Source organism: Microlunatus sp. GCM10028923 (assembly GCF_042666975.1).
In the GTDB taxonomy this organism is placed as follows: Bacteria; Actinomycetota; Actinomycetes; order Propionibacteriales; family Propionibacteriaceae; genus Microlunatus.
In genome coordinates, this window is the sequence record NZ_JBHTFF010000005.1 from 386,243 (window position 1) to 496,284 (window position 110,042).

Here is a 110,042-nt window from a genome sequence, read left to right on the forward strand (position 1 = left end):
GCGCGGGATACAGGTCCAGGCCCCCGTGTGGTTCGGTCCCCAGTAGAGCGCGACGGCGTCGTACTTCGCCGGAGCGCCGTTGTTGTGGATCGAGGTCACCTTGTTGCCGCAGTTGTACGCGTTCCAGTCGTTGAAGTTGCCCGACCAGTTGCAGTGCGGCCCGTTCCAGACGTCCCACCAGACGCAGAGGTTGCCCCACTTGCAGTAGGCCGCGGCCGTTGCCGCAGGCGCAGCCGCCGGCTGGGCGACCGGGGCCGCCCCGGCGGTCGTCATGGTCGCCGTCCCGAGCCCCGCCGCCAGCAGCAGCCCGGCGAGGGTCAGGATCAGGGATTTGAGCTTCATCGCAGTCCTTCCGGTTCGGCCCGGGTCGGTGCCCGAGCGTCCTGCGATCAGGGTCGCCGCGGCGACTGACCCGGCACTCACGCGGCGCTGACGCCCTTCTGTCAGTACGGTCTGCGAGGCTCAGCGGCATGATCGGCTTCGACGTCAACCTCGTGTTCGACTGCCACGACCCACACCGGCTGGCGTTGTTCTGGCTGACCGCGCTCGAGGGGTACGACTTCCCGGGCAGCGACCCGGATCGGCCGGCCGGAGCACCGCCGCCCGGTTTCGACAGCTGGGAGGCCTGGGCCGACGCGCAGGGCTACCCGGCCGAGGGCCGCAACCTGGCCCGGACGATCATCGACCAGTCGGGCCGCGGCCGGCCGGACATCTTCTTCCTCGCCGTGCCCGAGGACAAGCTCGCGAAGAACCGGCTCCATCTCGACCTGAAGGTGTCCAAGGGGCTTCCGGCCGAGCAGGTCCGGCAGCGGCAGGACGGCGAGGCGGCCCGGCTGGTCGCGAGCGGAGCGACCGTGCAGCGCCGGGTCGACGACGACGGGAGCCACCTGATCCTGCAGGACCCGGAGGGCAACGAGTTCTGCGTGATCTAGCGATCCCCGCCTCACTCGCCCTTGTAGCAGAGGCAGAACGGGTGGCCGGCCGGGTCGGCGTAGACGGGGCAGCTGCCGCCCTGCGGGGGCACCCGGCTGGCCCCGAGTTCGACGGCGAGCCGTTCCCGGGCCGGCCGGTCGTCGTAGCCGATGTCGAAATGCAGCTGCGCCGGATAGCTGGGGTCGGGCTCGGGCCAGGTCGGCGGCCGGTAGTCCGGGACGCGCTGCGCGGCGATCATCGGGAGCAGGCCGTCCGCGCGGGCGACGACGATCCGGTCCGGTGATTCCTCGACCCGGTTCGGCATGTCGAGCATGCCGGACCAGAACCTCGCGACCGGTTCGGGATCTTCACAGTCGATCACCACCCGGACCAGTCGTCCGTAACGGTCCGTGGCTTCGGTGAGGCCCGGGTAGAGACAGAACGGGTGGCCCACCGGGTCCGCGTAGACCCGCCAGCCCGGGAAGGTCTCCAGCCTGGTCGCACCGTGCTCCAGGACCGCCCGCTCGGCCGCCTCCAGGTCGGCGACCTGGACGTCGAGGTGCAACTGGACCGGATTGGCCGGATCCCGCCAGCGCGGCGGTCGCATCCGGCCTTCGCCGGGCCCGATGTTCCCGTCGGTGAGCATCGTGTAGAACGCGGAGAGTTCCTGCTCCTGCTCCTCGGGGCAGCCGACGACGACCCAGAACCGGCCGTCCCGTTCGTCGCGGTCGATGGACAGCCCGACGACTTCGGCGTTCTCCAGCACGACGCTGACGTACGCCCGCCCGCGGTCGCCGTCGAAGACCACCCGCACCATCGCCGCGCTGACCTGCCGGGCCTCGGTCACCGCCCGCTCCGGCCCGGCGTACGCGTCCAGGCGCGGCCGCCAGACGTTCGCGATCCAGGGATCCGGGACGTCGCCGTGCTCGATGAGGTCGACCCGCGCCAGCGCGGCGTCGATGAGTTCGCGTGACATTCCCGCAGTATCGCCCGCCGATCAGGACACCCTGTGACCTCTTCGCCGCAACGGGTCGAAGCTCAGGAAGCGACCTTGAGGTCGGCCAGGGCTTGCCGGGCCGGCGCGACCAGTTCGGGCGTGGTGTCCGGGATCGAGGCGTAGAACAGGCCGCCCTCGCCGTCGCCCACGTCGACGACGACCACGATCAGCAGCTCGCCCTTGGTCTTGATCCCCGGCACGTCGAAGGACAGGTTGGACTCGATCAGCCAGGCGGCGTGGCCGTCGACCTTGGTGGCCTGGTTCTTCACGTCGGCCCGGTCGACCTCCGCGTTGCCGTAGAAGACGCCGAGGATGCACTGCACCACGAGGTCCGCGCCCTGCTCCGGGCCGTAGAACCCGTCGCCGGCGAGCAGCCGCGCGATCAGGACACCGGCCAGCCAGGACGTCTTGCCGTCGGCGCTCACCTCGACCGGCGCGTCCTGGCTCTGCACGTCCCGGCCGAACGGCACCCGGCTGTCGTACCGCGGGGCCTCGAACGGCGGACCGAGCCGCGGTACGGACAGCTTGCCGCTGGCCACCCGGTCCCCGGACTGCGGCACCGCCGACTCCTCGGCCGCGCTCGCGGTCTGACACAAATCACCGGACGGCTGGCCGCCCGTACCCCCGCCCGGGCCGGCGATCCCGGTGCCCCGGACCACCAGGACGATCACGACGACGAGCACGATCACGCCGATGACGATCAACCCGAGCAGCCAGCCGGCGGCCGACTTCCGGGACGGACCGCTGCCCTGCGGCGACCCGCCCGCCGGCGCCTGACCCGACGGCAACGGGCCTGGCTGTGCCTGCCCTGGTTGGGACTGGACTGGTTGGGGTTGGCCCGGTTGGGGTTGGCCCGGTTGGGGTTGGCCCGGTTGGGACGGGGGCGGCGTGGCCGGCTGGGTCGTGGTCGCGGCCGACCAGGCTCGACCGTCCCAGTAGCGGAAATGGCCGGCCCGGCCACCCGGATCGGGATACCAGCCCGGCGGGGAACTCATACCCCGCAGCGTAGGCGGTGCCGCGGGCGGCCGAGCCAGGCCACCCGGTGATCTTGGTCGGCCGCGGTGATCTTGATCAGTCGGTGATCTTGATCAGTTCGGCCAGTTCCTCGTCGGTCGGCTGCCAGAGCCCGGCGGCCACGTTGGCGGCGATCTGGTCGACCGTGGTCGCGCCGGCGATCACCGAGGCGACGGTCGGCATCGCGGCCAGGCCGCCGATCGCGACGTCGAGCAGGGTGATGTCGCGCTGGTCGGCGAAGGCCTGCAGCGCCTCGATGGTGTCGAAGTCGGCGGACGCGAGCCGATCGGACCACTGGGCCAGCCGGGTGCCCTCGGGCGCCGCCTCGCCCCGCCGGTACTTGCCGGTGAGCAGCCCGGACGCCAGCGGGAAGTACGGCAGCAGGCCCTGCCCGGTGTGATCGAGGGCCGGCACCAGCTCGGCCTCGATGCCGCGCTCGAGCCAGGAGTAGTGGTTCTGCGCCGAGACGAACGGTTCGTAGCCGCCGGACCGGGCCGTCCAGTCGGCGTCGACGACCTGCCAGCCGGCGAAGTTCGAATGGCCGAGGTAGCGCACCTTGCCCTCGGCGACCAGCTCCGAGAGCGCCGCCAGGGTCTCCTCGATCGGCGTGTGCGGGTCGGGCCGATGGATCTGGTAGAGGTCGATCCAGTCGGTGCCGAGGCGGCGCAGGCTGCTCTCGACGGCGAGCCGGATGTAGCGGCGGGAGCCGCGAACGCCCCAGTCCGGTCCGTTCGCCCCGTGCATGTCCGAGCCGAACTTGGTGGCGATGATCACCTGGTCCCGGCGTGCCCCGAGTGCCTTGCCCAGCAGGGTTTCCGAGCCGCCCTGGTTGCCGTACGTGTCGGCCGTGTCGAACAGCGTGATGCCGTGGTCGATGGCGGCGGAGACGACCTCGGGCACCCGGTCGTCGGGCATTCGGCCGCCGAAGTTGTTGCAGCCGAGGCCGACGGTGGACACGGTCAGGCCCGATCCGCCGAGCTGGCGGTACGTCATCTCAGTGGTCGTCACCCCGGCATTGTTTCAATGCCGGGATGATCACTCACTGCTGGGGCGGCTGCTGCTGCGGCGGGTACTGCTGCTGTTGCGGCGGGTACCCCTGCTGCGGCGGCTGCTGATACTGCTGCGGCTGCTGGTCGTACTGCGGCTGCTGGTACTGCTGCTGCTGGCCCTGCGGGTTCGGCAGCTGGTTCGGATCCTGGAACGGCTGCCCGGACTGCTGCTGCGGCAGCTGGGCCTGCTGCGGCGGCTGCTGCTGTTGATCACCGCGGTAGGCGATCTCACCGAAGCTGACGTCCGGCGCCTGCCGTACCGCCGGGTCGTTGACCTCGAAGTAGGTGGCCTTCTCGAACTTGAACATGCCCGCGATGATGTTGCTCGGCACCGATTCGATCTTGGTGTTGTACGCCCGCACGTTGGCGTTGTAGAACCGGCGGCCGGCGGCGATCCGGTCCTCGGTCTCGGCCAGCTGGCGCTGCAGCTCGAGGAAGTTCTGGTTGCTCTTCAGATCCGGATACGCCTCGACGCTGACCATCAGGCTGTGCACGGCGCCGGACAGCGCCTCCTCGACCTGGGCCCGCTGCTGGCTCGGCATCGCGCCCTCGGACTGGGACAGCTGCTGGGCCTGGCCGCGCAACCGGGTGATGTCCTCCAGCGTGTTCCGCTCGTGCGCCGCGTAGGCCCGGACCGTCTCGACCAGGTTGGGGACGAGTTCGTACCGCCGGTTCAGTTCGACGTCGACCTGGCGCCAGGATTCCTGGATCAGGTTCCGCGCCTTCACGAAGCCGTTGTAGGACCCGATCCCGACCAGCGCCACGATGGCGACGATGACCAGGATGATGACGATCACGGCGATGGCTGTTCCCATCGGGAATCTCCCTTGCGGTTGGACCGGGCTCGCTTCACCCACGACCCTAGTGGGTGCCCGGGCCCGCGGCCGTCAGACCTGCAGGTCCGTCACCGGGATCGCGAAGCGGTACGGCAGCCCGGCCGCCTCGATCCGCTCCCGGGCGCCGGTGTTCCGGTCCACGATCACGGCCACGCCGACGACGTCGGCGCCGGCCTCGCGCAGCGCGTCGACGGCGGTCATCACCGAGCCGCCGGTGGTCGAGGTGTCCTCGACGGCGAGCACCCGCCGCCCCTTCACCTCGCTGCCCTCGATCCGCCGCTGCAGGCCGTGCGCCTTCTCCGCCTTGCGGACCACGAACGCGTCCAGTCGGTCGCCCTCCGCGGCCGCGGAGTGCAGCATCGCGGTGGCCACGGGGTCGGCGCCGAGGGTCAGCCCGCCGACCGCCTCGAACTCCCAGTCGGCGACCAGGTTGCGCAGCACCCGGCCGACCAGCGGCGCCGCAGCGCCGTCCAGCGTGACCCGGCGCAGGTCGATGTAGTAGTCGGCCGTCTTCCCGGACGACAGGGTGACCTCGCCGCGCACCACGGCGAGCCGGTTGATGGCCTCGATCAGGGCCGTACGATCCTCGGACACGGCGGCCAGCCTAGTGTCAGGCGGCCTTGTGCTGCGTGTCGATCAGGTGACCGAAGCCGACCGAACGGTCCGGAGAGTGGAACAGGTCCTCGCAGGTGATCAGGGTGAGCGCGGACTTGGACGGCTTCCTGTCCTTGGTGCCCGGCACCGGGTCGGTCACCCAGGTCTCGTTCGACTTCACCGTCAGATCGCTCGGCGGCGTGTCGAGCGTGTACGTGTAGATGGCTTCCCGGGTCTCGACGACGATCTTGTCGCCCGCCTTGAGTTCCAGCAGTCGGGCGAACGGCTGGCCGTGGGTGACCCGGTGACCGGCGATGACGAAGTTGCCGAGCTGGCCCGGGTCGGCCGTCTTTTCGTAGTGACCGATGCCGCGGGACAGCGTGCCCTCGTCGGTGCCGGCCAGGATCGGCACCTCGTAATCCTTGCCCAGCGCCGGAATCCGGAGGAGTGCGACCGCCTTGCCCGGGATCACCGACCCCTTGGTCTCCTTCTTGTCGTTCGTGGCGTCCTTGGCTTCCGGCTTCTTGTCCCACTCCTCGCGAAGCTGACTCTTCTCGTCCTTGAACGCCTGCTCGGCCGCGGCGTTGGTGCCGAAGTACTGGTACGCGACCCAGCCCAGACTCGCCAGGCCGGCGATCAGCAACAGCAGTCCGACCGCGGTGAAGGGGGACATGCCCTGCTTACGTCGCCGCGGTGGCGGACCGGCAGCCCGACGCGGTTTCGTGTCCACCTGTCGCCCGCGGTCATTCGGGTCATCATCGTGCCCGAACTCATCCATCAAGGTGCTCACTTCGGCCATTCTGCCCCGTTTCGGGGGCTCGATGCCAGGCGCGTGTCGCGGCGTAGGCTCAGGCCGTGCCTTCAGCCTGGAAAGCCGCCCGGGTCGCGTCCTCGGCGCCGACGATCTTCGCCGAGATGTCGGCGCTCGCCGTTCGCACCGGCTCGATCAACCTCGGACAAGGGTTTCCCGACACCGACGGGCCCGACTTCATGCTGGCCGAAGCACGGCAGGCCATCGCGGACGGAGTGAACCAATATCCGCCCGGCCGCGGCATCGAACCGCTGCGCCGTGCGGTCGCCGATCACGCCCGGCGGCACTACGGGCTCGACTACGACGCCGAGACCGAGGTGTTGATCACCACCGGCGCGACCGAGGCGCTGGCAGCGGCGATCCTGGCCTTCGTCGACCCCGGCGACGAGGTGATCGCGCTGGAACCGTTCTACGACTCGTATGCGGCGGCGATCCAGCTGGCCGGCGGCGTCCGGGTCGGTGTCGGCATCTTCGGTCCGGACTTCCGGCTGGACACCGAACGGCTGCGCGCGGCGATCGGCCCGCGGACCAAGGCGCTGTTGATCAACTCACCGCACAACCCGACCGGCGTCGTGCTGACCCGGGACGAGCTGGACCTGATCGCCCGGCTGGCGGTCGAGCACGACCTGATCGTGATCACCGACGAGGTGTACGAACACCTGATCTTCGACGACGCCGAGCATCTGCCGCTGGCCACCTGGCCCGGGATGCGCGAACGGACGGTCCGGATCTCGTCGTCCGGCAAGACGTTCTCGGCGACCGGGTGGAAGATCGGCTGGGCGATGGCGCCGGCGGAGTTGATCACCGAGGTGACCGCGGTGAAGCAGTTCCTCACCTATGTGTCCGGGGCGCCGTTCCAGCCGGCCGTCGCGCGGGCGCTGAACGAGGGCGACGACTGGGTGGCCGGACTGCGCAAGGAACTGCAGGGCAAACGGGATCGGCTGGCCGAAGGGCTGCGGGCGATCGGGCTGGACCCGGTGATCCCGCGCGGCACCTACTTCATGACCACCGACGTCCGGCCGCTCGGCTACCACGACGGGATCGAGTTCTGCCGGGATCTGCCCGGGCGTAGCGGCGTCGTCGCGATCCCGCACCAGGTGTTCTACGACGACGTCGAGGCGGGCCGGCCGTACGTCCGCTGGGCCTTCTGCAAGGCCGATGCGGTGATCGACGAGGCCGTGTCCCGGCTGCGTCACCGCTCCGCGGACTGACCTGCCGCCGCGTCCTCCTTCGCCTCCGGGCCGGTCGGTGGGTCGCCCTCGACGAGTTCCTCGCGGCCGGGCCGGAACTTGAACAGCAAGATCACCACGATCACGGCGGCGACGAAGACGATCAAGGACGTGTAGTTGTTCAGCCGGAAGCCGCCGACCTCGTTCACGGGGTCGATCCGGAGCGCCTCGATCCAGAACCGGCCCGCCGTGTAGAACGCGACATAGAGGGCGAACACCTTGCCGTGGCCGAGCCGGAACCGCCGGTCGAGCATGATCAACACCGCCGCCGCGGCGAGGCACCAGAGCAGCTCGTAGAGGAACGTCGGGTGGAACGTCTGGTACTGCTCGTAGCCGGCCGGGCGGTGCTGCGGATCGATCACCAGGCCCCAGGGCAGCGTCGTCGGCGTACCGAACAGCTCCTGGTTGAACCAGTTGCCGAGCCGCCCGATCGCCTGCGCCACCAGGATTCCGGGCGCCGCCGCGTCGGCCAGCGCGGCGAACTTGATCTTGCGCTTCCGGGCCACCAGCCAGGCCCCGAAGGCACCGAGCGCGACGCCGCCCCAGATGCCGAGCCCGCCCTGCCAGATCTTCAGCGCGTCCAGCGGATCCCGGCCCGGGCCGAAGTACAGCTGGTAGTCGGTGATCACGTGATAGATCCGGGTGCCGACGATCCCGAACGGCACCGCCACCGCGCAGACCAGCTCCATCGAGTCCGCCCGGCCGCCGCGCGCCCGCCAGCGCCGGTTCGCGATCAGGAAGCCCACCAGGATGCCGAGGATGATGCACAGTGCGTACGCCCTGAGCTCGAACCCGCCGAGGTTCCACGACGACACCGGCGGGCTGGGGATGCTGAGCACCGCGATCATGCCGCCGAGCATCTCACGCACCGCGCCGCCGGACAGCCCGAGCAGCAATATCCTCCTTCGAGTAGGATTGGGTGATGAGTTCCTCGGGCGCGCTGGAGAAGCACTCCATCACGATGCCTGCCGCAACGTCGGAAGGCGTCCGGGCTCGCGCGGGCTCGCGCGGGTTCTCCTCCTACGTGGCCGAGGCGGTCGCCCGGCAACTCGAACGCGATGCACTCGACGACGCGCTGGCCCAGATGGAAACAGACCACGGCCCGGTCGACGAGGACGAGGTTGCCGAGATCCTGGGCCGTCTCGCCCGGTGATCATCCGTCCGCACTCGATTCTGCTCGACGCCGAGGCCCTGTCGGCCCTGGCCACCGGCGCCCGGATCATGCAAGCCTGGGCCACCGTAGCCCGCCGCAGTGATTCGGTCCTGCATGCCAGCGCGATCACGCTGGTCGAGGTGACCGACGGGACGGCCCGAGATTCGGCCGTCCGGCGCATCAGCAAGGCTCTTCGGATCGACCCGGTCACCGAGGAGATCGGCTACACCGCCGGGCGGCTCCGCGCTGCCGCCGCGAGCGCCCGCCGGAAACCGCGGGATCTGACGGTCGACGCGATCGTCGCCGCCACGGCCCTGGCACTGCCGGCGCCGGTGGTCGTGCTGACGGGAGATCCCGGTGATCTGGGCATGCTGCTGGCCGGGGCCGAGGTCGGAGTCGAGGGTCTCGCCTAGCGTCGATCCGAGAGGATCAGGGCGCTGAGCGGTACCAGCGGCCGACGCCGGGAACCCACAGGATCAGGCAGGCGACGCCGATGTAGATGGCCGGGGCGATCCACCAGAGCAGGGAGACCGGGTAGAGCCACCAGGCCGACCAGCCGAGCGCCGCGACGCCGACCAGGGTGTGCACGATCCGGCCCCAGGACCGGCGCACCAGGACGAGGAAGCCGGTGACGAACGATGCGGTCGGGAACAGGTAGAGCGGCCAGGCCAGGCCGTCGATCAGGCCGTAGCTGAACCGTTGCAGGGCGTGGTAGATGCCGCCATCCAGCCCGTCGGTGCCGAGGCTCTGCGCGCCGATCGCGGCCATCAGCCAGGCGAAGGTGAGGCAGCAGATCCACTGCAGCGAGGCAGTCACCGCCATCGTCGCGGCCATCGCGATCACGGCCGGCCGCTGCACCGGCAGTTGTCCGGGTCCGGGCGCGTGAGCATAGGCCGCGGCCGGGCCGGCCGGCAGCGGCCCGGTGGCCATCGGCGGCGGACCGGCCGGCATGGGCGGCGGCAGCGGCGGTCCGACGTACGGATCGATCCGGGCCGGCGGGGCCTGCGGATCATCCGACGGGGACTTGCCGTAGTGCTGCAGAGAGCCGCCGTACCCCCCGTACGGTCCCCCGGACTGCGTCATGCCCTCCACTGTATTCAGTCGAGGGAGCCGGCTCTCGGCGACGGTGCCGTGAAACCGCGCTGATGCCGCCGTGAAACCGGACCGGCCGAGCATCGTCGGCATGAACACTTCTGCTCCGTCACTCGCCGTGAACGCCGAGGGTCTGGTCAAGGTCTTCGGCAGCAATCGCGCCGTGGACGGGATCGACCTGGCGGTTCACCCCGGGGAGATCTTCGGCGTCCTCGGACCGAACGGCGCCGGCAAGACCACCGTGCTGCGGATGCTCGCCACCCTGCTCAAGATCGACGCCGGTCAGGCCGAGATCTTCGGGTACGACGTCCGCCGGCAAGCCCACCAGGTCCGCCAGCTGCTCGGCGTCACCGGCCAGTACGCCTCGGTCGACGAGAAGCTGACCGGCCGGGAGAACCTCTGGATGTTCGCCCGGCTGCAGCGGATCGGGTCCGCCGAGGCGCGCAAGATCGCGGACCGGCTGCTCGAACAGTTCGGGCTGACCGAGGCCGCGAACCGCCCGCTGGACCAGTTCTCCGGCGGCATGCGGCGCCGGCTCGACCTGGCCGCCAGCCTGATCACCCGGCCGCCGTTGATCTTCCTCGACGAGCCGACCACCGGCCTCGACCCGCGGACCCGCGGCCAGATGTGGGACACGATCCGGGAGCTGGTGGCGAGCGGCTGCACGCTGCTGCTGACCACGCAGTACCTGGACGAGGCCGACCAGCTGGCCGACCGGATCGCGGTGATCGACCGCGGCGTGAAGGTCGCCCAGGGCACCCCGGACGAACTCAAGTCCTCGGTCGGCAACTCGACCCTGCAGCTGCGGCTGACCGACCCGGCCGACCTCGACACCGCGGTGCCGGTGATCACCCGGACCACCGGTGCCGAACCCGTCCTCACCCCGGAGGTCGGCGCCGTGAACGTGGCGCTGCCGGACGCCGACCGGGCGGCGACGATCTTGATCGCGCTGCGCGACGCGGGCGTCTCGATCACCTCCGTCTCCGTACAGAAACCCACCCTGGACGAGGTCTTCCTCGCCATCACCGGGCACGAGGCGACCGCCGCCGAGCCCGACGACACCGACGAACTCCTGGAGCTGGCACGATGACCACCCTTGACCTGCCCGCGGCGACGATCACGCCGCCCCGGGCCCACCTCGACCCGGCCGACACGGTCAGCCAGACGCTGACCATGGCCTGGCGCGCGTTGAAGCGGATGCGCCGCAACCCGGAGCAGTTCTTCGACGTGACCATCCAGCCGCTGCTGTTCACCGCGATGTTCGCGTTCATCTTCGGCGGCGCGATCTCCGGCGACGTGCAGTCCTACCTGCCGCTGCTGATCCCCGGCATCCTCGCCCAGACCGCTCTGACCGCCTGCATGGCGACCGGCGTGCAGCTCCGCGAGGACATGGAGAAGGGGGTGTTCGACCGCTTCAAGTCGCTGCCGATCGCTCGGATCGCTCCGCTCGCCGGCCCGATGGTGGCCGACCTGGTCCGGTACGCCATCGCCTCCACCCTCACCTTCGCCGTCGGCATCGCCATGGGCTACCGGCCCGGCGGCGGCGTCGGCGGGGTGCTGGCCGCCATCCTGCTGGTGATCATCGGCAGCTGGTCGCTGGCCTGGGCGTTCACCTTCGTCGGCACCGTGGCCCGTTCCGCCCAGGCGGTGCAGGGCATCTCGATGATGATCATGTTCCCGCTGACGTTCCTGTCCAACGCCTTCGTCCCGGTGGAGACGCTGCCGGTCTGGCTGCAGTGGTTCGTCAACCTGAACCCGGTCTCGCACATCGTGTCGGCCGCTCGTGATCTTGCGAACTCCGGTGCGGTGACGATCGAGGTGTTGTTCGCCCTGATCGGCTTCGCCGTGGTGATCGCGATCTTCGCCCCGCTGTCGGTCTGGTCCTACAAGCGGAAGCTCTGATCACGACCGGCCGGCTCAGCCGACCAGGCTCAGGTCATGGCCGCCGATCCAGGCGTCCAGATCGTGCCAGCCGACCTCCGGGTAGTCCCGGTGGAGCGTCGCAAGATCAACGGTGTAGCCGCCGTTGCGGAAGAACCTGATCATCCGCAACCCGTCGTCACCCAGCTGATCCGCGATCGCCTCCTCCGGGATCTCCTGGTACGTGATCGGCCGGCCCAGGGCGGCCGAGAGCCGTTGCACGACCTGGTCGCCGGTGGCCTCGACCGAGGCGAGTTCGATCCGCCGGCCGGCGAACCGCTCGGGATCCTCGATCACCAGCGCCGCGAACGCGGCCAGGTCGGCCAGCACGAGCTGCTGCAGCGCAACGTCGGCCGGCAGCGCGAAGGCGTACGTCCCCGCCCGGAGACTCTCCTGGTACCAGGAGGTGGTCAGATCGCCGAGGAACGCGGCCGGCGCGACCACCGTGTGCGGAACCGGGCCGCCCGTCAGATGCCGCTCGACGGCGGCCTTGCTCTCGAAGTGCGGGATGCCGGTGCCGTCCAGCGCGCTGGCGACCGAGGCGTAGACCAGGTGGGGCACGCCGGCCGAACCGATCGCGTCGACGGCGGCGATCGACTGCCGCGTCTCGGTCTCCGGATCGGCCTCGAACGGCGTACCCATGACATAGGCGGCGTCGGCGCCGCGGGCGGCCGCGGCCAGCGAGGCCGGGTCGTCGAAATCGCCCTGCCGGAGTTCGGCGCCGAGGCCGGCCAGCGCCGTCGCGGCAGGCGAATCCGGCCGCCGGGTCAGGGCCCGAACGGAGTGGCCGCGGCGCAACAGTTCGCGGGCGACGGCGCCACCCTGGTTGCCGGTGGCGCCGGTGACCAGGACGGTACGGGGATGGCTCATGATCGTCTTCTCTCTTGTCTCAGAAACACTTGTCTGAGCAAACATTGACTGAGCAACTGATATTCCCGGTCTACGATGCCGATCATGAGAGAGCAGCCGGACCGGGAGCTGGCCTGGCTCGAGCTGCAGCAGGCGACCTCGCGACTGCGCTCGGAACTGAGCCGCCGGGTCACCGAACACGCCGGCATGTCGGCGACCGAGCACGATGTCCTGTGGCAGCTGGCCAACGACGTCGACCGACGGATGACCATGTCCGACCTGGCCGAGCGGGCCATGATCACGCCGAGCGGGGCGACCCGGCTGGTGGCCCGGCTGGAGCGGGAGGGCTGGGTCCGGCGGGAGACCGATCCGGACAACCGGCGGATCGTCTACGCGGTACTCACTCCGGCCGGCGCCCGCGCCACCCGGACCGGCCTGAAGCCGATCCACCAGGCCCGGCAGGAACTCTTCGACGACCGGCTGACTGACACCGACGTCGCCGACCTCCGCCGGGTCCTGGGCAAGCTGCTCCGCCGGCTACCCACCGTCGAGTAGACGCGCCCTGAGCCTGTCGAAGGGCCAGGGCAGATGTGGCCTGCCCTTCGACAGGCTCAGGGAACGATGTGGCTTGTTCAGGCCAGTCCGCCGACGTAGGAGTGGTTGTCGGCGACGTGGTTGTTGCTGCCGAGGTTCTGCACCGGCGGCGGAGCCGTACCGGAGTCGACCTGGCTGAGGTTCGAGTGCGCCACGCACCCTCGGGTGGTTGCGGCGAGATGGACCACGCCGCCGCTGGACGCGCCCGTGTTCCGCCCGACGTTGTGGGAGACCGTGCAGGCGACCGAGTTGTGGAGCTCGAAGCCGTTCTTGCACGAGTTCGCCTGGTTGTGCAGCAGGGTGATCAGGTTGCTGTCGCGGACCTCGATCGGCACCTCGCGGTCCGCCAGGCCTGACGTGTCGAACAGCTGGTTGCCGGTGATCCTGCTGTTGTTGCAGTCGATCACCCGGACCCCGACCCAGTCCTCGCTGCTGCCGGCCAGCTTGTAGATCAGGCTGTCGCAGACCCACGAGTCGCTGGTGCCGCGGAGCTCGACGCCGGTCACCGCGGTGTTGAAGTGACTGTCCCGGACGGTGGTCCAGGGCCCCTTCCGGCCGTTGTCGCCGACCAGCGTCTGGACGCCGATCTTGCCGCCGACGACCACGGCGTTGTAGATCACGATGCCCTCGTTCAGGGCCCCGATCCGGATGCCCACGCCGACGTTCGACAGGTGCGGGTTGGTGATCAGGCTGTCCACGCAGCGGCCCCGCAGCTCGATCCCGACACCCTGGCCGTTGCTCCGGTAGTTGATCGTGTCGATGATCGTCTTCCAGGCGTCCTGCAGGTCGATGCCGGTGGCCCAGTTCCCGACGGTGCCGGACAGGTCATGATCGAATTCGACGTTCCTGATGTTGCAGTGCGGGTATTGCCCGGTCGGGTTGCTCCAGACGCCGCGGATCGCGCTCTGGCCGTCCGGGCTTCGAGTCAGGACCGAGAGATCACGGACGTTCAGGTAGTCGAAGTCCCGGGTCGCCTCGTCGCTGTTGAGGGCGAGGTCGAAGCCATGGCCGGCCGCGGTGAAGATCACCCGCGAGACGCCGATGCCGGCACCGATGATCGAGATCGAACGCGCCGAGCTGGTGATCGTCCGGTCGCAGCGGTAGGTGCCGGGCGGGAAGAAGATCGCGCTCAGCTTGCCGGCCTGATCGATCGCCTGCTGGATCGCCGGGGCGTCGTTGGTCTGGCCGTCGCCGGTCGCTCCGAAGTCCTTGACGTTCTGCCAGTCGCCGGCCGTCTCGGCGTGCGCCGGTCCGGCGGCGGCGACGATGGCCGCGGTCCCGAGCGCAGCGCCGACGGCGCCAAGACCGAGAAAATGCTTGCGGCTGATCGAATCGGACATCCTCGTCCTTCCAGTGGGGTCGGGCCAACATCGTGAACCGATCAATTGAATCGATTTATCGGGACCGTAGTGGCGCGGAATCCAGCCAGTCAAGAATCCGGTCTGGACCGGTCAGAGGAGTTCCTTGACCACGGCTCGGACCTCGTCTCGGAGGTCCCGCGGCAACCGGCCGGCCAGCTCTCCACCGACGCGATCAAGCTCGCCCGGACAGGCCTCCTCGATGGCGGCCAGGACGAGCTCGGCTCCGGTCGACGGGAGCGTACGGACGACCGTGAAGGCCTTCGCGTACGCCAGCAGCCGGACCGCCTGATCCGGACGGCTCGCGGACAGCCAGGCGCCGAGGGCGAACACGACGGTGCCGACGATCGGGAAGTCGGTGAACGGCGCATCCGGACCGAGATAGCTGTCCAGCTTGCCGACCAGCACCCGGTACAGCTGCTCGGCGTCGTCGGGTGCACCGAACCGGTGGAAGGCGCAGAGCGCCGCGGACTCGGTGAACAGCAGCCACGGCGCGTGTTCGGAGACCAGGGAATCGGGCAGCCGGAACTCGCGCATCCGGGGCAGCGCGTCGCGGTACTCCTGGAGGCCGGCGGCGATCTCGCCGCGGGCGAAGGCGAGTTCGGCGTCCAGCGTGGCCAGCACCGTGTCGCCGCCGTTCAGGTAGGTCCGGACCTGGCGGGCCCGCAGCCGTTCGATCTGTTCCTCGGCCCGGTCCAGCCGCCCGGCCCAGATCGAGGTCAGCGCGAGCAGGCCCTGCATGTGGGCCGCGTCGTCGGTGGCGTGCAGACGTTCCATGATCGGGAACGCCTCGGCCGCGTACCGTTCGCCGGTTCGCCAGTCGCCGAGCTGCAGGTGCAGTTCGGACAGTCCGTTGAGCAGCACGGCCCGGATCCACGGCCCGTCGGCCGGCCGGCAGAGCTCGAGGCCCCGTTCCCCGGCCGCGATCGCCTCCCGCGGGGCTCCCTCGTTCTCGGCCAGGTGCATCAGCCACTGGCTGGCCTGCAGCGCCAGGTCGCGGTCGTCGGACCGGGTCACCTCGCCCAGCCGGTCGATCCGCGCCTGCAGGGTGTCGTCGTCGCCGAGCATCAGCATGGTGCGGGTCAGGGCCGCGATCCGCGGGTCGTCGGTACCCGGCCCGAGCCGCTGCAGCAGGGCGAGCCCGACGTCGATCGCGTTCTCGCCGTAGTAGATCACCGTGTTGACCAGGACGGTGACGATCGCGGCGCGGGTGGCGTCGGCAAGATCATCGGGCGGGTCGTACCCGTCCAGCGCCCGCTCGACGCCGGAGACCAGGCCGACGATCCGCTGATGATCACCGACGATCCACCAGAAGCCGCCCATCGTGGCCATGATCGCGACGATCGCGTCGGTATCGACGTCCGTGACGGCCTGCCGCAGCGCCTCGTTGAGGTTGCCCTCCTCGATCGCCAGGCGGTCGACGGTGGCGTACTGGTCGACTCCGTGCAGCGACCCGTACTGCTGGCGGCACAGGTCGACCGCCCAGCGCCGGACGGAGCGATCCACCTCGGCGGTCTCGCCCAGCCGACGCTGCTGCAGCAGCCCGTACTCGCGGACCGTCTCCAGCATCCGGTAGCGGACCGTGGTGCCCTCCTCGACCGTGATCAAGGACTGGTCGGCGAGCTCCTCCAGCACCCGGACCGGGTCGGCGCCGATGACCGCCGCGGCACCGGCCAGGCCGAAGCCGTCCCGGAACGCGGCCAGCCGGCGGAGGGCGGCGCGGCCGTCCTGGTCGAGCAGGTTCGCCGACCAGTCGATCACCGCCTCCAAGGTGCGGTGCCGGTCCGGCGCGGCGGGATCCCTGCTGCGCAACAGCCCGAACCGGTCGGTCAGCCGCTCGGTGATCTCCGCGACCGACATCACCCTGATCCGGGCGGCGGCCAGTTCGACGGCCAGCGGCAGCCCGTCCAGCCGGTCGACCAGGGTGCCGATCTGATCATCGTCCAGGACCGCGTCCGGCCGGGCCGCTGTCGCCCGCCGGCGGAACAGGGCGACGGCGTCGGCCCGGCTGAGCTGTGGCAACGGATAGGTCCGTTCGGCCGCGAGGCCCAGTGGTGCCCGCGAGGTGGTGAGTACGGTCAGCTCGGGCAGGTTCGCCACCAGCGGCGCGACCAGCCGGGCCACGCCGTCGATCACGTGCTCGCAGTTGTCGATGATCAACAGCGTCGGCGCGCTGGACAGCTTCTGGGCCAGCCGGGACCTCAGGTCGGCCCGCTGCTCCGGGGTCAGCGCCCGCCGCGACGCCACCGAGTCACGGACCCCGAGCGCGGACGCGACCTCGGTGATCACTTCGTCGTCGCCGGTGATGCCGACCAGCTCGACCAGGTGCACGATCGGCTGCGGCGCCGCCCGGCCGACGGCATGGGCCAGCCTGGTCTTGCCGAGCCCACCGGGCCCAACGATCGACACCACCCGGGCCGACGTGATCAACCCGGCGACGGCCCGGGTGTCCGCTGCCCGGCCGATCAGCTGGTCCGGTTCGAACTGGACTCCGGCCCGGACCGGCCGGTCCAGCGCCAGCAGGTGGGCCTGGACCCGCTGCAGCTCCGGGCCCGGGTCGGTGCCGGTCCGCGCGGCCAGGTCGCGCCGATGGTCCTCGTACCGCTCCAGTGCGGCGGCCGGGCCGCGCACGGCGGCCTCGCTGCGCAACAGGGCGGCGAGGACGGACTCGTCGACCGGGCCGCTGTCGATCAAGGGGGTCAGCGTGGCCAGCGCGGCCGGATGATCACCGCTGCGGCTCTGGGCCAGACCGAGCAGCGTGGTCAGCGCCGCCCGGTGCCGGTGCCCGGCCGTGCGCAGTTCGGTGATCGGCTCGGGCAGGGTCGGATCCGGCGCCGCCACCGGGATGTCGAGCGCCTGCTCGGCCAGCCGCCGGGCCTCCGCCGTCGCGCCCGATTCCAGTGCAGCCCGGGTCAGTGGGACCGCCCCGGCCAGGGCGCGCGCGTCCACCTCGGTGCCCGCGGCCAGCCGATAGCCGGTCTGGGTCCGGGTGATCAACTCCGCCGAGCAGGCCGCCCGGGTCCGCGACACCAGCACCTGCAGCGCCTTCGTCGGATCGGCCGGCGGATCGTCGCCCCAGACCTCCTCGATCAGCCGGGCATCGCCGACCGGACTGCCGTCGGCCCTGGCCAGCGCGGCCAACAGCGTCTGCGGCCGGGTCCCGGGTACGGGTTCGCCCTGCCAGCGGACACCGTCGAGGACGGTCAGGGCGTACTGCACGGGTGCCAGCATAGGAGGGACTCGACGGTACGGTTGGCCGATGGCGTACGAGAGCCTCGAAGTCGACACGAGTCTGACCGTTGATCAGATCGCGAAGGTGTTCCGGCGCGCGATCAAGACGGCCGATCCCGATGCCGGCTTCGGGCCGATCGAGATCGCCGAGGGACAGCCGGACGTCTACGGGGCGTACGCCTCCGGCAAGAACCTGGTGATCCGCTGGTGCATCCAGATCTTCGTCCGGGAGGACGACGACTCGCGCCGGGTCCAGTTGATCATCCTCGGCTCGTCGATGCTCGGTGCTGCCTGGAAGGGCACCCGGAACTCGTACTCGGCGTCGATGGGCCGGAGCCGGGCCGAGTTCGTCGTCGAGGCGCTGCGCGAGGTGGAGCGCCAGCTCAGCTGAAGTGGCTCAGCCCGTCGGGCGGGGCCGGCGACTCCTCTGCATCGGCGTCGGTGTACGGCTCGGCCGCGCCGGCCAGCTGGTCCAGCCGGGCTCCGTGCACGACCCGGTACGGGAACGCGGCGCTGCCGGCCCGTTCGGCCAGCCGGTTCACCGGCAGCGGCACCGCCGAGCCCATGATCAGGATGTTGCCGAACCGGCGGCCCTTGAGCGTCGCGGACTCGGCGACGAACACGGTGTCGGCGAAGGCGGCGCGCAACCCGGCCAGCACCCGGCGGGCGTACCCGAGCGGCGCCCGGTCGGTGATGTTGATCATGACCGTACCGTCCTCGGCCAGCACCCGGGCTGCGTCGGCGAAGAACTCCGCGGTGCCGAGGGCGGCCGGCACCCGGGCTCCGACGAAGGCGTCGACGATGATCAGATCGGCGTACTCGTCGCGCAGACCGGCCAGCCCGGCCCGGCCGTCCTCCGGCCGCACCTTGATCCCGCTCCGCTTGTCCAGCGGCAGGTGCTGCCGGACGAACGCGGTGAGTTCGGCGTCCGGCTCGAAGACGAGCTGGGCCGAGGTCGGCCGGGTCACCGCGACGTAGCGGGGCAGAGTCATCGCCGCGCCGCCGACGTGCACCACTCGGAGCCGGCGGCCGGGCACGGCGTGCGCGTCGACTGCGTCCGCGATCCGTTGCACGTAGTCGAATTCGAGCCGGTGCGGGTCGTCCAGGTCGACGTACGACTGGTCGGTGAAGCCCACCCGCAGCGTGTAGGCGCGCGCGTAGGCGAGGTCGCGGATCAGCCGCACGCCGCCGGGACCGGGGCGCAGTTCGAGTTCGGTCATGAGTCCTGGGGGTCCCGCTCGACGATCTTGCGCGCGGTGCCGAGATCGGTGATCAACACGTCGATCCAGCCGCCCGCCGCGGCGGCCTGGATGGCGTCCACCTTGCGTTCGCCGCCGGCGATGCCGATCACCCGCGGCACCCGGCGAAGTTGATCACTGCCGATGCCGACCACCCGTTCGTTCAGCGGGGTGGTGATCAAGGTGCCCTGGGCGTCGAAGAAGCGCAGGCAGATGTCGCCGACCGCGCCGGCGGTCCGCAGCGCGGCCAGCTCGGCGTCGGGGACCGCGTTGCCGGATTCGCGGAGCAGCGGCGACGGGCTGAGGCTGCCGATGCCGGCCAGCAGTACGGTCAGGGCGTCCCACTCCCGGGTCAGTTCGGCGATGAACGGGTCCTGCATCAGCGCGTCCCGGACGGTCCGGGACTGCACGATGCCGGGCGCCGCGAGGAACTTCGGTGCGGCGCCGGTGACCCGGGCGAACTGGTCGGTGAGCCGGGTCGCGTTGACCTGGACCCGCGGGTCGCCGACGCCCCCGAGCACCTGGACCACGTCGGTCGCGGTCGAGATCGTGCTCGGCCGCATCGCCTCGGCGGTCGCCAGCAGGGTGGCCGACCAGGAGCTGATCCCGATCCGGTCCGAACCGGTGAGCGTGGTCTCCAGGTAGGCCGCGCCGGCCGCGCCGAGCGCCAGCAACAGGGTCGATTCCGCGTCGCCGTCGTAGTCGGCGATCACCACGTCGGTCAGTCCGTACCGCTGCCGCAGTTCGTCCTCGAGGTCGGTGTGCACGCCGGACGGCGCCACCACGACGGTCCGGACGATGCCGAGCTGGGCCGCCTCCTTGAGGAACCGGGACACCCGGGACTGCGACATGCTGAGCCGGTGCGCGATCTCCGGCTGGCGCACCCCCTGCTCGTGGTACATCCGCGCGATCTTGGTCAGCAGCGCGAGCCGGTCGGTGCTCAACCGGGTACGCGGGGTCGCGGGGCGATCGAGCATGCTGCTCAGCGTAACGTGGCACCGTAAGCCTGCAATCCGGCCGGAGGTGCCTGGTGTCGAACGAGAAGTCGATCATCGAACACATCGATGCGCTGGTCGGTGAGGAGCGCGAGCTCCGGGACCGGCGCGTTCACGAACGGACCGACTCCGACGACGAGCGGCAGCGGCTGAAGGCGATCGAGGTCGAGCTGGACCAGTGCTGGGACCTGCTCCGCCAGCGCCGGGCCCTGCGCGAGTTCGGCCAGGATCCGAACGCCGCCGAGGTACGCCCGGCCAGGGTGGTCGAGGACTACCGGGGCTGAACTGCCTATCGGGGTTGAGCCGGCGCCGTACTGCGGCCGAACAGGACCAGCGCCCAGCCCAGGCAGCCGGTGGCCAGCACGGTGCCGACCGCGCGGACGTGGTTGAGGACGGTCCAGGTCTGTTCCTGGAACGCGGCCCGTACCGCACCCGGATCGGCCAGCTGGTGCGGATCGCCGGCGTACCGGATCGCCTGGTTGAGCGGCTCGTTGGCCGCCATCGTGATCATGATCCCGACCAGGTCGAGCACCAGCGCGGTGATCAGCCAGGGCCAGAGGTGCCGCCGCCGGGTCCCGGCCAGCGCGGCCCAGGCGATGCCGGTCAGCAGCAGCGATCCCGCGATACCGAAGCCCATGAAGAACGGCCCGAAGATCGCGCTGTCCAGCCGCTGCTCCACGATCACGAACGTCCGGTCGTCGGTCCCGGCCAACGCCGGCATGATCGTCTCCGACCAGTGCAGGTAGACCGCCGCGACGAGTCCCATGGCCAGCGTCGCCGCCAGCAGGACGGCCGCCCGCAGCCGGTCCGCCGCGGTCATCCGCGAGACCGGGCCGGTCGCGGGCGGGAAGTGAGGAGCCGAGTACGGGGACGTCATGCCGTTCAGTCAACCGGCGGACTCCGCGGCCCACCATGTTCGAGCGGCTCTCCCCCATATCCCTCCGTCTCCCCTTCGCGCCCTGAGCCCGTCGAGGGGCCGACCAGATCGAGCCTCGCCCGTCGACCCTCCATCCGGGCTGCCGCGATCTCTCGGACCGACTGGGCACAACCGCAGCGACACGCCGCCAAAACGCCTGCTTTTGTGCCGAGTCAGCGGATTAATTCATGAACATGCCGCCGTCGATGTTGATCGCCTGGCCGGTGATGTACACCGCGGCGTCGGAGGCGAGGAAGAGGAGCAGGTTGGCGACGTCGGCGACCTCGGCCGGCCGGCCGAGCGGGATGTCGTCGATCCACTCCTCGATCAGTTCGCCCGGGCGGTAGTCGCCGAGCCGGCGGCCCCACTCGCGGTCGTTGTAGGCCCACATCTCGGTCCGGACGATGCCCGGGCAGTAGCAGTTGACCCGGATGTTGGCCGACGCCAGTTCCTTGGCCAGCGACTGGCTCATCCCGACGATGCCGAACTTGCTGGCCGCGTACGCCGGTGTGTAGATGAAGCCCTGCCGGGCCTGACCGGAGGCGGCGTTCAAGATCACTCCGCCGTCACCCTGGCGGAGCAGCGGCAGCGCCGCGCGGGCGGTCAGGAAGGCGGCGGTGGTGTTCACCGCGAGGACCCGGTTGAAGTCGTCCAGGCTGGTGTGCTCGAGCTCGTTGATCGTGATCACGCCGGCGTTGTTGATCAAGACGTCGACCCGCCCGGTCAGCTCGGCCACCCGATCGAACACGGCGGCCACCTCGGCCTCGGAGGTCACGTCGGCCGGCACCGCGGTCAGCCGGAGCCCGGCGGCCCGGCCGTCCTCGGCCGCCCGGTGGACCTGATCGTCCCGGTCGACCATGATCACGTCGGCGCCGGCGCCGGCGAAGGCGGTCGCGATGCCGAGGCCGATGCCTCGCGCGGCACCGGTGACGACCACGGTCCGTCCGGTGAAGTGGCCGTGGAACAGACCGGCCTCAGCCATGGTCGAGCACCTCCCGTGCCGCCGCGGCCAGGCCGTCGGCGGTGAGTCCGAAATGGTCGAGCAGGAACGACGTGCTGCCGGTCGGCGCGAATTCGCGCAGCCCCAGCATCCGGACCGGGACCCGGCGTGGGCGGTCCAGCCGGACCACCTCGGCCGCGACCGCGGCACCGAGCCCGCCGGCCAGGTTGGCCTCCTCCGCGGTGACGATGCCGCGGGTCTCGCCGGCCGCAGCCTCGATCGCCGCGACGTCCAGCGGCGCAAGGTAGGCGGCGTTCAGCACCCGGGCCGCGATCCCTTCCGTGGCGAGGATCTCGGCGGCCGCCACGGCCCGGGACACCAGCGTGCCGATGCCGATCAAGGTCACGTCGGTGCCGTCCCGCAACTGCTGGAACCGGCCCCGCTCGAGCGCCACGCCGTCCGGTGTCACGTCCGGCACCGCGAACCGGCCGACCCGGATGAACGTCGGCCGGGGGTGGGCGGCGGCCTGGCGGATCGCCTCGGCGGTCTGCCGGCGATCGGCCGGGACGACCAGGTCGAGGCCCGGCAGCGCGCGCAGCCAGGACAGGTCCTCCGGGGAGTGGTGGGTCGGGCCCAGCTCGCCGTACGCGAGGCCGGGACTCATCCCGCACAAGATCACGTTCTGCGCGCTGTAGGCGACATCGGCCTTGATCTGTTCCAGGGACCGGCCGGTGAGGAACGGCGAGGCCGCGCAGACGAACGGGATCATCCCGGCGTTGGCGAGCCCGGCGCCGACGCCGACCAGGTTCTGCTCGGCGATGCCGACGTTGATCAGCCGATCGGGGAAGCGGTCCCGGAACCCGGTCAGGCTGCTGGAGCCGACCGAATCGTTGCAGACCGCGACGATCCGGGAATCCTGCTCGGCCAGTTCGATCAAGGTCTCGGCGAACGCGGTCCGGTTGTCGTACGCCGGAGCGGCCGTGATCATGAGGCCACCCCCGCCGGCTCGTCGATGATCAACTCGGCCAGGGCCAACTCCACCTGCTCCGCGCTCGGCACCTTGTGGTGCCACTCCACCCGGTCCTCGATGAACGACACCCCCTTGCCCTTCACGGTGTTCGCGATCACCGCGACCGGCCGATCGGTCCCGGCCGAGCTCAGGGTGTCGAGCAGGGCGAGATGATCATGACCGTCGACGGTCCGCACCTCGCAGCCGAAGGCGGCCAGCCGCTGGTCCAGCGGATCCAGCCGGTTGGTCTCCTCGGTCCGGGCGCCCTGCTGCAGCCGGTTCCGGTCGACGATGATCATGAGATTGGCCAGCCGGTGGTGACTGGCCGACATCAGCGCCTCCCAGTTGCTGCCCTCCTGGAGTTCGCCGTCGCCGAGGACGACGACCACCCGCGAGTCGCGGCCAGCCAGCCGGGCACCGAGCGCGGTGCCGAGCCCCACCGGCAGCCCGTGACCGAGCGGGCCGGTGTTGGTCTCCACCCCGGGCACCTTGGTCCGGTTGGGGTGGCCGTTCAGCGGACTGAGCGGCGCCATGAACGTCGTCAGCTCGGACGGCGGGAAGTAGCCGGATGCGGCGAGCGTCGCGTACAGCGCCGCGGCACAGTGGCCCTTGCTCAGCACGAAGTGATCGCGATCCTGCCGGTCCGGCCGTGCGGGATCGATCCGCAGCACGCCGTTGAACAGCACGGTGAGCAGGTCGGTCACCGAGAAGTCGCCGCCGATGTGCCCGGCCCCGGCCGCCGCGATCATCTCGACCACCCGCCGCCTGGTCAGCGTCGCTGCGGCAGCGAGCACCTGCCGACGCTGCTCCGCGTCACCGGTCCGCACCCGGTGGCACCGATCGGCCCAGTCCCGCGCCGCCGCGGCGTCGTACTCAAGCGTTGACATATCTATTCACTACTGACGAGTCGCCCACGTTCGCCATCATCCCCCGCCGGCGCAGGCTCGGTCAACCCTCGGCCGGCAGCAGCCGCGACCGATGCACCCGTACGCGACCGTTGCAGCAGTCGCGGATGGGAGGAGCGGTCGCGGCTGCGCAGAAGGGCCTCCGGGGGCCCGGGCGAACAGGACAGCAGGCGTCCGGTACGGATGCCAGGATGAGGTGGCATGACCGAACGGGCCGCGACGCCGGACGACCGGGCGATGGACTGGCTGCTGCAGTCGGACGAACCGGGGATCCGTGTCCGGGCCCGCCGCGAACTGCTGGACAACCCGGGCGACGAGGATGCGGGCGCCGCCCTGACCGGGCCCAGGGCCTCGGCCCTGCTCGCCGAACAGCAGCCGGACGGCGCCCTCGGGCCGGACGTCACCCGGGTCGGCCGCTATCAGGGCTCCAGCCGCAGCCCGGAGAACTTGATCATGGTCGAGACCAGAAGGCGGAGCCCGAGTCGTCGCTGGTCGACCACGCTCTGGCGACTGACCAGCCTGATCGATCTGGCCGCGCCGACCGACGATCCGCGGGTCACCGCCGCCGTCGAGTACGTGCTCGACCACGCCGTCGACCTGCCCCGGCATCGACGTGGCCCGACCATGATCAACGGACTGCCGCGGGTCTGCGCCGGCGGCGAAGGCTCGGTGCTGCGGATCGCCTGCTGGGCCGGGTTGGCCGACGATCCCCGTACCCACCGGATGGCCGAGGCTCTGCTGGCCTGGCAGTGGCCGGACGGCGGCTGGAACTGCCACCGCAACGCCTCCGGCCGCCGGTCCAGTTTCGACGAGACGTTGTTGCCGGCCTGGGGTCTGTACGAGTACACCACCGCGATGGGCGACCGTGCCGCGACCGACGCCGTCGACCGGGCCACCGAACTGTTCCTCGAGCACCGGCTGGTCTACAGCCTCGGCGGCGGGACCCCGAGCCGCTGGCGGCCCAAACCACCGCCGGCCGGCCAGGTGATCAACTCGCGCTGGGTGAAGCTCAGCTATCCGTCGACCTGGCACTACGACCTGCTGTCGGTGCTCCGCTTCCTCGCCCGGACCGGACGGATCGCCGACCCGCGCGCCGCCGACGGACTGGAGCGGCTGGTCCGCAAGCGGCGCCCGGACGGACGGTGGGCGGCCGATGCGCAGTGGGGGAAGTCGCCGGACAACCGGGCCCCGCACGCGGCGCCCGACTGGGGCGCACCGCAGGAGGCCAATCCCATGATCACCCTCCTCGCCCTCGGCGTCCTCCGCGCCGTCCGGCACCCCGACGACAATTAACCGCATGCCCTTGACAAATTAAGGGCGCGGTTGCGACCCTCGAGCTGAACAGGTCTCACGGACGAGCCTGGGACACCCGAGAGGTTGATGATCATGACGCTGCTCGATTCCCCGTCCCTGTCGCGACGGGCGCTGCTCGGCGCCGGCCTTGCGGCCGGGTTGTCCGGGGTGGTGGCCGGCTGCTCCAACGAGGGCCGCGGCGGCGCGTCCGGGGCCAACGACGCCGAGTCCCGGTCGAAGGTCCGGCCGGCCTATGTCCGCTACGCGGGCGTCGAGCCCGATCTGGCCGGCGAGCCGTACGACATTCCCGACGCCTTCCTGCGCTACCCGGCCGACCCGGTCCAGGCGATCACCGAGCCGCCGGGCGACGGCAAGCCGATCAAGGTGATGACGTTCACCAATACGCCGATCCCGCCGAAGCTGTCCCAGAACGCTTTCTGGCAGGAGTTCAACGAGCGGACCGGTTCGCCGCTGGAACTCGATCTGACGCCGTCGGTCGACTACAGCAAGCGGTTCGCCACCGCGGTCGCGGGCGACCGGCTCGGCGAGCTTTTCATGATCGGCAACGTCCCGCAGAAGCCGCAGATGCTGGCGGCCAAGGCGGTCGACCTGACCCCGTACCTGGCCGGCGACAAGATCAAGAAGTACCCGTTCCTGGCCAACCTCCCCGAGACCAGCTGGAACTCGGCGATCTTCGACGGCAAGGTCTACGGGATCCCGGTCCCGCGCGGCGCGATCAGCACCCAGGTGATGTACGCCCGGAAGGACCTCCTGGACCAGCAGGGCCTCTCGACCGACGTGAAGAGCGCGGCCGAGTTCGTCGAACTCTGTAAGGGGATCACCGACCCGACGAAGAACCGGTTCGCGCTGGCCAACGTGCCGACCCTGTTCGTCCGCACCATGTTCGCCATCCCGAACAGTTGGAGCGAGGAGGGCGGCAAGCTGGTCAGCCACCTGGAGCATCCGGCCCAGGAGGACGCCCTGGCGCTGCTGACCAAGCTGTGGAAGTCGGGCTACGTGCACCCGGACGCGTTCACCGGCCAGAACCAGGACCTGAAGACCCGGTTCGGCAGCGGCACCGGCCCGCTGGTCTACGGCACCTTCAGCGGGTGGCCGGGATTCCTGCAGGCGATGGACGACTCGGCCGAGCTCGCGGTGGTCCCGACCCCGGCCCATGACGGCTCCGGCCCCGGCCGCCCCTGGCTGGGCGGCCCGACCTTCTCCGTCACGGCGATCAGCACGAAGGCCGAGGGACGCGTCGAGACCCTGCTGGCGTACCTGAACTCGCTGGCGACGCCGTTCGGGACCAGCGAATACCTGTTCCGCCGGTTCGGCCTCGAGGGCGTTCACTACGAGACGGTCGACGGCAACCCGGTCCTGACCGACAAGGGGTTCAGCGAGACGCAGCTGTCGCTGGGTTACCAGGCCGACGCACCGTGGGCGATCTTCCTGCCCGACCGGGCCGGCAGCTCCGAGGCCTGCTTCGAGGCGATGAAGGAGAGCTGCCCGGACGCCGTACGCAATCCTGTCGACGGGCTGTACTCCGAGACCGAGAACCGCAAGGGAACCCAGCTCGGCGAGGCCATCGGCAACGTGACCGACGACATCATCCAGGGCCGCAAGCCGCTGTCGGCCTGGTCGGAGGCGGTCAAGAAGTGGAAGTCCGACGGAGGCGACAAGATCGCCGAAGAGTTGTACGCCGCCTACCAGGCCTCGCGCTGAGGAGCCGTCCGTGAATCGCCCGAACGTCATCTACTTCCACACCCACGACACCGGGCGCTACATCGAGCCCTACGGCGCGCCGATCCGGACGCCGCGGCTGCAGGAGTTCGCCGAGCAGTCGGTGGTCTTCCGCAACGCCCACTCGGTCGCCCCGACCTGCTCGCCGAGCCGGGCCGGGCTGCTGACCGGGCAGTGGGCCCACTCCACCGGGATGCTGGGCCTGGCCCACCGCGGCCACAGCCTCACCTCGTACGACCAGCACCTCATCCACACCCTGCACCGGCACGGCTACACGTCAGCGCTGGCCGGCGTCCAGCACGAGGCCAGCGGGCCGGACGCCGCGACGCGGACGATCGGCTATCACGAGCGGCTGCCGGTCGACGGGAAGTTCGCGTCGGCCCGCCGGGACGCGGCGGTGAGCTATCTGCGGCGCCAGCACGACCAGCCCTTCTTCCTCGCGGTCGGGCTGATCGAGACCCACACCATGACCGACACCGAGTGGCTCTTCGGGCATCCGCCGGGCGACGACCGGTGGACCGCGCCGGCCCCGACGCTGCCGGACGCGGCCGTGACCCGGCGCGACATGGCGTCCTTCCAGTCGGCCGCGAGTCAGGTGGACCAGACGCTGGGGACGGTCCTGGACACGCTCGAGGAGGAAGGCCTGGCCGAGAACACGATCGTCCTGGTGACCACCGACCACGGCCTGGCGATGCCGGAGATGAAGTGCACCCTGGGCGCGACCGGGACCGGCGTGATGATGATGCTGCGCGGCCCCGGGCTGCCGGCCGGCCTCGCCGTCGACTCACTGGTCAGCCAGGTCGACGTGTTCCCCACCCTGTGCGAACTGCTCGACCTGGAGGCGCCGGACTGGCTGCAGGGCCGGTCGCTGCTGCCGGCGCTGGCCGGTCGCCCGGTCCGCGAGGAGACGTTCGCCGAGGTCACGTACCACGTCGACTATCAGCCGCAGCGGGCGATCCGGACCGACCGCTGGTTGTACATCCAGGACTTCGAACCCCGCGGCGTCCCCACCCTGCCCAACGTCGACGACTCGCCGAGCAAGCGGTTCTGGGTCGATTCCGGCTGGGCCGACCAGCCCGTCCCCGCGGTACGGCTGCACGACCTGAGGTTCGATCCGCACGAGGTACGCAACCTCGCCGACGACCCCGCGGCGGCGGCGACCCGGGCCGACCTGGCCCGCCGGCTGGACCGCTGGATGGTGGAGACCGACGATCCGCTGCTGCGCGGCCCGGTCCCGCCGCCTGTCCTACGCTGAGCCGGTGGGTTCCCGCACGGCGCGCACCGGGTTGATGGTGCGCCAGCGCAACGTGACCGCGTCCGCGGTCATGCGCGCGATCGTTCGCGAGGGACCCAGCGGCCGGAAGGAACTGGCGGCGGCCACCGGCGCCACCTTCACGACGATCACCAAGACCGTCGCCGAACTGATCGAACTCGGCGCCTTGGCGGAGTCGCCGCCCGCGGCACCGCGCGGGGTCGGCCGGCCGGTGGTGCCGCTCGACGTACCGGCCACCCGGCTGGTGGTCGGCGCCCACCTGCACCCGGAGCGGACCTCCTGCGGCGCCTTCACCCTGCGCGGCGACCAGGTCGCCTGGCGGTCGGCCACCGCAACCGGCAGCACCCGTACCGAACGGATCGCGGAAGCCGTCCAGCTGGTCGCCGACATCGTGGCCGAGGCCGGCGCCGCCGACGTCCTCGGAGTGGGCATGGCGACGCCGTGGGCCGAGGCCCACCACGGCGAGCCGCCGCCACTGCTGGCCGACGTCGACCACGACGAGCTGCGCCGCGGCCTTCGGGAACGGCTCCCCCACCCGGTCCGGCTGGAGCCCAACGTCCGGGCACTGGCCGTCGAGCACTACTGGTGGGGCGGTGGCGGCGACGACGTCCTGACCGTGCTGGTCGGCCGGTCCGTCCGGGCGGCCCAGATCCGCGGCGGCGAACTGAGCTGGGACAGCCCCGGCGCCGGCGGGCTGGTCTCGCACCTGGTGGTGCCCGGCTCCGACCGGCCCTGCAGTTGCGGCCAGCGGGGCTGCATCAAGGCCACCTGCACCGACGACGCCCTGGTCCGGCGAGCCGTCGAGGCCGAACTGCTGCCGGCCGGGTCGTCCCAGCACGACCTCTACCCCGCCGACGACACCGCCGGCCTGCGCGAGCTTCGGCAGGCCCGGGCCGAGGAGCTGGGCCGGGTGATCCCGTTGATCATGAGCCTGGTCGCCCCCGGCGAGACCATCGTGCGGGGCCGGCTGGGCCGGCCGGACGAGATCGACGCCTGCATCGAGGCGATCCGGCACCGCTACCGCGCGCTGGTCGGGCGGGAGGCGAACGTCCGGTACGACGACAGCACCCGGCCGGGCTATTGGGCCCGCGCCTCGGCCGCGCTGGCCCTGGACCGCTATCTCGCCACGCCGCTGGAACAGGAACAGGAACGGGCGTAGAAGCGAACATCGCCTAGGGCCGAAAGTCCCTAATTGTTCACAATCCCTTGCCACCCCGTTCGCCGAACGGTTAACTGTCCGCAGCCATGGCAGCGACATGCGCCTGGCCAGGGGGAATAGCAGCTTTCGGGGGTCCACGTGTGGGCGGGTGAAACGCGTTCACCTGCGCCCGGAAACGGGCGCGGGCATGACATCGTCTTGATCGAATTCCCGCCTTCGGGCGGACTTTTCCAATTCGCCGTTCAGCTCGGCGAGGGATTGGCTCGGCGCGGTCATCGGGTCGAATTGCTGACCGGTCCGAGGCCGGAACTGAATTCCCGGGTGCCCGGAATGATCATCGAATCTCGACTGCCGACCTGGCACCCGACGGCGGGCGCCGGCAAGCCCGACTGGTGGCGCCGGGTGCGCCGTGCCGGGCGCGCGGCACGCCACCTGGCCGCCTGGCTGGTGACGCTCGCATGGCTCCGCCGGAACCAGCCGGACGTCGTGCTGTGGTCGGCGTGGCGGTTCCCGATCGACGGCTGGGGCGTGCAGGTCGCCCGGCGGCTGTTGCCCGGCAGCACGCTCGGCCTGATCGCTCACGAGCCGCGGCCCCTGGTCGAACAGGCCGGGCCGGACGGGCACTACAAGACCGACCCGGTGCTCCGGCGCGCCCTGGCCGGCGCCTATCGGGTCCTCGACGTCGCGTACACGCTCGGCGAGCGGAGCCGTGACGTCCTGCGCGCCAACTGGCCGATCGACGCGCCGGTACGGGTCGTTCCGCACGGCGACGAAGGTGTCTTCGTCGCTGCGGAGCCGCCGCCGGTCGCGGACACCGATCGTCGGGTGCTCTGCTTCGGCACCTTGACCCGCTACAAGGGTGTCGACGAACTGCTGGCCGTCTGGCCACGGGTTCGCGCGGCCGTGCCCGACGCCCGGCTGGTGCTGGCCGGACATCTCGGCGCGGACCTGGACGCCGACGCGCTCCGCCGGACCGTTGCCGGCACGGCAGGAGCCGAGTTGCACGCCGGCTATGTGCCGATGGACCAGGTGCCGGACCTCTTCGGCGCAGCCCGAGTGGTGGCGCTGCCGTACCGCCGCGGCTCGCAGTCCGGAGTGGCCCACCTTGCGTACGCCTTCGGCAGGCCGGTGGTCGCGACCGCGGTCGGCGACCTGCCCGACGTGGTACGCCCCGGCGAGACCGGAATCCTTGTCCCAGAAGGCGATCCCGAGGCCCTCGTGGCCGCCCTGACCCGACTGCTGTGCGACCCCGGCGAGGCCGAGCGGCTGGGCCGCGCGGGCCGGGAACGGCTCGCCCGGAGCGCCGGCTGGGATGAGGTCGCCGCCGCTGTCTGTGCGGGTCTGCCGGCCCGCCCGGAGGCCCGGCCGGAGTCGCTGCGGGTGCTGCACGTCCTCGATTCGTTCAGCTTCGGCGGCGCCGAGAACCTGGTCGCCGATCTCGGCCGGCACCCGGACGGCCAGGACTGGGAGTTGCGCGCGGCCAGCCTCGGGCCCGCCGGGCGGGGCCGCGACGCTCTGCTGGACCGACTGACCGACGCCGGACTGAGGCCGGTCCACCTCGGAGTCCGCCGGCTGATCGACCCGATCGGTTTCGTCCGGCTCGTCCGTGCCCTGCGCAAGCTCCGGCCGGACGTGGTGCACGCCCACCTCGGCTACTCGGCGACCCTGCTGCCGCCGGCCGCCCGGCTCGCCGGCATCGGCTGCGTCGCCACGCTGCACCACCTGCCGTCCGAGCTGCGCCCGGTGGAACGGTTGAAGGAGCGCCTTTCGGTACGGATCCCGGCCCGGCTCGGCGCCCTGGTGCTGCTGTCGCGCCCCGTCCTCGAGGCGTTCGCCGACCGGCACGGCCCGGCGACCCACCGGTGGCGTCTGGTGCCGAACGGCGTCGACCTGACCCGCTTCGCGACCGCCCGGCCGGCACCGGACCTGCCGCGGGACGGCACTCCGACCTGGGCCGTGCTGGCCGCGCTGCGCGAGCCGAAGGGCCATCTGGACCTGCTGCGGGCCTGGCGCCGGGTCAAGGACGCGGGTCGGCCGGCCCGGCTGCTGATCGTCGGCGACGGAGACTTCCGGCCGGCGATCGAGGCGGAGCTCGAGCGCCTCGACCTGGCCGATCGGGTCGTCCTGCTCGGCCGCCGCGACGACGTACCGGCCGTGCTCGCCGCGGTCGACGGGGTGGTGTCCGCCAGCCACAGCGAGGCGTTGCCGACAGCCCTGATCGAGGCGGCCGCGGCCGGCCTGCCGGTGGTCTGCACCGCAGCCGGCGGCAGCACCGACGTCGTCACCGCCGCCACCGGTTGGCTGACCCCGGTCGGCGATCCGGACGCCCTGGCTGACGCGCTGTTGGACGCCCTCGATCACCCCGAAGAGGCCACCCTGCGCGGCAAGCGGGGCCGGGAGCACGTCGAGCACGTGTACGGCCGGCCTGCTTGGACCGCCCGGCTCGATCACCTCTACCGCTCGGTCCTCCGCCCGCCCGCTCGGCGCCGGCTGCGTCGGGCCGCTCAGGTCGGAGGACTCCGGTGACCGCGCACGCGGTGGCCCGCGAACGCAGCGCGGACCTGGCGGAGGACAGGCCGCGGACCACCCGCTGGCCAGCCTTGGTCGCCGTACTGCTCGGCCTGTTGGTCGCCTCCGCCGGTCTCGGGTACGGGCTCGCCAGCCCGCCGACCTGGACCGCCGAACACGCCGTCGTCGTGGTCCCGACCGGCAAGTCCGTGTCCGAGCAGGCGGCCCTGTACGAGACGTTGAGCCGCGGCCAGGTGGTGGCGACGGCCGCCGAGATCTACTCCGAGAATCGCTGGCATGCGGCCCACCCGGAGGTCGAGGTCTCGGCCGGCGCGGTGCCGCCCAGTGCCGTGCTCCAGGTGACGGCCAGTGGTACGAACCGGGCCGAGGTCGAGGCAGCGCTGGCCGAGGTGTTGACGTCGGCGACGCCGGAGGCGAACCGGATCCTGAAGCCGTACCGGGTCACGGTGTTGGACTCGCGACCGCCGACGGCCCGGGAGTCCGGACTCAGCCTGTTCGTCTGGGCCGGCATCGCCGGACTGGCCGGACTCCTGGCCGGAGCCTTCGGCTACGTCGGCCTCGCCGCGATCCGCGACCGATGGTCCGGCGCCCGGTTCGGCCGACGCATGCAGGACCGACCATGATCGACAACGGGTTCATGATCAGCGACCGAACCAAGATCGACGCCCGGACCAAGATCACCGGCAGCCCATGATCGCCACCGCCCTCCCGGCCGACACCGGTGCCGTCTCGACGGACCGGACGGCCGGTCTGATCAAGCTGGCCACGGCCGCCCTGTGCGCCATGATCGCGTTCGAATTCTCGGGCGCGTTCGGCGTGCTCGCGCCGCACCTGCCGGTGTCGCCGTTCGTCGCGGCACTGGCTGCCGCCGGGCTGGTGGCGGTGCTGCGGGTGCTGCCCGGGCGGGCGATCATGGTCTGGCTGCCGTTGTTCGCCATGATCGGTTATCTGCTCGCGGTGACGACGTCCTTCCTGGCGTCGCCGCTCTCACCGGCGATCACCGGCGACGGGGTCCGGGAGGCCCTGAACCTGGCCCTGTTCACCGGCGTGCTCTCGGTGCTGGCGGCGAATGTCGACCGCTGGTCCGCGATCGCCCTCGCCGTGACGCTGCCGATGGCGGCGATCGCCCTGCTCGGTCTGGCCAACGAGTTCCTGCTCGGCAACGGTTTCACCTTCTTCGGCTTCGAGACCGTCACCGACTACCTGGGCGTCGGCACCACCACGGCGCGGCACGCGGGGCCGCTGCCGGATCCGAACTTCTGGGCCCGACTGCTGGTCGCCGGGTTGCCGTTGGCGCTCGCCCTGGCCGAGCGCGCCTGGAAGCTGGGCCGGCGCCGGTGGGCCGGCGCTGCCGGGCTGATCGCGCTGTTGCTGCTGGCCGGGATCTACCTGACCAGCTCTCGGGGCGGGTTCCTGGCCGCCGGGGTCGCGCTGCTCGGCTACCTGATCGCCGCCGGCCACGGCCGGTGGCTGCTGGCCATCGTGCCGACCGGTGCCCTGGCCCTGCTGCTGCCGGGGGTCGGCAGTCGCTTGCTGAGCTTCGGCGACGAGGACGTACAGCTCGCCGCGGAGGACCCGTCGGTGCTGTCCCGGCTGGCCACCCAGCGGGTGGCGCTGGCCATGATCGCGGACCGGCCGTTGGTCGGGGTGGGGCCGGACGGCTACATCCCGGCGTTCGGCCGCTATGCCGCGGAGGCGGGCCAGCAGATCGATCGGGTGTTGGCACCGCACAACCTCTATCTCGGGCTGTGGGCCGAGGTCGGGCTGCTCGGCCTGCTCGCCTTCCTGCTCCTGGTCGGAGTCGGCCTCGTCCTGGCCGGTGCGACCTGCCTGACGGCGCGGCGGATGTCGCCCGAACTGCGGGCCCGCTACCGGCCGTACGCTGCCGGGTTGCTGGCCGGGCAGCTGGCCTGGTGCGTCGCCGGCTTCTTCCTGCACCTGTCGTACGCCCGGGTCGAATTGATCATGGTCTGCCTGTCGGCGGCGATCTGGGTCCAGGCCCGACGGGTGCCGCTCGGCCCGGTGATCCGCAGCAGCGTGCGACCGGTCCTGGTCGGGCTGGGCGCCGCGCTCGGAGCCCTGATCACGGCGGGCGCGCTGGCCCTGGCCCCGCTCGGATCGACGGCGACCGCGACCGGCCGGGTGGTGCCGGTCGACCCCGACGACAGCTACCTGCTCAGCCTGCGCACCCGGACCGGCGTCATCCCGACCCTCGCGGTCGTGGTCGGACAGTCGTCGACGCAACCGGTGACCGCCCAGGGCGACGTCGGCGCCGGCGTGGTCCGGCTGACGGCCTCGGCCGAGACGACCGGCGCCGCCCTCGACCGGGTCGACGCGGCCGTCACCGCGGGCGACGCCGCCCTGCGCAGAGCCGGGCTGACCGAGGTCTTCACCGTGGTCTGGGACCGGGACCGTCCCGTCACCCGGACCGAACCATCCGTCGCCCAGCTCGGGCTCGTCGGTGTCGCCGGCGGCCTGGCCGGAGGAGTCCTCGGACTCCTCGGCGCCGCGATCGCCATCGACCGAAGGCGAAGTACCGGCTAGAGATTCAACCGTTCACAGTAAGGAGACCAACGTGGGTGCTCGGGGGAGCGCGGCCGATCTGGATCGGCCCGTACACGTTGTCCACATCATTCATTCGCTCGGTGCCGGCGGCGCCGAGTCCGCCCTCGTCGAGCTCGCCGGGTCCGCCCGCCGGGCCGAAGTCGAGCTGACGGTGATCGCACTGTCGGACGCGGTCGACCACCACGCTGCGGTACGGCTGCGGGAGGCCGGCGTCACGGTGCATGAACTGCACGCCGGCCGGTACGACCTCCGTGCCGTCGGCCGGGTCACCCGGCTGCTTCGCCGGCTCCGGCCCGACCTGGTGCACACCCACCTCAAGCACGCCGACCTGGTCGGCGGGCTGGCCGCCCGACGGCTCGGGCTACCGGCGGTCAGCACCCTGCACGTGATCGAGCCGCCCCCGGCCGGCTGGCCGGACCGGGTCCGGATCGGGCTCGCCGTGCTGGCCCGGCGACGGCTGTTCGCGCGGGTGATCGCCGTGTCGTCCGCGCAGCAGGACTGGTATCGGAGCCTGACCGGCCGGGCCGACGGCCTGGTCCGGATCCCGAACGGCGTGGCGCATCCGGGGCCGACCGATCCCCGAGCCGTCCGTACGGAGCTCGGTGTCCGGCCGGGCGAACTGCTGGCCGTCACGGTCTCGCTGCTCCGGCCCGAGAAGGGTCATGCACTGCTGCTGGACGCCGTCCGGCGCTACGCCGGCGACCCGCCGCTGGTGTTCGCGCTGGCCGGCGACGGCGAACTGCTCCCGGAGCTGACCGACCGGGTGGCCGCCGACCCGATCCTTCGCGATCGGGTCCGGCTGCTCGGCTACCGATCGGACGTCGACGCACTGCTCGCGGCCGCCGACCTGGTCATCCAGCCGAGCCTCGCCGACGCGCTGCCGACGGCAGTGATCAGCGCCCTGGCCGCGGGCCGCCCGGTGGTCGCGACCGCGGTCGGCGGGCTGCCGGACCTGATCACGCCGCAGTGCGGGCGGCTGGTGCCCGCCGGCGACCCGGACGCGCTGGCCGCCGCCGTCGCCGAGGTGGTCGGCGACCCAGCCCTCCGACGCCGGCTGGGCCTCGCGGCACGGGAGCGGCACCGGCGCTGCTTCTCGGCCGTCGGCTGGGCGAAACAGCTGCGCGCCCTCTACGACGAGGTGCTCGGCGAGCGGACCCCGAGCGGTACGTCACCGGACCATCGGCTGGTGACCGCGCGGGCCGGTGATCAGGTCGAGAACGGGTCGCCGGGTCGCGATCCGATCCGGTCGGCGGCCGTCCTCAGCGCGTTCGAGTTGGAACCGGCGGACAACGGCAAGTCGGTCGTCCTGACCGGGTTCCTCCGGCACCTCGCCGATCGGCTCGGGCCGGAACGGGTGCACTACCTGCACGTCGGCCGGCCGCTGACCGGACTGCCGGCCGACCTGGCCGGGATCCGGCTGCACGAGCTCGGCCGACCGACCCGACGTGATCAACTCCGCAGCGCGATCATGCAGGCCGGACTTCGCGGTCGCAGCCTGCAGGAGACGTTCACCGCCTCGGCGACGGTGACGGCCGCGGTCGGCGACACCCTGGCCGCGCTCGACGTGGACTTGTTGATCATGGACACGATCCGGATGGCTCAACACGTTCCGGCCGGCGGGCCGGACCGGACCCGGCGGATCCTCTATCTCGACGACCTGTTCTCGGTCCGCTATCGGCGGATGCTCGAGGTGCTGCGGCACAGCGACACCGGGTTCGATCCGCTGGGCCAGTTCGGCGGCTTCATCCCGCGCCGGCTGCAGCCGCTGACCCGGCTGCCGGCGAGCCGGAACCTGCTGCTCCGGCTCGAGTCCCGGCGGGTGGCGCGCAGCGAGCGCCGGGCCGCCCGGGCCAGCGATCTGCCGGTGCTGCTGAACCAACGCGAGGCCAACCTCCTCGCCGGTGACATCGGGCAGGACGTCGCCGTCCTGCCGCCGTCGTTGCGCGTCCGGTCCGGCCCGGCCCGATCGTGGCACGGCGCGGCCGACTTCGCCTTCGTCGGGTTGCTGTCCGTCCCGCACAACCACGACGGCCTGAGCTGGGTGCTCGACGAGGTCATGCCGGCCCTGCTCCGGGAACGGCCGGACGCCCGGCTCCGGGTGATCGGCCACGGGGCCGGGCCGGCCCTGGTCGCGGCGGCCGAGCGTTGGGCCGGCCGGGTCACCCTGCACGGCTATGTCGCCGACCTCGACTCGGCACTGGCCGGGGTCGCGGCATTGATCACGCCACTCCGGTTCGGTTCCGGGATCAAGATCAAGACCCTGGAGGCGCTGGCCCGCGGGCTGCCCGTGGTGAGCACCGCGGTCGGCGCCGAGGGAATCGTCGAGGCCGATGTCGCGGGACTCCGGATCGCCGACCGGCCGGAACCGTTCGCCCGGGCCATGTCGATCATGGCCGACCCGGCCCGACGGCCGCTGGAGTCGGCCGGCGCACGCCGCCTCTTCGCCACCCGATTCGCGCCAGGTCCGGTCGCCGGCGCCTACGACGCCGTGTTCGGCACGGACCCGCGACCGCCGTCGAGCGCCGCCGCCCCGATGAAGGTGTCCGGTGACGGATGAGCACCGTACGCGGCGTGGTCTGGAACCTCGCCCAGCACGGCGGGGGCCGGTTGATCGGCTTCGTCGCGACGGTGGTGCTGGCCCGGCTGCTCGAGCCGGAGGCGTTCGGCCTGCTGGCGATGGGGCTGCTGGCGATCAACGTCTTCGACCGGCTGAAGGATCTCGGGGTCGGATCGGCTCTGGTCCAGACGCGGCTGCCGTTCGGCACCGTGGCGCCGACCGCCGCGACGCTGACCATGATCAGTGCGGCCGTACTCGCGGCCGGCTGCCTCCTCGGCGCCGAGCCGTTGGCGCTGCTGCTCGGTGATCATCGACTGGTGCCGGTGATCCAGGCCTTGTCGGGGGCGCTGTTGATCAGCGGGCTGGCGGTGCTGCCGGATGCCTGGCTGCGTCGCCGGCTCCTCTTCCGGGACCGGGCGGTGCCCGAGGTGTCCGGAGCGGTGATCAAGGCGGTCGTCTCGATCGGGCTGGCCCTCACCGGTGGCGGCGTCTGGAGTCTGGTCTGGGGGCAGCTGGCCGGGGCGGCCGTGACGACCGGGCTCTACTGGGTCGTCCATCGGCGCCGGGCGAGTGGCCGGGTGCTGGGCTGGTCGACACCCACCGCGAAGGCCCTGGTGAGCTACGGCCTGCCGATCTCAGGCGTGTCCCTGCTGGCGCTGATCTTGGACAACCTCGACTACTTCGTGATCGGCCGACGGCTCGGCGCCGAGCAGCTCGGCGTCTACACGATGGCGTTCCGGATCCCCGAACTGCTGGTGATCAGCGTCTGCGCGGTGATCGGCCAAGTGCTGTTCTCCAGCTTCGCCCGGGTGCAGGACGATCCGGACGCGTTGCGCCGGGAATACCTTGCGGTGACAGCCACCGTCGCCGCGCTGGCCGTACCGGTCGGGGTCGGGCTGGCCGCCACCGCGCCGGAGATCGTCACCGTCGTGCTGGGGCCACGGTTCGGCGAGGCCACCACGCCACTCCGCCTGCTCGGCCTCTGCGCCGCCGTCTACGCCTTGAGCTTCCACGCCGGCGAGGTGTACAAGGCGACCGGGCGGACCCGGCTGATGATCATCCTCTCGGTGATCCGGTTGATCATCTTCGCGCCGGCCCTGTGGTGGGCAGCCGGCCACTCGATCGTCGCTGTCGCCGGCACCCTGCTCGGCCTGCAGTTGATCTTCACGTTGGTACGGCTGGGGTTGATCAGATCCGTGCTCGGGCTGCGGATCGCCGACCAGTGGCACGCGATCTGGCCGGCCCTGCTCGCGGCCGGTCTGGCCGGTGGCGCGGTGTTCGGGCTCTCCCGGCTGGTCACCCCGGTGCTGTCGACCGGCCCTCGGTTGGTGATCTTGGCGATGACCGGGGCGGCGCTCTATCTGATCCTGCTGACCCGGTTCGACCGGACCGCGGTGTCGCGGCTGCGCAGGCTGGCCGGGGCTCGACGGGGCGAGCGATGACGAGCCACTCGGATCGGCTGGCCGGGATCGAGGTGTGGCTGGCCGGGCTGGCAGCGCCCGGCACCGGGACCGTGTTGATCATGGACCGGACGGCCTCGGCCCGCAGCCTGCACCGGTCGCTCGCGACGGCCACCGGGCCGGCTCTGGTGCTCGGCCCGACCGGTCGGCCGTACCGGCCGCCCACCGGCTGGGACCTGGTGGCCAGGTACGGGGTCTTCGGCCCGGTCTCCGAGCCGCAGTGGCTGGTCCGGCTGGACCTGCCCGGGGCCCGCGCCTGGTTCGCCGACAGCGTCCGGCCCGCCTGGGGCCTGCCGGGCCGGGTCGCACGTCGCCTCGGCCGCTGGCCCGCCGCGGCTCGCTGGGCCTTCCACGGCACGGCGGCGCTGCTCGTACCCGAGGACGGTCCGCGGGACCGCTGGGCCGGTCCGGCCGGGCTCACCGGGCCGGCCGGCCCGCCGATCGCCCTGGCCACCGGCACCGGGGCGACGAGCGGCCGGCTCGTGATCAGCTACGGAGACCCGACCGGCCGGCCGGCCCGGCACGTGAAGCTCGGGCCGGTCGGGCAGGCCCGGCCGCTCCGCTCCGAGCGCGAGGTCCTGGTCCGACTGGCCGGCACGCCCGGTGTCCCCGCGGCTGCGGGCACCGCATCCAACGAGGTCTGGTACGCCTCCGGACAAGATCATCTTCCAGGCGTCTCGCTGCAGCGGCACTGGTCCGGCGGCGTCGACCGAATCCCCGGAATCGCCGCGGTGCTGGACTGGCTGGCGACCACGACCGCTCCGCGCGGCCTGGTTCACGGCGACCTGTGGCCGGCGAACGTGCTGCTCGGCCCGGCCGGCATCGGCGTCGTCGACTGGGAGGCCGCCGGGCCGGGCGATCCGCTGCTCGATGCGGTCTTCTTCCTCGTCACCGCGGATCCGGCGGCCGACGCCGACCCGGTCGCCGCCACGGTACGGGCGCTGACCGCTCCGGCCGCCGGCGCCGGGCTGGGCCGGTTGCTGGCCGCGACCGGCCGGCCCGGACTGGCCGGCGCCGAACTGCGGACCGAGCTGCTGGCGGCCCTGACGACGATCGCCGCCAGGTCAGGACCGGGCGGCCGGCCGGATCCGGACCGCCGGTCCCGCTGGCTGGCCGGCCGGGACGCGCTGGCCGCCGCCGGTCAACGCCCGTAGTCCTTCGGCATCGCCTGCAGCCGCTGCCAGGGGAACCCGTCCATCAGGTCGTACTTGTCGTAGCGATCAAGCCGCAGCAGCCCGGTCCAGGGATCGGTCCCGGTACGCGTCTTCTGCGCCAGGCCGCTCTCCGTGACGACGCCGACCGCGGCGCTCTGGTCGACGACGATGAAGCCGTACTCCTGCGCGGCTCGGGCGACCATCCGCCCGAACGGGCTCAGCGACAGGCTGTCCACGTCGATCGCCGGGTCCAGCCGGAACAACTGGCCCTCCATCGGGGCGTTCGGGTCGTCGCTCCGGCCGTCGGTCCGGTTGGCCGGCCAGCTGTACGCGTCGGCCCGTACCGTCGGCACCACCAGGCTCATCGCGTGGCCGATCCGGCCGGCCCGTACCTCGGCCATGGTGATCATGGAACCGGCCAGCGCCAGGCCGGACCCGGCGGCGCCGGTGCCGTCCGGGAAGGACCCGGAGGACCGGCTCACGTCGTCGATCCGGCCGCCCCAGCAGGCCTGCCAGCCGGACTCGGTCCGTTCCGCACGCCACAGTTCCCAGAGCTGGTCGGTGTCCGGGGCGTAGATCGACAGGTGCCGGTCGTCGCCCGCGGCGGGCAGCGCGCCGGCCGGGATCGGCACCGAACTCAGCGCGGCCGTGAAGACGGGTGGGATGATCCCGTCGCCGTAACAGTCGGCGAACCGGACCGGCACCCGCGGGGTCCCCGGCGGCACCCGGTAGAACGACACGTTCCACCGCTCGAAGCTCACCCCGGCACCGCGGTCACGCGCGTCCCGGGCCAGCACCTCCACGGCACCGCCGTCGCCGGCCGCGGCCCGCCGGATCGACCTGGTGAAGATGCCGCCGGCGCCGAACAAGTTCTCCGCACCGGCCGCCATCGAAGGCGCGGCCGGCGGCGGCGACGAGCTACCGCCGGGCCGAGTCGGACGCGGCGGCGGGGTGGCGGGACCGGACGGATCAGCAGGCGGTGCGCTGGTCGGGATCCGCCGCGCGGTGAGCTTCTCCGGATTCCGCGGCGTCGGCGTGGGTGGCACAGCCGGTGTCGACGGTGCCCGGCTCGGGCCGCCGGGAGCAGGCGGCTGGGCCGTGCCGTGCGACGCGCTCCGCCCGGCGGTCGGCGCCGATGCGGTACGGCTCTCCCCCGCCACCGGTGCCAACCGATCCCGTTCGGTCGTCCCGCACGCGGCCCCGCCGACGGTGATCGTCGCGGCCAGCAACACCGCGCCGAGTCCCCGAGCCGTCATGGGCCGAGCGTAGCCCTCGTTCCTCCCGCCCGGGCACGGAATCCGGACCTCAGGTCAGGGAGGCCTCCACCTGCGGGACGACCACCAGACCGTCGTTGGCGTCGTCCACGTCGAAGGTGATCGTCTCGCCGTCGCCGAGTTCGCCGGCCAGCACCCGCCGGGCCAGTTGATCTTCGATCGTGGACTGGATCAGCCGGCGCAGCGGCCGGGCGCCGTAGACCGGGTCGAAGCCGGTCAGGGCCAGCCAGTCCTTCGCTCCCTGGGTCACCTCGACGGAGATCCGGCGGTCGGCCAGCCGCTGGTTCAGTCGGTGCAGGTTGATCTCGACGATCTTGGCCAGGTCCTCGGTGCCGAGGGCGTCGAACAGTACGACCTCGTCCAGCCGGTTCAGGAACTCGGGCTTGAAGGAGCCCCGGACGATGCCCATCACGGCGTTCCGCTTGGACTCCGCGTCCAGGGTCTGGTCGGCCAGGAACTGCGATCCCAGGTTGGAGGTCAAGATCATGATCACATTCCGGAAGTCGACGGTACGGCCCTGGCCGTCGGTCAGCCGGCCGTCGTCGAGCACCTGCAACAGGATGTCGAAGACCTCGGCGTGGGCCTTCTCGACCTCGTCGAGCAAGATCACCGAGTACGGCCGGCGGCGGACCGCCTCGGTCAGCTGGCCACCCTCCTCGTACCCGACGTAGCCGGGCGGGGCACCGACCAGGCGAGCCACCGAGTGCTTCTCGGAGTACTCGCTCATGTCGATCCTGATCATGGCCTGCTCGTCGTCGAAGAGGAACTCCGCGAGCGACTTGGCCAGCTCGGTCTTGCCGACGCCGGTCGGGCCGAGGAACAGGAACGATCCGGTCGGCCGGTTCGGGTCGGAGATGCCGGCCCGCGAGCGCCGTACCGCATCGGAGACGGCGCGCACCGCGGCCCGCTGACCGATCAGTCGTTCCCCCAGCCGGTCCTCCATGCTGAGCAGCTTCTCGCTCTCGCCCTCCAGCAGCCGGCCGACCGGGATCCCGGTCCAGCTGGACACGACCTCGGCGATGTCGGACGCGCCGACCTCCTCCGAGACCATCGGCTTGGCCTGCTTCTCCGGCTCGCTGGCGGACTCCAGTTCCTTTTCCAGGGCAGGGATCTCGCCGTAACTGAGCTCACTGGCGCGGACCAGGTCGCCGTCCCGCAGCGCCCGGTCGGCGGCACCGCGCAGCTCGTCGATCTTCTCCTTCAGTTCACCGACCCGGTTCAGGCCCTGCTTCTCGGACTCCCACCGGGTTTCCAGGCCGCGCAGGTTCTCCTCGGCGTCGGCCAGTTCCTCCCGCAGCCGCTGCAGCCGGTCGGCGCTGCCGGGGTCGGTCTCCTTCTCCAGCGCGAACTGCTGCATCTTCATCCGCTCCACGCCGCGACGAAGTTGATCAATCTCCTCCGGAGAGGAGTCGATCTCCATCCGCAGCCGGGAGGCGGCCTCGTCGATCAGGTCGATCGCCTTGTCCGGCAGCTGCCGGGAGGTGATGTAGCGGTGCGACAGCGAGGCCGCGGCGACCAGGGCGGAGTCGGTGATCGCGACCTTGTGGTGCCCCTCGTACCGCTCCCGCAGGCCGCGCAGGATCGCGATCGTGTCCTCGACGCTCGGCTCGCCGACGAAGACCTGCTGGAACCGTCGCTCCAGGGCCGGATCCTTCTCGATCCGTTCCCGGAACTCGTCCAGCGTGGTCGCGCCGATCATCCGCAGTTCGCCGCGGGCCAGCATCGGCTTCAACATGTTGCCGGCATCCATCGAGGAGTCACCGCTGGCGCCCGCGCCGACCACCGTGTGCAGCTCGTCGATGAAGGTGATGATCTGGCCCTCGGCGTCCCGGATCTCGTTCAGGACGGCCTTCAGCCGCTCCTCGAACTCGCCGCGATACTTGGCCCCCGCCACCATCGAGGACAGGTCGAGCGACATCAGCCGGCGACCCTTCAGCGAGTCGGGCACGTCGCCGGCGACCAGCCGCTGGGCCAGACCCTCGACCACGGCCGTCTTGCCGACGCCGGGCTCACCGATCAGCACCGGGTTGTTCTTGGTCCGCCGGGCCAGCACCTGCACCACCCGCCGGATCTCGCCGTCGCGGCCGATCACCGGGTCGAGCTTGCCCTCCCGGGCGGACGCGGTCAGGTCGACGGCGTACTGCTCCAGGGCCGAGGACGTACCCTCGGCCTCCGCGCTGGTCACCCGCTTGCTGCCCCGGCTCTCGTTGAACGCGGTGATCAACTTCTCCGACGTCGCACCGAGATCGGTCAAGATCTTCTTCGCCGCGGAATCCACCGCAGCCAGGGAGATGAGCAAGTGCTCGGTGGCGACGAAGGAGTCGCCGAGCTGCTCGGCCCGGTTCTCCGAGTCGGCCAGCACCCGGGCCAGGGCACCGGAAAGCTGCGGCTGGCTCACCGACGCACCGCTGGCCGAAGGCAGCTTCGCGATCGCCCCGCGGGCCGCGGCGTCGACCACCTGGGGGTCGGTGCCGACCGACGCGAGCAGCGGCCCGACCGTGTTGTCGGGCACCATCAGCAGGCCGTGCAGCAAGTGCTGCGGCTCCGCGCTCGGGTTGCCCGAGGTCAGCGCGTTCCGCAACGCGGCCGAGACCGCGTCGCGGCTCTTGGTGGTGAGCTTGTTGGTGTCCATTCGTGGGTTGTACTCCTGTGCAGCGACCTAGTTGAGTCTTCCGGGCTCAACTTTACGACGCCAGGCAAGGAGGATCAACAAGGTTGAGCGTGATCCGCTCAACTTTCGGTCAGCCCTTCCGGTCGCCGCTCTCGGGCGGCGCGGTCGTCCCCCGACGACGGGCCAGCAGGACGACCAGGACCACGAAGGCGATGGTCGGCAGCAGGGTGACGGTGATGATGATGAGTTCGGTCGGTCCGGGGAACGCCAGCGGAACCACGATGCGACTCCTCAGGTCGGGGCCAGGGGATGACCCCATTGTCGTCGACCGGCGGCTCGGCACCAGGACCTCGATCGGGCCATGACATGATCACCGGCATGACGACGGGCTACCTCGCGCCGCTGCGCGAGCTCCTGGAACGACCCTGGCCCGACAACCGGACGGTCAACCTCGTCTTCCACGGGCACAGCGTCCCGTCCGGCTACTTCGACACCCCGTCCGTACGTACCCTGCAGAGCTATCCGCAGCTGGTGCTGGAGGAGTTGTGCGGGCGCTTCCCGTACGCGGTGATCAACACGATCGTGACCGCGATCGGTGGCGAGCACTCCGCGGCCGGCGCCGCCAGGTTCGACGCCGTTCTTGATCATCGGCCGGACGTGATCTTCATCGACTACGCCCTGAACGACCGGACCATCGGGCTCGACCAGGCGCGGGAGTCATGGACGTCCATGATCATCCGGGGCCAACAGGCCGGTGCCCGGGTCGTCCTGCTGACCCCGTCCGCGGATCAGCGGTCCGCACTGCTGGACCCCGAAGATGATCTTGCTCGGCACGCCGAGCAGGTCCGCGGGCTGGCCGCCGAGCACGAGACCGGGCTGATCGACAGCTACGCCGCCTTCCAGGCCGCGGTTCTCGACGGCGTACCGCTGGAGTCGTTGATGTCGCACGTCAACCATCCGAACGAGGCCGGTCACCGGCTCATCGCCGAGGCGGCCCGGCGGATTTTCTGACCGGGACGTGAAGCGCAGGTAAAAATTCTGCCCAGTTCCTCCAGGTCTCGACAATTGATGACCGCCCTGGCAGGATCGACCACGGATCACGGATCCATAACGGGGGCTCGGGGGTCAGTTTCATCGATCAACGACGACCAGGAGGTCCGATGTTCAACGGACGACGCGTCAACTTCCGCTCACTCGCCGTCGCCGGCGCCTTCGTGCTGGCTCTGATCGGCACCGCCATGGCCGCGCCGGCCGCGACCGCCCAACCACGCGAGCTTCCGGCCGCAGCCGACGGCGTGATCCGGGCCAACGAGGAGGCCGCCTTCAAGTACTTCGTCGGCAAGGGGCTCACCCCGGTCCAGGCCGCCGGCGTCGTCGGCAACCTCGACCAGGAGTCCTACATGGACCCGACCATTCACCAGATCGGCGGCGGCCCCGGGCGCGGCCTGGCCCAGTGGAGTGCCGGCGGCCGCTGGGACACCTACCCCGGCGACAACCTGGTCGAGTTCGCCAACAACGCCGGCGTCGACCGCTACGGCCTGCAGGTGCAGCTCGACTTCGTCTGGTACGAGCTGACCGAGTTCTCCTACTACGGGCTGGCCCAGCTGCGGGCTGCGACCACGATCGAGGCAGCCGTGGTCGCGTTCCAGGACAAGTACGAGGGCTGCGGCACCTGCCACACCGATCGCCGGATCGCCTACGCCCAGGACGCGTACAACCTCTACACCTGACCGTCCACCGGCGTCACGGGTTGGCCGCGATCAGGGTGTCCGCGGCAGCCGTACGGACGTGCAGCGTGCGCCGGCCGGTCCGATGGGTCCGGACCAGGCCGGCAGCGCGCAGCGCGGTGAGGTGCTCCGAGGCCGTACTCACCGAGAGTTCGACCCGGGCGGCCGCCTCGGTGGTGGACAGCGGGGCCTGCAGCGCGGCGAGCAGCCGGGCCTTCGACCGGCCGATCACCTCCTCCAACGCGCCGGCCGCCGGCGGGTCCTGATCGGCCCACAGCGTGCCGACACCGCGGCACGGGAACGCCAGCTGAGCGGTCTGCTCGTCGGCGATCACCAGCACCGTCGGCCAGACGAAGACGCTCGGCACCAGGCACAGCCCGCCGCCCTCGAGGTCGTGGGCGCCGAGACACCTCGTGCCGGACACGGTGAGTTGCCGGCCGTCCCAGACCACCCGTTCGTGCAGGTCGTTCAACAGCGACGAGGTCCCCTCGGCGGCCTGCTGCCTGGACCGGTGGAACACCTCGGCGTCGGCCAGCGCCGACACCCGTGACCAGGACGGGGCCAGCGCGACCTCCCAGTAGGCGGCGACGGCCTCGGCCACCCGGGCGAGCCAGGTCCCCGGGTCGTCGGCCATCGCCTGCAGCCGCGGACTCCACCGATCCCTGAGGTACGTCAGCTGGGCCCGGACCACCTCGGGCGGCGTACCGGCCAGCCGTTCGAGCTCCGCCGCCAGCGCCGGCTCGAGCGACGTGGGCGGCGGGGTCAGCAGGTCGGGCATGTAGTGCCCCTGAGCGCCGGACCCGACCAGCTCGCCGAGCAGGGCGAACGCCGCTCCGACCGGCTCCGGGACCCGGGCCAGCAGCCGGTCGAGCTCGGGACGGACCCGGCGGATCCAGGGCCGGTGGACGCCGTGGCCGGCCGGGTTCCGCAGCACCCGGATGCTGGCGACCGTCTCCCACAGGCAGGACCGGCCGAACCGGACCCGGGCCGCGTCCTGCGCGGTGAAGCCGATGGTGCGGGACACGGGCCGATCCTCGGGTTCGGGAATTTCCGAATCATTATCGGCCGCCGGCGCCCGCGGACATAGTGATCGCCGTGACGAGCACTCAGCACCAGCAGGCCGAGGAGTTCCACCGGCTGCACGACGACTTCCTGATCCTGCCCAACGCCTGGGATCCGCCCAGCGCCCGGATGGTCGCGGCGGCCGGAGCGGCCGCGGTGGCGACGACCAGCGCCGGGGTCGCCTGGAGCCGCGGCCTGGCCGACGGGAGCGGGCTGGACCGGGCGACCGCGCTCGACGCCGCAGCCCGGATGATCAGCGCCGTCACGATCCCGGTCACGGTCGATCTGGAGGGCGGCTATCCCGGCGAGCCTGGCGGGGTCGAGGCCGCCGTCGCGGGCGTCATCGAAGCCGGGGCCGTCGGGATCAACCTCGAGGACGCCGCCGCCGGGCTACTGCTCCCGGCCGCGGACCACGCCGAGACGCTGCGCCGGGTCCGGGCCGTGGCGGACGCCGCCGGGATCAGGCTGTTCCTGAACGCGCGGATCGACACCTTCCTGCTGGCCCCGGCCGGCAGCGCCGGACCGGACCTGGTGGCGGCGACGATCGAGCGGGCCCGCGCCTTCGTCGAGGCCGGTGCCGACGGCGTCTTCGTTCCCGGCGTCACCGATCCCGCGCTGGTCCGGGACCTGGTCGCCGGCGTACCCGCGCCGCTCAACCTGATGGTCGGCCGGGGTACGGTCCCGCTGGCGCGCTACGCCGAGCTCGGGGTGCGCCGGATCAGCGCCGGCCCGACGCTCACCCTGAGCGCGTACCGGCAGGTGCGGGACTGGGCCGGCGCGATGTTGGCCGGCTCCCTCGAGGACGTACCGGAAGGGATCGAGATGGGTCCGCTCCAGGCCGGACCGGTCCGCTGACTCAGTAGCCGGGGTGGTCGCTCAGCGCGGTGTTGATGATCGTCAGCAGGTACATCCGGTCACCGCGGTTGCGGGCGACCTCGCAGGCGAAGTGCAGATCGCTGGTCTCGATCCGGTCCCAGGCCAGGCGGTGGCCGGACTCGGCGAGCAGCTGAGCGAAGAACTCCCGCTGCGAGCGACCGTTGCCCTCCCGGAACGGATGCGCGTAGTTCAGCAGGTCGTAGAGCTCCGCGAGCTCCCGGCCCAGGTGCGGCGGCGGCATCTGCCGCAGCCGGTCGGTCCGGGCGATCCGTTGCGCCACCCGGGCGACCAGCGTCGGAATCTCCCGCGGCGGCAGGAACGGGTGACCGACGCCCTTGGTCAGGCCCACGGTGCGCAGCTCACCGGCCCACGGGTAGACGTCCTGGAAGAGTTGCCGGTGCAGGTTCCGGACATGATCAAGGTCGTACGTGTGCGGGACCAGGCCCGGATCCTCGCGGAGTTCGGCGAACCGGTATTCCAGCAGGTCGTTCTCCGCGGCCCGGAGTTCCTCGTCGCTGGTGGCGCCGACCAGATTGCGCAACACCGTGTGCTCGGGCGGGATCAGGTAGCCGCGCCAGCGTTCCTCGTCGTCGCCGACGGTCCAGGGATCGGGCCGGCTCAACCGAGACCGTAGCGGGCCCGGACGCGCTCGCCGAGCTGATCGATGTCGATCTCGCCGCGTACGTAGGCGTCCTGGTCGGCGCGGGTCTCCTCGGTGCTGCGCGAGCCCTCGAGTTCGGAGGTACGGCGCGCGTCCGCGATCGCCCGCCGACGGCGGGTGGTGTCCAGCTTCGCCCTGAGCACGGCGTTACTCCCTTCGCTCCTCCCAGGCTACCGCCGCCCGGCCCTCGGATCAGGAAACGGCGGCGGCCGAGGTGGGCGCGATGTTGTGGTTCAGGTGGAACACGTTGTCGGGATCCCAGGTGTCCTTGAGCGCCTGCAGCCGGACCAGCTTCGCGGAGCCGTACGCCTGCTGCACGCCGGCCGCGCCCTCGTCGGTGAGCGCGTTGACGTAGACGCCGCTCGCGAACGGGGCCATCGCGGCACCGTAGCGGCGGGCGGCCGCGATCCGTTCCTCGTCCTCGGCCGGATCGGTCCAGCGGGCGGCGGCGACGAACTCGACGAACGTGTCCCGCTGGCTGAACGCCGTCGCCTCGTCGGGCACGTCGGCGATCGCTCCGCCGTACACCTGGAAGCTGGCGTACGGCAGCCCGGCGCCGGTGCCGTCGGCCGTGCCGCGGCCGAGGAACGCGGCGATCGCGTCGTCGGGCAGCTCGGTGCAGTACTGGCCCTTCCAGTAGCGGCGCTGGGCCGGCGCCTCCAGGTCGTAGTCGTCCTGCTGCTGCAGTTCCAGGTACGAACTCCGGCGGACCTGCTCGGCCAGCGGCCGGCCGATCGACCGGAGGCTCGCGAGCAGCTCGTCGTACCCGGTCAGCGGGCCGACCCAGACGAAGCCGAGGACCACCTGCGGGACACCGTCGACGTCGCCGAGCCAAGCGGTCGGGGTGGCCTGCCGCGGTGCGGTCAGGGCCAGTTCGCGCCAGCCCCGGAACGCGTCCGCGGCCCGGTCCAGCGGGAAGGTCAGCAGGGCCTGCACGGTCGGGTCGACGATCGGGTGCAACTGGAACTCGAAGGTGGTGACCACGCCGAAGTTGCCGCCGCCACCGCGCAGGCCCCAGTAGAGGTCCGGGTGCTCGGTCTCGCTGGCCCGGACGATCCGGCCGTCGGCCGTGACCACCTCGAAGGACAGCACGTTGTCGCAGGTCAGCCCGTGCTGTCGGGCCAGCCAGCCCATCCCGCCGCCGAGGGTGAGACCGCCGACGCCGGTGTGGGAGACGTTGCCGGCCGTGGTGGCCAGTCCGTGCGGCTCGCCGGCCTGGTCCAGGGCACCGAGCAGGGCGCCGCCCTCGACCCAGGCCCGGCGCCGGGCCGGGTCGACGGTCACCTGGTTCATCGGGGTCAGGTCGACGACCAGCCCGTCGTCCGGGATCGCGTGGCCGACGATGCTGTGGCCGCCGCAGCGGATGCCCAGCTCGAGGTCGTGTTCGCGGGCGTAGCGGATGGCGGAGACGACGTCGTCCGGGCCGGTGCAGCGCACGATCAGCCGCGGCCGGCGATCGACCATCGCGTTCCAGACCCGCCGGGCCCGGTCGTAGTCCTCGTCGCCCTCGACGAGGACGACCCCGCCGAGCTGGTCCTGCAGGGTCGTCACCTCGGGCGATCGGGACATCAGTGCGGTTCCTTCCGGAGGTGGGCGTACGGCCTCTCGGAATCTACCGGCCCGGACGGTCGCGCGTGGGCCGTCGGCCGGATCGGGGTCCCACGATCCGCGCCACCGTCACGCCGCCGCCACACCCTCGACGGCGACGATCCGGCCGTGGTCGAGGCGGATGACCTGATCCGCGCGGGCCAGCGTGGCCGGACGGCTGGTGATCACCAGCAACGTCAGTCCGGGTACGGTTGCCAGCCGCTTCCCCAGGTCACGCTCGGTCTCCACGTCGAGGGCGTTCGACACGTCGTCCAAGATCAACAACCGGGGCCGCTGCGCCAGCGCACGGGCGATCGCGGTGCGCTGCGCCTGGCCGCCGGAGAGCCGGACGCCCCTGGGCCCGATCCTGGTCTCCAGGCCGGATTCCAGCTCCGCCACGTCACGGTCCAGGACCGCGGCCCGCAGCGCATCCGGTAGGACGTCGTCGTCGCGTCCGAGCAGCAGATTCCTGCGCAGTGTCTCGCTGAACAGGTGCGGCAGCTGCGGGGCGTAGGCCGACCGCGGCGGTGTGAAGAAGCCGGCCGGGTCGTCGACCCGGGATCCGTTCCAGGTCACCGTGCCGGCCCGGCTCGGCAGCAGGCCGAGGACGGCCCGGACCAGGGTGGTCTTGCCGGCGCCGGCGGGGCCGGTGATCGCGGTGACCGTGCCGCCGTCGAGGCTCAGGTCGATGTCGTACACGCCGCGACCGGACGGGTGGACCGCGGTAAGGCCGGCGACCGTGAGCCGGTGCAGCGGCGGCGCGACAACTGACCCGGCCGGCTCGGCTTCGGCAGAGTTCAGCGGCCGGTGCGCGACCAGCGCGGCGCGGCCCGCGGGCGGCAGCAGCACTGCCATCCGGTCCAGGGCGACGGCTGCCTGCTGATGACGGGTGATCAGGCGGCCCAGGTAGTAGGGCAGCCAGACCAGATTGCCGAGGTAGGCCACGAACAGGGCGAGCTCGCCCACCGTGAGGCTGCCGGTAGGCACCGCGGTCACGGCGAGCAGCAGGACCACGCCTACGGCCAAGTCGATCATGAATCGGTTGACGCTGCCCAGGACGGGCGTCACCAGCTGGTCCCGCAGCCTGGTCCGGCGCCGGTGCTCGTTGAGCCGGCTGAGCCGGGCCAGAATCCCACCGGACGCCTGCGCGGACTTCACCGCCAGCACCGAGCCGAACGTCTCGGCGAGCAGGCTGGTCACCGCTGCATCCGCCGCCCGGAAGGCCCGCCTGGCCCGGCCGACCCGAGGCCGGACCAGCCGGGCCAGGCCGACCACCATGATCAACGGCAACCCGGCCGCGACGGCGATCACCGGCTCGGCCAGCAGCATGATCAACACCGATCCCGTGGCGAGAATGATCTTGGCCGCGACATTCATGGCCGTGTCCAGGAGCGCCAGCAGGTCGTCGACGTCGTCGCGGACCCGGCTGAGGGCGTCGCCGGGCGAGGCCGCGGGCCGGCCCGCATCGGGACCCCCGCTCCGCCACTGCGCGCGGAGCAGGTTCAGCCGGAGCAGGCCGCGCAGCTGCTGGGTGGTCCTGGCTCGGACGACCCCGGCCCACATGATCACCAGCCGCGCGGCCTCGGCCCCCGCCAGCAGCGCGATGATCGCGACCGCGTCGAGGCCGGCCGGGCGAGATCCCGTGAGCGCGTCGAAGACCTGCTGCAACAGCCAACCGGTGAGCAACAACAGGCCGTTCCAGGTCACCAGTTGGAGGAAGCTCAGCAGGAACAGCCCCGGTCGGTAGCGGGCCAGCCGGGCGATCGCGCGCCACGGCGTCAGCGGGACCGGGGTCGCGGTGATCATGGCAGAACCCCGTCTGCCGCGGTACGGAGCAGCCCGACGAACCGGCCGGCCGGCGCGGCGACGAGTGACCGCCGCTCGCCGTACTCGACGATCCGGCCCGCGTCCAGGACCGCGATCTGGTCGGCTCGCTCCAGGGTGCTCAACCGGTGGGCGATCACCACCGCCGACCGCTCGGCCAGCAGTCGGTCGACCGCCCGTTCGATCCGCAGCTCCGTCACCGGGTCGAGCCGGGACGTCGCCTCGTCCATGATCACCAGACCTGGGTCGCGGAGGAACGCCCGGGCGAACGCGATCAACTGCGCCTCGCCCGCCGAGACCCCGGCGCCACCCGGCTCGAGCCTGCTGTCCAGACCGGCCGGAAGCGACCGCAGCCAGGGTTCCAGACCGAGATCGCCCAGGATGTCGATCATGGTCCGCTCGCGTGCGGGGTGACTGCCGAAGAGCGTGAGGTTCTCCCGGACCGTGGCCTGGAACAGCTGGACGTCCTGGGTGACCAGCGTGATCCGTCGCCGGAGATCGGCCAGGCTCACCGTACCCAGCTCGACGCCGCCGACCCGGATCGTGCCGCCGGTCGGGTCCTGCAGTCGGACGAGCAGCCGCGCGAGGGTGGTTTTGCCGGCGCCGGTGTGACCGACCAGGCCGAGCACGGAGCCGGGCTCCAGCTCGAGGTCCAGACCGTGCAGCACCCGGCCCCGTCCGGGGTAGGCGAAGTGCACGCGGTCCAACCGCAGGGCCAGCGGCCCGGTCGGCAGTGTCGTCCGGCCGCCGGAGCGGATCGCCGGCCGGAGGGCCAGCAGTTCTCCGATCCGGGCGAATCCCGCAATGGCCTGCTGGGCCAGTTGCTGCTGCTCGGCGATCGCATCCAACGGGTCCCGCAGCAGGCTCGTGTAGCGGAACAGCAGATAGACGACGCCGAGGCTGATCATGCCGGCCTGATACAGCAGGGCGCCGCCGAGCAGGCTCAGCACGGTACCGGCCGCGAACACTCCGCCGGTGATCATCCAGGTCGTCCGGCTGGCGGTCGCCGACCGGAGGCCGGCCTCGAGCAAGCGAGCCTGAGCCGCCCGGAACCGGCCGAGCTGGTAGCCACCGCCCGCGTTCGCGCGGAGATCCTCCGTGCCGCGCAGGCCTTCCTCGATCACGCCGACCAGGTCGGCCGACGCGGCCCGCTGTTCGATCGCCGACGGTACGGCGAGGTGCCGCAGCTTCATGATCACGACCGCTGCGATGATCACGAACGCGAGCATGGCGAGGCCGATCCGCCCATCGTCCAGCAGCACCAGGGTGAGCACGCCGAGCAGCGTGATCACGTTGCCGACCACCTGAACGAGGAAGGAGGACAGGAACGCCGACAGGGCGCCGGCGTCGCCGTCGGTGCGCTCGATCAGTTCGCCGGGCGTCTGCCCGTCGTGGAAGGAGAGATCAAGATCGAGGACGTGCGCGGTGACCCGCTCGCGCAGCGCGTCGGCCGCGCCGAGGGCGACCCGGCTGCTGGCCATTCCCGCGGCGAGGCTGAGCGCCTGCTGGGCCAGTGCGGCCGCGAGATAGCCGGCGGCCAGCAGGCCGAGCATCGAGACGGAAGCGCCGGTGATCGCGGCGTCGATGAACAGCCGGACCACCTGCGGCCCGACCAGTGGTGCGCCGGCGCTGATCATGATCAGCAGCCCCAGCCCCGCGAGCCGGCCGGGACGGTCCTGCGCCAGGACGCCGATCAGGCTGCGGAACGTCGGCCACGTCGCGGTGGCCCGATCGACTGCGGCGGTCGCGGGCGGGCTCGGGCGCCGGCACCGGCGCCCCCGCTCGGGGAACATGCCACCAGCGTGTGACGCCCCACCGGCGTCGTCCACGACGCGTACCCCACGGCTCCCGCCATCGGCGGGACCCGAGGCTCAGCGGCCGGGAAGCGCGCGCGGTGGCCGTCGGCCGGACCGGCCGAGATGCACCCCGCCGATCGGGTCGGCGGTGAACACCCGGCGGGCCGTGGAGCTGGTCCGGTCGGAGGCGAGCAGCGCGGCGAGCTCGTTCACCCGTGCGCGCAGCTCCTCGACCTCGTTCTCCAGTTCGAGGATCCGTCGGATCCCCTCCAGGTTGATCCCCTCGTCCTGGCTGAGCCGCTGGATCAGCCGCAGCTTGGCGATGTCGCGGGCCGAGTACCGGCGGCCCCGGCCCGCCGTGCGGCGCGGCGAGACGAGGCCCATCCGGTCATAACTGCGCAGGGTCTGCGGATGCATCCCGGCCAGGCCGGCGGCCACCGAGATCACGAACACGGGTGCGTCGTTGTCGATCCGCTGGGGAAGGTTCGCGCCCATCGTCGATCACCCGCCGGTCCCGGCGGCCTCGGCGAGCAACCGGGCCCTGGGGTTGGCCGGGCCCAGGGCGTTGGCGTACGACTCGAGGGCCTGCCGGGCCGCGTCGTCGAGCTGGTCCGGGACCACGACCTCGACGGTGACCAGCAGGTCACCCTTGGTGCCGTCCCGTTTGCTCGACCCGCGGCCGCGGACCCGGAAGGTGCGCCCGTTCGGCGTGCCGGCCGGGATCTTCAGCCGGACCGGCGCGGCGCCCAGGGTGGGCACCTCGATCTCCGCGCCCAGCGCCGCCTCCGGGAAGGTGACCGGCGCCGTCAGGGTCAGGTTGTCCCCGCTGCGCCCGAAGATCGGGTGCGGCCGGACGTGCACCACGACGTAGAGATCACCTGCGGCGCCGCCGTTCTCGCCGGCTCCGCCGCGGCCCTTCAGCCGGATCCGCTGGCCGTCGGTGACGCCGGCCGGGATCCGTACCTGCATCGACTTGGTCGACTTGCCGCGGCCGGAGCCGTGGCAGACCGGGCACGGGTCGTCGACCACCATGCCCCGGCCCCGGCAGTCCCGGCACGGCTCGGTGACCGCGAAGACGCCGCCCGAGGTGGAGGTCTGCATGCCGCTGCCCTCACAGGTCGGGCAGACCCGCGGCACGGTGCCGGCCTTCGCGCCGGTGCCGTGGCAGGCCCCGCAGGCGGCGTCGGACACCATCTGCATGGCGACCGTCACGCCGTCCACGGACTCGGTGAAGTCGATCGACACCTCGCCCTCGACGTCGCTGCCCCGGCGCGGACCACGGGTGGTCGTGGTCCGGGTCCGGGTCGCGTTGCCGCCGAACAGCCCACCGAAGAGGTCACCGATCCCGCTGTCGCCGGCGTTGCGGAACAGGTCGTCCACCGACGGCCCGCCCTGACCGCCGCTGCGCGGGAACCGGAAGCCGCCGTTGCCGAACAGGCGGCGGGCTTCGTCGTACTCCTTGCGCTTGGCCGTGTCAGACAGCACGTCGTTGGCCTCGGAGATCTCCTTGAACTTGCGTTCGGCCTCGGAGTTGCCGGGGTTGGCGTCGGGATGGTTCTCCCGGGCCAACTTCCGGTACGCCTTCTTGATCTCCTCGGGCTTCGCGTCGGAGGAGACGCCGAGGACCTTGTAGTAGTCCTTCTCGAGCCAGTCCTTCGTGCTCACCGACGACCCCCTCCTCCGCTGTTCGCTTCCATGATCATCCCGCGAATACCGGAAGGATCAGGCATCCGGTTGCTGATCTTGACCCTGTTGATCTTGACCGGGCGCCTCGGCCGCCGCGTCGCCGTCCGGCGGATCCGCCACCGCGACCCGGGCCGGCCGGATCACCCGGTCGCCGATCTTGTAACCCGGCTGCAGGATCTCCACGCAGACCGGGCCGGTGGCCGGCTCGGCGGTGACACCCGGCTGCGCCGGAACGTGCATCAGGGCCTCGTGGATGTGCGGATCGAACGCGTCGCCCTTGCTGCCGAAGGCCTCGAGGCCGTACTTGCCGGCGACTCGCTGCACCTCCTCGGCGACCGCCTTGAAGCCACCGGTGAGTTCCTCGTGCTCGCGAGCCGACCGGATGTCGTCGAGGACGCCGAGCAGGTCGCGGAACACGTTCTCGACCGCCACCGCCCGGACCAGGTCACGATCCCGGTCCACCCGGCGCTTGTAGTTGACGTACTCGGCCTGGAGGCGTTGCAGGTCGGCGGTGCGCTCGGCCAGCGCGGTCTTCAGCTCGGTCACCTCACCATTCTGCTCGGTGGCCGCCGGCTGCTCCGCGGGGGCGGGCTCGGCGGTCGGCGCGGACCCGGCGGGAGCCGCGGTCTCCCGCGACTCCCGTACCTCGTAGGTCTCCGGGTCGATCCGACGCTTGTCCCGGATCACCGGGCCTTCGGGCTCAGTCTCTTCGCGGGGATCGACTGGGCTCACTTGGCATCACTCGCGTCGTTCGGCTTCTCCTCGTCGACGATCTCCGCGTCGACGACGTCGTCCTCGGCGGCGCCGGAGGACTGACCGTCCGCGCCGTCCGCCGGAGCGCCGTCGGTCGGCGCGCCGCCCTCGGCCTGCTGCTGCGCCTGAGCGGCCTTGTACATAGCCTCACCCAGCGCGGCGCTGGTCTGGTTCAGCTTGTCGACGGCGGCCTTGACCTTGTCGTTGTCCTCGCCCTCGAGCGCGGACTTCGTCTCGGCGATGGCCTCCTCGACCGGCTTCTTCACGTCGTCGTCGATCTTGTCGGCGTTCTCGCTGAGCAGCTTCTCGGTCCGGAAGACCAGCGCGTCGGCCTCGTTGCGGAGCTCGACCGCCTCGCGGCGCTTCTTGTCCTCCTCCGCGTGCGCCTCGGCCTCCTTGACCATGTTGTTGATCTCGTCCTTGCCCAGGGCCGAGCCGCCGGTGACAGTCATCGACTGCTCCTTGCCGGTGGCCAGGTCCTTCGCGTGGACGTGCACGATGCCGTTGGCGTCGATGTCGAAGGCGACCTCGACCTGCGGCACGCCGCGCGGGGCCGGCGGCAGGCCGGTCAGCTCGAAGTTGCCGAGCGACTTGTTGTCCCGGGCGAAGTCACGCTCGCCCTGGTAGACCTGGATCATCACCGACGGCTGGTTGTCGTCCGCCGTGGTGAACACCTCGGACCGCTTGGTCGGGATCGTGGTGTTGCGCTCGATGATCTTGGTCATCACGCCGCCCTTGGTCTCGATGCCGAGGCTCAGCGGGGTGACGTCGAGCAGCAGGACGTCCTTGACCTCACCCTTCAGCACGCCGGCCTGCAGGCTGGCGCCGAGTGCGACGACCTCGTCCGGGTTGACACCCTTGTGCGGCTCCTTGCCGCCGGTCAGCTCCTTGACAAGATCAACAACGGCCGGCATCCGGGTCGAGCCGCCGACCATGATCACGTGGTCGATCTTGCCGATGGAGATCCCGGCGTCCTCGATCACCGCGTTGAACGGCGCACGGCACCGGTCCAGCAGGTCCTGGGTCAGCCGCTGGAACTCGGCCCGGGTCAGCTTCTCCTCCAGGTGCAGCGGACCGGACTCGCCGAGCGTGATGTACGGCAGGTTGATCTGGGTCTCGCTCGCCGAGGAGAGCTCGATCTTCGCCTTCTCCGCGGCCTCCTGCAGCCGCTGCCGGGCGATCTTGTCCTGGGACAGGTCGGTCCCGTTCTTGTTCTTGAACTGCTTCACCAGCCAGTCGACGACCCGGCTGTCCCAGTCGTCGCCGCCGAGCCGGTTGTCGCCCTTGGTGGCCTTCACCTCGAAGACGCCGTCACCGATCTCCAGCAGGGACACGTCGAACGTGCCGCCGCCGAGGTCGAAGACCAGGATGGTCTGCTCGGTGTCGCCCTTGTCGAGCCCGTACGCCAGCGCGGCGGCGGTCGGCTCGTTGATGATCCGGTCGACGCTCAGGCCCGCGATCTCGCCGGCCTCCTTGGTGGCCTGCCGCTCGGCATCGGAGAAGTAGGCCGGGACGGTGATCACCGCGTTGGTGACCTGCTCGCCCAGGTAGGCCTCGGCGTCCCGCTTCAGCTTCTGCAGCACGAAGGCGCTGATCTGCTGCGGCTTGTAGGTCTTGTCGTCGACGTTCACGGACCAGTCGGTGCCCATGTGGCGCTTCACGGAACGGATCGTCCGGTCGACGTTGGTGACGGCCTGGCGCTTGGCGACCTCGCCGACCAGCACCTCCCCGCCCTTGGCGAAGGCAACGACCGACGGCGTCGTACGCGAGCCCTCGGCGTTGGGGATGACGGTGGGTTCGCCACCTTCGAGAACCGCGACGACCGAGTTGGTCGTCCCGAGGTCGATACCGACTGCACGAGCCATGGTTGTTTCCTCCGTATGAACTGCTGCAACGCTTGAGTCTTCGGCACTCAACTTAGTTGTTGAGTCGGCCGCACTCAACTATGCAACCGCGTGGTCTCGAACACAAATCGCTTGAGCCGAGGCGACTCAACCCTGTGCGGCTGGCTTCGGATCCGCGACCGCTGCTCGCATCCGCGACTGTTGCAACGGTCGCGTACGCGAGCGACAGTCGCGGGTCAGCGGCGCGACCGTACGAAAGCCAGTACGGCAGCTGACCGCAGGTCCGGGTGCTCCGGGCCGAACCAGGTCGTGTTCCGGCCACGTGACACAAATCTGCAATGCAACGCCTTCTGCTAGCGGTTTTTCGGCTTTCACGGGCCGTTGCATTGCAGATTGAGGACACTCATCGAGCGGCGGGTCATGACGACGGGCGGCGCACGACCGGGCGGCGGCAGCGAGCGCGCTGCGGGGCACCGTCGGCTGGACGGTGGAGGCGGGCGGCGCAGACCCCAGCACCACAGACCGACCGACACACACCGCAGCACCACAGGCGCGACCGGAGACCGGGCCGCGTGGCAATGACCAGCCGGCCGTGACCGGCGACGTGGCGGATGAGACCGGGCGGTGGCGACCAGTGCGGCGGCGACCCGGGCCCGGCACGGGCGAAGACCAATGCGGCGGTGGAGGGGAAAGGTCGGGTCGCGGCGGTTGCGGCGCCATGACCCAGCCGGCGGCGACCTGCGCCGGGGCGCTGGTGGGCGGTTGCGGCGGCATGACCGGGCGGCGGCTGGCGCCGGGCGCAGATGGGCGGAGGCGACCGGGGCCTCAGGTCGCGGAGACCACGTGCGGTGGTGGCGGAGCAGGGCCGACCTGATCGCCGAGTGGACGGAAAGACCCGATTCCTGGCCCGTTGGCCGGTCAACGCGTCCACTCGGGTGCGGCAGGCGACCGGCTCGACCAGGATCGTGGAACGTTCAGGGCATCAGACGCGGCGTTGGTTTCCACCGTCGGGAAACCTAGGATGCGGCGGGTGCGGGATGGAAGGCGATGAGCGGGTCAGACGAGGCGGAGGCGGGCGGCCGGCCGGCGGGCGACGACCGCCCGAGCGCCCGGCCGGATTCCCAGCGGAACCGAGCCGACGACCCACCGCCGACTCAGCCCGACCGGCCCGGTCCCCAGCCGGAGGGTCCGCCGAACTCCGCGTCCACCCGCCCGGCGACACCGGGCACAACCTCCGCACGGCCCGACTCCTGGCCAGGACCCGAGACCCCGGCGGAGCCTCCGGTCGGAACGCGGCCGCCGGCCGGGGTCAGCCGTGTTCCGCAGGACCGTCGGCCCGAGGTCGGGCAAGCCGGGGGCGCGGCCCGGATGCCGCGGCTCCGGTCGGAAGGGGCCCGGATCGGGCTGGCCCTGGCCGTTGCGGGGGTCGGGGTGATGGCGGGCTTCCTGATCGTGGCGGTGGCCGGGGTGCGGCAAGGGACGTTCACCGTCGCCCAGGTCACCGGTCCGACGGGGGTCGCGGTGCTCTACCTGGCGTTCTGGATCGGCTACAGCGTGATCTACCTCGTCACGACGCTGGTGACGTTCGGCCGCGCCGACGGCACGACGCTGGCGCGCTGGTTCCGGGAGAGCCCGGAGAGCCGGGAGCGGCGCCGGGTGCTGGAGCTGCTGTTGCTGGCCAGCGGTCCGGCCGGTTCCGTGAGCCTCTGCATCGCCTCGCTCGTCGCGGTGGTCGTGTTCGCGATGTCGGAGGAACTGCACGGCAACCTGTCGGTGGTCGGGCTGACGTTCGGCGTCGTGCTCTGCTCCTGGCTCGTCATCGCGATCACCTACTCGGAGCACTATGCCCGCGAGAACAGCAACAACCGGCAGCTCGTCTTCCCCGGCGAGGAGCGGGACGGACCGCCGGAGTTCTCCGACTACGTCTACCTGGCCGTGCAGGTCGGCACCACGTTCGCGACCTCCGATGTCGCGATCGAACGCCGCTCGATGCGCCGTACGGTCACCGTGCACAGCATCGTGACGTTCGCGTACAACACCGTGGTCGTCGCCCTGATCGTCTCCCTGTTCCTCGGCGCGGCCGGCTGACCTGCGACCGGGATCACACCGGGGCGGCGACGAATCGGCGCCGGACTCCACGGTCCGGTAGGACATGACCGAGCCCTCGATGACCGCCGACGAACTCTGGCGCGCCGTGACCGCCGAGCGGCGTGCGCTGGCCGACGACCTGGCCGGGCTTGCCGACGCGGACTGGCAGCACGGCACGCTGTGCGACCGTTGGACGGTCGAGCAGGTTGTCGCGCACCTGACCGCCGGCGCCGTCACCACGCCGTTCCGCTGGATCCGCAGCGTGGTCGCGGCGGGGTTCGACTTCGACAAGCACAACGACGCCCGGCTCGCCGAACAGCTCGGCGACACCCCGGCCGAGACGCTGGCGTGGTTCCGCGCAACGGCCGATCGGCGCGGGCCGCGGATCGGGCCGCCGGCGGAGGGGGCGCTCGGCGAGTTGATCATCCACGCCCAGGACCTCCGGCGGCCGCTCGGGATCGCCACCACTCCGGCGATCGAGACCACGACCGTGCTCGCCGGGTTCCTGGCCCGGACCGACTTCACGGTGCCGAGCCGGAAGACGATCACCGGGCTCCGGCTGACGGCGACGGACGGGCCGTTCGAGACCGGCACCGGGCCGCTCGTCTCCGGTCCGACGCTCGCTCTGGTGCTGGTGATGGGCGGCCGCCCCTCGTACACCGAAGACCTCGACGGTCCGGGGGTGGACCAGCTGCGGGATCAGTGTCTGGCCGCGAACAAGATCACGGAGTGACCGGGCGGACCTTGTCGGTGAGCAGCTTGACGGCCAGCAGGCCGAGCACCGTACCCATCAGATAGCGCTGGATCCGCAGCCAGGTCGGCCGCCGGCCCAGGAACCCGGCGATGGAGCCGGCGGCGAGCACGATCAGGCCGTTCACGGTGACCGCGATCGCCACCTGGATCCCGCCGAGCACCAGGCTCTGCAGCCAGAGCGGACCGGCGGCCGGGTCGACGAACTGGGGAATCACGGCGAGATAGAGGATCGCGATCTTGGGGTTGAGCAGATTGGTCACCAGGCCCATCAGGAACAGCCGGCGCGGCGGGTCGGCGGGCAGCTCCTGGGGCTGGAAGACCGACCGCCCGCCCGGCCGGAACGCCGTCCAGGCCAGGTAGCCCAGATAGGCGGCACCGCCGACCTTCAGCACCAGATACAGCTGCGGTACGACAGCGAACACCGCCGCCAGGCCGAGCGTCGCCGCGGTCAGATAGACGGCGAAGCCGGCCGCCACCCCGGCCAGCGAGAGCAGCCCGGCCCGGCGGCCCTGGGTGACGCTGCGGGAGACCAGATAGATCATGTTCGGGCCCGGTGTGAGCACCAGGCCGAGCGCGACGGCGCTCACCCCGAGGACGGCGGCAACGGTGATCATGGCGCCGAGTCAAGCCCGCGCCGGTGCCCCGGACCAGGGCCAATCCGTGATCTGTGGCCCGGTTGTCGCCTGGATCGTGCGCCGATTCACTAAGGTCTGCGGGAGGGAGTTCACCTGAACGGAGCTCAGTCATGGCCAAGACCCTGCAGGTGTTGCGCGACATCGTCTTGTTGATCACCCGGATCGGTCTGGGCGCGATCCTGATCGTGCACGGCTGGCGGCGCTGGCAGGTGGTCGGGCCGCAGAGCCAGATCGACTACCTGACGCAGTTCGGCACGCCGTATCCGCAGGTGGTCGTCTGGGGCGCGATCATCCTGGAACTGGTCGGCGGACTGTTCCTCATCGTCGGCGCACTGACCCCGCTGATCGCGGCCGCCGTGATCGCCCAGCAGGTGCTGATCATCTGTTACACCAACTGGTACGGCTACCAGTTCCTGGCCGCCAACGTGCCCGAATTCGCTGTGTCGGAACGGATGCTGAACAATCTCACCCTCGGCCTGCTGGCGATGATCTTCCTCGTCTTCGGGGCCGGCCGGGCGTCGATCGACCGGTTGTTCCGCCGGGAGAAGGTCGAGCCGGAACAGCCCGTGGACGACTACCCGCCGATTCCGTAGGACTGTCGGCGGCCGCTGCCAGGATGGCCGCATGACCGATCCCGGGATCCAGCTCCGGGCCGCGACCGCGGCCGACTTCGACGCCCTGACCCAGCTGTTCGGTGCGGCGATGATGTTCGATCCGACCACCGACGAGGTCGGCCGCGAGCTGTTCGAACCCGAGCGGGCCCTGGCCGCGGAGCTCGGCGGCGGGATCGTCGGCACCGCGAAGGTGCTGACCCGTGATCTTTCGGTGCCGGGCGCCGTGATCCCGGCCGCGCACGTGACCGGGGTCGGGGTGCGGGCGACGCACCGCCGGCGCGGCATCCTGTCCGCGCTGATGGCCGAGCAACTGCGAACAGTCCCGGAGCCGGTGGCCGTGTTGTGGGCCAGCGAGGCCGGGATCTACGGACGGTTCGGGTACGCGCCGGCCGCGTTCGGGGTCTCCTACGAGGCCGACCTGCGCCGGGTCGCACCGCAGCCGCCGCCGCAGGATTCCGGCACTCTCGAGGAGCTGGCCGCGGACGATGCCGGCTCGGCGCTCGACCCGTTGCTGCGCCGGCTGCAGCAGCTCCGGCCCGGCGTCTCCAGCCGCTCCGAGCTGCGCTGGCGGCACCGGCTGCTGGACCCCGCGGAGCAGCGCGGCGGCAAGTCCGCCCGCCGGATCCTGGTGCACCGCGACCGGTCCGGGGCCCTCGACGGGTACGCGTTGTGGCGGGCCAAGTTCGACTGGTCGGCGGCCGGCCCGGCCTCCGAGGTGGAGTTGGAGGAGCTGGTCGCTCCGGATCCGTCGGCGTACCGGGCGTTGTGGCAGCACCTGCTCACCCTGGATCTGACGGCCAAGCTGCGCTACGGCCACGCCGCAGTCGACGAACCCGTGCTGCAGTACCTCGGCAACCCGGTCGCCCTGCAGCGCCGGATCGGCGAGTCGGTCTGGGTCCGGATCACCGACGTGGCCCGGGCCCTGAGTCAGCGGCGATACGCGGTTCAGGTCGACGTCGTGCTGGAGCTCGACGACTCCCTGATCCCGGGCAACGCGGGCCGGTACCGGCTGACCGGCGATCTGGAGCAGGCGCGCTGCGTGCCGACCGACGATCCCGCCGATCTGAGTCTTTCGGTGACCGAGCTCGCCGCGGTCTACCTCGGCGGCCGGCCGCTGGCCGAGTTCGCGGCGACCGGGCGGGTGGTCGAGCAGCGCCCGGGTGCCCTGGCGGCGGCCGGCGCCGCGTTCGGCTGGCCGGTCGCTCCGGCACCCCAGGAGGTGTTCTGAGCACTCACAGGTTCCGCACAGGCACGGCATAGCTCCGGCCCGGGCAGCCGTGTCACGCTGATCGCATGGCAGCTACCGATACCGGGCGTGAGGCGCTGGTCCACGCCGACGGTTCGCCGATCCGGATCCTTGCCGTCGACGACGAACCGAGCCTGACCGAACTGCTCTCGATGGCGATGCGGTACGAGGGCTGGCAGGTCGCCACGGCCGCTTCCGGTTCGGAGGCGGTCAAGGTCGCGCGGGAGACCAGGCCGGACGCCATCGTGCTCGACATCATGCTGCCCGACTTCGACGGGCTCGAGGTGATGCGCCGGATCCGTACCGATCTGCCGGACGTGCCGGTGATCTTCCTGACCGCCAAGGATGCCGTCACGGACCGGATCAGCGGGCTCACCGCCGGCGGCGACGACTACGTGACGAAGCCGTTCAGCCTGGAGGAGGTGATCGCCCGGCTGCGCGGACTGCTCCGCCGGTCCGGCGCCGCCCAGTCCCGGAACGACTCGCTGCTGGTGGTCGGTGACCTGACGCTGGACGAGGACAGCCACGAGGTGACCCGCGCCGGCGAGGCGATCCATCTGACCGCGACCGAGTTCGAGCTGCTGCGGTACCTGATGCGGAACCCGCGTCGGGTGCTCAGCAAGGCGCAGATCCTGGACCGGGTCTGGAACTACGACTTCGGCGGCCAGGCCAACGTCGTGGAGCTCTACATCTCCTATCTGCGGAAGAAGATCGACGCCAACCGGGACCCGATGATCCACACCATGCGCGGCGCCGGCTACGTGCTGCGGCCCGCAAGTTGATCATGCCCCGAGTGGGTGGTGTTGATCATGGACGCTGAGGTCAAGGCGGTCGGTCCCTGGCCTGCTCCGGACGCCCGGCGGCCCGGCGCGTTCGCCAGGGGCACGCTCGGGCGCCGGCTGTTGCTGCGCGTCGTCGGCCTGGTGGCCGCGATCGCGGTCGTGCTGTCCGGCCTGACCACGGTGGCGACGTGGCAGTTGCTCGTCGGAGATCTCGACGGCCAGTTGCGCGCCGTCGCCTCGCGCGTCGTCCGGGATGCGCCGCCGATTCCGGGCAGACCGCAGGGCAACGTGACGGTCAACCTGCCCGGCCAACCGATCGGCACGTTGGTGATCATCGACAGCGGCGCCAAGCCCACAGCCAACGTGCTCGGCGAGCGGGGCATTCTCGGCCTGGTCAGCAAGAAGGCGGGCGCTCAGGCGTTGGAGGTCACGGGGCCACAGCCGGTCACCATCGATCTCGATCGGCTCGGCCGATACCGGATCATGGTGACCATGATCAACGGCTTCCGGGTCGTGGTCGGGCTGCCGCTGAACCGGGTCGACTCGTTGCTGTCCCAGCTGGTCGGCCTGGAGATCATCCTGTCGCTGATCGCGATCCTGGCCACCGTGATCATCGCCCGCCCCTTGATCTCGCGCAGTCTCCGTCCACTGAATCGAGTCGCCGGCGTCGCGCAACAGGTGTCGGCGCTGCGGCTGGATCGCGGCGCTGTCGCGGTGGACGTACGGGTTCCGGAAGCCGACGCCGATCCCACGTCGGAGGTGGGCCGGGTCGGGCAGGCGCTGAATCACCTGCTGGCCAACGTCGACGGGGCCCTCACAGCCCGGCAGGCCAGCGAGACCAAGGTGCGCCGGTTCGTCGCGGACGCGTCGCACGAGCTGCGCAACCCGCTCGCCGCGATCCGCGGCTATGCCGAACTGACCCGCCGCGACCGTGATCAACTCGAGCCGGACACCTCGTACGCCCTGGACCGGATCGACGCCGAGGCCGGCCGGATGTCCGTGCTGGTGGAGGATCTGCTGCTGCTGGCCCGGTTGGACGACCGCCCCGAACTCGACCTCAAGCCCACCGACCTGTCCGAGTTGGTGATCAACGCGGTCAGCGACGCCCGGGTGGCCGGGCCCGACCACCAGTGGGAACTCGATCTGCCGCCCGAGCCCGTACAGGCGAAGGTTGATCATCATCGGGTGCACCAGGTGCTGGTCAACCTGCTCGCCAACGCCCGCACCCACACGCCGGCCGGCAGCACCGTGCTGACCCGGCTGACCGAGGCGGACGGCACGATCACGATCATGGTCCGGGACGACGGCCCGGGTGTCCCGCCCGGCATCGTCGACCACGTCTTCGAGCGCTTCACCCGCGCCGAGGCCAGCCGGGCCCGCGCCGCCGGTGCCGCGAAGGGCGCCAGCACCGGCCTCGGCCTGGCCATCGTCGCCGCGGTCGTCGAGGCCCACCACGGCACCGTGTCGGTCGCCAGTCGACCGGGACGGACCGAGTTCACGGTGACCCTGCCGGCCACCGGCGCCTCGGCCTGACGTGAAAAACTGGGGACTCGCACCGCAGCAACCAGGGGGCTCATGTGATCACCGGACGGACCACCCTGCTCACCGCCGTCGCCGAGACGATCGTCGGGATCGGGTCCGGCCCTTCGACAAACTCAGGGCACGGGTCGACGGGCTCAGGGCACGAGGGAAGTGCGGGCTGGGACGTCGCCGGCTTTCTCGAGGTGGCCGGGCGTGAACTGGCCGACCTGGATCCGCTGGTCGACGACCTGCTGGCCCGGGTGAGCGCCGAGGCACCGGACTTCGCCGACCTCGATCCCGAGCGGCGGCAGGCCGTGCTGGACCGGGTCGAGCTGCCGGCCCGGCTGATCCGGCTGCTCAACGCGGACTACTACGCGACGCCGCGGGCCTGGAGCGAGGTCGGCTGGTCGCCGGCGCCGGCCGACGGTTGGCCCGATCCGCTGCCGGCGATCTCGTACGGGCAGCAGGGCTGGATCACCCCGGACCAGCTGCTGGACCGCTACGACGCGATCATCGTCGGGGCCGGCGCGGGCGGCGGCGCGGCCGCCCAGGTGGTGGCCGAGTCGGGACGCCGGCTGTTGATCATCGAGGCCGGTACGGCGCCGAGCGCGGCCGAGCTGAGTCGTGATCATCTGCGCAACCCACGGGTCAACTTCGGGCTGGACCGGCTGACCGACCTGCGCGGCGGCGGCTGGCCACGGATGATCGAGACCGCCGACGGCGAGGCCGTGGTCGGGCCCGGCGATCCCGGCTGGGGCGGCAACGCGCACACGCTCGGCGGCGGCACCCGGGTGTTCGGGGCGCAGGCCTGGCGGTTCGCCCCGGACGACTTCCGGATGGCCAGCCGGTACGGGGTGCCGGACGGCAGCGCGCTGGCCGACTGGCCGATCGGCTACGACGACCTGGAACCCTTCTACGACGAGGCGGAGCGGCGGTTCGGGGTGAGCGGCGCGGCCGGCGGCGACCCGTGGGCCGGGCCGCGCAGCCGGGACTACCCGATGCCGCCGATCGCCGGCAACCGGCCCGGCGAACGGCTCGCCGCCGGGGCGGCCAAGCTCGGCTGGTCGACCGTGCCGGTGCCGTTGTTGATCAACTCCGAGGATTACCGGGGCCGGCCGGGTTGCCGGCGCTGCCCGCAGTGCGTCGGCTTCGCCTGCCCGGTCGAGGCGAAGTCCGGCACCCACAACACGGCGATCCCGGCGGCCGTGGCGACCGGCAACGCCAGCGTCCTGCTCGGCAGCACGGTCGAGAAGTTGATCACCGACGCGGCCGGCCGGGTGATCGCGGTCAGGATCGTCGGTGATCATCCGGACGGCGGGGTGTGGCGGCGCGAGGTCGCGGCCGGAGAGTTCCTGCTCGGCGCCGGCGCGATCGAGACGGCCCGGTTGCTGCTCAACTCCGCCCATGATCAGGAACCGGAAGGGCTCGGCAACGCCCATGATCAGGTCGGGCGCTACCTGCAGGCGCACCCGTACGGCGGCTCGACCGGACTGTTCGACGAGGAGGTCACCGACCTGGTCGGGCCCGGCCCGGCGATCGCCACCTGCGACTTCCGGCACGGCAACGACGGCCTGGTCGGCGGCGGCATGATCGCCGAGGAGTTCGTCCCGACGCCGGCGAGCACGTACGCCTATCTCACCGACGCCGGCATCATCCCGCGGCACGGCCGGGACGCCCACGCGGGGATGCGGCACTGGCTGCGCCGGATGATGCGGGTGGTCGGCCCGTACCAGGAGATCAGCACCGCCGACTCCCGGGTCCGGCTGGACCCGAAGCTGACCGACCGGTACGGCACCAGGGTCGCCCGGCTCAGCGGCACCCTGCACCCCGAGGACGTCCGCGGCCGCGACTTCCTGGGCGAGCGGGCCGCCGAGTGGCTGACCGCGGCCGGCGCCGCCCGGGTCGTCACGGCTCCCCGCGGTGGTCGGCCGGGCGGGCCGAGCGGCGGCCAGCACCAGGCCGGCAGCTGCCGGATGGGCGACGACCCGTCCCGCTCGGTGACGGACCCGGTCGGCCGGGTCTGGGGCCATGAGAACGTCCGGATCGTCGACGGTTCGACCCACGTCACCAACGGCGGCGTGAACCCGGTCCTGACGATCTTGGCCAACGCGCTGCGGATCAGCGGGGACCTGGTCCGCTGACCGGGGCGGTGCTGCCGCGCAGCACCAGCTCCGGGGCCAGCGACAGCTGCACCGGCGGCCGGTCGGCGAAGCGCCGGCCGGCCCGGCGGATCCGGTCCACCAGGGTCTCGCAGGCGAGCCGGCCGATCCAGCGGCGCTGCGGCGCGAGCGCGCTCAGCGGCACCGCCGAGTCCTTGATGATCACGTCGTCGTACGACAGCAACGACAGCTGATCCGGCACCGCGACGCCGGCTGCGGTCAGCGCCCGGTGCACGGCGAGGGCGTCGTGGTCGGTGTGCACCAGGGCCGCGGTGATCGTGCCGGAGCCGATCCCGGCCAGCAGGTCCGCCAGCAGCGGGTCGCCGTCGTCCAGCGGCGGCGCGGCCCGGTCCAGCTCCCGGATGATCACCTCGACCGGAGCGCCCGGGGCCGCGGCGACCCGGGACAGGCCGCGGAGCAGCCCGGCCGCGGTCGGGGTGCGGCGGATCAGGCAGCAGACCGACCGGTGCCCCAGTTCGGCCAGATGATCAAGCCCGAGCAGGACGCCCGCACCATGATCGGAACAGACGTGATCGATCGGCGCCGGCCGCGGACCGGCGCCGGCCAGGGGCGGCAGCAGCGGCCGTTCGATCAGCACCACCGGCGCCGCCGAGGACCGGAGCCGGGCGTAGCCGACGCTGTCGTACTCGACCGTGACGAGCAGCCCGTCGAGATCAAGATCGGTGACCCGGCGCAGCAGCGCGGTCTCCAGTTCCTCGTCGTAGTCGTAAGTGCCGATGATCACCTGGGCGTTCAGCGCCGCGGCCGCCTCGACGACACCGTCGACGATCTCCTCGTAGTAGTAGGCCCGGGTCGGCACCACCAGGCCGAGCCGCAACCGGGCCGTGGTCTCCGCCGTGGCGGGCCGGACCGCGCCGCCGTGCACCCGCCGCGCCGCCCCGGCCGCGACAAGCGCGTCGAGGTCCCGCTGCAGCGTCCGCTCGCTCACGCCGAGCCGGGCCGAGAGCTCGGCGGTGCGGACCACACCCCGGAGGTCGAGCTGCTTGCGAAGCTGCTCCCTCCGTTCCCCGGGCAGCGGCTTCGGCACCCGCTCAGGTTAGGCCGCGGTTGTCGGAATGTGTCGGGATCGTTGCCGCCGTGGGACGGCCCGGCTGAGATCGATCATGACCCGATCGCTCACTGTCGAGACGAGGATCCCCATGCGACGACGTACCTTCGTATCCGGAGCCCTGGCGACCGCCCTGGCCGCGACCCTGTTGAACGTCCGCCGGGCGGCGGCCGAGCCGATCACGGTCGGCCCGCACCCGCGCCTGCTGCTGCACGACTTCACCGGCGTGACCGCACTGATCGCCGCGGCTCCGGACGCCGCCGCCTGGTACGCCAAGGTCCGCGACGACGCCGAGGACCTGCTCGGCCAGCCGGTCGCCGAGTACGTGATCCCGGACGGGCTGCGGCTGCTCGACACCAGCCGGGAGACGATCCGCCGGGTCTACTCCCTCGGCTTCGCGTACGGGGTCGAGGGCGATGATCGCTACCTCGACCGGCTCTGGGCCGAGCTGGCCGCGGTGGCGGCGTTCCCGGACTGGAACCACCACCGGCACTTCCTGGACACGGCGGAGATGACCCACGCCGTCGCCCTCGGCTACGACTGGTTCCACGACCGCTGGACGGCCGAGCAGCGGGCGACGCTGGAGAACGCGATCATCGAATTCGGGCTGCGGCCCGGCATCGAGGTCTACCAGGGCAACGGCACCGGGGCCTCCCGCGCCTGGCACACCGCCGACAACAACTGGAACATCGTCTGCAACGGCGGCCTGATCGTCGGCGCCCTGGCGCTGGCCGACGTCGCGGACGCGCCGGCGCAACAGGTGATCGACTACGCGCTGGCCTCACTGCCCAAGGCCGTCGCGCTCTACGGGCCGGACGGCGGCTACCCGGAAGGGCTGGGTTCCTATTGGGGGTACGCCACCAAGTACCTGGTGCTGCTGATCGAGGCGCTGCGCACCGCCACCGATGATGATCATGGACTGACCGAGTCGCCGGGACTGGCCGAGACCGGGATGTTCCCGATCCAGCTGACCGGGCCGACGGAGATCAACTTCAATTACTACGACGCGGGCGGATCGGCGCCGCGGCCGCCCGAGATGTTCTGGCTGGCCCGGACCTATCAGCGGCCGGAGTTCGGTTGGTGGGGCAAGACCGGGGCGGACCTCGCCGGCCCGTCCTGGTTCCAGACACCGACCTCCCTGCTCTGGTACGACCCGGAGCTGGCCAAGGGGCCGATCGAGTCCGGGACCCCGCTGGACGCCTACTTCGGGTTGTGCGAGGTGGCGACGATGCGCAGCGGCTGGGAGTCGGACGGGGCCGTCTTCGTCGGCGCCAAGGCCGGCGACAACACGACCAACCACGGCGATCTCGACCTAGGCGACTTCGTCCTGGACGCGCTCGGGGTCCGGTGGGCCGTCGAACTCGGCTCGGACAACTACAACCTGCCCGGCTACTTCGCCGGCGGGCCGGGCGGCCAGCGCTGGACGTACTACCGGAAGCGGGCGGAGGGCCAGAACACGCTGATCGTGAACCCGGGACCGGATCTGGACCAGCGCAACGAGGCGACCGGCGTGATCACCGACCGGGCGTCCGGCCCGACGGAGGCGTACGCGATCGCCGACCTGGCCGAGGCCGCCCCGGACCTGCGCGGGTGGCGCCGCGGCTGGCGGCTGATCGATCAGCGCGGCCAGCTGGTGGTGCAGGACGAACTGGCCGCCGACGAGCCCGTCGAGGTCTGGTGGTTCCTGCATACGACGGCGGTGATCGCGATCTCCGGCGACGGCCGGTCCGCCACCCTCTCCGCAGGCGGCCGGACCATGATCGCCAGGATCACCGGACCGGCCGACGCCGTGTTCTACAACGCCGATGCGCGGCCGCTGTGGACCTCGCCGGACCCGGCCGGCCAGGGCGTCAACGCGGGAATCCGGAAGCTGGCGATCCGGCTGACCGGGGTCACCGACCTGCGGCTGGCCGTCCAGTTCACGCCGCTGCACCCCGACCAGCCGCTGCCCGATCCGGCGTCGGTCCGGCCGCTCGACGACTGGACCACCGGGCCGGCCGAGGTGGCCCGGCTGAAGTCGATCATGGTCGACGGCGAACAGCTGCCCGGGTTCGCGCCGGACAACTTCAACTACCACCACAACCTGCCCCAGCCGCTGCAGCTCACCGCCGACGCCGCGGCGCCGGACGGGCGGGTCCGGATCCGCACCCGGACCGAGGACGGGTCGGTGCAGGTCGCGGTGACCGCGCCCGGGTCGCAGCCGAGCACGTACCGGATCTGGCCGGTGATCACCATCGGCCCGGGCTCCTTCCCGGCGACGATCGTGGCCAGCAGCGACGACGGCAACGCCCCCGCCAACACCATGGACGGCGACCCCGCGACCCGCTGGTCGGCGGAGGGCGACGGCGAATGGATCGGGTACGACCTCGGCAGCGACGGACCGGTCGACGAGATCACCATCGCCTGGTATCAGGGTGATCGCCGGGCCTCGATCTTCGACATCGAGGTCGCCGCGGCGGACGAGACCACCTGGCGGCCGGCGTTCCAGGGCACCAGTTCGGGCACCAGTGCCGAGCCGGAGCGGTACGCCTTTCCCGCGACGACCGCGCGCTATCTGCGGATCGTCGGCCACGGCAACACGGCCAACGCCTGGAATTCGATCACCGAGGTGAGCATCCCGGGCCGTACCGTCGAGCAGCCGGCCGTCGATCCCTATCTGGCCACCGTCCGGGTCACGGCGCCGCCGGTGCTGGTCGGTGCGACGGCGACGCTCGGAATCTCCGGCACCATGAACGACGGCTCCGCGGCGGACCTGTCCGGGACCGCCGTCGAGTACGTGTCGACGGCTCCGGCGGTGGCCACGATCGACGACTCCGGCCTGATCACCGGCCGGACGATCGGACGGACGACGTTCGCCGGCGTGATCGTCACCGACGACCACCGGCTGGTCTACGGCCGGGCCGAGGTCGAGGTGACCGACCCGCTGCGGCCGCGGATCCCGGCCACCGCCGACCTGTACGTCAACGACGGCGCCCAGTCCGGGACGAACTACGGCACCGCGACGCAGTTGTTGATCAAGACCGTGGCGCAGCCGGACAGCGGCTACTCACGCCAGGCCTTCGTCCGCTTCGAGGCCCCGCCGGTGTCGGGCACGATCGAGTCGGTGATCTTGTTCGTCCGGGCCAGCGTCAACGACACCGGCGGCACCGAGTGCGAGCTGGACGTGCTCGGCGTCGACGGCACGATCGACGAGAAGACCACCACCTGGCAGACCAAGCCCGCCCTCGGTGCTCCGATCGGGTCGGCCCTGATCACCAGCACGGCGGCCTGGCACGAGATCGACGTGACCGCCGCGGTCACCGACGCCCTCGCTGCCGGCACGCCGATCACGCTGGCGCTGGTGCAGGTGCTGGCCACCGGCGAGGCCGGGCTGGCGACCCGGGTGAGCAGCCGGGAGACCTCCGACGGCGCGTACCTGCAGGTGAAGCTGGCCGGCTGAGGACTTCCGGCGGTCTGCCACACTGCGGTGATGGACACCGCATCACCCGGGACCACCGAGCTGGCCTTCCGCGACGCCACCGGCACCGACGTCGACGCCCTGGTCGCCCTGGTCGAGTCGGCCTACCGTGGCGACGCGAGCCGCGCCGGCTGGACCACCGAGGCGGATCTGCTGGACGGTCAGCGGACCGATCCCGACGGGGTCCGGGCCGTGATCGAGTCCCCGGACAGCCGGATGATCATCGCCGAGCGGGACAGTGTGATCGTGGCCTGCTGCCAGCTGGAGCATCGCGGCGACGCCGCCTACTTCGGCATGTTCGCCGTCGCGCCGGGCCAGCAGGGCGGCGGGCTGGGCAAGGCCGTGCTGGCGCAGGCGGAGCTGATCGCCGCCCGGGACTGGTCGGCCCGCACGATGGAGATGACCGTGATCACCGCCCGGGAGGATCTGATCGCCTGGTACGAGCGGCGCGGCTACCGGCGGACCGGCGAGCTGTCCCCGTTCCCGTACGGCGACGAAAGGTTCGGCGTCCCGCGCCGGGACGATCTGCGGTTCGAGTTGTTGATCAAAGACCTGGGTTGACGTCGGGCGGTCAGGCCGCGGCCAGGCGTGCGTGACCGCGCAGTGCGGCCAGGTCGGCGTTGACCTGCCCGACATCGATCGACCCGTCGGCGCGCGCCGAGCTCGACTCGAGGCAGAGCCGGATGGCGCTCGGCGACGAAGCCGCCGCGGCGGCGACGGCGGCCAGGTCGAGCCGGCCCTCACCCGGGTGCAGGTAGCGGCGCCGACCTTCCGCGTCGAAGAACTCGCCGTCGTAGTCCTTGACGTGGATGATCTTGGTCCGGGCGAACAGTTCGGCGTCGGCCAGGGCAAGCTCAAGTTCGTCGTGCAGGGCCAGGAACTCGGTGTCCAGGGTCCAGTGGCAGCGCGGGTCCCGGCGCCGCAGCTCGGCCAGCCGGGCGAGCGGTGTCGCGGCGAGGCAGGGAATGGTCTCGATCGCCAACGTGACGCCGAACCGCTCGGCATGATCAAGACAGTCGGAGACGGCCGCGAGGTTGGCCGGGAAGCGCCGGTCCGAGTCGGGCATCCCCCACAGGTGCAGCACCGCGACCTCGACCCCCACGGCCGTGGCTAGGCGGAGGTCGGCATCCAGGAGCGCGAGGGCCTGTCGACGATCGTCGTCCGTGCCGGTGCACAGCAGCGGCCCGATCGCCTTGCCGGTGTGCAACGACGTCCAGGGGAGGCCGGAGCGGGCGAAGATCGCCGTCGAGCCGTCGGCGTCGTCGGCGAACGCCGGGTAGGAGAGCAGCTCGAACCCGTCGGCGTCGATCTGACGGGCCACGGCGACGATCCCGGCCGGATCGACGACGTCCGGGTCGCGCGAGAAGGCCCCGGTCGAACAGGTCACGGCGGTGATCACGAAGGCAGCCTACGGGTCCGCCGGGCGGCGGCTGAGCGCGCCCGGGGTGTCGCCGAAGGCGCGCCGGAACTCGGTGATGAAGGCGCTCGGAGAGGACCAGCCGCAGGCCGCGGCGACCTGCGAGACGGTACGGCCCTCGGCGAGCAGCAGTGCGGCGCGGTGCAGCCGAACCTGACTGCGCCACTGCGGGAAGGTCATCCCGAGCTCGGACCGGAACAACCGGGAGAGGGTACGGACACTGCAGCCGACCCGGCGACCGAGCCGGTCCAACGCCTCCGGGTGCGCCAGCTCCCGTTCCACCACGTCGGCCACCGCACGGAGCCGGTCATCGGTCAGCCGCGGCAGCATGGTCGGCGGTCCCGGGGTCAGCACCAGTTGATCACGCAGCACCGCGAGCAGCCGGCGGCCGGGCGGGTCGTCGGTCGGCTGACCGGTCGCGGCCATGATCAACTCGCGGAGCAGCGGAGTGACCGGGAGCAGGCCCGGCCGATCGCCCGGCAACGGTGAGCGACCGGGCAGGCCGACCAGGTGCACGGTTGAACTGCCGTGCACCAGCCATCGGTGCACGACGCCGGCCGGCACCCAGATGGCCCGCGTGGGCGGCGTGAACCAGGTGCCGTCGGCGACGGTTACCTCCAGGATCCCGGCGCTCGCGTACACGACCTGCGGCTCGTCGTGCCGATGCTCGTCCACCGCCACGCCGCCGGCCAGCCGCCTGGTCTCGGTCGGCGCCCGGGGGACGTGGCGGATTTCTGACATGATTCGGCAGATTACTGGAAGCCGGACAGGGCGCCGAGCGATCAGGATCGCCACATGCACCAAACCCGGCCCGCCCGCCGCCTCAGCGCGATCCTGCTCGCCGTCGGTCACGGCGGCGTCGACTGCTATCAGGGCATGGTGGCCGCGCTGGTGCCGATCTTCGTGCTCGAGCGCGGCTACAGCCTGCCGGCCGCCGGTGGTCTGGTGCTGGCCTCCTCGCTCACCTCGTCCGTGGTCCAGCCCCTGTTCGGGCTGCTCGGCGACCGCCGGCCGGCCCGCTGGATCGTCCCGGTCAGCGTCCTGATCACCGGCGCCGGGATCGGCACGCTGGGCCTGGTCGGCGAGCCTTGGCTGGTGATCTTGCTGGTTGGCCTGTCCGGGGTCGGGATCGCCGCCTTCCATCCCGCCGCGGCCCGGCTGGCCCGGGAGCTCAGCGGCGGTGATCACGTGCAGATGAGCTGGTTCGCGCTCGGCGGCAACGTCGGGTTCGCCGTCGCGCCGTTCCTGGTCGCCGGGACCGTCGGGGCGCTGGGGCTGGCCGCCAGCCCGTTCTTGATCATTCCCGCGGCGGTCGCGTTGATCATGGTGCTGGGCTGCCTGCGCGCCCACCGGGCCGTCGCGTCCGGCACGACGGAGGCGCGGGCCGCGGCGATCCCGGCCACCGAGGATCGCCGCTCGTTCGGTCGGCTGACCGTGGCGATCATGGCCCGGTCGGTGATCTTCGTCGGCCTCGGCTCCTTCGTCGCGCTGTTCGCCCAGCAGGACCCGGCCCTCGGCCCGGCCGGCGGCACCGTGGCGCTGTTCGTGCTGTACCTCGGCGGCGCCTTCGGTACGGTGATCGGCGGCCGGCTGGCCCGGCGCTGGCCGCGGACCCGGATCCTGCGCTGGTCGTACCTGCTCACCGCACCGGCGCTCATCGGCCTGGTGTTCGCACCGGGAGTGCTGCGGCTGATCTTCGTGGCGATCGTTTCGATCCTGCTCTACGTACCCTTCTCGCTGCACCTGACCCTGGCCCAGGACTACCTGCCCCGACATCTCGGCACCGCGAGCGGCGTCACGCTCGGTCTCGCGGTCAGCGTCGGCGGCCTGGCCTCGCCGGCGCTCGGCGGGCTGGCCGAACAGATCGGACTGCCCGGCGCGCTGCTGTCCTTGATCATCGTCGCCGGGCTGGCCTGGCTCACCCTCCGGCGGCTGCCCGAGCCGCAACCCTTGACCCCGCCCCAGGGGCGAGGGACATCATGACCTCCGACGAAGGAGGTCGCGATGGAACTGCTGGAACCGCCGCGGGTGGTCGATCGGCCGCTCCGGCACAGCCTCGGGATCCGGGTGATCACGCCGTTCCGCGGCATGCTGGGCGAGCGGAACCGGTTGATCACCGAGCTCGCGGGCTGGCTCGACGAACACCGGGTCGGCGAGGTCGGGCCGTTCTTCCTGCGGCTGCACGTGATCGACATGCAGGGCCCGATGGACCTCGCCGTCGGCGTGATCACTCCCGGTCCACTGACCGGCGACGACAGGGTCCGGCCGGAGCCGCTGCCGGCCGGGCGGTACGCGACGCTGACGTACCGGAATCATGCCCTGCGCGCGAACCGCGCCCTGATCGACTGGTCCCGCGAGCAGGGGCTGGCGTTCGACCGGGAGGACGTCGCCGAGGGCGACCGGTTCGGCTGCCGGTACGAGGCGTACAACACCGACCCCCGGACGGAACCACGCAAGACCCGCTGGGAAGTGGACCTCAACATCCGGCTGGCCGACCGCGCCTGACAGGATCGGTCCATGAGCAATGATCATGGACTTCCGCCGGTCGTGTCGCGCGCGGAGTGGCAGGAGGCCCGGGACGCCCTGCTGCTGCAGGAGAAGGCACTGACCCGGATGAAGGACGCGGTCAGCGCGCAACGCCGCCGGCTGCCGATGGTCGAGGTGACCACGCCGTACACGTTCGACGGGGTGGACGGGCCGGCGACGCTGCTCGACCTGTTCGACGGCCGACCCCAGTTGATCATGCAGCACTTCATGTTCGGTACGGACTGGGAGGAAGGCTGCAACGGCTGCTCCATGATGGCCGACCACATCGGACCGCTGTCCCACCTGCACGCCCGGCGGACCTCGTTCGTCCAGGTGTCCCGGGCACCGGTGCCGAAGCTGACCGCGTTCGCGGACCGGATGGGCTGGTCCTACCCCTGGTACTCCTCCGGCAACTCGACGTTCAACGAGGACTTCGGCACCACCGTCGACGGTGAGGAACGGCACGCGGTCAGCGTGTTCCTCCGCGATCAGGACCGGGTCTTCCACACCTGGAACACCTTCGGCCGCGGCGAGGAACCGTTCATGATCGTCTTCGACCTGCTCGACCTGACCCCGTACGGACGCCAGGAGAGCTGGGAGGCCACCCCGCCCGGCCGCCCGCAGGACCCGCCGTACGACTGGATGCAGCTGCACGACCGCTACCCCACCGACGGCCGCGTCAGCTGACCCGGTCCACCAGCCGCAGCGGCAGTGTGGAACTTCGCGCCGGGTCTGGTGCCCTCGAAGTTCCACGTTGTTCGCGCGAGATCACGAAGCGGCCGTCTGGATCCGGTCGGGCAGGGTGGCGAAGGGACGGGCCGGGATGGCGGGCAGACCGTGTTTCGACGCCTCGACCCGCAGCCACTCGCCGAAGAGCCGGCTGACCTGAGCGCGCATGGTCTGCGGGCCTTCGTCGGGTTCGCGATCAAGGAAGTTGGCGATCAGTTGAGCTTCGTCCGGCTCGTAGACGAAGACGACGCGCACCTCAGGACCGACCAGAGTGGCGGCGTGGGCCGGCAGCAGATAGTCGCCTTCCATGATCACCGGCGGGCCGTGGTTCAGGTGTGCCGCGACCACCGCAGTGATCGCCGGTGCGAGCGCTGCCACGGCGCCGAGAGTGACGTCGACGATCTCCTCGGCGGTCCAGTCGCGGCCAGCGGCGTGCGTCGACCAGTAGTGCAGCGCCGGTTGCTGATCCGGAGTCGTCATCGCCTGGACGGCGGTCTCCAGATCGTCCAACTCGCTCGCGCCGATTCCGTACCGTCGCATCAGGGCGGCACAGGCCGTGCTCTTACCGGTCCCGGAGGGTCCGGCGACGAGCAGGACGTGCCAGTCACGTTCCGTCACGGTCCGATCCTGCCGCCCGGAACCCCTTCCGCACCAGCAGATTTCAGACCGACGGGACCACCGGTTCCGGCGTCGCCGGGGAGGACGCGAACTGGGTCGCGTAGAGCTCCGCATAGCGGCCGCCGGTCGCGAGCAGGTCCTCGTGCCGGCCGCGTTCGACCACCCGGCCGCCCTCCAGGACGACGATCTGGTCGGCGTTGCGGACGGTGGACAGCCGGTGCGCGATCACGATCGCGGTCCGGCCCTCCAGGGCGTTCTCCAGGGCAGCCTGGACGGCGGCCTCGGAGGTCGAGTCCAGGTGGGCGGTCGCCTCGTCCAAGATCACCACGCGCGGGCCGGTGAGCAGCAGCCGGGCGATCGTCAGCCGCTGCCGTTCGCCGCCGGACAACCGGTAGCCGCGTTCGCCGACCACCGTGTCCAGTCCGTCCGGCAGCGATTCGACGAGCGGCCGCAACCGGGCCCGTTCCAGCGCGCTCCAGATCTCGTCATCGGTCGCCTCGGGCTTGGCCAGTTGCAGGTTCTGCCGGATCGACTCGTGGAACAGGTGGCCGTCCTGGGTGACCAGGCCGACCGTCGAGCGGAGGGCGGCGAAGGAGAGGTCGCGGACGTCGACGCCGGCCAGCCGGATCGCTCCGCCGTCGGTGTCGTACAGCCGGGTGATCAACTGCGCGATGGTCGACTTGCCCGCCCCGGAGGAGCCGACCAGCGCGATCATCTGACCCGGCTCGGCCCGGAACGACACCTCGTGCAGCACCTGGGCACCGGCCCGCGGGTCGAGCACCGCGACCTCCTCCAGCGAGGCCAGCGACACCTTGTCCGCGGCCGGGTAGGCGAAGTCGACCCGGTCCAGCTCCACCGACACCGCCCCTTCCGGTGCGGTCTTCGGCTGCTCCGTCTCGGTGATCAACGGCTTCAGGTCGAGCACTTCGAAGACCCGGTCGAAGCTGACCAGTGCGCTCATCACCTCGACCCGGGCGCTGGCCAGGGCGGTCAGCGGGGCATAGAGCCGGGTCAACAGCAGGGCCAGTGCCACCACGTTGCCGGCCTTCAGGGTCCCGGACAGGACGAAGAACCCGCCGAGCCCGTACGTCAGCGCCAGGGCCAGTGCCGAGACCAGGGTCAGGGCGGTCACGAAGATCACCTGCACCATCGCCGTCCGGACCCCGATGTCGCGCACCCGGGCCGCCCGCGCGCCGAACTCGGCGGACTCCCGTTCCGGCCGGGCGAACAGCTTCACCAGGGTCGCGCCGGGAGCCGAGAACCGCTCGGTCATCGTCGTGCTCATCACCGAGTTGTGGTTGGCCGCCTCCCGTTCCAGCCGGGCCAGCCGCGATCCCATCCGCCGGGCCGGCAGGACGAAGATCGGCAGCAGGATCAACGCGCACAGGGTGATCTGCCAGGACAGGCCGAGCATCACGATCAAGGTCAGCACGACGGCGACGATGTTGCCGATCACTCCGGACAGCGTCTCCGAGAACGCCCGCTGGGCCCCGATCACGTCGTTGTTGAGCCGGCTCACCAGGGCGCCGGTCCGGGTCCTGGTGAAGAACGCGATCGGCATCGTCTGGACGTGGTCGTAGACGGCCTGGCGCAGGTCCAAGATCAATCCCTCGCCGATCCGGGCGGACAGTAGCCGGGTCACGATCCCCACCGCGGCCTCCGCGATCGCGATCGCCGCGATGATGATCGCCAGCCGGAGCACCACCTCGAAGGCCGTGCCCGCGAACAGGGCGTTCACCACCTGGCCGGCCAGCAGCGGCGTCGCCACCGCGAGCACGGCGGTGACCACGCTGAGGACGACGAAGCCGATCAACTGCCAGCGCCGGCCCCGGACGAAGCCGAAGATCCGGCGCAGCGTGGCGCGCGAAAAGGGGCGCCGGTCCTGGGCGGCGTGCATCGCGTTGTACAACGAGTTCCAGGCAACGATCTCCATGCTCACGCCGACAATCTAGAACCTCAACGAAACTTGAGGTCAACCGCGGGCCACCGGCCGGGTGGTGCAAAGGTTGCACGTTTGATGCAAACCCTCGGCCGGCCGGGGGTTTGCGGTAGCCGGACCCGGGACGGCCTCCCTAGCTTGGGGAGCTCGCAAGGAATCACCCCCCAAGCTTGAAGGGATCACTCTGCATGGCTGTTCTACGGAGAGTCGCCGCGGCCGTTGGTGCTGCGGCGGTCATGTCTGTGGGTTTCGCGTCCGTCGCCAGCGCTGACGTGCCGGTGGCCGGTGAGCTGCCGGGCGTCGGCGGTCTGCCGGGCGTCGGCGGTCTGCCCGGCGTCGGCGGCCTGCCTGGCCTCGGCGGTCTGCCGGGCCTCGGTGGCCTGACCGATCTGTCGAATGTCGGCGGTCTGCCCGGCCTCGGCACCCTGCCGCTGGTCGGCGGCGGCCAGGACGCGACCGAGCGCATCATGGCGCCGCAGGACGAAGAAGGCGTCCGTTGGTACGGCGTCAAGAAGTCGGGTGGTCTGGTTGCGATCACCGACAACAACCTGGGCCCGTTCCAGGCCTGCAACAACGACGTACCGATCAACGCGGTCGGCGGCGCTGTCGACGCCTCCGGGCTGTTCGCCATCCTCGGGTCGGACGGCAACTCCCTCACCGAGATCCGCAACTGCGATCAGTCCAACGCGCAGTTCAACGACGGCGAGGTGGCCGAGCCGCTCAAGTCCGAGTGGTACGGCATGGACGGGGAAGGCGCGCTGGTGAACATCACCGACAACAACGTCGGCCCGTTCCAGGTCTGCAACAACGACGTGCCGATCAACGCGGTCGGTGGTGCGGGCGTGATCAGCGGGCTGGTCGGCATCCTGTCCGACAACAACTCGTCCCAGCTGGTCCGCGGCTGCTCGCAGGACTCGACTCAGGAGAACTGACTCCTCCGTCGACCCCCGACAGCCCCGGCGCCCGTGTCCGGCCACAACCAGCAGGAGTGGCCCGGCACGGGCTCGGGGTGAGCAGGAAACAACGTTGCGACCGGTGTGCGCCGGCCCGGCTTACTCACACAGACTCACTCCTGGCCGGGTCGGGGTGCGCCGGTCGCGACTCTGCACGGTCCGCCAACCAAGAGGTTGGGTTACCGTGATCGACGACGTACCGCTGTCAGGGCGGTACGGAGAGCACGACACAGGGAAAGCAGCACACGGGGAGGAGCACCGATGCCGATCGGGGGCTCGGGGGATGCCAGTGATCTTGTCCTGGCCGAAGTCTTGATCAACCGCGGCTGGCATTCGATCATCGAGGGCCAGGTCTGGGAGTGGCACGGAGCCGGCACCGCCGCCGGCGCGTTCGCCCACGGCGCCTGCGTGCTGGTCGACGACAGCCGTCCCGGGTACGTGGTCGAGGGGCCGTCGCAGCACGACGAACCGACCGGGATCCTGCGCTACCGGTCGCGGCGCGAACTGCTGGACCGGCTCGGGATGATCGAGAGCTGGACCCTGCCGGTGACCGCCGCCGACCTGGACGCCGAGCACGCCGAAGCGGTCCTCGACGTTCTCTGATCAGGTCGACGCGCTGATCCAGGGCGGCGGGTTGCGCACGATCAGCGCGGTCAGTTCCGACTTGCTGCTGACGCCGGCGAGTTCGTACAGGGCCTTCAGGCGGTTCGCGACCGTACGCCGGGAGATGTAGCCGGACCGGGCCAGTTGATCATGGGTCAGGCCGTTCGCGACGCCAGCGAGCAATGTCCGGTCCCGTTCCCGGACGACCCGCTGCCAGGGGTCCGCGGGCCGGGTCGCCGGCGTCGGTTCGGAACGCGGCCGGACCAGCCGGTCGACGTGGCGGACCCAGCCGTCCAGGCCGAGATGACCCATCAGTTCCCGCCCGTCCCGCAGCCGGGCCAGCCCGCGGGTGCCGTCGCCGCACCGCAGCAGGACCCGGCCCTGGGCGATCAGGGTCCTGGCCCGGTCCACCTCCGGTACGGCGTCCGTACACAGATCGAGGGCCCGGTCGCCGGCCGCGGCAGCGTGCTCGGGGGTCGCGGTCAGCGCCCGGCACCGGGCCAGCAGGGCCGCCGTCCGGGGACAGCCCGGTTCATGATCACGACCGTCCGCTCGCCGTACCGCCTCGTCGGCCTGGTCCGTTCGGCCCAGCGCGACGAGCGCCTCCACCAGATCGGCCAGCACCTCGGCGGGCCCCTGCCGCAGCGGGTGCCCGGCGCGCAGGGCGGCGTCCAGGCAGATCGCGGCGGCCTGATACCGGCCGGCCACCAGGTGGCCGTAGCCGAGGTCGGCGTCGAACGGCGCCACGGCCGGCGAACCGGGCAGCCGGGACCGCAACGTCGCCGCCCGCTGCGGCTGGTCGTCCTGCCCCTGCGCGGCCCGGACCCGGACCTCGGCCCCGGCCAGCGTCGGCAGTCCGGCGGCCGCCGGGCAGAGCCGTTCCAGCTCCCGGATCCGCCGCCCGGCCACCGGATAGCGGCCCTCCCACAGGTCGATCGAGACCAGAGCAGGGGTGAGGTGGAGTTCGGCGAGCACGGTGTGCCGGCCCGGATCGGCCAATGCGGCGCCGACCAGTCGGCGGGCTGCCTCCGGCCGGCCACCGGCGACCAGGACGTCGGCGATGCCCGCGATCAGCGACACCGGGACCGGGCGGGCGCCGTCGGGGACGCCCGCGGCGAGCAGGTCCAGGTCCGCCTCGGCCGGTCGGTCCCAGGCGGTGACGAGCGCGGCGACCACCCGGTGCAGGGCGACGAGCTCGGCGCTCGCACCGGGCGGCCGGTCGAACCGCTCCAGGATCAGCCGCGCCTCCTCGGCCGAACCGGTCAGTCCGAGCAGGTGCGCGGCGCGGAGCCGCAGCCAGGCGTGTTCCTCCGCCGGCTCGGCATAGGCCGGCGGGATCCGGTCGGCCGACAGGATCGCCGGGTCGTCGGCGCCGGTGAGCGCGGCCGCCTCCAGCCCGGTGATCCGGAGCCAGAACTCCGACCGGGGATCCGGTGCCGAGCGCAGGCCGGTCGTGGTCTCGGCCAGTGCCGAGGCGGCGTACCCCTGTTCGAGCAGCGCCCGGGACCGCAGCGCCCGGAATCGCGCCGACTCGGCGTACCGCGGCTGGTCGGCAGCCGCATCCAGCAGGCGGGCCGCGGCCTCGAGTTCGCCCTGCTGGAACAGGCCGACGGCGAGTTCCAGCAGCGCCGCGTCGTCCGCCGCCGCCTCGGCGCGGCGACAGCGGTGATCGAGGGCCGCCGGTCCGTCGCCGGCCGCCGCGAAGGCCGCCTCGGCGCGCCGGTCCAGTTCGTCCTGATCACCCGACGACAACCGGCCCCGGGCCGCCGCGGCGAGCAGCGGGTCGGCGGTCCGCCAGCGGTCCCGGTCGGGCCGGATCAGGCCGCGCCGGCTCAGTCGCTCCGCGGCGGCCGGGTCGTCGGCGACCCGCTCCAGCACCGCCGCCGGAACCCGGTGCTGATGGTCGAAGACGGCCAGCACGGCGAGATCGACCGGCGCCAGCGGCGCGATGGCGGCACCGGCCCGGGCGACGAACTCGGCGGGCGGGTCGAACCGCTGCGGCATCGGCGCCGCCCCGGCCAGCTGCTCCGGCGTGAGCCGGCGGGCGTACGCGCGGAGCAGTCCCGGGTTGCCGTGGCAGACCTGGCCGAGCCGGTCGGCGACCCAGGCCGCGATCGGCGTTCCGACGGTGTCCTGCAGCATGGCCCGGATGCCGGCGTCGTCGAGGCCGGAGATCTCGACCGTGGGATGCCGGCTCAGCGGGCCGGCCGCCGCGGCATCGACGACGACCAGGTGGGACCACGGCCAGAGCGAGGCGCGGCGCAGGAATTCCGCACAGAGTTCCAGCGTCGCCGGGTCGCTCAGTTCCAGATCCTCGTGCACGATCACCGCCGGCCGGTCCGGCTCGGCCCAGGTCGCGGACTGGCCCGCGATCAGGTCGCCGATCCGGTCGACGATCATGCCGGTGCCGGCGGTCCGGTCGCCGGCCGCGGTCTGGAGCAGTTCGATCAGGTCGGCCAGGCCCGGCCGGGCCGGCTGGCCGTGGAGCAGGTCCAGCGCGGTCCGGAACGGTTCGGCGCCCGGCGTGTAGCGCAGCTTGGTCACCGTCGCGCCGACCTCGGTCAGCGCCGCGTCGACCAGGGTCGACTTGCCGATTCCGTACGGCCCGCTGACCACGAGAACTCCCGGTTCGGGGACGTTCAGGAAGTCGGTCAGGACTTGTTGCTCGCGGCGACGCCCGATCGGGGATCGCAAGGTCCGGCCCGCAGACTGCATGGTCTTGGAGCTACTCCACTCTCGTTGCCGGGTGGTCGGTACGGGAGCCCAACCTAGTGTCGAGCCGCCCACGTGTGTCAACGCCGGGGTCCACCGATTCGCTGCACGGCAACTGCAATTTGTGCACTTTCTGCACTGCACCGACTGCACTGCTCCAACGGCCACGGAGGGGATTTCCCCACCCCCGTTCGGCCGGACAGCAGGATGGTTCCGGCACCCGCTCGGGCGGCAGGGTTGAGGCCATGACGAACACCGGCAGCGAGCTCGAGTTCAGCCAGGGTGCGGGGCTCGACGCCAGCCTTCAGAATGGACCCGACATGACCGAACTCAGCCAGCCTTCCCCCGTCGACAGCGGCAACGCGCTCGCCCGCACGATCCGGCAGGCCGGGCGGGACCTCGCCTGCGTCGCCGGCGGCTTCTTCATCGCGCTGTTCGGCTTCATCGTCTGTGTGCCGCTGTTCAGCCTGGGGGTCGGCACCGCGGTCACCGTGTTCGGCCTGTTCGTGCTGACCGCGGCCCTGGTGGTGGCCGGCGGCTTCGCCCAGTTCCACCGCAACCTGCTGACCGGTGCCGGGTACGAGCTCCGCCGCCCGGTCTACCCGCGCGGCCGGATGCGGTTCTGGGGCCGGATGCGGCGGCTGCGGTCCGCGCAGGGCTGGCGGGACCTGCTGCACATCCCGATCGCGTTCGTCGTCAACACGGCCAGCTTCTGCATCGCCATCCCGTGGGTGGTCGCCGGTCCGGGCGGGCTGACGTACTGGTTCTGGAGCCAGTACCTGCCCGACGAGGAGCGGCACGGCCTGGCCTGGCTGCTCGGCTTCCCGGGCGCCGTCGCCGACATCATCGGCACCACCCTGGTCGGCGCCTTCTTCCTGATCACCGCGCCGTTCGTGCTGCGCGGCCTGGTGATGCTGCAGGCGGCGATCGCCAAGGGCCTGCTCGTCGACGAGGCCTCCCACCTGCGCCAGCAGGTCAGCGAGCTGACCCACAGCCGGGCCGCCGCCGGCGAGGCCGAGGCGCACACGCTGCGCCGGCTGGAGCGGGACCTGCACGACGGCCCGCAGCAGCGGCTGGTCCGGCTCGGCATGGACCTCGGCGCGGTGGAGCGCCGGCTGGAGACCGATCCGGATGCCGCCAAGCAGATCCTGCGCCAGGCGATGGAGCAGTCGCAGGAGGCGCTGGCCGAGATCCGCACCCTGTCCCGCGGCATCGCCCCGCCGATCCTGACCGAACGTGGACTCCGCGCCGCGGTCACCGCGCTGGCCGCCCGGGGCGTCATCCCGACCACCGTGGACATCGACGAGGAGCTGGACCAGACCCAGTCACTGTCCGACGCGGCCAAGAACGCGGTCTACTTCGTGGTCGCGGAATCCCTGGCCAACAAGGAGAAGTACAGCCGCGCCTCGACCTGCTCGGTGGAGGTACGGCGGCTCGGCGGGCTGGTCGTGATCACGATCACCGATGACGGGGTCGGCGGTGCCAGCGTGGCCAAGGGTCACGGACTGGCCGGACTGACCGACCGGCTGGCCGGGGTCGACGGCAACCTGCACGTCTCCTCGCCGGCCGGCGGGCCGACCATGATCACCGCGACCGTGCCGGTCAATGCGAAGCAGGCTCCTGGAGACGATCCAGGAAGGCACTGATCGACTCCAGCGCACGGTCGGTGGCCGGGTTGCCGAGGGCGTACACGAAACCGTGCTTGGTTTCCGGTACGACCTCGGTCCCGGTCCAGCCGCCGTTCCGCTCGATGATCCCGGCCAGCTCCCGTACCTGATCATGGGGGAACAGGTGCTCGTACTCGGCGAGCAGGAACAGGAACGGCGGGCAGCCGGCCCGGACCTGCCGATCCGGCGAGATCTCCTCGTAGGTGGAGCCGTCCCGCACCAGCCAGCTGATCTTGGTCGCGATGTTGGCGTCCTGGTCCGGCCAGGGCAGCATCGTGCCCGGCCCGTTGACCGAGACGCAGCCGGCGATCGGCGCGGCGTCGGTGGCACCGAGCGCGACCATCGTGGCCAGGTGGGCGCCGGCCGAACTGCCCAGCACGACGATCCGGTCCACCTCGGGTGCCTCCTCGGCGAGGCGGGCCCGGAAGCGGTCGAGGCCGGCGGTCACGTCGGCGAGCTTGTCCCGGTAGCCGGTCTCCTCGTCGATCCGGTAACCGGTCGCGGCCGCCGCATAGCCCAGCCCGGCGAAGTGCTCGACGTGGCCGTGGAAGTCGGCCCGCTTGCCGGCGTACCAGCCGCCGCCGTGGATGTAGAAGAGCCCGATCGGCCGGAGCGGGCGGTCCGGCAGCCGAAGATCAACGACCTGCCGCTCGTCCTCGCCGAAACGCAGTTCCTCGGATCGCATGATCAATCTCCCCCTCCGCCGACCGGGTCAACGCTACCGGGCCGACCGACGGGCGGGCGATGAGGCACAGTTAGGGCATGCGCGTGGTTCTCGCCGACGATTCCGTCCTGCTCCGTGAAGGTCTGATCCGACTGCTCGACGAGATCGGCTGCGACATCGTCGCCGCCGTCGACGACGCTCCGTCGCTGATCGCGGCGGCCGCCGAGCACAAGCCGGACGTCGCCATCGTCGACGTCCGGATGCCGCCGACGATGACCGACGACGGACTGAAGGCCGCGGTCGCCGCGCGGCAGCAGAACCCGGCGCTCGGCGTGCTGATGCTGTCGGCCTACATCGAGTTGTCCTACGCCGACGTGCTGCTCTCGGACGGCCGCGGCGGCGTCGGCTATCTGCTGAAGGACCGGGTCACCTCGCTGAACACGCTGGCAGAAGCGCTGCAGACGATCAAGGGCGGCGGCACCGTGCTCGACCCCGAGGTGGTCGCGCAGCTGCTGGTCGCCCGCCGCTCCGACCCGCTGGGGGCGCTGACCGCTAGGGAACGCGAGGTGCTGGCGCTGATGGCCGAGGGCCGCAGCAACTCGGCGATCGCGGGCCAGCTCTTCATCACCGGCGGGGCCGTGGAGAAACACATCTCGAACATCTTCAGCAAGATCAATCTGCCGGACGTCGGCTCGGACAACCGCCGGGTGCTGGCCGTGCTGGCCTGGCTCAAGTCCCGCTGAGTCGATCATGGAGACGGTACGGATCGGGGTCCTCGGCGCGGCCCGGATCGCGCCCGCCGCGCTGATCGAGCCGGCCCGGATCGTGCCCGGCGTCGAGGTCGTCGCCGTCGCCGCCCGGGACCTGAACCGCGCCGAGGACTTCGCCCGGCGGCACGGGATCCGCACCGCCTACCGCGACTACCGGGCGCTGCTCGATGATCAACGGATCGACGCGATCTACAACCCGCTGCCGAACGGGCTGCACGGGCGGTGGACCCTGGCCGCGCTCGAGGCCGGCAAGCACGTGCTCTGCGAGAAGCCGTTCACGGCCAACGCCGAGGAGGCCCGGACCGTCGCGGCGGCCGCGAAGGCCAGCGGCCTGGTGGTCCTGGAGGCGTTCCACTACCGCTACCACCCGCTGGCCCGGCGATTGCGCGAGTTGATCTTGTCCGGCGAGCTGGGCCGGCTGCGGCACGTGGAGACGGCGATGTGCTTCCCGCTGCCGGTGTTCTCCGACATCCGGTACGACTACCGGCTGGCCGGCGGTGCCCTGATGGACGCCGGCTGTTACGCGGTCCACCTGGCCCGGCTGCTCGGCGGCGAGCCGGAGGTGGTCGGCGCGGCGGCGAAGCTGCGGGATCCGCAGGTGGACCGGGCCATGACGGCGGAGCTGAGGTTCCCGGGCGGTCACACCGGGACCGTACGGTGTTCGATGTGGTCCCGCGACGTGCTGCGAATGTCGGCCCGCGTCGTCGGTGATCAAGGAGAGTTGCGGGTGCTGAACCCGTACGCGCCGCAGTTCGGGCACCGGCTCTCGGTCCGGGTCGGTGATCATCGCCGGGTGGAGCACTTCTCCCGACGCCCCACGTATGCCTACCAGCTCTCGGCGTTCGTCGCCGCAGTCCTGGACGGCGTCCCGCCGCTGACGCCCCCGGAGGACTCGATCGCCACCATGACCGTGATCGACGCGATCTACCGGGCCGCGGGCCTCCCGCTGCGTCAGCCGACCTGAGTCTGGCCCGCCCTTCGACAAGCTCAGGGAGCGATGCCCCGCACCCTCGACCCACGCAACCCGCGCACCCCTGAGCCCACGCAACCCACGCGCCCTGAGCCTGTCGAAGGGCCAAGCCCGATGATCATCGGGTTATCCCGAACAAGGATCCACCGGTCGACCCCATCGACCCACCGAGCCGCGATGACGATGCTGATGATCATGAAAGACGCAACGAGACTGGGCCAGGCCTGCACGCTGCTCATCCTGGCCGTGCTGGCCGGGGTCGCCGAGATGATCATCGCCCTGCTGGCGTCTCGGCGGCGGGCGATCCGACGCCGGGGCTGCTGCTTCAGCTCGGCGTCCACCTCGCCGCCTACGCCCTGGCGTTCGTCCTGATCGGCCTGACCTGGCGCGGCAACCGGGTGGCCCGCTGGATCGTGTTGATCATGCTCGGCGGGATCGGCACCGCGTCCCTGGTCGTTCCGCTGATCACCGAGCTCGCCGCGGGCGCGGACCTGGTCGAGGGTTTGGGCGGCGGGACGTCACCGTACTTCCCGGTCGTCCGCGCCGCCCATCTCCTGTTCGTGGTCGCCGGGTCCGGGCTGCTGCTGGCAGCCCGGCCGACGCCGGTCCGCGCTCTGGTCAGAGCGCGCGGTGGCGCTGGTTGATCCCCGGCAGCCCGTACGGGTAGTCGTCGACGATCGGCTGGCTGGCCTCGGTGAGCAGCGTGGTCTCCTCGTCGGAGAGGTGCAGCCCGGCGGCGCCGAGGTTGTCGTCCAGCTGCTCGAGGGTCCGGGCGCCCAAGATCACCGAGGTCACCGCCGGCCGGTCGTTCAGCCAGGCCAGCGCGACCTGGGCGAGCGAGACCCCGCGATCCTTGGCGATCTGCTCGACGGCGCCGATCACCCGCCAGGTCCGCTCCTCCGCGTTGCGGCGGGCGTACGCCTCCATGCCACGAGAGGGATCCTCGCCCAGCCGGCTGGCACCGGTCGGGGTGGTGTCGCGCCGATACTTGCCGGTCAGCCAGCCGCCGGCCAGCGGCGACCAGGGCAGGATGCCGATGTTCTCGTTCTCGCAGACCTCGGTCAGCTCCAGCTCGATGCTGCGCTGGAGCAGGTTGTACTGCGGTTGCAGGGTGACGATCTTGGGCAGGCCGCGGAACTCGGCCACCATCGTGGCCTTCTGCAACTGCCAGCCGGTGAAGTTGCTGACGCCGACGTAGTTGATCTTGCCGGCCCGGACCGCGTCGTCGTAGAAGCGCAGGGTCTCCTCGATCGGCGTCAGGGCGTCCCAGGCGTGCGCCTGGTAGAGATCGATCCGGTCCACCTGCAGCCGCTTCAGGCTGGCGTCCAGCGCCCGGGACAGGTTGGTCCGGGACAGACCAAGATCATTCTTGCCGTCGCCCATCGGGAACCGGCCCTTGGTCGCGATCACCAGCTGGTCCCGGACGGCGCTGCCCCGGTCGGCCAGCCAGCGGCCGATGATCTCCTCCGAGACACCGCGTCCGTAGACGTTGGCGGTGTCGATGAAATTGCCTCCCTGCTCGACGAACCGGTCGAGCTGGGCGTGCGAGACGGCCTCGTCGCTCTCCCGGCCGAACGTCATCGTGCCGAGGCAGAGAGTCGAGACGACCGTGCCGGTGCCGCCGAGGGTGCGGTACTCCATGGATGTCGTGCCTTCCGTAGTACTGATGGCACCCACTCTGCGCCGCCGCGTTTATCCTGTCCAACAGAAGAATCCGATCTCACTGATCATCGATACGGATGAGCCATGGAACTCCGCCACCTCACGTACTTCATCGCCGTCGCCGAGGAACGCCACTTCACCCGGGCGGCCCAACGGGTGCACGTCGCCCAGTCCGGCCTGTCCACCGCGATCCGGACCCTGGAACGGGAACTGGGCGCGGAACTGTTCATCCGGAACACCCGCAGCGTGGAGCTGACCGACGCCGGCCGGGCCCTGCTGGCCGAGGCGCGGCACACGGTCGGCGCGGCCGAGGCGGCCCGGGACGCGGTCGCCGCGGTGCAGGGCGTGGTCACCGGCCGGCTCGCGATCGGCACCCTGCAGTGCCTCGGCGCACTGAACGTCTCGGCGCTGCTGACCCGGTTCCACCGGGCCCACCCCGGCGTCGAGATCCGGCTCCGCCAGTCCGGGTCCACCGAGCTGCTGGGGCTGGTGCACGGTGGCGATCTGGACGCGGCCTTCGTGTCGGTGCCGTTCGTCGAGCAGCCCGGGATCACCCTCCGCCCGCTGTCCGCCGAGCCGCTGCTGCTGGCCTGCGCGCCCGATCACCCGCTGGCTGCCGAGCGGCAGATCGGGGTGCTGGACCTGAAGGACGAGACCTTCGTCGACTTCCATCCGGGCTGGATCACCCGGGATCTGACCGACCGGGTGCTGGCCGCGGCGTGCATCGAACGACGGGTCGCACTGGAGGCCAACGACGTCCACTTCCTGCTCGACCTGGTCGCCGGCGGCCTCGGCGTCGCCCTGGTCCCGGAGAGCTTTCGGCACAAGCAGACCACCGCCCGCTTCGTCCCGCTGCCCGACGACGTGCCCCGCTGGGAGCTCGCCGTCGCCACCCCCGCCGGCCGCCGCCTCAGCGCCGCCGCCCGCGCCTTCCTCTCCGACCCAGCCCTGACGCCGTGACACGCCCAACTTCCCCACACTTCTTGGCACTTTGCGCGAGTTACTTCTCACGGGAACAGCCAGTTTTTCACGTAACGTGAAAAACTTGTGGCCAGCGTGACAGGTGGGTCCGGCGGGCCGGATCAGAGGTGAGCCAGCAGGTCGGCGGCGGCGGTGCGCAGGGCCTCGCGGACCTCGGCCGACGCCTCCAGGTCGTACGGGACGGCCGGGGTGATCAGGGCCAGCACGACGCGGACCACGGCGCTGAGTTCGTCGTCGCCGAACTCGATCCGTCGGCGCCCGTCGGCCAGCAGCCGGATCCGGCTCGGCAGCAGGTAGCCGACCCGGGACCGGATCTCCTCCTCCGTGGCGTCGAGCGTGATCACCGCCCGGTGCCGGTACGGGGTCGAGGCCAGCGACCGGTTCAGGTAGGCCCGCGCACCGCCCGGCGGCTCGCGATCGCCGAACGGTTGCCCGAGGCCGGTCGGCTCGGCGATCCGGTCCAGCCGGAAGGTCCGCCAGTCCGCGCGGTCCAGGTCGTACGCGACGAGATACCACCAGCCGTAGCCGGTGACCACGCGATGCGGCTCAACCCGGCGCCGGGTCACCCGGCCGGCCCGGTCCCGGTAGCCGAACCCCATCTCCTCGCGGTCCCGGGCGGCCAGCGCCAGCCGGGCCAGCACCTCGCCGTCGATCGGCGCCTGCCCGCGCGGACCGGCGCCGACCAGGGACTCCGAGCCGGACACCGCGGCGATCGCGGCGACCCGGTCCCGGAGCCGGCGCGGCAGAACCTGGCCGAGCTTGCCCAGGGCCCGGGCGGCCGTCTCGCCGATGCCCTCGATCGGATTGGTCTCGGCATGCCCCAGCAGGGCGGCGATCGCGACCGCCTCGTCGTCGTCGAACACCAGCGGCGGCAGCCGGGTGCCCGCGGCCAGCCGGTAGCCGCCCGCGGTCCCGGTGGTGCTGTCGATCCGGTAGCCGATCGCCCGCAGCCGCGCGACATCGCGGCGCAGCGTCCGGGGCGTGATCCCGAGCCGGTCGATCAGCTCGGCGCCGGTCCAGGAGGATCGGGCCGCGAGCAAGCCGAGCAGCGCCAGCGACCGGTCCGTGACATCCGTCATGAGTTCAGATTCTTCTCCCTTGAGGACATGATCCGTCCTCAAGCGTCCCTAGTATCGCAGCATGACCACAGAGACCATCGACCTGATTCGGCCCGGTGATCCCGACTACGACGAGCGCCGGATCGGTTTCCAGACCTTCAATCCGCTGCGGCCCGACCTGATCGCCACTCCTTCCGACACCGACGAACTCACCGCCGCCGTCCGGTACGCCACGACGCAGGGACTGCCGATCGCGGTCCAGGCCACCGGCCACGGCTCTCCCGGCCTGACCGACGGCGGCCTGTTGATCAACACCTCCCGGCTCACCGGCGTCACGATCCACCCGGATCGGCGGACCGCCTGGGTCGCCGCCGGCACCCGCTGGGACGAGGTCGTCGCGGCGGCCGCCGAGCACGGGCTGGCCGGACTCGCCGGCAATGCGCGCTCGGTCGGCGTGATCTCGTACGCCCTCGGCGGCGGGATCGGCCCGCTCGCCCGCCGGTACGGGTTCGCTGCCGATCATGTGAACCGGATCGAGTTGATCACCGCCGACGGCGAGCGCACCATGATCACCGCCGACAGCGACCCCGACCTGTTCTGGGCGGTCCGCGGCGCCGGCGGCAACTTCGGCGTCGTCGCGGGAATCGAGATCGAGCTGTTCCCGCAGCCGGAGTTGTACGGCGGATCGCTGTTCTTCGACACACCCCTGATCGAATCCGGGCTGGCCACCTGGCACGACTGGCTGCAGACGCTGCCCGACGAGGTGACGTCGACCGCCGTGATCGTCCCGCTGCCCGATCTGCCCGTCCTGCCGCCGCCGCTGCGCGGGAAGCACGTGCTGTCGATCCGGGCCACCTCGACCGGCCCGGCGACCGAGGCGGAGGAACTGTTCCGCGGCCTCGGTGCGATCGGCGAGCCGCTGTTGGGCGGCTTCCGGACGCTGCCGTACGCGGAGATCGCAACGATCAACAACGACCCGACCGACCCGTCACCGCACCGCACCCGGGGCACCCTGCTGGACGGGCTTGATCAGGACACGATCGCCAAGTTGATCAAGGCCGCCGGCCCGGGCAGCGAGCTGTCGCCGGTGCTGGAGCTGCGCCACCTGGGCGGCGCGCTGGCCCGGCCGCCGGCGGTCCCGAACGCGGTCGGCCACCGGGACGCCGCGTTCACCGCGTCCATGATCATCGGGCTCTCCTCGGCCACCCCGGAGCAGGCCGAGCTGGACCGGGTGACCGCCGCTCAGGAGCGGACCCTCGAGGCTCTGTCGGCGCACGACACGGGCGGCCGGCACTTCACGTTCCTCGGCGGCGGCGCGACCCCGGACGACGTCCGGGCCACCTTCGCTCCGGACACCTGGGACCGGCTGACCAAGCTCAAGGCCCGGGTCGACCCGGGCAACGTGTTCCGTTACAACGCGAACATCCCGCCCGCCTAGGGGCTAGTGCATGTAGAGGCCGCCGTCGACGTTCAGGGTCTGGCCGGAGACGTACCCCGCGTCGTCGGAGATCAGGTACGCGACGGCGGCCGCCACATCACGGGTCTGCCCGATCCGGTTCACCACAAGATCATCGGCCAGCTCCAGCTTCCGTTCCGGACTCAACGGACCGCCCATGATGTCGGTGTCGATCGGTCCCGGCGCGATCGCGTTCACGGTGATATCGTTCGGACCGAGCTCGCGGGCCAGCGACCGGGTCAGCCCGATCAGACCCGCCTTGGCCACCGAGTATGGCGTCTTGCTGAACGTGCCGCCGCCGCGCTGCGCGGACACGGAGGCCAGGCTGATGATCCGGCCACCGCGCCGGTTCCGGACCATCGTCTCGGCCACCCGCCTAGTCACGTAGTGGGCGCCGGTGAGGTTGATCCCGATCACCCGGTGCCACTCGTCCGCGTCGAGGTCGAGATAGGCCAGCGGTGAACTGACACCCGCCGAGTTGAGCAGGCCGAGAATCGGCGGCAGGGCGGCCTCCATCGCGTCGATCGCGGCGCGCGCCTGCTTCTCGTCCGACACGTCGGCGGCCGCGCCGAACGCGGCTACGCCGTGCCGGGCGGTGAGTTCGCCGGCCAGCTCGTCGCAGGACGCTTGATCAAGATCCAGCACGCCGATGCACCATCCCTGCTCGGCGAGGACGTCGGCGGTCGCCCGCCCGATGCCGCGGATCGAGGTCGCCCCAGTGATCACTGCCGTACGCTGCCCGCTCTGCTCCATGATCAACCACTCCTACTTCGGGTACGTGTAGTCGGCGCCCGGTTTCCAGTCCGGGAAGGCGTAGTCGTCCAGCGCGACCTCGGCACCGTCCGCCTTGGCGGCCGCGATCGCCTTCTCGCGTTCGGCCTCGTTGGCGTCGCTGAGCGTCTTCAGCGCGGCCCGCAGGTCGGGGACGTCGCCGCCGAGATAGCCCTGCACGATCGCCCCGAGCCCGGGCGTCACGGGCTTGCGGCGGGCCTCGGCGAGGGAGACGTCCGGGTTCCGGACCACCGGCTGCGGCCCCTGGAACACCTGCTCCTTCAGCATCGCCACGGCCTGCTTGTACGGCTCCGTGACGTTGGCCGTCGCGACCAGGTCGAGATCGATCGGCGGTGCATCCATCGCCTCGGTGATCTTGACCAGGTAGTCCTCGCCGGTGAACGACTCGACCAGCTTCGACGCCGCCGCCGGGTCCTTGGTGCTGCCCGCGATCACGAAGGTCGGGCCGCTCAGGTTGCGGTACAGGGCGACCGGCGCCCCGGCCTCCGGCGTCACCACCTGGCCGACGCCCATCTTCGGCAGGAAGTCCGGTTGCAGGACCCGTGACCCGCCGGGTGACCAGGCACCGTCGATGAAGATCGCGACACCGCCCGAGGCGTACCTGGTCCGGGCGTTGACGACGCTGAACGTGTTGGTGCCACTCAGCATCATGCCGCCCGCGAAGAGCTCCTTCCAGAACTCGATCGCGTTCACGTACGTGTCGTCGTGGAACCCGTACTCCCCTGTCGCATAACGGACTCCGCCGAGACCGGGGAAGCCGGCCACCTGGGCCATGTCGTTGATCTGATCACCGGCCCGGCCGCCGTCCGCACCGAGCGCGATCGTCATCGGCGCGACCCCGGCCGCCTTCAACTTCTGACAGGTGGCCCGGAAGCTGTCGTAGTCGCCCGGTACGTCCGCCGGGTCGAGACCGGCCTTGGCGAACAGTTCGACGTTGGTCCAGGTGAAGCTCGGATGGGAGCGGAACGACTGCAGCGGGACGCCGTAGAGCTTCCCGTCGATCTTGGTCACGCCCTCGACCTGGACCTCCTTCGGCAGCCGCTTCAGGGTGTCGTCGGACAGCTCGACCTCGCGGATCCACTGATCGGCGACGAGCGCGGCCAGCGGCAGCCCGACGACGTTGGAGAACACGTCGGGCAGCTTCTTGGCCTGGTTGGCCAGCCGCAACGACTCGCCGGCCTTGGACGCCTCGTAATAGGTGTACGTGACCGGCACGCCGATCTTCTCGGCCTGACTCGAGGCCCACTCCTTCTGGAGATCCTGGTAGGCGCTGAAGTGGTCCCACCACTGGAGCCCACCGCTGGCCGTACCGGAGCCGCTGCCACCGGAGCATCCGGCGACGGACGCGGCGGCCACTCCGGCTCCCAGGGCCGTGATCCCGCTGAGGAATCCACGGCGATTCATGGTCGGTCTCATGCCGACACCCCTTCCTCGCTTGGCGAGTTGGTTAGGACTTGACTGCTCCGGCGATGCCTTCGACGAAGTAGCGCTGCAGGAAGAAGAACAGGAGGACCACGGGGATGATCGAGATGATCCCGGCCGCCGTCATACCGGACCAGTCGACCGCGTCCTGACCGATGAAGGCCTGCATCCCGACGCTCAGGGTCCGCAGTTCCGGACGGCTGAAGGTGAACACCAGCGGCAGGAAGAAGGCGTTCCAGGTGCCGAGGAAGGTCAGCAGGGCCACGGTCGCGGTGACCGGCATCGACAGCGGGAACATGATCGAGAGGAAGGTCCGCAGAAAGCCGGCCCCGTCCACGATCGCCGCTTCCTCCAGCTCCCGCGGCAGCTGCCGGAAGTAGCCGGCGTAGATCAGGATCGAGGCCACATTGGCTCCGCCGCTGAGGGCCAAGATCATTCCGGACAGTGAGTCGATCAGGCCGAGCTGGAGCGAGACCTGGACCACCGGGATGATCGTGTAGCCGGTCGGGACGAAGATCGTCGCCACCAGGATCCCGACGATCAGCCGGGAGCCCCGGAACCGGTAGCGGCCGATCACGTAGCCGGCGGCGGCGCAGCGCAGGGTCACGATGATCACCGTGATCACGGTGACCAGCACCGTGTTCAGCAGGTACCGGCCGAACTGCGCGTCCTCCCAGGCCCGGCCGTAGTTCTCCCAGACCAGCGTCTCCGGGATCAGGTTCAGGCCGGCGGCGAAGACCTCCGTGTTGTCCTTGAACGAGGCGGACAGCATCCAGACGAACGGGAAGATCCAGAGCAGCACCGCACCGACCAGGAAGACGGTCGCGATCCACCACGGCAGCCTGCTGATCAGCCGGCGCACCCGCGGGGCGGTCATCACGCCCCCGCCCGCAGCCGGCGCGCGGCCCACACGCCCCAGAGCTGGATCAGTCCGACCACGAAGACGAAGAGGCCGAAGAGGACGGCCGCCGCCGAGGCGAACCCGAGTTGCGGGACCGGCGCGGTGAAGGCCCGCTGATAGATGTAGATCTCGATCACCTCGGTGGCGAAGAACGGGCCGCCGCCGGTCAGCGTCTGCATCAGGTCGAAGGCCCGGAACGAGTCCTCGATGGTGAGCAGCGAGATGATGATCAAGAACGGTTTGAGCAGCGGTACGGTGATCTGGGTGAACAACTGGACCACTCCGGCGCCGTCGATCCGGGCCGCCTCATAGAGCTCGGTCGGGATCGTCTGCAGCGCGGCCAGCCAATAGACCAGGGTGATGCCGAAGAACTTCCAGATGTAGACCACGGACGCCGTGATCAGCGCCGTCTGCGAGTCGCCGAGGAAGCTGATCCCGCCGTCGTGCCCGAGGGCCAGCAGCAGGCTGTTCAGCGGCCCGCTGGCCGGATCGAGCACGAACTGCATCACCACGCCGACGATCGCCGTGGTCGTCACGACCGGCAGGAAGAAGGCGGTCCGGAACAGCCGGGCCAGCGGCAGCTTCGGCGAGTTGAGCACGATCGCCAGCAGGAAGCTCAAGATCACCCGGGCCGGCGCCACCAGCAGCATGAAGATCAACGTGATCTTGAACGAGCTCCAGAACATCGGGTCCGCGAACACGGCCTGGTAGTTGGCCAGGCCGACGAACCGCTGCTGCGACTCGAACCCGTTCCACTCGACCAGGGAGTACCAGTAGCTCGCCGCGATCGGATACAGCGTGTAGAGGCCGTACAGGATCGCCGTCGGGAGCAGGAACAGCCAGACCCAGAGCGTCAGCCGGCCCCGGTTGCCGCGTCGCGCGGGCCGATCGGCCCGCTTCGTCCCCGGGCGCACTCCCCGCATCGCTAATGTCGTCATTGACGTCAACCTTCGAGAGTCGGATCAGCCGGACGCCAGGTCCGGGATCGGGCGGAGCTGGCTGGCGGCGAAGGTCCGTGGATCGTTGCCGGTCCGCCGGCCCGCCTCCAGCCCGTTGATCGTGGTCACCTCCTCGCCGGTCAGCGCGAAGTCGAACACCTCGGCGTTGGCCCGGATCCGTTCCGGCGTCGCCGACTTGGGGATCACGATGTGGCCGCGCTGCAGGTGCCACCGGAGCAGCACCTGGGCCGGCGTCCGACGATGATCATCCGCAATGGCGTGCACCGCCGGGTGGCTCAGGTCGGCGCCGCGGCCGAGCGGCGAGTACGCCTCGACGGCGATGCCCCGCTCGGCGCAGCTGCGCACCACGTCGACCTGCTGATAGGTCGGGTGCAGCTCGATCTGGTTCACCGCCGGGAGCTGATCGCCCTCCGCGGCCAGCCGCTCCAGGTGCTCGGCCAGGAAGTTGGACACCCCGATCGAGCCGACCCGCCGCTCCGCGGCCAGCCGCTCCAGCGCCCGCCAACTGTCGACGTAGCGGTCGGCGGCCGGGTTCGGCCAGTGGATCAGGTAGAGGTCCACCCGGTCCAGCCCCAACCGCCGGCAGCTGTCGTCGTAGGCCCGCAGCGCGGACTCGTACCCCTGATCACCGTTGCGGAGCTTGGTCGTCACGAAGACCTCGTCCCTTGGCAGCCCGGTCGCCCGGAGCGCGGCGCCGACCCCGGCCTCGTTGACGTACGCGGCCGCGGTGTCCAGGTGCCGATAGCCGGCCGCCAGGGCCACCTCGACCGTGGCCTGCACCTGGTCCGGCGGAATCTCGAAGACCCCGAGGCCGAGCTGGGGGACGGCGGCCCCGTCCCGCAGCGTGATCATGGTCGGCGCCGTCATCTCAGCTCCGCGGCGTCAAGATCAACAGCGACACCGCCGGCAACGGCAGCGCCACCTCGAGCGCGAGGCCGCCGGACGGATCCGGGTCGAGGTCGCGGGCCGGCTCGAATTCCTCCAGGCCCTGCCGGGCCTGGATCTTCGCGATCTCGTCGTCGCCGGGATCGGACGGCGAGCCGAGCGAGGCCCAGACCGTGTGCGCGTTGCTGTGATCATGATCGATGCGCAGGTGGCTCAGCCGGTAGCCGGTGTGGTCGAGGCCGGACACCGCGATCCGGACCGGCGTCGCCGCCTCGGCCCGCTGGTACTGGTCGTCGGTGTGCCGCCAGACCAGGATCGCCACGGTGCCGTCCTCGTCGGTGGTGGCGAGGGCGTCGACCTCCTCGGGCATGCTGCTGCCGTCCGGGTCCGCCAGGGCCTCGATCGACCAGGCCTGGTCGGACCGCGCGGCCACCCGGTGACTGCCGAGCCGGCCGAACATCCGGTAGGCGTTGAGCAGCGGCTTCTCGGTCCCGTCCGCGGTGAGGAAGGACCGGGTCCCCTCGAACCAGCGCTCGGCCTCGAAGTAGAAACTCCACGAGGTCGCCTGGTTCACCGAGACCGGCCCGGCCGCGTTGAGGTCGAGGATCTTCTTGAACAACTTCGCCTGGAACACCGGGTAGTACTCGGTGTTCTGGAATGCGTAGTTCGCATTGTCGTAGCGCCCGAAATGTGCCGGCACCGCCGCATCGCATTCGTCGACCAGGACCTCGAGGTCCCGATATTCGGGATAATCGGCAATGATGCGATTGCACCGCACGATGTCGTACAACATCTTCGTCGACGAAGGACTCGCCTGCTCCGTGGCGGGAGCGCCGATCGGCCGATAGTCCCGGGTCGGGAAATGGCAGCCCTTCGTGTGATAGGAGATGAAATCCAGCGGCTCGCCCCGGGAACTCGTGTAGTCGAGGAATTCCTTGAGGAACTCGAGCCCGCCGCTGGTCACCGACGGTCCACCGACCTTCGCCCCGGGGATCGCGGCGCGCACCGCCTGCGCGGTCACGGTGTACAGCTCGTTGTACTGCTGGACCGTCCCGCCCCAGTAGAAGATGTCCGGCTCGTTCCAGAGCTCCCACAGCCATTCGCTGACCTCGGCCATCCCGTAGCGCTCCGCGCAGTGCCGGGCGTGCGCCTCGATCAGCCCGGCCCAGCGGCCGTAGTCCCGCGGCGGGAAACGCCACGCCCCCGCCTCGTACGCTCCATAGAGGGTCGGGCTCGACGGCACCGTGAATTCCACGTCGGGAACCAGGTCGCGCGGCGTGAAACCGAGTTCGACCAGCACATGATGCCCGGCAGCGACAATCGCGTCATAGGCCTGATCGACCAGCGTGAAATCGTAGTAGGGATTCCCGTTCTCGTCCTCGTGGTAGACGTTTCCGGAACTCCAGTGCGGAATTCCGAAGCCACTGCCCGAGCAGAAGACATAATGCGGCCGCACGTGGTAACTGTCGCCGCTGATCTCGCCGAAGCTGCGGAGCAGGCGTTTCCCCGTGCGGGTGTAGGTCCAGTTGAATTCGTCGTAACCGATGCTGCGCCAGACCGGCTCGATCGGGCCGAGGTCGGCCGCGGCGTCGACCTCGATCAGGGCCCGCTCGACGTGCGGCGCGTCCGGATCGCTGGGCGCCGCGGGCGGAAACGGGCTGCCGGCCCGGCGGCTGACATGAGGATTCTGGGTTTCGGTGCTCACGGGGGTAGCCCCTCGCTCTCACTTCGTCGTGTGACGTCCGGCGACGGTGATCGCCGAATCCGGTGATCAACTCCTCCATCGAGTTTCACGACCCGAACCCCATATTGTCAACGATATATTGTTAATGATTTGTAGTTCGTGACATGATCCGGGGACACGGCCAGGAAGGACGCGAGCGTGCTCCCTCAGGGAATCCAGCGACCGATGCAGGTCCAGCCTGCGCTCGGCACGATGGTCGCCAACCTGCTGCGCGAGATGATCACCAACGGCCAGTTCGAGCCGGGCGAGCACCTCAAGGAGGCCGCCATCGCCGACGCCATGTCGGTCAGCCGCGGCCCGGTCCGGGAGGCGTTCACCCAGCTGGAGGCCGAGGGGTACGTCGAGCTGCGCCGGCACCGCGGCGCCTACGTGGCCGCGCTGACCCGGGTCGACGTGGAGGAGGTGCACACGCTGCGCGGCGCGATCGAACGGCTGGCCGCCGAGCGTGCCTGCACCCGGATGGGCGAGGCGGAGTTCGCCGCGATGGACGCGGTGCTGGAACGGATGAAGGCCGTCGACACGACCATCGAGCCCGACGGCGCGGTCGTTCTTGATCTTGCCTTCCACGACATCGTCTACGCGTCCTGTGATCATGCTCGGGTGCAGCGGGTGTGGGAGTCGATCCGCGGTCAGGTCCGCCTGTTCCTGCGCGCTCGCAACATCAACTTCCCCGACTTCTCCGAGGTCGGCTACCCCGAGCACCGCGAACTGCGCGACGCGCTCGCCGAGGCCGACCCGGAGGTCGCCCGGGCCGCCGTCGACAAGCACATCCTCGGCGCCTACGAACGACTGAAGCGCCTCGATCTGCCCTGAGCAGCCGTTTCCGCAAGATCACGCGGGTCCAAGCGCCGGCGCCGTACAGGACACAAGATGTCCGTGACGAGCTGGGATTCTTGAGGGACTCTGGTTCTTCTGATCTTGAAGGGAGCTTCGTGATGGCAGACCGGACCGGTCGGTTGACGACCCGTGAGCTGTCGATGCGTACCGTGGCGGACTTCGAGCAGTTCTTCTGGCAGGTCAACGGGTGCGGCTGCGCGCTGTACCTGTTCGGCCGGCACCTGAGCCCGGCCGCGAGTGCGGCCATCACGGGTCGGCGGCCGCCGGCGGCAGGCGTACGTCCTGCGGGGAGGGACTGGCGGACGGGCGAGTTGGCTGCGGTGAAGGACCTGGTGCGCCAGGGCCTGGCGCACGGGATCCTCGTCTATGCCGACGCGGAACCGGTCGGCTGGTGTCACTTCGGGCGAGCGGACGAGGTGCCGGTGCCCCGGGACGACTCGATCCCGCGGAAGCGGTTCGCCCGGTATCCGTCGACGCAGTGGCGGATCACCTGCCTGCTCACCCGGATCGATCATCGTCGCCGAGGGGTGGCCGGCACCGCCCTGGCGGCGGCCGTGGCGGCGATCAAGAAGCGCGGCGGCGGCTGGATCGAGGCGACACCGATCTCGTTCCCGCATCGCGACACGACGCTGCGGAAGGTGCGCCGGGAGCACGGCTGGAATTCAACGGCCGTGGACGAGTACCTGAAGGACAACTGGCCGAGCCGGGAAATCCCCGGCCTCGGACGGGTGGGCGCCTGTCCGGTCACCGCGCAGACGATGACCAACGTCGGAACGCTTTCGATGTACGAGAAGCTGGGCTTCAAGCCCACCAAGATCGACGAGCTGAGCGGCGACCCGCGGCTTCCCTTTGACCGCGTGGTCGTCCGGCTCAAGGCCTGACCACGTCGCGTCGTGCGATCCCGCCGGCGCTCGTCACTGATCAGGCTCGGTTGGGTCGACGAGGAACTGGCGGACCCGGAGCCGGTCCACCTCCAGGTCGCCGATCTTGAGGGTACGGATCGTGGCGCGCCGGATCACCAGCCGCCCGATCGCGATCACGCCGAAGGCCAGCGCCCCGCCGGCCAGCGCGCCCACCGCGAGCCCGGCCAGGCTCAACCCGCCGATCGCACTCGCCCCGCCCGCGCGGGCTCCGATCACCGCCGCGCCCATCGAGGCGGAGTCGCCGTGTTCCCGATCGGCCTGCTCGTCGGCCGGGCCGGACTCCGGTCCATGATCAGCATTCATGAAATCCACGGTCGCACAGATCGGCCGACCGCGGTCACCAGATCAGCCGAATACCGTTCAGGTCGTGGAAGGCCGCATTGGCGGTCACCAAGGGCATGCTCTCGATCATGCTGGTGGCCGCGAGCATCCGGTCGAACGGATCGCGATGATGCCAGCCCAAGGCGCCCGCACTCATCGCGTGCTCGTTCGTGACCGGAAGACTCCCGATGCCGGCGCGGTCGAGATGCCGCTGATAGCCGTCGATCAGGCCCTCCGCCTGCGGCAGCTTCCCCAGCCGATGTTTGGTAGCAATCTCCCAAGCCGAAGGAGCACGTGCGTGTCCAACAGCACCGACACGGCTACTGCTCCCAGGCGGCGAGTTCGTCCTCGGGCAACGGTTCGAAGAAGCTGTCCGGGACCCGATAGCCGACGAAGCCCATCTCCCGCGGTCCGCCGTCGTGGATGGCAACCAGCCGCGCCACGGGTTTGTCACCGCTGGCGATGATCACCTCATCGCCCGCTTCGACCTCGGCCAACAGCGCAGACAGCCGCGTTTGCGCCTCCGACACTTGGACGACCTGGGTCATGCATCAAGACTGGGCTGCCCAGCCAGCTTGGTCAACGGGTTCGGGTGACTCCTCCGCTGTCTCGAGTTCCGCTGCCGTGTCCGTGGTCGGTTCGGTCTCGGCGTAGCTGGTCACGGTGGCCAGATCGAGGGCGAGGTCGATCGCGAAGTCGCCGAACATCAGGCGGGTGGCGGTGCGGGCTGCTTCCCGTACCGACTGCTCGGCCTGCTCGGCGAGCCGGTCCGGCGTGTGCACGATGATCTCGTCGTGCAGGAAGTAGACCAGGTAGGGCCGGTCGTCCGGCGGGCCGAGCGCGGCGAGCCGGTTGCGCAGGTCGGCCATCCAGCACAGCGCCCACTCCGCGGCGGTGCCCTGGACGACGAAGTTGCGGGTGAACCGGCCCCAGTCGCGGGCCTGCTGCCGGGCCCGGCGCTGCTCGTTCGGGCCGGCCTCGGCGTCGCTCGCGGCGGACTGCACCTGCTGCCAGGATGCGCCCGGCCGCGGTGAACTCCGGCCGAGCCAGGTGGTCACCACCTCGCCGCGCTCGCCCGCCCGGGCCGCGTCCTCGACCAGCCCGGTGGCCCGCGGGTAGGCCTTGATCAACCGCGGCATCAGCTGGCCCGACTCGCCCGTCGTCGCTCCGTACAGCGCGCCGAGCATGGCCACCTTCGCCTTGGCCCGGGTCTCCACCACACCCTCGTCGACCAGGCCCTGGTACAGGTCGCCGCCCCGGGCCGCCCGGGACAGCCGATGATCACTGGCCATCCCGGCCAGCACCCGCGGCTCCAGCTGGGCGGCGTCGGCCACCACCAGCCGCCAGCCCGGGTCGGCCGTCACCGCACCCCGGAGCAGCTTCGGGATCTGCAGCGCGCCGCCGCCACGGGTGGCCCAGCGGCCGGTGACCACGCCGGCCGGCACGTACTCGGGGCGGAACCGGCCGTCCCGGACCCACTGGTCGGCCCAGCCCCAGCCGTTGGCGGCGAGCAGCCGGGACAGCTTCTTGTACGTGAGCAGCGGCGGGATCGCCGGATGATCAAGTTTGGACAGTTCCCACTGCCGGGTGCTGGTGGCGTCCAGCCCGACCGTGTGCAGGGCGCGGAGCAGTTCGGGTGGCGAATCGGGATTGAGCCCCGGCTGCCCGAGCGCCGTACGGACCTCGCCGAGCAGGCCCTCCAGCACCGCCGGCCGGCCACCGAACCGGGGCCGCGGACCAAGCATCTCGGTCAGTTGCCGATCATGAACAGTCACGTCGAACGGCAGCCCGTGGTGATGAAGCTCGGCCGCGATCAGGGCACCGGCGGACTCGGCGGCGAGCAGCAGCCGGAGCCGCTGCCCGTGTGGCGAGTCGGCGACCGCCGCCGTCTGCAGCCGATGCTCGGCGGCCACCTGCTCCAGGTCGGCCCGTTCCACCGGCCGGGCCAGCAGGGACGGCTGCTCGTCCTCCAGCAGCTCGGCCGGCGACCGGTCCCAGTACGCGTCGGAGCCCGCCAGCGGCAGGGCCAGGAAGGTCGAGGCGGCCAGGATCGCGTGGCACAGCCGGAGGTCGACGCAGCGCTCGATCCGGAGGCCGGCGCGAAGCAGCTCGGGGTAGAGCTCACGGGTGTCCGCCCACACCCAACGAGCTCCGGCCCGCTCCAACTCGCCGAGCCGGACCGGCGCGGCAGACCGGTCGACCGTCTCGTCGGTCGCATCGGCCAGGCGCCGCAGCACGACCCGGTCGTCCGCGACCGCGACGGCGATCTCCTCCACGGTCGTCGACTCTACGGAAAGACACCGACAGTCACCGGAGTGCACAGTGGACCGTGGGACGGACGCCGTGCTTTCGAGATTGCCCGGGCCGTCTCCAGCGTGGGCGTCTCGATCAAGACCAACGGAGAGATGAGGTGACTCCCTTGACGACCAGGGCACTCGCCGTAGCGGCGTCCGTGATCATGCTCGCTGCCTGCAATCCGTCCGCCCCTCCCGCGCCGACTCCAACGAATGCCCAGGGACCACGGCTCTCGTGGCGGTCGAGAAGCACGATGGAGCACTCGAAGCATCGGTGTCAGGGCTACTCGCCGCGGATGCGGCCGGCTGCGTGACCGTGGACGGCATGACCTTGATTGCTCCGGCAGGTTCTCGCCTCGATCCGGACGGGACGATTCACCTGGAAGGAATCGGCGACTATGCCCTCGGTGATCACCTCCCGCCAACCGCGAGCAGCACCGGGAACGCTGCCGAGGCCAAGCCGGAGTATCAGGGCTGTGCCGGAAAGCAAGTGGTCAGCGTGTATGCGACCGAATGACCGCGCGACGTGCCCGCACGGCACCGGCGCCGCCCGCGTTCCCGCGGGAACGTCGGTGGCCGTGGGTAACGTGCGGCCGGTGACCAACCTCGATCTGCTCAGCCGCCGGTTCGGCATCACGCTCGACCCGGACACCGTGACCGGAGGACTGTCCGGCTCGGCGGTCCGGCGGGCGACCCGGGCCGACGGGACGCCGGTGGTGGTCAAGATCAGGTTCGCCGAGTCGGGCTTCGACCGGACCGCCGCCGAACGCGAACTCGCCTTCTATCGGGAGCTGGCCGGCGGCCTCGCGATCCGGACCCCCGACCTGCTCGACCATCACCTCTCGGACGACTGCGTGGCGATCCTGCTGTCCGCACCGGGAACGATCCGGCCGGCCGAGGACTGGACCCATGATCACTGGCTGGCGCTGGCCGGCGACCTGGCGGCGCTGCACGAGACGCCTGTGCCGGACGGCGACCTGTGGCGGCACGGGCCGGACGGCGAGGTGCCCGGCACCGATCCGGAACGGTGGCGGAGCTACTGGGACCGGGCCGGCGAGGCGGAGCTGTTCGCGCCGATCTTCGACGACCCCGCCGTCCTGACCGCTGCCGTACGTGAGCAGCCGCCCTGCTTCGGGCACGGCGACTGCCACACGGACAACATCCTGATCACCGACGCCGGCATGGTCTGGGCCGACTGGCAGGTGACGGGCATCAGTCGCCCGGCGGGTGACCTCGCCTTCGCCGCCGGCCGCGCGGCCCCATCGGGAGCGACGCCGCCGCTGCCCGAGATGATCAAGGTGTACGCGGAGCGCCGCGGCCTCGACCCGGCGGCGTTCGCCCGCTCGGTCCTGGCGGCCGGGCTGTCCGCCACCCTGTTCGTCTGGCCGGCCTACCTCGGCTACAACACGCCGGCCGCCGTCGACCGGGTGCACCGCCGGGCCGTCGAACTGGCCCGCGACTGGTTAGCCCAGGTCTGACGACAGCCAGTGCTCCGGTCGCATGTAGATGCCGGAGTGCTCACCCATCTGGTTCAGCTCGAAGTCGACGTAACCGGCCACCCGGTCCGGCGGCAGATAACGCTCGGCCATCTGCTGGGTCCGCTCCCGGCTGCCCGGTTCGATCCTGGTGACCGGGCCCTCCACCGACACGTACCGAATCGTCGGCTCGACCCGTTGCACCATCAGACTGAACCGCCCGGCGGCCCGGATCGCGCGGCCCTTCCGGGACTCCAGCTCGGTGTTCACCCACAGTTCTCCACCCGGCGTGTAGCCGTACCAGATCGGCACGATCAGCGGGGCGCGACCGTCATCCTCGACCACCGACAACGCACCGATGTGCGGCTCGGCCAGGAACTCTTCGCGTTCAGCTTGGTTCAATGCCATAGACCCGAACCTAGTGGCGCGTCGCCCAAGTAGGTCAACGTTTGGCGACGCCCAGGCACGCACCTCGCGGCGTTCTCCTCAGTCGACATATGACCCGATATGCCTTCCTCGTCGGCCTTGCGAAGCACGCACCTGGACGCCGCCAAACGTCAACCTACTTGGGCGACACACCACTAGCTCCGGCCACCGACACCGTCGTATGATCGGCGCCGACCATAAAAACAGCCCCAACTGTAGTCGGCGTCATGCCGGTGGAGTGGTCGCGTTCCGCGTCGGCGCTGCGGTGCCGGAGACGACAATGAGCGGGCGCGTGGGCACAGGACACGGAGGCATCTTCCATGCGCCGTTCGTCGCTGCCCACTCCACAACGATTCTCGCTCACCCGGATGCTCGGACTGCCCTCGATCCGCGGCCACGTGCCGCTGGTCGTCGCGCTCGGCGTCGATGCGATCGGGACCGGCCTGGCCGGTCCGCTCGTGCTGCTCTATCTGACCACCGTCGTCGGCCTGCCCGTCGCGACCGCCGGCCTGGTGGTCACCGGTTCCGGGGTGCTCTCGCTCGCCGTGCCGGCGGTGGCGGCCGCCGTCGCCGGCCGGTTCACGCCGCGGACGATCGTGATCTTCGCGCTGGTCCTGCAGGCGATCGGCATGGCGGGCCTGTTGCTCGCCGTCCTGCCGGCCGGCCGTGCGCTGCCGATCCTGGTCGCCTGCTGTCTGCTCACCGCCGTCGGCGGGCGGGCCTTCTGGTCGTCGATCTTCGCGCTCGTCGCCGATGCGGCCGACGCCGCCGGGGCCGAGGCCAAGGAGTCCTGGTTCGCGCTGTCCGGGATGACCCAGGGCGTCGGCTTCGCCGTCGGGGCCCTGATCGCCGGCGCGTTGTTGATCATCCCCGGTTCGCTGCCGTACGTCATCGCACTGGCGGCCAACTCGGTGAGCATGATCGCGGCCGCCGTCCTGCTCGCCCGCGACCCCGGCCACGAGCGCCGCCCCGCCGACGCCGGACCCGATGATCATGAAACGGGCCGGGTGCACCGGGACGGCCCGTACCTGCTGCTGATCGGCGCGAACACGCTGTTCGCCTTCTGCAGCACGATCCTGGGCGTCGGCCTGCCGCTGTACGTGGTGCAGGGCCTGGACGCGCCGGCCTGGCTGATCGGCCCGCTGCTGGCGATGAACACGGTGATCGGCGCGACCTGCCAGGGCCTGGCGGTCCGGGCGACGAGCCGGTTCCGGAGGATCCGGGTGCTGGTCGTCGCGGGCCTGATCTGGGCCGCCTGGGGCGTGGTCACCGCCGTGCTCGGGCTGGCTCCGCTCTGGCTGGTGATCCCGGGCCTGATCTGCTCGGTGTTGATCTACTCGATCGCCGAGCTGATCCACGCGCCGGTGTCGATGGGGCTGGCCTCGGACGCGGCCCCGCAGGGCTCGCGGTCCGGCTACCTGTCCTGGTTCCAGTACTCGTTCGCGCTGGCCACGATCGCCGCGCCGGGCGCGTTCGCGGTCGCGTTCGCCGCCGGCCCGGAACTGCCCTGGCTGATCACCTCGATCATCGGCCTGCTCGGCTGCGCGGCGATCATCGCGGCCGGACGCGGATTGGCACCCCGGCTCCGGCGCTGATTGTTAAGGTCGAGGCATGGTGGAGCGCGTCGAACTCGAGGTCGGCGACCGGGTCGTCAAGATCAGCAACCCGGACCGGGTCTATTTCTCCGCCCGCGGGGAGACGAAGCTCGACCTGGCGAAGTACTACCTCGCGGTCGCGGACGGCGTCGTCAACGCGCTGCACCACCGGCCCTGCATGCTGCACCGGTTCCCGGACGGCGTCGACGGCGACAAGGTGCACCAGAAGCGGGTGCCGCACGGTGCGCCGCCGTGGATCCAGACGGTCCGGGTCGACTTCCCCTCCGGCCGGCACGCGTACGAGCTCTGTGTTGATCATCCGGCGGACGTGATCTGGGCGGTCCAGATGTCGACGGTGGAGTTCCATCCCTGGAACTCCCGCAGCGAGCACGTCGAGCAGCCCGACGAGTGGCGGATCGATCTTGATCCGGGGCCGGAGGCGACCTACGACGACGTCCGCCGGGTCGCCGCAGTGACCCGCGAGGTGCTGGACGAGCTCGGCGCCACCGGCTTCCCGAAGACCTCGGGCAGCAAGGGCATCCACATCTACGTCCGGGTCGCGCCGGTGTACGGGTTCGCCGACGTGCGACGGGCCGCCTGGGCCTTCGCCCGCGAGGTCGAGCGGCGGGCCGGCGGCCTGGTCGACCTGACCTGGTGGCGCAAGGACCGCGACCCGGCGACGGTGTTCGTCGACTACAACCAGAACGCCCGTGATCACACGGTCGCCTGCGCCTATTCGGTACGGGGAACGCCGGAGGGCCTGGTGTCCGCGCCGGTGCACTGGGACGAGCTGCCCGAGGCGGACCCGCGCGACTTCACGATCGCCACCATGCCGGCCCGGTACGCCGAGCTGGGCGACCTGCACGCCGACATCGACGACGCGATCTACAGCCTTGATCAACTTCTGGAATGGGCCGACCGGGACGAGAAGGACGACGCACCGCCGCCCGACGAGACCTGATCCTCCTCTTCACCCCTTCGACCATCGGTCAGTTTTTCACGTTGCGTGAAAAACTGGCACTTCCCGCGAGATATAACTCGCGGAAAGCGCCAAGAAACCAGGGGTGGTGGGACGGGTGTGGCGAGTGGGACGCCCAGTTCACCGTCCCTCGCCGGTGTGAGCATCTCATCATGATCTTGTGACGCCGGTCAGACGCCTGGCCGGTCAACCGCTGGCAGCATCGGGTCGGTGATCAACGCAACGTCCCCGAGCTGGCCGGCCCGGATCGGCTGGACCGCCCACCTGGTGCTCCGGATCGGGCTGGCCGGATACCTGTTCATCTACGGCTGGTCGAAGGTCTTCCTGGCTCAGATGGGCCGGGCGGATCTCGGTGACGCCCTGGTGGCGTACGGAGAGATGAGCCCGATGGGTCTGCTCTGGCGGATGGTCGGCTACTCGGTCCCGTTCCAGTTCCTGTCCGGGGTGGCCGAGGTGCTGGCGGCCGGGATGCTGCTGTGGCGCCGTACCGCCGGGGTGGGGGCGGCGGTCGCGGCCTTCGACATGTACTTTGTGTTCCTGCTCAACCTGTCCTACGACGTCCCGGTGAAGCAGCTCTCCCTGGCGCTCGCGATCGGCGCGACGATCGCCGCGATCCCTTATCTGACACGGTTCCTGCGGGCCCTGTTCACCGCCGGCCCGATCCCGCGCGGACCGCTGCCGACGATCGCCACCGGCCGGCCGGGCAAGATCATCAACGTGGTCGGGGCGGTGCTGGCCGGGCTCTCCGTGATCGCCTCCGGGCTGCTGTTCCGCCAGGCCTTCCCGGCACCGACCGAGGGGCACCCGCTGGCCGGCGTCTACCGGGTCGTCGACGACACCGCGAAGCCGGCCGCCCGGCTCGTCGATGATCAACGCTGGCAGCAGGCGGCGTTCAGCCAGTGGGTGGTCGGCGGCAAGTCGCGGTGGTCGATCCGCCTGGCCAACGGCGATCTTCGTACCGGATCCTTCCGGGACGCCGGGCCGAACCTGATCAAGGTCGACCTCAAGCCGGCCCAGCGCGGCCCGGTCCGGACCACCGAGCCGGCGACGACGACGTTCGAACTGCGCTGGGAGTTGCGGCCGGACGGCCGGCTGCGGCTGGTCGGCGGCGGCCAGGACCTCACCCTGGAGTCGGACCCGGAGTTCCGTTTCCTGTTCGACCGCGACTTCTCCTGGGATCCGCGGCCGCCGGTGAACCGCTAGCGAGCGAGCGCGGTGAGCCACTTCCGGAGCAGCCGCACCTCCGGTTCGCCGAGCACGGCGCCGGCGCCGGACAGCTGGTCCAGCAGGGCGGCCGAGGCCGCGGCCAGTTCGACCTGGGAGCGGCCCCGGCCCGACGCCGCTGCGGTCCCGGTGATCGCCGCGAGGGTTCCCTCGCGCATCGCCGCGGACAATTCGGGATCCGGCTCGCCGAGCACGATCTGGCGGAGGGTGACGCCGATGTTGGCGGCCAGGATGTGCGCGGCGGCCTGTTCGGGCGGCACCACCAGCCGGCCCTGATCGGCCGCCGCCTTGGTCAGCCCGCGCAACACCTGACCCGGCCGGTCCTGCGCCGAGGGGCGGCGGCCGGGCGTGACCTGGCCGTACATCAAGGCATAGAAGCCGGGATTCGCGAGGCCGAAGGCGACGTGGGCGTCCCACCCGTCGCGGAGGTCCTGGATCGGGTCGCCGGACGACTCGTGCGACTCCTTGAGTCCCAGGTAGACGTCGAAGCCGTGCGCGATCACGGCGTCCAGCAGGCCTTCCTTGCTGCCGAAGAAGTGGTACAGCGTGGGCAGCTTGACCCCGACCCGATCGCAGATCGCGCGCAGCGGCACGTCCTGGCCCGGCGACGCGGCGATCAGGTCAGCGGCTGCCTCGAGCAGCCGCTGCCGTGTATCGGGATTCCGCGTCACTGTCACACTGCTATAGTATTCCTATATCAGCGATACAGTGATCTGGAACGTACGAACAGGAGCCACACCATGACCGCGTTGCAGGACAAGACCGTGCTCGTCGCCGCCGGCGCCAAGAACCTGGGCGGGCTGATCAGCCGGCAGGCCGCCGAGGCGGGCGCCGACGTCGCCATCCACTACAACTCCGAGGCGACCCGGCCGGCGGCGGAGGAGACCCTGGCCGCGGTCCAGGCCGCCGGCCGGAAGGGGGTCGTGCTGAGCGGCGACCTGACCAAGCCGGAGAACGTCGAGCGGCTCTTCGCCGAGGCCGAGGCGGCGCTCGGCCCGGTCGATGTCGCCGTCAATACGGTCGGCAAGGTGCTCCGGAAGCCGATCGTCGACACCACCGAGGCCGAGTACGACGCGATGTTCGACATCAACGCCAAGGCCGCCTACTTCTTCATCAAGGAGGCCGGCCGGCGGGTCGCCGACG

At 71.2% G+C, this 110,042-nt stretch carries 104 protein-coding genes (1 of these 104 cut by a window edge); 51 read left to right on the plus strand and 53 right to left on the minus strand.

Annotated features, from left to right (window positions below; all coding sequences use genetic code 11):
• Positions 1–342 carry the 5' portion of a hypothetical protein gene (locus ACFQU4_RS15090; protein WP_377493198.1) on the minus strand. It extends 126 nt beyond the left edge of the window, so only the first 342 of its 468 coding nucleotides appear in the window; the start codon lies at positions 340–342; its stop codon lies beyond the left edge, outside the window.
• 128 nt (positions 343–470) lie between these two features.
• Between ACFQU4_RS15090 and ACFQU4_RS15095 the strand changes: the two genes are divergently transcribed.
• Positions 471–932 (plus strand): VOC family protein, encoded by a 462-nt coding sequence (locus tag ACFQU4_RS15095; RefSeq protein ID WP_377493200.1) that lies wholly within the window; start codon positions 471–473, stop codon positions 930–932.
• A gap of 11 nt (positions 933–943) precedes the next feature.
• On the opposite strand, the gene ACFQU4_RS15100 is transcribed toward ACFQU4_RS15095, so the two are convergent.
• The 6 genes from ACFQU4_RS15100 to ACFQU4_RS15125 all read right to left on the minus strand — a co-directional run bounded on the left by ACFQU4_RS15100 (position 944) and on the right by ACFQU4_RS15125 (position 6,075).
• Positions 944–1,888: a VOC family protein gene (locus ACFQU4_RS15100; RefSeq protein WP_377493202.1), complete on the minus strand. Its 945-nt coding sequence runs from the start codon at positions 1,886–1,888 to the stop codon at positions 944–946.
• A 62-nt stretch (positions 1,889–1,950) separates the two neighbouring features.
• Complete coding sequence (locus tag ACFQU4_RS15105; protein ID WP_377493204.1) at positions 1,951–2,904, minus strand: DUF2510 domain-containing protein; 954 nt, start codon at positions 2,902–2,904, stop codon at positions 1,951–1,953.
• Positions 2,905–2,980: 76 nt separating this feature from the next.
• The gene (locus tag ACFQU4_RS15110) at positions 2,981–3,931 is read right to left on the minus strand and encodes an aldo/keto reductase (protein WP_377493206.1); all 951 of its coding nucleotides are present in this window, start codon (positions 3,929–3,931) and stop codon (positions 2,981–2,983) included.
• Between the two features lie 31 nt (positions 3,932–3,962).
• The gene (locus ACFQU4_RS15115) at positions 3,963–4,787 is read right to left on the minus strand and encodes a LemA family protein (protein ID WP_377493208.1); all 825 of its coding nucleotides are present in this window, start codon (positions 4,785–4,787) and stop codon (positions 3,963–3,965) included.
• Between the two features lie 72 nt (positions 4,788–4,859).
• Positions 4,860–5,402, minus strand: a complete 543-nt coding sequence (pyrE, locus tag ACFQU4_RS15120) for an orotate phosphoribosyltransferase (protein WP_377493210.1) — start codon at positions 5,400–5,402, stop codon at positions 4,860–4,862.
• A gap of 16 nt (positions 5,403–5,418) precedes the next feature.
• A complete protein-coding gene (locus ACFQU4_RS15125; protein WP_377493212.1) occupies positions 5,419–6,075 on the minus strand; it encodes a class E sortase in 657 nt (218 codons plus the stop codon).
• Positions 6,076–6,317: 242 nt separating this feature from the next.
• Between ACFQU4_RS15125 and ACFQU4_RS15130 the strand changes: the two genes are divergently transcribed.
• The gene (locus tag ACFQU4_RS15130) at positions 6,318–7,424 is read left to right on the plus strand and encodes a pyridoxal phosphate-dependent aminotransferase (RefSeq protein ID WP_377493410.1); all 1,107 of its coding nucleotides are present in this window, start codon (positions 6,318–6,320) and stop codon (positions 7,422–7,424) included.
• Here ACFQU4_RS15130 and lgt read toward each other — a convergent pair.
• Positions 7,406–8,338: a prolipoprotein diacylglyceryl transferase gene (gene lgt / locus ACFQU4_RS15135; protein WP_377493214.1), complete on the minus strand. Its 933-nt coding sequence runs from the start codon at positions 8,336–8,338 to the stop codon at positions 7,406–7,408. The genes ACFQU4_RS15130 and lgt overlap by 19 nt on opposite strands.
• A gap of 26 nt (positions 8,339–8,364) precedes the next feature.
• Between lgt and ACFQU4_RS15140 the strand changes: the two genes are divergently transcribed.
• Entirely contained in the window at positions 8,365–8,595 is a 231-nt protein-coding gene (locus ACFQU4_RS15140; RefSeq protein ID WP_377493216.1) for a hypothetical protein, read from the plus strand.
• A complete protein-coding gene (locus tag ACFQU4_RS15145) occupies positions 8,592–9,008 on the plus strand; it encodes a PIN domain-containing protein (RefSeq protein WP_377493218.1) in 417 nt (138 codons plus the stop codon). Before ACFQU4_RS15140 ends, ACFQU4_RS15145 begins: the two co-directional genes overlap by 4 nt.
• Positions 9,009–9,024: 16 nt before the next feature.
• Here ACFQU4_RS15145 and ACFQU4_RS15150 read toward each other — a convergent pair whose 3' ends face one another.
• Complete coding sequence (locus ACFQU4_RS15150) at positions 9,025–9,678, minus strand: hypothetical protein (protein ID WP_377493220.1); 654 nt, start codon at positions 9,676–9,678, stop codon at positions 9,025–9,027.
• A 100-nt stretch (positions 9,679–9,778) separates the two neighbouring features.
• On the opposite strand from ACFQU4_RS15150, the gene ACFQU4_RS15155 reads away from it, so the two are divergent.
• Both ACFQU4_RS15155 and ACFQU4_RS15160 read left to right on the plus strand, forming a co-directional pair.
• The gene (locus ACFQU4_RS15155; RefSeq protein WP_377493222.1) at positions 9,779–10,777 is read left to right on the plus strand and encodes an ATP-binding cassette domain-containing protein; all 999 of its coding nucleotides are present in this window, start codon (positions 9,779–9,781) and stop codon (positions 10,775–10,777) included.
• Entirely contained in the window at positions 10,774–11,589 is an 816-nt protein-coding gene (locus ACFQU4_RS15160; RefSeq protein WP_377493225.1) for an ABC transporter permease, read from the plus strand. The genes ACFQU4_RS15155 and ACFQU4_RS15160 overlap by 4 nt, the downstream gene beginning before the upstream one ends.
• A gap of 15 nt (positions 11,590–11,604) precedes the next feature.
• Here the strand turns inward: ACFQU4_RS15160 and ACFQU4_RS15165 are convergent, their stop codons facing one another.
• The gene (locus tag ACFQU4_RS15165) at positions 11,605–12,477 is read right to left on the minus strand and encodes an NmrA family NAD(P)-binding protein (protein ID WP_377493227.1); all 873 of its coding nucleotides are present in this window, start codon (positions 12,475–12,477) and stop codon (positions 11,605–11,607) included.
• Between the two features lie 84 nt (positions 12,478–12,561).
• Between ACFQU4_RS15165 and ACFQU4_RS15170 the strand changes: the two genes are divergently transcribed.
• Positions 12,562–13,011 (plus strand): MarR family winged helix-turn-helix transcriptional regulator, encoded by a 450-nt coding sequence (locus ACFQU4_RS15170; protein WP_377493229.1) that lies wholly within the window; start codon positions 12,562–12,564, stop codon positions 13,009–13,011.
• 77 nt (positions 13,012–13,088) lie between these two features.
• Here the strand turns inward: ACFQU4_RS15170 and ACFQU4_RS15175 are convergent, their stop codons facing one another.
• Positions 13,089–14,390, minus strand: a complete 1,302-nt coding sequence (locus ACFQU4_RS15175) for a glycosyl hydrolase family 28-related protein (protein WP_377493231.1) — start codon at positions 14,388–14,390, stop codon at positions 13,089–13,091.
• A 111-nt stretch (positions 14,391–14,501) separates the two neighbouring features.
• The gene (locus ACFQU4_RS15180) at positions 14,502–17,627 is read right to left on the minus strand and encodes a BTAD domain-containing putative transcriptional regulator (protein ID WP_377493233.1); all 3,126 of its coding nucleotides are present in this window, start codon (positions 17,625–17,627) and stop codon (positions 14,502–14,504) included.
• Between the two features lie 40 nt (positions 17,628–17,667).
• On the opposite strand from ACFQU4_RS15180, the gene ACFQU4_RS15185 reads away from it, so the two are divergent.
• Positions 17,668–18,030 (plus strand): hypothetical protein, encoded by a 363-nt coding sequence (locus tag ACFQU4_RS15185; RefSeq protein WP_377493235.1) that lies wholly within the window; start codon positions 17,668–17,670, stop codon positions 18,028–18,030.
• Here ACFQU4_RS15185 and ACFQU4_RS15190 read toward each other — a convergent pair.
• Together ACFQU4_RS15190 and ACFQU4_RS15195 are read right to left on the minus strand one after the other, a co-directional pair.
• Positions 18,023–18,859: a spermidine synthase gene (locus tag ACFQU4_RS15190; RefSeq protein WP_377493237.1), complete on the minus strand. Its 837-nt coding sequence runs from the start codon at positions 18,857–18,859 to the stop codon at positions 18,023–18,025. The two genes, ACFQU4_RS15185 and ACFQU4_RS15190, sit on opposite strands and share 8 nt — an antisense overlap.
• Positions 18,856–19,854, minus strand: a complete 999-nt coding sequence (locus ACFQU4_RS15195) for a sugar-binding transcriptional regulator (RefSeq protein ID WP_377493239.1) — start codon at positions 19,852–19,854, stop codon at positions 18,856–18,858. Before ACFQU4_RS15195 ends, ACFQU4_RS15190 begins: the two co-directional genes overlap by 4 nt.
• A gap of 53 nt (positions 19,855–19,907) precedes the next feature.
• Between ACFQU4_RS15195 and ACFQU4_RS15200 the strand changes: the two genes are divergently transcribed.
• Entirely contained in the window at positions 19,908–20,156 is a 249-nt protein-coding gene (locus ACFQU4_RS15200; protein WP_377493241.1) for a DUF2630 family protein, read from the plus strand.
• 5 nt (positions 20,157–20,161) lie between these two features.
• Here the strand turns inward: ACFQU4_RS15200 and ACFQU4_RS15205 are convergent, their stop codons facing one another.
• The 4 genes from ACFQU4_RS15205 to ACFQU4_RS15220 form a co-directional block, all read right to left on the minus strand.
• Positions 20,162–20,749, minus strand: a complete 588-nt coding sequence (locus ACFQU4_RS15205) for an anthrone oxygenase family protein (RefSeq protein WP_377493243.1) — start codon at positions 20,747–20,749, stop codon at positions 20,162–20,164.
• Positions 20,750–20,969: 220 nt separating this feature from the next.
• Positions 20,970–21,770, minus strand: coding sequence for an SDR family NAD(P)-dependent oxidoreductase (locus ACFQU4_RS15210; protein WP_377493245.1), 801 nt, complete (start codon positions 21,768–21,770; stop codon positions 20,970–20,972).
• Positions 21,763–22,716 carry a transketolase family protein gene (locus ACFQU4_RS15215; protein ID WP_377493247.1) on the minus strand — a complete coding sequence of 318 codons (954 nt, stop codon included), beginning with the start codon at positions 22,714–22,716 and terminating at the stop codon, positions 21,763–21,765. The genes ACFQU4_RS15210 and ACFQU4_RS15215 overlap by 8 nt, the downstream gene beginning before the upstream one ends.
• Positions 22,713–23,624, minus strand: coding sequence for a transketolase (locus tag ACFQU4_RS15220; RefSeq protein WP_377493249.1), 912 nt, complete (start codon positions 23,622–23,624; stop codon positions 22,713–22,715). Before ACFQU4_RS15220 ends, ACFQU4_RS15215 begins: the two co-directional genes overlap by 4 nt.
• 219 nt (positions 23,625–23,843) lie before the next feature.
• Between ACFQU4_RS15220 and ACFQU4_RS15225 the strand changes: the two genes are divergently transcribed.
• The 10 genes from ACFQU4_RS15225 to ACFQU4_RS15270 all read left to right on the plus strand — a co-directional run bounded on the left by ACFQU4_RS15225 (position 23,844) and on the right by ACFQU4_RS15270 (position 39,372).
• Positions 23,844–24,935, plus strand: a complete 1,092-nt coding sequence (locus ACFQU4_RS15225) for a hypothetical protein (protein WP_377493251.1) — start codon at positions 23,844–23,846, stop codon at positions 24,933–24,935.
• Positions 24,936–25,028: 93 nt separating this feature from the next.
• A complete protein-coding gene (locus tag ACFQU4_RS15230; RefSeq protein WP_377493253.1) occupies positions 25,029–26,657 on the plus strand; it encodes an extracellular solute-binding protein in 1,629 nt (542 codons plus the stop codon).
• Positions 26,658–26,667: 10 nt separating this feature from the next.
• The gene (locus ACFQU4_RS15235) at positions 26,668–27,930 is read left to right on the plus strand and encodes a sulfatase (protein WP_377493255.1); all 1,263 of its coding nucleotides are present in this window, start codon (positions 26,668–26,670) and stop codon (positions 27,928–27,930) included.
• 4 nt (positions 27,931–27,934) lie between these two features.
• The gene (locus tag ACFQU4_RS15240) at positions 27,935–29,107 is read left to right on the plus strand and encodes an ROK family protein (RefSeq protein ID WP_377493257.1); all 1,173 of its coding nucleotides are present in this window, start codon (positions 27,935–27,937) and stop codon (positions 29,105–29,107) included.
• Between the two features lie 138 nt (positions 29,108–29,245).
• Complete coding sequence (locus ACFQU4_RS15245; protein WP_377493259.1) at positions 29,246–31,633, plus strand: glycosyltransferase family 4 protein; 2,388 nt, start codon at positions 29,246–29,248, stop codon at positions 31,631–31,633.
• Positions 31,630–32,259 (plus strand): hypothetical protein, encoded by a 630-nt coding sequence (locus ACFQU4_RS15250; RefSeq protein WP_377493261.1) that lies wholly within the window; start codon positions 31,630–31,632, stop codon positions 32,257–32,259. The genes ACFQU4_RS15245 and ACFQU4_RS15250 overlap by 4 nt, the downstream gene beginning before the upstream one ends.
• A gap of 67 nt (positions 32,260–32,326) precedes the next feature.
• Complete coding sequence (locus tag ACFQU4_RS15255) at positions 32,327–34,180, plus strand: O-antigen ligase family protein (protein ID WP_377493263.1); 1,854 nt, start codon at positions 32,327–32,329, stop codon at positions 34,178–34,180.
• A 31-nt stretch (positions 34,181–34,211) separates the two neighbouring features.
• On the plus strand, positions 34,212–36,758 hold the full coding sequence (locus tag ACFQU4_RS15260) for a glycosyltransferase (protein WP_377493265.1): 2,547 nt from the start codon (positions 34,212–34,214) through the stop codon (positions 36,756–36,758).
• On the plus strand, positions 36,755–38,200 hold the full coding sequence (locus ACFQU4_RS15265; protein ID WP_377493267.1) for a lipopolysaccharide biosynthesis protein: 1,446 nt from the start codon (positions 36,755–36,757) through the stop codon (positions 38,198–38,200). Before ACFQU4_RS15260 ends, ACFQU4_RS15265 begins: the two co-directional genes overlap by 4 nt.
• A complete protein-coding gene (locus ACFQU4_RS15270) occupies positions 38,197–39,372 on the plus strand; it encodes a phosphotransferase (RefSeq protein WP_377493269.1) in 1,176 nt (391 codons plus the stop codon). The genes ACFQU4_RS15265 and ACFQU4_RS15270 overlap by 4 nt, the downstream gene beginning before the upstream one ends.
• Here the strand turns inward: ACFQU4_RS15270 and ACFQU4_RS15275 are convergent.
• The 3 genes from ACFQU4_RS15275 to ACFQU4_RS15285 all read right to left on the minus strand — a co-directional run bounded on the left by ACFQU4_RS15275 (position 39,360) and on the right by ACFQU4_RS15285 (position 43,537).
• Complete coding sequence (locus ACFQU4_RS15275; RefSeq protein ID WP_377493271.1) at positions 39,360–40,628, minus strand: hypothetical protein; 1,269 nt, start codon at positions 40,626–40,628, stop codon at positions 39,360–39,362. The two genes, ACFQU4_RS15270 and ACFQU4_RS15275, sit on opposite strands and share 13 nt — an antisense overlap.
• A 49-nt stretch (positions 40,629–40,677) precedes the next feature.
• Complete coding sequence (gene clpB / locus ACFQU4_RS15280; RefSeq protein WP_377493273.1) at positions 40,678–43,278, minus strand: ATP-dependent chaperone ClpB; 2,601 nt, start codon at positions 43,276–43,278, stop codon at positions 40,678–40,680.
• A gap of 109 nt (positions 43,279–43,387) precedes the next feature.
• Positions 43,388–43,537: a hypothetical protein gene (locus tag ACFQU4_RS15285; RefSeq protein WP_377493275.1), complete on the minus strand. Its 150-nt coding sequence runs from the start codon at positions 43,535–43,537 to the stop codon at positions 43,388–43,390.
• A gap of 98 nt (positions 43,538–43,635) precedes the next feature.
• On the opposite strand from ACFQU4_RS15285, the gene ACFQU4_RS15290 reads away from it, so the two are divergent.
• Together ACFQU4_RS15290 and ACFQU4_RS15295 are read left to right on the plus strand one after the other, a co-directional pair.
• A complete protein-coding gene (locus tag ACFQU4_RS15290; protein ID WP_377493277.1) occupies positions 43,636–44,268 on the plus strand; it encodes an SGNH/GDSL hydrolase family protein in 633 nt (210 codons plus the stop codon).
• 149 nt (positions 44,269–44,417) lie between these two features.
• Positions 44,418–44,987 carry a phage tail tip lysozyme gene (locus ACFQU4_RS15295; protein ID WP_377493279.1) on the plus strand — a complete coding sequence of 190 codons (570 nt, stop codon included), beginning with the start codon at positions 44,418–44,420 and terminating at the stop codon, positions 44,985–44,987.
• A 13-nt stretch (positions 44,988–45,000) separates the two neighbouring features.
• Here the strand turns inward: ACFQU4_RS15295 and ACFQU4_RS15300 are convergent, their stop codons facing one another.
• Positions 45,001–46,008, minus strand: coding sequence for a helix-turn-helix domain-containing protein (locus tag ACFQU4_RS15300; RefSeq protein WP_377493281.1), 1,008 nt, complete (start codon positions 46,006–46,008; stop codon positions 45,001–45,003).
• A 71-nt stretch (positions 46,009–46,079) separates the two neighbouring features.
• Between ACFQU4_RS15300 and ACFQU4_RS15305 the strand changes: the two genes are divergently transcribed.
• Positions 46,080–46,901, plus strand: a complete 822-nt coding sequence (locus ACFQU4_RS15305; protein WP_377493283.1) for an isocitrate lyase/phosphoenolpyruvate mutase family protein — start codon at positions 46,080–46,082, stop codon at positions 46,899–46,901.
• Between the two features lies 1 nt (position 46,902).
• Here the strand turns inward: ACFQU4_RS15305 and ACFQU4_RS15310 are convergent, their stop codons facing one another.
• From ACFQU4_RS15310 to dnaK, 9 genes are all read right to left on the minus strand, one after another.
• Complete coding sequence (locus ACFQU4_RS15310; RefSeq protein WP_377493285.1) at positions 46,903–47,544, minus strand: Fic/DOC family protein; 642 nt, start codon at positions 47,542–47,544, stop codon at positions 46,903–46,905.
• Entirely contained in the window at positions 47,541–47,726 is a 186-nt protein-coding gene (locus ACFQU4_RS15315) for a hypothetical protein (protein WP_377493287.1), read from the minus strand. The genes ACFQU4_RS15310 and ACFQU4_RS15315 overlap by 4 nt, the downstream gene beginning before the upstream one ends.
• A gap of 49 nt (positions 47,727–47,775) precedes the next feature.
• On the minus strand, positions 47,776–49,152 hold the full coding sequence (locus ACFQU4_RS15320) for an FAD-binding oxidoreductase (protein ID WP_377493289.1): 1,377 nt from the start codon (positions 49,150–49,152) through the stop codon (positions 47,776–47,778).
• A 108-nt stretch (positions 49,153–49,260) separates the two neighbouring features.
• A complete protein-coding gene (locus tag ACFQU4_RS15325) occupies positions 49,261–50,976 on the minus strand; it encodes an ATP-binding cassette domain-containing protein (protein ID WP_377493291.1) in 1,716 nt (571 codons plus the stop codon).
• A complete protein-coding gene (locus ACFQU4_RS15330; protein ID WP_377493293.1) occupies positions 50,973–52,787 on the minus strand; it encodes an ABC transporter ATP-binding protein in 1,815 nt (604 codons plus the stop codon). Before ACFQU4_RS15330 ends, ACFQU4_RS15325 begins: the two co-directional genes overlap by 4 nt.
• A gap of 78 nt (positions 52,788–52,865) precedes the next feature.
• Positions 52,866–53,285 (minus strand): heat shock protein transcriptional repressor HspR, encoded by a 420-nt coding sequence (locus tag ACFQU4_RS15335; protein WP_377493295.1) that lies wholly within the window; start codon positions 53,283–53,285, stop codon positions 52,866–52,868.
• A gap of 6 nt (positions 53,286–53,291) precedes the next feature.
• Complete coding sequence (gene dnaJ, locus ACFQU4_RS15340; protein ID WP_377493297.1) at positions 53,292–54,455, minus strand: molecular chaperone DnaJ; 1,164 nt, start codon at positions 54,453–54,455, stop codon at positions 53,292–53,294.
• Positions 54,456–54,512: 57 nt separating this feature from the next.
• Complete coding sequence (grpE, locus tag ACFQU4_RS15345) at positions 54,513–55,163, minus strand: nucleotide exchange factor GrpE (protein ID WP_377493299.1); 651 nt, start codon at positions 55,161–55,163, stop codon at positions 54,513–54,515.
• A 41-nt stretch (positions 55,164–55,204) separates the two neighbouring features.
• The gene (gene dnaK / locus ACFQU4_RS15350) at positions 55,205–57,094 is read right to left on the minus strand and encodes a molecular chaperone DnaK (RefSeq protein ID WP_377493301.1); all 1,890 of its coding nucleotides are present in this window, start codon (positions 57,092–57,094) and stop codon (positions 55,205–55,207) included.
• Between the two features lie 1,347 nt (positions 57,095–58,441).
• On the opposite strand from dnaK, the gene ACFQU4_RS15355 reads away from it, so the two are divergent.
• Positions 58,442–59,161 (plus strand): DUF1345 domain-containing protein, encoded by a 720-nt coding sequence (locus ACFQU4_RS15355; protein ID WP_377493303.1) that lies wholly within the window; start codon positions 58,442–58,444, stop codon positions 59,159–59,161.
• A gap of 64 nt (positions 59,162–59,225) precedes the next feature.
• Positions 59,226–59,894 (plus strand): maleylpyruvate isomerase family mycothiol-dependent enzyme, encoded by a 669-nt coding sequence (locus tag ACFQU4_RS15360; protein WP_377493305.1) that lies wholly within the window; start codon positions 59,226–59,228, stop codon positions 59,892–59,894.
• Here ACFQU4_RS15360 and ACFQU4_RS15365 read toward each other — a convergent pair.
• Complete coding sequence (locus ACFQU4_RS15365) at positions 59,884–60,528, minus strand: LysE family translocator (RefSeq protein ID WP_377493307.1); 645 nt, start codon at positions 60,526–60,528, stop codon at positions 59,884–59,886. The two genes, ACFQU4_RS15360 and ACFQU4_RS15365, sit on opposite strands and share 11 nt — an antisense overlap.
• Before the next feature lie 131 nt (positions 60,529–60,659).
• Here ACFQU4_RS15365 and ACFQU4_RS15370 point away from each other — a divergent pair, with 131 nt between their 5' ends.
• The 5 genes from ACFQU4_RS15370 (at position 60,660) to ACFQU4_RS15390 (ending at position 66,853) form a co-directional block, all read left to right on the plus strand.
• Positions 60,660–61,142, plus strand: a complete 483-nt coding sequence (locus tag ACFQU4_RS15370) for a DoxX family protein (RefSeq protein WP_377493309.1) — start codon at positions 60,660–60,662, stop codon at positions 61,140–61,142.
• 31 nt (positions 61,143–61,173) lie between these two features.
• On the plus strand, positions 61,174–62,391 hold the full coding sequence (locus ACFQU4_RS15375; RefSeq protein ID WP_377493311.1) for a GNAT family N-acetyltransferase: 1,218 nt from the start codon (positions 61,174–61,176) through the stop codon (positions 62,389–62,391).
• A gap of 65 nt (positions 62,392–62,456) precedes the next feature.
• Entirely contained in the window at positions 62,457–63,191 is a 735-nt protein-coding gene (locus ACFQU4_RS15380) for a response regulator transcription factor (RefSeq protein WP_377493313.1), read from the plus strand.
• Between the two features lie 27 nt (positions 63,192–63,218).
• A complete protein-coding gene (locus tag ACFQU4_RS15385; protein ID WP_377493315.1) occupies positions 63,219–64,724 on the plus strand; it encodes a sensor histidine kinase in 1,506 nt (501 codons plus the stop codon).
• A gap of 44 nt (positions 64,725–64,768) precedes the next feature.
• Positions 64,769–66,853 (plus strand): GMC oxidoreductase, encoded by a 2,085-nt coding sequence (locus ACFQU4_RS15390; protein ID WP_377493317.1) that lies wholly within the window; start codon positions 64,769–64,771, stop codon positions 66,851–66,853.
• Here ACFQU4_RS15390 and ACFQU4_RS15395 read toward each other — a convergent pair.
• Positions 66,831–67,919 carry a substrate-binding domain-containing protein gene (locus ACFQU4_RS15395; RefSeq protein ID WP_377493319.1) on the minus strand — a complete coding sequence of 363 codons (1,089 nt, stop codon included), beginning with the start codon at positions 67,917–67,919 and terminating at the stop codon, positions 66,831–66,833. The genes ACFQU4_RS15390 and ACFQU4_RS15395 overlap by 23 nt on opposite strands.
• A 112-nt stretch (positions 67,920–68,031) precedes the next feature.
• On the opposite strand from ACFQU4_RS15395, the gene ACFQU4_RS15400 reads away from it, so the two are divergent.
• Positions 68,032–71,379 (plus strand): DNRLRE domain-containing protein, encoded by a 3,348-nt coding sequence (locus ACFQU4_RS15400; protein WP_377493321.1) that lies wholly within the window; start codon positions 68,032–68,034, stop codon positions 71,377–71,379.
• 30 nt (positions 71,380–71,409) lie between these two features.
• Complete coding sequence (locus ACFQU4_RS15405) at positions 71,410–71,958, plus strand: GNAT family N-acetyltransferase (protein ID WP_377493323.1); 549 nt, start codon at positions 71,410–71,412, stop codon at positions 71,956–71,958.
• A 10-nt stretch (positions 71,959–71,968) separates the two neighbouring features.
• On the opposite strand, the gene ACFQU4_RS15410 is transcribed toward ACFQU4_RS15405, so the two are convergent.
• Together ACFQU4_RS15410 and ACFQU4_RS15415 are read right to left on the minus strand one after the other, a co-directional pair.
• On the minus strand, positions 71,969–72,796 hold the full coding sequence (locus tag ACFQU4_RS15410; protein ID WP_377493325.1) for a sugar phosphate isomerase/epimerase family protein: 828 nt from the start codon (positions 72,794–72,796) through the stop codon (positions 71,969–71,971).
• A gap of 9 nt (positions 72,797–72,805) precedes the next feature.
• Positions 72,806–73,555: an AraC family transcriptional regulator gene (locus ACFQU4_RS15415; RefSeq protein ID WP_377493327.1), complete on the minus strand. Its 750-nt coding sequence runs from the start codon at positions 73,553–73,555 to the stop codon at positions 72,806–72,808.
• 54 nt (positions 73,556–73,609) lie between these two features.
• Between ACFQU4_RS15415 and ACFQU4_RS15420 the strand changes: the two genes are divergently transcribed.
• From ACFQU4_RS15420 to ACFQU4_RS15430, 3 genes are read left to right on the plus strand one after another with little or no spacing between them, the layout of a single operon-like run.
• The gene (locus tag ACFQU4_RS15420) at positions 73,610–74,797 is read left to right on the plus strand and encodes an MFS transporter (protein WP_377493329.1); all 1,188 of its coding nucleotides are present in this window, start codon (positions 73,610–73,612) and stop codon (positions 74,795–74,797) included.
• Positions 74,798–74,818: 21 nt separating this feature from the next.
• The gene (locus ACFQU4_RS15425) at positions 74,819–75,319 is read left to right on the plus strand and encodes a hypothetical protein (protein WP_377493331.1); all 501 of its coding nucleotides are present in this window, start codon (positions 74,819–74,821) and stop codon (positions 75,317–75,319) included.
• 12 nt (positions 75,320–75,331) lie between these two features.
• A complete protein-coding gene (locus ACFQU4_RS15430; protein ID WP_377493333.1) occupies positions 75,332–76,027 on the plus strand; it encodes a DUF899 domain-containing protein in 696 nt (231 codons plus the stop codon).
• 81 nt (positions 76,028–76,108) lie between these two features.
• On the opposite strand, the gene ACFQU4_RS15435 is transcribed toward ACFQU4_RS15430, so the two are convergent.
• On the minus strand, positions 76,109–76,687 hold the full coding sequence (locus ACFQU4_RS15435; protein WP_377493335.1) for a hypothetical protein: 579 nt from the start codon (positions 76,685–76,687) through the stop codon (positions 76,109–76,111).
• A gap of 43 nt (positions 76,688–76,730) precedes the next feature.
• Positions 76,731–78,620 carry an ABC transporter ATP-binding protein gene (locus tag ACFQU4_RS15440; protein WP_377493412.1) on the minus strand — a complete coding sequence of 630 codons (1,890 nt, stop codon included), beginning with the start codon at positions 78,618–78,620 and terminating at the stop codon, positions 76,731–76,733.
• 242 nt (positions 78,621–78,862) lie between these two features.
• On the opposite strand from ACFQU4_RS15440, the gene ACFQU4_RS15445 reads away from it, so the two are divergent.
• Together ACFQU4_RS15445 and ACFQU4_RS15450 are read left to right on the plus strand one after the other, a co-directional pair.
• Complete coding sequence (locus ACFQU4_RS15445) at positions 78,863–79,558, plus strand: hypothetical protein (protein WP_377493337.1); 696 nt, start codon at positions 78,863–78,865, stop codon at positions 79,556–79,558.
• Positions 79,559–79,840: 282 nt separating this feature from the next.
• Positions 79,841–80,182, plus strand: a complete 342-nt coding sequence (locus ACFQU4_RS15450) for a hypothetical protein (protein ID WP_377493339.1) — start codon at positions 79,841–79,843, stop codon at positions 80,180–80,182.
• Here the strand turns inward: ACFQU4_RS15450 and ACFQU4_RS15455 are convergent, their stop codons facing one another.
• On the minus strand, positions 80,183–82,897 hold the full coding sequence (locus ACFQU4_RS15455; protein WP_377493341.1) for an AAA family ATPase: 2,715 nt from the start codon (positions 82,895–82,897) through the stop codon (positions 80,183–80,185).
• A 242-nt stretch (positions 82,898–83,139) separates the two neighbouring features.
• On the opposite strand from ACFQU4_RS15455, the gene ACFQU4_RS15460 reads away from it, so the two are divergent.
• Entirely contained in the window at positions 83,140–84,540 is a 1,401-nt protein-coding gene (locus ACFQU4_RS15460; RefSeq protein ID WP_377493343.1) for a sensor histidine kinase, read from the plus strand.
• Here the strand turns inward: ACFQU4_RS15460 and ACFQU4_RS15465 are convergent.
• On the minus strand, positions 84,497–85,246 hold the full coding sequence (locus ACFQU4_RS15465) for an alpha/beta hydrolase (RefSeq protein WP_377493345.1): 750 nt from the start codon (positions 85,244–85,246) through the stop codon (positions 84,497–84,499). The genes ACFQU4_RS15460 and ACFQU4_RS15465 overlap by 44 nt on opposite strands.
• A gap of 77 nt (positions 85,247–85,323) precedes the next feature.
• Here ACFQU4_RS15465 and ACFQU4_RS15470 point away from each other — a divergent pair, with 77 nt between their 5' ends.
• The 4 genes from ACFQU4_RS15470 (at position 85,324) to ACFQU4_RS15485 (ending at position 87,609) form a co-directional block, all read left to right on the plus strand.
• Positions 85,324–85,968, plus strand: a complete 645-nt coding sequence (locus ACFQU4_RS15470; RefSeq protein WP_377493347.1) for a response regulator — start codon at positions 85,324–85,326, stop codon at positions 85,966–85,968.
• A 7-nt stretch (positions 85,969–85,975) separates the two neighbouring features.
• On the plus strand, positions 85,976–86,959 hold the full coding sequence (locus ACFQU4_RS15475) for a Gfo/Idh/MocA family protein (protein ID WP_377493349.1): 984 nt from the start codon (positions 85,976–85,978) through the stop codon (positions 86,957–86,959).
• Between the two features lie 201 nt (positions 86,960–87,160).
• Positions 87,161–87,337, plus strand: coding sequence for a hypothetical protein (locus ACFQU4_RS15480; RefSeq protein ID WP_377493351.1), 177 nt, complete (start codon positions 87,161–87,163; stop codon positions 87,335–87,337).
• A gap of 26 nt (positions 87,338–87,363) precedes the next feature.
• Positions 87,364–87,609, plus strand: a complete 246-nt coding sequence (locus tag ACFQU4_RS15485; protein ID WP_377493353.1) for a hypothetical protein — start codon at positions 87,364–87,366, stop codon at positions 87,607–87,609.
• Here the strand turns inward: ACFQU4_RS15485 and ACFQU4_RS15490 are convergent.
• The gene (locus tag ACFQU4_RS15490) at positions 87,584–88,606 is read right to left on the minus strand and encodes an aldo/keto reductase (protein WP_377493355.1); all 1,023 of its coding nucleotides are present in this window, start codon (positions 88,604–88,606) and stop codon (positions 87,584–87,586) included. The two genes, ACFQU4_RS15485 and ACFQU4_RS15490, sit on opposite strands and share 26 nt — an antisense overlap.
• Before the next feature lie 105 nt (positions 88,607–88,711).
• Between ACFQU4_RS15490 and ACFQU4_RS15495 the strand changes: the two genes are divergently transcribed.
• On the plus strand, positions 88,712–89,587 hold the full coding sequence (locus tag ACFQU4_RS15495) for a LysR family transcriptional regulator (protein ID WP_377493357.1): 876 nt from the start codon (positions 88,712–88,714) through the stop codon (positions 89,585–89,587).
• 122 nt (positions 89,588–89,709) lie between these two features.
• Here the strand turns inward: ACFQU4_RS15495 and ACFQU4_RS15500 are convergent, their stop codons facing one another.
• The gene (locus ACFQU4_RS15500; protein WP_377493359.1) at positions 89,710–90,687 is read right to left on the minus strand and encodes a helix-turn-helix transcriptional regulator; all 978 of its coding nucleotides are present in this window, start codon (positions 90,685–90,687) and stop codon (positions 89,710–89,712) included.
• A 61-nt stretch (positions 90,688–90,748) separates the two neighbouring features.
• Between ACFQU4_RS15500 and ACFQU4_RS15505 the strand changes: the two genes are divergently transcribed.
• Complete coding sequence (locus ACFQU4_RS15505) at positions 90,749–92,104, plus strand: FAD-binding oxidoreductase (RefSeq protein ID WP_377493361.1); 1,356 nt, start codon at positions 90,749–90,751, stop codon at positions 92,102–92,104.
• 3 nt (positions 92,105–92,107) lie between these two features.
• Here the strand turns inward: ACFQU4_RS15505 and ACFQU4_RS15510 are convergent, their stop codons facing one another.
• Genes ACFQU4_RS15510 through ACFQU4_RS15535 form a run of 6 tightly spaced genes read right to left on the minus strand, consistent with a single transcriptional unit; the run spans position 92,108 to position 98,786 of the window.
• Positions 92,108–92,848 (minus strand): SDR family NAD(P)-dependent oxidoreductase, encoded by a 741-nt coding sequence (locus tag ACFQU4_RS15510; RefSeq protein WP_377493363.1) that lies wholly within the window; start codon positions 92,846–92,848, stop codon positions 92,108–92,110.
• 39 nt (positions 92,849–92,887) lie between these two features.
• Positions 92,888–94,330, minus strand: a complete 1,443-nt coding sequence (locus tag ACFQU4_RS15515) for an ABC transporter substrate-binding protein (RefSeq protein ID WP_377493365.1) — start codon at positions 94,328–94,330, stop codon at positions 92,888–92,890.
• A 31-nt stretch (positions 94,331–94,361) separates the two neighbouring features.
• Complete coding sequence (locus tag ACFQU4_RS15520; RefSeq protein ID WP_377493367.1) at positions 94,362–95,213, minus strand: carbohydrate ABC transporter permease; 852 nt, start codon at positions 95,211–95,213, stop codon at positions 94,362–94,364.
• The gene (locus ACFQU4_RS15525; protein WP_377493369.1) at positions 95,213–96,175 is read right to left on the minus strand and encodes a carbohydrate ABC transporter permease; all 963 of its coding nucleotides are present in this window, start codon (positions 96,173–96,175) and stop codon (positions 95,213–95,215) included. Before ACFQU4_RS15525 ends, ACFQU4_RS15520 begins: the two co-directional genes overlap by 1 nt.
• A 24-nt stretch (positions 96,176–96,199) precedes the next feature.
• A complete protein-coding gene (locus ACFQU4_RS15530) occupies positions 96,200–97,063 on the minus strand; it encodes an aldo/keto reductase (protein WP_377493371.1) in 864 nt (287 codons plus the stop codon).
• A 1-nt stretch (position 97,064) separates the two neighbouring features.
• Positions 97,065–98,786, minus strand: a complete 1,722-nt coding sequence (locus ACFQU4_RS15535; protein ID WP_377493373.1) for a glycoside hydrolase — start codon at positions 98,784–98,786, stop codon at positions 97,065–97,067.
• 204 nt (positions 98,787–98,990) lie between these two features.
• Between ACFQU4_RS15535 and ACFQU4_RS15540 the strand changes: the two genes are divergently transcribed.
• Both ACFQU4_RS15540 and ACFQU4_RS15545 read left to right on the plus strand, forming a co-directional pair.
• On the plus strand, positions 98,991–99,638 hold the full coding sequence (locus tag ACFQU4_RS15540; protein WP_377493375.1) for a GntR family transcriptional regulator: 648 nt from the start codon (positions 98,991–98,993) through the stop codon (positions 99,636–99,638).
• Positions 99,639–99,760: 122 nt separating this feature from the next.
• Complete coding sequence (locus ACFQU4_RS15545) at positions 99,761–100,543, plus strand: hypothetical protein (protein WP_377493377.1); 783 nt, start codon at positions 99,761–99,763, stop codon at positions 100,541–100,543.
• 33 nt (positions 100,544–100,576) lie between these two features.
• On the opposite strand, the gene ACFQU4_RS15550 is transcribed toward ACFQU4_RS15545, so the two are convergent.
• From ACFQU4_RS15550 to ACFQU4_RS15565, 4 genes are read right to left on the minus strand one after another with little or no spacing between them, the layout of a single operon-like run.
• Complete coding sequence (locus ACFQU4_RS15550) at positions 100,577–100,888, minus strand: hypothetical protein (RefSeq protein ID WP_377493379.1); 312 nt, start codon at positions 100,886–100,888, stop codon at positions 100,577–100,579.
• Between the two features lie 34 nt (positions 100,889–100,922).
• Positions 100,923–101,336 (minus strand): type II toxin-antitoxin system VapC family toxin, encoded by a 414-nt coding sequence (locus tag ACFQU4_RS15555; RefSeq protein WP_377493381.1) that lies wholly within the window; start codon positions 101,334–101,336, stop codon positions 100,923–100,925.
• A complete protein-coding gene (locus ACFQU4_RS15560) occupies positions 101,227–101,454 on the minus strand; it encodes a type II toxin-antitoxin system Phd/YefM family antitoxin (protein ID WP_377493383.1) in 228 nt (75 codons plus the stop codon). Before ACFQU4_RS15560 ends, ACFQU4_RS15555 begins: the two co-directional genes overlap by 110 nt.
• Positions 101,455–101,457: 3 nt before the next feature.
• Entirely contained in the window at positions 101,458–103,182 is a 1,725-nt protein-coding gene (locus ACFQU4_RS15565; protein ID WP_377493385.1) for a bifunctional 3'-5' exonuclease/DNA polymerase, read from the minus strand.
• A gap of 253 nt (positions 103,183–103,435) precedes the next feature.
• Between ACFQU4_RS15565 and ACFQU4_RS15570 the strand changes: the two genes are divergently transcribed.
• A complete protein-coding gene (locus ACFQU4_RS15570) occupies positions 103,436–103,717 on the plus strand; it encodes a hypothetical protein (RefSeq protein WP_377493387.1) in 282 nt (93 codons plus the stop codon).
• 79 nt (positions 103,718–103,796) lie between these two features.
• Complete coding sequence (locus ACFQU4_RS15575; protein WP_377493389.1) at positions 103,797–104,678, plus strand: phosphotransferase; 882 nt, start codon at positions 103,797–103,799, stop codon at positions 104,676–104,678.
• On the opposite strand, the gene ACFQU4_RS15580 is transcribed toward ACFQU4_RS15575, so the two are convergent.
• The gene (locus ACFQU4_RS15580; RefSeq protein WP_377493391.1) at positions 104,664–105,083 is read right to left on the minus strand and encodes a pyridoxamine 5'-phosphate oxidase family protein; all 420 of its coding nucleotides are present in this window, start codon (positions 105,081–105,083) and stop codon (positions 104,664–104,666) included. The two genes, ACFQU4_RS15575 and ACFQU4_RS15580, sit on opposite strands and share 15 nt — an antisense overlap.
• Before the next feature lie 338 nt (positions 105,084–105,421).
• Between ACFQU4_RS15580 and ACFQU4_RS15585 the strand changes: the two genes are divergently transcribed.
• The 3 genes from ACFQU4_RS15585 to ACFQU4_RS15595 all read left to right on the plus strand — a co-directional run bounded on the left by ACFQU4_RS15585 (position 105,422) and on the right by ACFQU4_RS15595 (position 108,878).
• Complete coding sequence (locus ACFQU4_RS15585) at positions 105,422–106,696, plus strand: MFS transporter (protein ID WP_377493393.1); 1,275 nt, start codon at positions 105,422–105,424, stop codon at positions 106,694–106,696.
• A gap of 16 nt (positions 106,697–106,712) precedes the next feature.
• A complete protein-coding gene (gene ligD, locus ACFQU4_RS15590) occupies positions 106,713–107,657 on the plus strand; it encodes a non-homologous end-joining DNA ligase (RefSeq protein ID WP_377493396.1) in 945 nt (314 codons plus the stop codon).
• Between the two features lie 228 nt (positions 107,658–107,885).
• Positions 107,886–108,878: a hypothetical protein gene (locus tag ACFQU4_RS15595; RefSeq protein WP_377493398.1), complete on the plus strand. Its 993-nt coding sequence runs from the start codon at positions 107,886–107,888 to the stop codon at positions 108,876–108,878.
• On the opposite strand, the gene ACFQU4_RS15600 is transcribed toward ACFQU4_RS15595, so the two are convergent.
• Positions 108,875–109,576 (minus strand): TetR/AcrR family transcriptional regulator, encoded by a 702-nt coding sequence (locus tag ACFQU4_RS15600; RefSeq protein ID WP_377493400.1) that lies wholly within the window; start codon positions 109,574–109,576, stop codon positions 108,875–108,877. The genes ACFQU4_RS15595 and ACFQU4_RS15600 overlap by 4 nt on opposite strands.
• Before the next feature lie 63 nt (positions 109,577–109,639).
• On the opposite strand from ACFQU4_RS15600, the gene ACFQU4_RS15605 reads away from it, so the two are divergent.
• A partial coding sequence (locus ACFQU4_RS15605; RefSeq protein WP_377493402.1) for an SDR family oxidoreductase occupies positions 109,640–110,042 on the plus strand: 403 nt, incomplete at its 3' end.

Bases quoted from the DNA above. Each gene is read 5' to 3' on its own strand.
- ligD (WP_377493396.1), top strand. From the start codon at position 106,713: ATGGTGGAGCGCGTCGAACTCGAGGTCGGCGACCGGGTCGTCAAGATC.
- ACFQU4_RS15175 (WP_377493231.1), bottom strand. From the start codon at position 14,390: ATGTCCGATTCGATCAGCCGCAAGCATTTTCTCGGTCTTGGCGCCGTC.
- ACFQU4_RS15360 (WP_377493305.1), top strand. From the start codon at position 59,226: ATGACCGAGCCCTCGATGACCGCCGACGAACTCTGGCGCGCCGTGACC.
- ACFQU4_RS15335 (WP_377493295.1), bottom strand. From the start codon at position 53,285: ATGGGCGCGAACCTTCCCCAGCGGATCGACAACGACGCACCCGTGTTC.
- ACFQU4_RS15215 (WP_377493247.1), bottom strand. From the start codon at position 22,716: ATGATCACGGCCGCTCCGGCGTACGACAACCGGACCGCGTTCGCCGAG.
- ACFQU4_RS15405 (WP_377493323.1), top strand. From the start codon at position 71,410: ATGGACACCGCATCACCCGGGACCACCGAGCTGGCCTTCCGCGACGCC.
- ACFQU4_RS15550 (WP_377493379.1), bottom strand. From the start codon at position 100,888: ATGAATGCTGATCATGGACCGGAGTCCGGCCCGGCCGACGAGCAGGCC.
- ACFQU4_RS15415 (WP_377493327.1), bottom strand. From the start codon at position 73,555: ATGTCAGAAATCCGCCACGTCCCCCGGGCGCCGACCGAGACCAGGCGG.
- ACFQU4_RS15105 (WP_377493204.1), bottom strand. From the start codon at position 2,904: ATGAGTTCCCCGCCGGGCTGGTATCCCGATCCGGGTGGCCGGGCCGGC.
- ACFQU4_RS15100 (WP_377493202.1), bottom strand. From the start codon at position 1,888: ATGTCACGCGAACTCATCGACGCCGCGCTGGCGCGGGTCGACCTCATC.
- clpB (WP_377493273.1), bottom strand. From the start codon at position 43,278: ATGGACACCAACAAGCTCACCACCAAGAGCCGCGACGCGGTCTCGGCC.
- ACFQU4_RS15420 (WP_377493329.1), top strand. From the start codon at position 73,610: ATGCACCAAACCCGGCCCGCCCGCCGCCTCAGCGCGATCCTGCTCGCC.
- ACFQU4_RS15525 (WP_377493369.1), bottom strand. From the start codon at position 96,175: ATGACGACATTAGCGATGCGGGGAGTGCGCCCGGGGACGAAGCGGGCC.
- ACFQU4_RS15275 (WP_377493271.1), bottom strand. From the start codon at position 40,628: ATGACGGCTCGGGGACTCGGCGCGGTGTTGCTGGCCGCGACGATCACC.
- ACFQU4_RS15095 (WP_377493200.1), top strand. From the start codon at position 471: ATGATCGGCTTCGACGTCAACCTCGTGTTCGACTGCCACGACCCACAC.
- ACFQU4_RS15270 (WP_377493269.1), top strand. From the start codon at position 38,197: ATGACGAGCCACTCGGATCGGCTGGCCGGGATCGAGGTGTGGCTGGCC.
- ACFQU4_RS15355 (WP_377493303.1), top strand. From the start codon at position 58,442: ATGCCGCGGCTCCGGTCGGAAGGGGCCCGGATCGGGCTGGCCCTGGCC.
- ACFQU4_RS15220 (WP_377493249.1), bottom strand. From the start codon at position 23,624: ATGTCAACGCTTGAGTACGACGCCGCGGCGGCGCGGGACTGGGCCGAT.
- ACFQU4_RS15470 (WP_377493347.1), top strand. From the start codon at position 85,324: ATGCGCGTGGTTCTCGCCGACGATTCCGTCCTGCTCCGTGAAGGTCTG.
- ACFQU4_RS15160 (WP_377493225.1), top strand. From the start codon at position 10,774: ATGACCACCCTTGACCTGCCCGCGGCGACGATCACGCCGCCCCGGGCC.
- dnaK (WP_377493301.1), bottom strand. From the start codon at position 57,094: ATGGCTCGTGCAGTCGGTATCGACCTCGGGACGACCAACTCGGTCGTC.
- ACFQU4_RS15450 (WP_377493339.1), top strand. From the start codon at position 79,841: ATGCCGATCGGGGGCTCGGGGGATGCCAGTGATCTTGTCCTGGCCGAA.
- ACFQU4_RS15225 (WP_377493251.1), top strand. From the start codon at position 23,844: ATGACCGAACGGGCCGCGACGCCGGACGACCGGGCGATGGACTGGCTG.
- ACFQU4_RS15495 (WP_377493357.1), top strand. From the start codon at position 88,712: ATGGAACTCCGCCACCTCACGTACTTCATCGCCGTCGCCGAGGAACGC.
- ACFQU4_RS15290 (WP_377493277.1), top strand. From the start codon at position 43,636: ATGACGACGGGCTACCTCGCGCCGCTGCGCGAGCTCCTGGAACGACCC.
- ACFQU4_RS15170 (WP_377493229.1), top strand. From the start codon at position 12,562: ATGAGAGAGCAGCCGGACCGGGAGCTGGCCTGGCTCGAGCTGCAGCAG.
- ACFQU4_RS15505 (WP_377493361.1), top strand. From the start codon at position 90,749: ATGACCACAGAGACCATCGACCTGATTCGGCCCGGTGATCCCGACTAC.
- ACFQU4_RS15455 (WP_377493341.1), bottom strand. From the start codon at position 82,897: ATGCAGTCTGCGGGCCGGACCTTGCGATCCCCGATCGGGCGTCGCCGC.
- ACFQU4_RS15425 (WP_377493331.1), top strand. From the start codon at position 74,819: ATGGAACTGCTGGAACCGCCGCGGGTGGTCGATCGGCCGCTCCGGCAC.
- ACFQU4_RS15185 (WP_377493235.1), top strand. From the start codon at position 17,668: ATGGCGTACGAGAGCCTCGAAGTCGACACGAGTCTGACCGTTGATCAG.
- ACFQU4_RS15195 (WP_377493239.1), bottom strand. From the start codon at position 19,854: ATGCTCGATCGCCCCGCGACCCCGCGTACCCGGTTGAGCACCGACCGG.
- ACFQU4_RS15205 (WP_377493243.1), bottom strand. From the start codon at position 20,749: ATGACGTCCCCGTACTCGGCTCCTCACTTCCCGCCCGCGACCGGCCCG.
- ACFQU4_RS15365 (WP_377493307.1), bottom strand. From the start codon at position 60,528: ATGATCACCGTTGCCGCCGTCCTCGGGGTGAGCGCCGTCGCGCTCGGC.
- ACFQU4_RS15140 (WP_377493216.1), top strand. From the start codon at position 8,365: ATGAGTTCCTCGGGCGCGCTGGAGAAGCACTCCATCACGATGCCTGCC.
- ACFQU4_RS15320 (WP_377493289.1), bottom strand. From the start codon at position 49,152: ATGTCCCGATCGCCCGAGGTGACGACCCTGCAGGACCAGCTCGGCGGG.
- ACFQU4_RS15545 (WP_377493377.1), top strand. From the start codon at position 99,761: ATGGCAGACCGGACCGGTCGGTTGACGACCCGTGAGCTGTCGATGCGT.
- ACFQU4_RS15370 (WP_377493309.1), top strand. From the start codon at position 60,660: ATGGCCAAGACCCTGCAGGTGTTGCGCGACATCGTCTTGTTGATCACC.
- ACFQU4_RS15530 (WP_377493371.1), bottom strand. From the start codon at position 97,063: ATGACGGCGCCGACCATGATCACGCTGCGGGACGGGGCCGCCGTCCCC.
- ACFQU4_RS15465 (WP_377493345.1), bottom strand. From the start codon at position 85,246: ATGCGATCCGAGGAACTGCGTTTCGGCGAGGACGAGCGGCAGGTCGTT.
- ACFQU4_RS15490 (WP_377493355.1), bottom strand. From the start codon at position 88,606: ATGGAGTACCGCACCCTCGGCGGCACCGGCACGGTCGTCTCGACTCTC.
- ACFQU4_RS15400 (WP_377493321.1), top strand. From the start codon at position 68,032: ATGCGACGACGTACCTTCGTATCCGGAGCCCTGGCGACCGCCCTGGCC.
- ACFQU4_RS15430 (WP_377493333.1), top strand. From the start codon at position 75,332: ATGAGCAATGATCATGGACTTCCGCCGGTCGTGTCGCGCGCGGAGTGG.
- ACFQU4_RS15230 (WP_377493253.1), top strand. From the start codon at position 25,029: ATGACGCTGCTCGATTCCCCGTCCCTGTCGCGACGGGCGCTGCTCGGC.
- ACFQU4_RS15480 (WP_377493351.1), top strand. From the start codon at position 87,161: ATGAAAGACGCAACGAGACTGGGCCAGGCCTGCACGCTGCTCATCCTG.
- ACFQU4_RS15460 (WP_377493343.1), top strand. From the start codon at position 83,140: ATGACGAACACCGGCAGCGAGCTCGAGTTCAGCCAGGGTGCGGGGCTC.
- ACFQU4_RS15255 (WP_377493263.1), top strand. From the start codon at position 32,327: ATGATCGCCACCGCCCTCCCGGCCGACACCGGTGCCGTCTCGACGGAC.
- ACFQU4_RS15125 (WP_377493212.1), bottom strand. From the start codon at position 6,075: ATGTCCCCCTTCACCGCGGTCGGACTGCTGTTGCTGATCGCCGGCCTG.
- ACFQU4_RS15500 (WP_377493359.1), bottom strand. From the start codon at position 90,687: ATGACGGATGTCACGGACCGGTCGCTGGCGCTGCTCGGCTTGCTCGCG.
- ACFQU4_RS15165 (WP_377493227.1), bottom strand. From the start codon at position 12,477: ATGAGCCATCCCCGTACCGTCCTGGTCACCGGCGCCACCGGCAACCAG.
- ACFQU4_RS15440 (WP_377493412.1), bottom strand. From the start codon at position 78,620: ATGGAGATCGTTGCCTGGAACTCGTTGTACAACGCGATGCACGCCGCC.
- ACFQU4_RS15190 (WP_377493237.1), bottom strand. From the start codon at position 18,859: ATGACCGAACTCGAACTGCGCCCCGGTCCCGGCGGCGTGCGGCTGATC.
- ACFQU4_RS15540 (WP_377493375.1), top strand. From the start codon at position 98,991: ATGCAGGTCCAGCCTGCGCTCGGCACGATGGTCGCCAACCTGCTGCGC.
- ACFQU4_RS15445 (WP_377493337.1), top strand. From the start codon at position 78,863: ATGTCTGTGGGTTTCGCGTCCGTCGCCAGCGCTGACGTGCCGGTGGCC.
- ACFQU4_RS15210 (WP_377493245.1), bottom strand. From the start codon at position 21,770: ATGGCTGAGGCCGGTCTGTTCCACGGCCACTTCACCGGACGGACCGTG.
- ACFQU4_RS15515 (WP_377493365.1), bottom strand. From the start codon at position 94,330: ATGAGACCGACCATGAATCGCCGTGGATTCCTCAGCGGGATCACGGCC.
- ACFQU4_RS15580 (WP_377493391.1), bottom strand. From the start codon at position 105,083: ATGGCATTGAACCAAGCTGAACGCGAAGAGTTCCTGGCCGAGCCGCAC.
- ACFQU4_RS15295 (WP_377493279.1), top strand. From the start codon at position 44,418: ATGTTCAACGGACGACGCGTCAACTTCCGCTCACTCGCCGTCGCCGGC.
- ACFQU4_RS15150 (WP_377493220.1), bottom strand. From the start codon at position 9,678: ATGACGCAGTCCGGGGGACCGTACGGGGGGTACGGCGGCTCTCTGCAG.
- ACFQU4_RS15560 (WP_377493383.1), bottom strand. From the start codon at position 101,454: ATGACCCAGGTCGTCCAAGTGTCGGAGGCGCAAACGCGGCTGTCTGCG.
- ACFQU4_RS15375 (WP_377493311.1), top strand. From the start codon at position 61,174: ATGACCGATCCCGGGATCCAGCTCCGGGCCGCGACCGCGGCCGACTTC.
- ACFQU4_RS15325 (WP_377493291.1), bottom strand. From the start codon at position 50,976: ATGATCACCGCGACCCCGGTCCCGCTGACGCCGTGGCGCGCGATCGCC.
- ACFQU4_RS15115 (WP_377493208.1), bottom strand. From the start codon at position 4,787: ATGGGAACAGCCATCGCCGTGATCGTCATCATCCTGGTCATCGTCGCC.
- ACFQU4_RS15265 (WP_377493267.1), top strand. From the start codon at position 36,755: ATGAGCACCGTACGCGGCGTGGTCTGGAACCTCGCCCAGCACGGCGGG.
- ACFQU4_RS15155 (WP_377493222.1), top strand. From the start codon at position 9,779: ATGAACACTTCTGCTCCGTCACTCGCCGTGAACGCCGAGGGTCTGGTC.
- ACFQU4_RS15130 (WP_377493410.1), top strand. From the start codon at position 6,318: ATGTCGGCGCTCGCCGTTCGCACCGGCTCGATCAACCTCGGACAAGGG.
- ACFQU4_RS15520 (WP_377493367.1), bottom strand. From the start codon at position 95,213: ATGACCGCCCCGCGGGTGCGCCGGCTGATCAGCAGGCTGCCGTGGTGG.
- ACFQU4_RS15330 (WP_377493293.1), bottom strand. From the start codon at position 52,787: ATGTTCCCCGAGCGGGGGCGCCGGTGCCGGCGCCCGAGCCCGCCCGCG.
- ACFQU4_RS15380 (WP_377493313.1), top strand. From the start codon at position 62,457: ATGGCAGCTACCGATACCGGGCGTGAGGCGCTGGTCCACGCCGACGGT.
- ACFQU4_RS15475 (WP_377493349.1), top strand. From the start codon at position 85,976: ATGGAGACGGTACGGATCGGGGTCCTCGGCGCGGCCCGGATCGCGCCC.
- ACFQU4_RS15385 (WP_377493315.1), top strand. From the start codon at position 63,219: ATGGACGCTGAGGTCAAGGCGGTCGGTCCCTGGCCTGCTCCGGACGCC.
- ACFQU4_RS15585 (WP_377493393.1), top strand. From the start codon at position 105,422: ATGCGCCGTTCGTCGCTGCCCACTCCACAACGATTCTCGCTCACCCGG.